107 protein-coding genes, 1 tRNA gene and 1 other RNA gene (2 of these 109 only partly in view) are annotated in these 112,221 nt (G+C 67.0%); 52 read left to right on the top strand and 57 right to left on the bottom strand.

Annotation, left to right across the window (positions count from 1 at the left end; all coding sequences use genetic code 11):
* From VSR71_RS17150 to VSR71_RS17130, 5 genes are all read left to right on the top strand, one after another.
* Positions 1-193, top strand: partial view of an acyl-CoA dehydrogenase C-terminal domain-containing protein gene (locus VSR71_RS17150; protein ID WP_342915038.1) — the 3' portion only. 1,595 nt of this gene lie to the left of the window's left edge; only the last 193 of its 1,788 coding nucleotides appear in the window; its start codon lies beyond the left edge, outside the window; its stop codon occupies positions 191-193.
* 213 nt (positions 194-406) lie between these two features.
* Positions 407-2,830 (top strand): 3-hydroxyacyl-CoA dehydrogenase/enoyl-CoA hydratase family protein, encoded by a 2,424-nt coding sequence (locus VSR71_RS17145; protein ID WP_342915037.1) that lies wholly within the window; start codon positions 407-409, stop codon positions 2,828-2,830.
* Positions 2,831-2,851: 21 nt separating this feature from the next.
* Positions 2,852-4,051 (top strand): acetyl-CoA C-acyltransferase, encoded by a 1,200-nt coding sequence (locus VSR71_RS17140; RefSeq protein WP_116294265.1) that lies wholly within the window; start codon positions 2,852-2,854, stop codon positions 4,049-4,051.
* A gap of 118 nt (positions 4,052-4,169) precedes the next feature.
* Entirely contained in the window at positions 4,170-5,126 is a 957-nt protein-coding gene (locus VSR71_RS17135) for a DegV family protein (protein WP_342915036.1), read from the top strand.
* 20 nt (positions 5,127-5,146) lie between these two features.
* A complete protein-coding gene (locus VSR71_RS17130) occupies positions 5,147-5,923 on the top strand; it encodes an enoyl-CoA hydratase (protein ID WP_342915035.1) in 777 nt (258 codons plus the stop codon).
* A gap of 192 nt (positions 5,924-6,115) precedes the next feature.
* Here VSR71_RS17130 and VSR71_RS17125 read toward each other — a convergent pair whose 3' ends face one another.
* Positions 6,116-6,520 carry an acyl-CoA thioesterase gene (locus VSR71_RS17125; protein ID WP_342915034.1) on the bottom strand — a complete coding sequence of 135 codons (405 nt, stop codon included), beginning with the start codon at positions 6,518-6,520 and terminating at the stop codon, positions 6,116-6,118.
* Between the two features lie 112 nt (positions 6,521-6,632).
* Between VSR71_RS17125 and VSR71_RS17120 the strand changes: the two genes are divergently transcribed.
* From VSR71_RS17120 to VSR71_RS17090, 7 genes are all read left to right on the top strand, one after another.
* Positions 6,633-8,534: an ABC transporter ATP-binding protein/permease gene (locus tag VSR71_RS17120; protein ID WP_342915033.1), complete on the top strand. Its 1,902-nt coding sequence runs from the start codon at positions 6,633-6,635 to the stop codon at positions 8,532-8,534.
* A 131-nt stretch (positions 8,535-8,665) separates the two neighbouring features.
* Positions 8,666-9,613 (top strand): LysR family transcriptional regulator, encoded by a 948-nt coding sequence (locus VSR71_RS17115; protein WP_342915032.1) that lies wholly within the window; start codon positions 8,666-8,668, stop codon positions 9,611-9,613.
* 145 nt (positions 9,614-9,758) lie between these two features.
* A complete protein-coding gene (locus tag VSR71_RS17110; RefSeq protein WP_342915031.1) occupies positions 9,759-11,066 on the top strand; it encodes a Glu/Leu/Phe/Val dehydrogenase in 1,308 nt (435 codons plus the stop codon).
* Between the two features lie 278 nt (positions 11,067-11,344).
* Complete coding sequence (locus tag VSR71_RS17105) at positions 11,345-12,244, top strand: glutamate/aspartate ABC transporter substrate-binding protein (RefSeq protein ID WP_316152925.1); 900 nt, start codon at positions 11,345-11,347, stop codon at positions 12,242-12,244.
* A 63-nt stretch (positions 12,245-12,307) separates the two neighbouring features.
* Positions 12,308-13,036 (top strand): amino acid ABC transporter permease, encoded by a 729-nt coding sequence (locus VSR71_RS17100; protein ID WP_342915030.1) that lies wholly within the window; start codon positions 12,308-12,310, stop codon positions 13,034-13,036.
* A 9-nt stretch (positions 13,037-13,045) separates the two neighbouring features.
* Positions 13,046-13,729 (top strand): glutamate/aspartate ABC transporter permease GltK, encoded by a 684-nt coding sequence (gene gltK / locus VSR71_RS17095; protein WP_342915029.1) that lies wholly within the window; start codon positions 13,046-13,048, stop codon positions 13,727-13,729.
* Positions 13,726-14,460 (top strand): amino acid ABC transporter ATP-binding protein, encoded by a 735-nt coding sequence (locus VSR71_RS17090; protein WP_063236784.1) that lies wholly within the window; start codon positions 13,726-13,728, stop codon positions 14,458-14,460. The genes gltK and VSR71_RS17090 overlap by 4 nt, the downstream gene beginning before the upstream one ends.
* Positions 14,461-14,538: 78 nt before the next feature.
* Here the strand turns inward: VSR71_RS17090 and VSR71_RS17085 are convergent, their stop codons facing one another.
* Positions 14,539-15,369 (bottom strand): class II glutamine amidotransferase, encoded by an 831-nt coding sequence (locus VSR71_RS17085; RefSeq protein ID WP_209805681.1) that lies wholly within the window; start codon positions 15,367-15,369, stop codon positions 14,539-14,541.
* Positions 15,370-15,514: 145 nt separating this feature from the next.
* Here VSR71_RS17085 and VSR71_RS17080 point away from each other — a divergent pair, with 145 nt between their 5' ends.
* From VSR71_RS17080 to rnpB, 5 genes are all read left to right on the top strand, one after another.
* Positions 15,515-16,588, top strand: coding sequence for a tartrate dehydrogenase (locus VSR71_RS17080; RefSeq protein WP_342915028.1), 1,074 nt, complete (start codon positions 15,515-15,517; stop codon positions 16,586-16,588).
* Positions 16,585-17,892, top strand: coding sequence for a glycerate kinase (locus VSR71_RS17075; protein WP_342915027.1), 1,308 nt, complete (start codon positions 16,585-16,587; stop codon positions 17,890-17,892). Before VSR71_RS17080 ends, VSR71_RS17075 begins: the two co-directional genes overlap by 4 nt.
* A gap of 49 nt (positions 17,893-17,941) precedes the next feature.
* Positions 17,942-18,976 (top strand): dihydroorotase, encoded by a 1,035-nt coding sequence (pyrC, locus tag VSR71_RS17070; protein ID WP_342915026.1) that lies wholly within the window; start codon positions 17,942-17,944, stop codon positions 18,974-18,976.
* A gap of 11 nt (positions 18,977-18,987) precedes the next feature.
* Positions 18,988-19,836 (top strand): DUF3025 domain-containing protein, encoded by an 849-nt coding sequence (locus tag VSR71_RS17065; RefSeq protein ID WP_342915025.1) that lies wholly within the window; start codon positions 18,988-18,990, stop codon positions 19,834-19,836.
* Positions 19,837-19,859: 23 nt separating this feature from the next.
* Positions 19,860-20,200, top strand: an RNA gene (gene rnpB / locus VSR71_RS17060) — RNase P RNA component class A.
* 65 nt (positions 20,201-20,265) lie between these two features.
* On the opposite strand, the gene VSR71_RS17055 is transcribed toward rnpB, so the two are convergent.
* Positions 20,266-20,688: an OsmC family protein gene (locus tag VSR71_RS17055; protein WP_342915024.1), complete on the bottom strand. Its 423-nt coding sequence runs from the start codon at positions 20,686-20,688 to the stop codon at positions 20,266-20,268.
* Between the two features lie 731 nt (positions 20,689-21,419).
* On the opposite strand from VSR71_RS17055, the gene rplM reads away from it, so the two are divergent.
* From rplM to erpA, 4 genes are all read left to right on the top strand, one after another.
* Positions 21,420-21,848, top strand: a complete 429-nt coding sequence (gene rplM, locus VSR71_RS17050) for a 50S ribosomal protein L13 (RefSeq protein ID WP_010813907.1) — start codon at positions 21,420-21,422, stop codon at positions 21,846-21,848.
* Between the two features lie 12 nt (positions 21,849-21,860).
* Entirely contained in the window at positions 21,861-22,253 is a 393-nt protein-coding gene (rpsI, locus tag VSR71_RS17045) for a 30S ribosomal protein S9 (protein WP_018312775.1), read from the top strand.
* 255 nt (positions 22,254-22,508) lie between these two features.
* Entirely contained in the window at positions 22,509-23,006 is a 498-nt protein-coding gene (locus tag VSR71_RS17040; protein WP_342915023.1) for a polymer-forming cytoskeletal protein, read from the top strand.
* 100 nt (positions 23,007-23,106) lie between these two features.
* On the top strand, positions 23,107-23,475 hold the full coding sequence (erpA, locus tag VSR71_RS17035; RefSeq protein ID WP_010813904.1) for an iron-sulfur cluster insertion protein ErpA: 369 nt from the start codon (positions 23,107-23,109) through the stop codon (positions 23,473-23,475).
* A gap of 57 nt (positions 23,476-23,532) precedes the next feature.
* Here the strand turns inward: erpA and VSR71_RS17030 are convergent, their stop codons facing one another.
* A complete protein-coding gene (locus tag VSR71_RS17030; RefSeq protein ID WP_342915022.1) occupies positions 23,533-24,342 on the bottom strand; it encodes a phytanoyl-CoA dioxygenase family protein in 810 nt (269 codons plus the stop codon).
* 89 nt (positions 24,343-24,431) lie between these two features.
* Between VSR71_RS17030 and VSR71_RS17025 the strand changes: the two genes are divergently transcribed.
* Entirely contained in the window at positions 24,432-25,349 is a 918-nt protein-coding gene (locus VSR71_RS17025; RefSeq protein WP_342915021.1) for a LysR family transcriptional regulator, read from the top strand.
* Here the strand turns inward: VSR71_RS17025 and VSR71_RS17020 are convergent.
* Together VSR71_RS17020 and VSR71_RS17015 are read right to left on the bottom strand one after the other, a co-directional pair.
* Complete coding sequence (locus VSR71_RS17020; protein ID WP_342915071.1) at positions 25,337-26,422, bottom strand: anhydro-N-acetylmuramic acid kinase; 1,086 nt, start codon at positions 26,420-26,422, stop codon at positions 25,337-25,339. The two genes, VSR71_RS17025 and VSR71_RS17020, sit on opposite strands and share 13 nt — an antisense overlap.
* Positions 26,423-26,474: 52 nt before the next feature.
* On the bottom strand, positions 26,475-27,869 hold the full coding sequence (locus tag VSR71_RS17015) for a M23 family metallopeptidase (RefSeq protein WP_342915020.1): 1,395 nt from the start codon (positions 27,867-27,869) through the stop codon (positions 26,475-26,477).
* 270 nt (positions 27,870-28,139) lie between these two features.
* Between VSR71_RS17015 and tyrS the strand changes: the two genes are divergently transcribed.
* The 4 genes from tyrS (at position 28,140) to VSR71_RS16995 (ending at position 31,284) form a co-directional block, all read left to right on the top strand.
* Positions 28,140-29,381 carry a tyrosine--tRNA ligase gene (gene tyrS, locus VSR71_RS17010; RefSeq protein ID WP_342915019.1) on the top strand — a complete coding sequence of 414 codons (1,242 nt, stop codon included), beginning with the start codon at positions 28,140-28,142 and terminating at the stop codon, positions 29,379-29,381.
* 10 nt (positions 29,382-29,391) lie between these two features.
* Positions 29,392-29,853: a D-aminoacyl-tRNA deacylase gene (gene dtd, locus VSR71_RS17005; protein ID WP_342915018.1), complete on the top strand. Its 462-nt coding sequence runs from the start codon at positions 29,392-29,394 to the stop codon at positions 29,851-29,853.
* A 79-nt stretch (positions 29,854-29,932) separates the two neighbouring features.
* On the top strand, positions 29,933-30,580 hold the full coding sequence (locus VSR71_RS17000; protein ID WP_342915017.1) for a YbhB/YbcL family Raf kinase inhibitor-like protein: 648 nt from the start codon (positions 29,933-29,935) through the stop codon (positions 30,578-30,580).
* A 29-nt stretch (positions 30,581-30,609) separates the two neighbouring features.
* Positions 30,610-31,284 carry a histidine phosphatase family protein gene (locus tag VSR71_RS16995; protein WP_342915016.1) on the top strand — a complete coding sequence of 225 codons (675 nt, stop codon included), beginning with the start codon at positions 30,610-30,612 and terminating at the stop codon, positions 31,282-31,284.
* Between the two features lie 39 nt (positions 31,285-31,323).
* On the opposite strand, the gene VSR71_RS16990 is transcribed toward VSR71_RS16995, so the two are convergent.
* The 17 genes from VSR71_RS16990 to VSR71_RS16910 form a co-directional block, all read right to left on the bottom strand.
* Entirely contained in the window at positions 31,324-32,049 is a 726-nt protein-coding gene (locus VSR71_RS16990; RefSeq protein ID WP_342915015.1) for a queuosine precursor transporter, read from the bottom strand.
* Positions 32,050-32,235: 186 nt separating this feature from the next.
* On the bottom strand, positions 32,236-32,820 hold the full coding sequence (locus VSR71_RS16985; protein ID WP_342915014.1) for a BPSL1445 family SYLF domain-containing lipoprotein: 585 nt from the start codon (positions 32,818-32,820) through the stop codon (positions 32,236-32,238).
* Positions 32,821-32,864: 44 nt separating this feature from the next.
* On the bottom strand, positions 32,865-33,479 hold the full coding sequence (locus VSR71_RS16980; protein WP_428979421.1) for a hypothetical protein: 615 nt from the start codon (positions 33,477-33,479) through the stop codon (positions 32,865-32,867).
* A 225-nt stretch (positions 33,480-33,704) separates the two neighbouring features.
* Complete coding sequence (gene ruvB / locus VSR71_RS16975) at positions 33,705-34,763, bottom strand: Holliday junction branch migration DNA helicase RuvB (RefSeq protein ID WP_342915013.1); 1,059 nt, start codon at positions 34,761-34,763, stop codon at positions 33,705-33,707.
* 46 nt (positions 34,764-34,809) lie between these two features.
* Positions 34,810-35,391, bottom strand: coding sequence for a Holliday junction branch migration protein RuvA (ruvA, locus tag VSR71_RS16970; protein ID WP_342915012.1), 582 nt, complete (start codon positions 35,389-35,391; stop codon positions 34,810-34,812).
* A gap of 88 nt (positions 35,392-35,479) precedes the next feature.
* The gene (locus VSR71_RS16965; protein WP_342915011.1) at positions 35,480-36,703 is read right to left on the bottom strand and encodes a glycerophosphodiester phosphodiesterase; all 1,224 of its coding nucleotides are present in this window, start codon (positions 36,701-36,703) and stop codon (positions 35,480-35,482) included.
* 54 nt (positions 36,704-36,757) lie between these two features.
* The gene (gene ruvC, locus VSR71_RS16960; protein ID WP_342915010.1) at positions 36,758-37,303 is read right to left on the bottom strand and encodes a crossover junction endodeoxyribonuclease RuvC; all 546 of its coding nucleotides are present in this window, start codon (positions 37,301-37,303) and stop codon (positions 36,758-36,760) included.
* 1,029 nt (positions 37,304-38,332) lie between these two features.
* The gene (purH, locus tag VSR71_RS16955; RefSeq protein WP_342915009.1) at positions 38,333-39,907 is read right to left on the bottom strand and encodes a bifunctional phosphoribosylaminoimidazolecarboxamide formyltransferase/IMP cyclohydrolase; all 1,575 of its coding nucleotides are present in this window, start codon (positions 39,905-39,907) and stop codon (positions 38,333-38,335) included.
* A gap of 22 nt (positions 39,908-39,929) precedes the next feature.
* On the bottom strand, positions 39,930-40,163 hold the full coding sequence (locus tag VSR71_RS16950) for a Fis family transcriptional regulator (RefSeq protein WP_019447044.1): 234 nt from the start codon (positions 40,161-40,163) through the stop codon (positions 39,930-39,932).
* The gene (gene dusB / locus VSR71_RS16945) at positions 40,160-41,227 is read right to left on the bottom strand and encodes a tRNA dihydrouridine synthase DusB (RefSeq protein ID WP_342915008.1); all 1,068 of its coding nucleotides are present in this window, start codon (positions 41,225-41,227) and stop codon (positions 40,160-40,162) included. The genes VSR71_RS16950 and dusB overlap by 4 nt, the downstream gene beginning before the upstream one ends.
* Before the next feature lie 293 nt (positions 41,228-41,520).
* The gene (locus VSR71_RS16940; protein ID WP_342915007.1) at positions 41,521-42,750 is read right to left on the bottom strand and encodes a UbiH/UbiF/VisC/COQ6 family ubiquinone biosynthesis hydroxylase; all 1,230 of its coding nucleotides are present in this window, start codon (positions 42,748-42,750) and stop codon (positions 41,521-41,523) included.
* On the bottom strand, positions 42,731-43,216 hold the full coding sequence (locus tag VSR71_RS16935) for a hypothetical protein (RefSeq protein ID WP_342915006.1): 486 nt from the start codon (positions 43,214-43,216) through the stop codon (positions 42,731-42,733). The genes VSR71_RS16940 and VSR71_RS16935 overlap by 20 nt, the downstream gene beginning before the upstream one ends.
* Positions 43,213-44,604, bottom strand: a complete 1,392-nt coding sequence (locus VSR71_RS16930) for an aminopeptidase P N-terminal domain-containing protein (protein WP_342915005.1) — start codon at positions 44,602-44,604, stop codon at positions 43,213-43,215. The genes VSR71_RS16935 and VSR71_RS16930 overlap by 4 nt, the downstream gene beginning before the upstream one ends.
* A 120-nt stretch (positions 44,605-44,724) precedes the next feature.
* Positions 44,725-45,462 carry an N-acetylmuramate alpha-1-phosphate uridylyltransferase MurU gene (gene murU / locus VSR71_RS16925; RefSeq protein WP_342915004.1) on the bottom strand — a complete coding sequence of 246 codons (738 nt, stop codon included), beginning with the start codon at positions 45,460-45,462 and terminating at the stop codon, positions 44,725-44,727.
* A complete protein-coding gene (locus VSR71_RS16920; protein ID WP_133093742.1) occupies positions 45,462-45,785 on the bottom strand; it encodes an AzlD domain-containing protein in 324 nt (107 codons plus the stop codon). Before VSR71_RS16920 ends, murU begins: the two co-directional genes overlap by 1 nt.
* Positions 45,782-46,615 carry an AzlC family ABC transporter permease gene (locus VSR71_RS16915; protein WP_428979420.1) on the bottom strand — a complete coding sequence of 278 codons (834 nt, stop codon included), beginning with the start codon at positions 46,613-46,615 and terminating at the stop codon, positions 45,782-45,784. The genes VSR71_RS16920 and VSR71_RS16915 overlap by 4 nt, the downstream gene beginning before the upstream one ends.
* Positions 46,572-47,606, bottom strand: a complete 1,035-nt coding sequence (locus VSR71_RS16910; protein WP_342915003.1) for an aminoglycoside phosphotransferase family protein — start codon at positions 47,604-47,606, stop codon at positions 46,572-46,574. Before VSR71_RS16910 ends, VSR71_RS16915 begins: the two co-directional genes overlap by 44 nt.
* Positions 47,607-47,806: 200 nt before the next feature.
* On the opposite strand from VSR71_RS16910, the gene VSR71_RS16905 reads away from it, so the two are divergent.
* Genes VSR71_RS16905 through trpS form a run of 5 tightly spaced genes read left to right on the top strand, consistent with a single transcriptional unit; the run spans position 47,807 to position 54,843 of the window.
* Positions 47,807-50,260 (top strand): LPS-assembly protein LptD, encoded by a 2,454-nt coding sequence (locus VSR71_RS16905; RefSeq protein WP_342915002.1) that lies wholly within the window; start codon positions 47,807-47,809, stop codon positions 50,258-50,260.
* A gap of 9 nt (positions 50,261-50,269) precedes the next feature.
* Complete coding sequence (locus tag VSR71_RS16900) at positions 50,270-51,742, top strand: peptidylprolyl isomerase (protein WP_342915001.1); 1,473 nt, start codon at positions 50,270-50,272, stop codon at positions 51,740-51,742.
* A gap of 42 nt (positions 51,743-51,784) precedes the next feature.
* Entirely contained in the window at positions 51,785-52,888 is a 1,104-nt protein-coding gene (pdxA, locus tag VSR71_RS16895) for a 4-hydroxythreonine-4-phosphate dehydrogenase PdxA (RefSeq protein WP_342915000.1), read from the top strand.
* 29 nt (positions 52,889-52,917) lie between these two features.
* On the top strand, positions 52,918-53,751 hold the full coding sequence (gene rsmA, locus VSR71_RS16890) for a 16S rRNA (adenine(1518)-N(6)/adenine(1519)-N(6))-dimethyltransferase RsmA (RefSeq protein ID WP_342915068.1): 834 nt from the start codon (positions 52,918-52,920) through the stop codon (positions 53,749-53,751).
* A gap of 54 nt (positions 53,752-53,805) precedes the next feature.
* Positions 53,806-54,843 (top strand): tryptophan--tRNA ligase, encoded by a 1,038-nt coding sequence (trpS, locus tag VSR71_RS16885; protein ID WP_342914999.1) that lies wholly within the window; start codon positions 53,806-53,808, stop codon positions 54,841-54,843.
* 180 nt (positions 54,844-55,023) lie between these two features.
* Here the strand turns inward: trpS and VSR71_RS16880 are convergent, their stop codons facing one another.
* The 15 genes from VSR71_RS16880 to VSR71_RS16810 all read right to left on the bottom strand — a co-directional run bounded on the left by VSR71_RS16880 (position 55,024) and on the right by VSR71_RS16810 (position 71,047).
* Positions 55,024-55,890 carry a DMT family transporter gene (locus tag VSR71_RS16880; RefSeq protein ID WP_342915067.1) on the bottom strand — a complete coding sequence of 289 codons (867 nt, stop codon included), beginning with the start codon at positions 55,888-55,890 and terminating at the stop codon, positions 55,024-55,026.
* Between the two features lie 59 nt (positions 55,891-55,949).
* Entirely contained in the window at positions 55,950-56,357 is a 408-nt protein-coding gene (gene gloA / locus VSR71_RS16875; protein ID WP_342914998.1) for a lactoylglutathione lyase, read from the bottom strand.
* Between the two features lie 151 nt (positions 56,358-56,508).
* Positions 56,509-57,354: a SprT family zinc-dependent metalloprotease gene (locus VSR71_RS16870; RefSeq protein WP_342914997.1), complete on the bottom strand. Its 846-nt coding sequence runs from the start codon at positions 57,352-57,354 to the stop codon at positions 56,509-56,511.
* The gene (locus VSR71_RS16865; RefSeq protein ID WP_342914996.1) at positions 57,351-58,115 is read right to left on the bottom strand and encodes a lysophospholipid acyltransferase family protein; all 765 of its coding nucleotides are present in this window, start codon (positions 58,113-58,115) and stop codon (positions 57,351-57,353) included. Before VSR71_RS16865 ends, VSR71_RS16870 begins: the two co-directional genes overlap by 4 nt.
* 46 nt (positions 58,116-58,161) lie before the next feature.
* Positions 58,162-58,752 (bottom strand): D-glycero-beta-D-manno-heptose 1,7-bisphosphate 7-phosphatase, encoded by a 591-nt coding sequence (gene gmhB / locus VSR71_RS16860; protein ID WP_342914995.1) that lies wholly within the window; start codon positions 58,750-58,752, stop codon positions 58,162-58,164.
* Positions 58,753-58,783: 31 nt separating this feature from the next.
* On the bottom strand, positions 58,784-60,907 hold the full coding sequence (glyS, locus tag VSR71_RS16855) for a glycine--tRNA ligase subunit beta (RefSeq protein WP_342914994.1): 2,124 nt from the start codon (positions 60,905-60,907) through the stop codon (positions 58,784-58,786).
* A 35-nt stretch (positions 60,908-60,942) separates the two neighbouring features.
* The gene (locus VSR71_RS16850) at positions 60,943-61,572 is read right to left on the bottom strand and encodes a hypothetical protein (protein WP_342914993.1); all 630 of its coding nucleotides are present in this window, start codon (positions 61,570-61,572) and stop codon (positions 60,943-60,945) included.
* Positions 61,569-62,516, bottom strand: a complete 948-nt coding sequence (glyQ, locus tag VSR71_RS16845; RefSeq protein ID WP_342914992.1) for a glycine--tRNA ligase subunit alpha — start codon at positions 62,514-62,516, stop codon at positions 61,569-61,571. The genes VSR71_RS16850 and glyQ overlap by 4 nt, the downstream gene beginning before the upstream one ends.
* Positions 62,517-63,007: 491 nt before the next feature.
* A complete protein-coding gene (gene lnt / locus VSR71_RS16840; RefSeq protein ID WP_342914991.1) occupies positions 63,008-64,615 on the bottom strand; it encodes an apolipoprotein N-acyltransferase in 1,608 nt (535 codons plus the stop codon).
* Positions 64,612-65,499 carry an HlyC/CorC family transporter gene (locus tag VSR71_RS16835; RefSeq protein ID WP_342914990.1) on the bottom strand — a complete coding sequence of 296 codons (888 nt, stop codon included), beginning with the start codon at positions 65,497-65,499 and terminating at the stop codon, positions 64,612-64,614. Before VSR71_RS16835 ends, lnt begins: the two co-directional genes overlap by 4 nt.
* A gap of 134 nt (positions 65,500-65,633) precedes the next feature.
* Positions 65,634-66,395, bottom strand: coding sequence for an rRNA maturation RNase YbeY (gene ybeY / locus VSR71_RS16830; RefSeq protein WP_342914989.1), 762 nt, complete (start codon positions 66,393-66,395; stop codon positions 65,634-65,636).
* The gene (locus VSR71_RS16825; RefSeq protein ID WP_342914988.1) at positions 66,396-67,394 is read right to left on the bottom strand and encodes a PhoH family protein; all 999 of its coding nucleotides are present in this window, start codon (positions 67,392-67,394) and stop codon (positions 66,396-66,398) included.
* 10 nt (positions 67,395-67,404) lie between these two features.
* Positions 67,405-68,757, bottom strand: a complete 1,353-nt coding sequence (gene miaB / locus VSR71_RS16820; RefSeq protein ID WP_342914987.1) for a tRNA (N6-isopentenyl adenosine(37)-C2)-methylthiotransferase MiaB — start codon at positions 68,755-68,757, stop codon at positions 67,405-67,407.
* Positions 68,758-68,843: 86 nt separating this feature from the next.
* Positions 68,844-69,251 carry a hypothetical protein gene (locus tag VSR71_RS16815; RefSeq protein WP_342914986.1) on the bottom strand — a complete coding sequence of 136 codons (408 nt, stop codon included), beginning with the start codon at positions 69,249-69,251 and terminating at the stop codon, positions 68,844-68,846.
* A gap of 110 nt (positions 69,252-69,361) precedes the next feature.
* Positions 69,362-71,047: a ClcB-like voltage-gated chloride channel protein gene (locus tag VSR71_RS16810; RefSeq protein ID WP_342914985.1), complete on the bottom strand. Its 1,686-nt coding sequence runs from the start codon at positions 71,045-71,047 to the stop codon at positions 69,362-69,364.
* 329 nt (positions 71,048-71,376) lie between these two features.
* On the opposite strand from VSR71_RS16810, the gene VSR71_RS16805 reads away from it, so the two are divergent.
* Together VSR71_RS16805 and VSR71_RS16800 are read left to right on the top strand one after the other, a co-directional pair.
* Entirely contained in the window at positions 71,377-72,996 is a 1,620-nt protein-coding gene (locus VSR71_RS16805) for a DEAD/DEAH box helicase (RefSeq protein ID WP_342914984.1), read from the top strand.
* 4 nt (positions 72,997-73,000) lie between these two features.
* Positions 73,001-74,053: a serine/threonine protein kinase gene (locus VSR71_RS16800; protein ID WP_342914983.1), complete on the top strand. Its 1,053-nt coding sequence runs from the start codon at positions 73,001-73,003 to the stop codon at positions 74,051-74,053.
* A 45-nt stretch (positions 74,054-74,098) separates the two neighbouring features.
* On the opposite strand, the gene VSR71_RS16795 is transcribed toward VSR71_RS16800, so the two are convergent.
* Complete coding sequence (locus VSR71_RS16795; RefSeq protein WP_342914982.1) at positions 74,099-74,536, bottom strand: universal stress protein; 438 nt, start codon at positions 74,534-74,536, stop codon at positions 74,099-74,101.
* Between the two features lie 374 nt (positions 74,537-74,910).
* Between VSR71_RS16795 and VSR71_RS16790 the strand changes: the two genes are divergently transcribed.
* Both VSR71_RS16790 and VSR71_RS16785 read left to right on the top strand, forming a co-directional pair.
* A complete protein-coding gene (locus VSR71_RS16790) occupies positions 74,911-75,978 on the top strand; it encodes a CaiB/BaiF CoA-transferase family protein (RefSeq protein ID WP_342914981.1) in 1,068 nt (355 codons plus the stop codon).
* A gap of 184 nt (positions 75,979-76,162) precedes the next feature.
* Entirely contained in the window at positions 76,163-76,789 is a 627-nt protein-coding gene (locus VSR71_RS16785) for a response regulator transcription factor (protein ID WP_342914980.1), read from the top strand.
* Between the two features lie 8 nt (positions 76,790-76,797).
* Here VSR71_RS16785 and VSR71_RS16780 read toward each other — a convergent pair whose 3' ends face one another.
* The 3 genes from VSR71_RS16780 to VSR71_RS16770 form a co-directional block, all read right to left on the bottom strand.
* Positions 76,798-79,245 (bottom strand): fimbria/pilus outer membrane usher protein, encoded by a 2,448-nt coding sequence (locus VSR71_RS16780; protein WP_342914979.1) that lies wholly within the window; start codon positions 79,243-79,245, stop codon positions 76,798-76,800.
* A 204-nt stretch (positions 79,246-79,449) separates the two neighbouring features.
* Entirely contained in the window at positions 79,450-80,211 is a 762-nt protein-coding gene (locus VSR71_RS16775; protein WP_342914978.1) for a fimbria/pilus periplasmic chaperone, read from the bottom strand.
* Positions 80,212-80,393: 182 nt separating this feature from the next.
* The gene (locus tag VSR71_RS16770; RefSeq protein ID WP_342914977.1) at positions 80,394-80,936 is read right to left on the bottom strand and encodes a fimbrial protein; all 543 of its coding nucleotides are present in this window, start codon (positions 80,934-80,936) and stop codon (positions 80,394-80,396) included.
* Positions 80,937-81,445: 509 nt separating this feature from the next.
* Between VSR71_RS16770 and VSR71_RS16765 the strand changes: the two genes are divergently transcribed.
* From VSR71_RS16765 to VSR71_RS16730, 8 genes are all read left to right on the top strand, one after another.
* Positions 81,446-83,086 carry a L,D-transpeptidase family protein gene (locus VSR71_RS16765; protein ID WP_428979419.1) on the top strand — a complete coding sequence of 547 codons (1,641 nt, stop codon included), beginning with the start codon at positions 81,446-81,448 and terminating at the stop codon, positions 83,084-83,086.
* 30 nt (positions 83,087-83,116) lie between these two features.
* Positions 83,117-83,677 (top strand): YcbK family protein, encoded by a 561-nt coding sequence (locus VSR71_RS16760; RefSeq protein WP_342914975.1) that lies wholly within the window; start codon positions 83,117-83,119, stop codon positions 83,675-83,677.
* A 285-nt stretch (positions 83,678-83,962) separates the two neighbouring features.
* Positions 83,963-84,244: a UxaA family hydrolase gene (locus tag VSR71_RS16755; RefSeq protein ID WP_029048819.1), complete on the top strand. Its 282-nt coding sequence runs from the start codon at positions 83,963-83,965 to the stop codon at positions 84,242-84,244.
* Between the two features lie 54 nt (positions 84,245-84,298).
* The gene (locus tag VSR71_RS16750; protein WP_342914974.1) at positions 84,299-85,474 is read left to right on the top strand and encodes a UxaA family hydrolase; all 1,176 of its coding nucleotides are present in this window, start codon (positions 84,299-84,301) and stop codon (positions 85,472-85,474) included.
* A complete protein-coding gene (locus VSR71_RS16745; RefSeq protein ID WP_342915066.1) occupies positions 85,474-86,409 on the top strand; it encodes a hydroxyacid dehydrogenase in 936 nt (311 codons plus the stop codon). The genes VSR71_RS16750 and VSR71_RS16745 overlap by 1 nt, the downstream gene beginning before the upstream one ends.
* Positions 86,406-87,431: an Ldh family oxidoreductase gene (locus tag VSR71_RS16740; RefSeq protein ID WP_342914973.1), complete on the top strand. Its 1,026-nt coding sequence runs from the start codon at positions 86,406-86,408 to the stop codon at positions 87,429-87,431. The genes VSR71_RS16745 and VSR71_RS16740 overlap by 4 nt, the downstream gene beginning before the upstream one ends.
* 77 nt (positions 87,432-87,508) lie before the next feature.
* A complete protein-coding gene (locus tag VSR71_RS16735) occupies positions 87,509-88,540 on the top strand; it encodes a tripartite tricarboxylate transporter substrate binding protein (protein ID WP_342914972.1) in 1,032 nt (343 codons plus the stop codon).
* Positions 88,541-88,645: 105 nt separating this feature from the next.
* The gene (locus VSR71_RS16730; RefSeq protein ID WP_342914971.1) at positions 88,646-89,386 is read left to right on the top strand and encodes a GntR family transcriptional regulator; all 741 of its coding nucleotides are present in this window, start codon (positions 88,646-88,648) and stop codon (positions 89,384-89,386) included.
* Positions 89,387-89,502: 116 nt separating this feature from the next.
* Here the strand turns inward: VSR71_RS16730 and VSR71_RS16725 are convergent.
* The 5 genes from VSR71_RS16725 to VSR71_RS16705 form a co-directional block, all read right to left on the bottom strand.
* Positions 89,503-89,579 (bottom strand) — tRNA-Met (locus VSR71_RS16725).
* Between the two features lie 141 nt (positions 89,580-89,720).
* Positions 89,721-91,418, bottom strand: coding sequence for an MFS transporter (locus tag VSR71_RS16720; protein WP_342914970.1), 1,698 nt, complete (start codon positions 91,416-91,418; stop codon positions 89,721-89,723).
* A 250-nt stretch (positions 91,419-91,668) separates the two neighbouring features.
* On the bottom strand, positions 91,669-91,998 hold the full coding sequence (locus VSR71_RS16715) for a DUF4212 domain-containing protein (protein ID WP_342914969.1): 330 nt from the start codon (positions 91,996-91,998) through the stop codon (positions 91,669-91,671).
* The gene (locus VSR71_RS16710; RefSeq protein WP_342914968.1) at positions 91,995-93,542 is read right to left on the bottom strand and encodes a sensor histidine kinase; all 1,548 of its coding nucleotides are present in this window, start codon (positions 93,540-93,542) and stop codon (positions 91,995-91,997) included. Before VSR71_RS16710 ends, VSR71_RS16715 begins: the two co-directional genes overlap by 4 nt.
* 80 nt (positions 93,543-93,622) lie before the next feature.
* Entirely contained in the window at positions 93,623-94,312 is a 690-nt protein-coding gene (locus VSR71_RS16705; RefSeq protein WP_342914967.1) for a response regulator transcription factor, read from the bottom strand.
* A 240-nt stretch (positions 94,313-94,552) separates the two neighbouring features.
* On the opposite strand from VSR71_RS16705, the gene recA reads away from it, so the two are divergent.
* From recA to VSR71_RS16665, 8 genes are all read left to right on the top strand, one after another.
* Complete coding sequence (gene recA, locus VSR71_RS16700; protein ID WP_342914966.1) at positions 94,553-95,608, top strand: recombinase RecA; 1,056 nt, start codon at positions 94,553-94,555, stop codon at positions 95,606-95,608.
* A gap of 95 nt (positions 95,609-95,703) precedes the next feature.
* Positions 95,704-96,174, top strand: coding sequence for a recombination regulator RecX (gene recX / locus VSR71_RS16695; protein WP_342914965.1), 471 nt, complete (start codon positions 95,704-95,706; stop codon positions 96,172-96,174).
* 197 nt (positions 96,175-96,371) lie between these two features.
* On the top strand, positions 96,372-97,079 hold the full coding sequence (locus VSR71_RS16690; RefSeq protein WP_342914964.1) for a DUF2889 domain-containing protein: 708 nt from the start codon (positions 96,372-96,374) through the stop codon (positions 97,077-97,079).
* Positions 97,080-97,170: 91 nt separating this feature from the next.
* Positions 97,171-98,337 (top strand): ADP-forming succinate--CoA ligase subunit beta, encoded by a 1,167-nt coding sequence (gene sucC / locus VSR71_RS16685; RefSeq protein WP_342914963.1) that lies wholly within the window; start codon positions 97,171-97,173, stop codon positions 98,335-98,337.
* 98 nt (positions 98,338-98,435) lie between these two features.
* A complete protein-coding gene (sucD, locus tag VSR71_RS16680) occupies positions 98,436-99,317 on the top strand; it encodes a succinate--CoA ligase subunit alpha (RefSeq protein ID WP_342914962.1) in 882 nt (293 codons plus the stop codon).
* Between the two features lie 254 nt (positions 99,318-99,571).
* On the top strand, positions 99,572-100,267 hold the full coding sequence (locus VSR71_RS16675; RefSeq protein ID WP_342914961.1) for a TerC family protein: 696 nt from the start codon (positions 99,572-99,574) through the stop codon (positions 100,265-100,267).
* A gap of 320 nt (positions 100,268-100,587) precedes the next feature.
* A complete protein-coding gene (locus tag VSR71_RS16670) occupies positions 100,588-101,067 on the top strand; it encodes a pilin (RefSeq protein ID WP_342914960.1) in 480 nt (159 codons plus the stop codon).
* Positions 101,068-101,166: 99 nt separating this feature from the next.
* Positions 101,167-102,975: a PglL family O-oligosaccharyltransferase gene (locus tag VSR71_RS16665; RefSeq protein WP_342914959.1), complete on the top strand. Its 1,809-nt coding sequence runs from the start codon at positions 101,167-101,169 to the stop codon at positions 102,973-102,975.
* A 1-nt stretch (position 102,976) separates the two neighbouring features.
* Here VSR71_RS16665 and VSR71_RS16660 read toward each other — a convergent pair whose 3' ends face one another.
* The 4 genes from VSR71_RS16660 to moaC form a co-directional block, all read right to left on the bottom strand.
* Positions 102,977-103,483, bottom strand: coding sequence for a hypothetical protein (locus VSR71_RS16660; protein ID WP_342914958.1), 507 nt, complete (start codon positions 103,481-103,483; stop codon positions 102,977-102,979).
* Positions 103,484-103,499: 16 nt separating this feature from the next.
* The gene (locus tag VSR71_RS16655) at positions 103,500-103,940 is read right to left on the bottom strand and encodes a hypothetical protein (protein WP_342914957.1); all 441 of its coding nucleotides are present in this window, start codon (positions 103,938-103,940) and stop codon (positions 103,500-103,502) included.
* Positions 103,941-104,177: 237 nt separating this feature from the next.
* Positions 104,178-105,389, bottom strand: coding sequence for an NO-inducible flavohemoprotein (hmpA, locus tag VSR71_RS16650; RefSeq protein WP_342914956.1), 1,212 nt, complete (start codon positions 105,387-105,389; stop codon positions 104,178-104,180).
* Between the two features lie 157 nt (positions 105,390-105,546).
* Complete coding sequence (gene moaC / locus VSR71_RS16645) at positions 105,547-106,032, bottom strand: cyclic pyranopterin monophosphate synthase MoaC (protein ID WP_342914955.1); 486 nt, start codon at positions 106,030-106,032, stop codon at positions 105,547-105,549.
* Between the two features lie 83 nt (positions 106,033-106,115).
* Here moaC and VSR71_RS16640 point away from each other — a divergent pair, with 83 nt between their 5' ends.
* On the top strand, positions 106,116-107,945 hold the full coding sequence (locus VSR71_RS16640; protein WP_342914954.1) for a M48 family metalloprotease: 1,830 nt from the start codon (positions 106,116-106,118) through the stop codon (positions 107,943-107,945).
* A gap of 27 nt (positions 107,946-107,972) precedes the next feature.
* Here VSR71_RS16640 and VSR71_RS16635 read toward each other — a convergent pair whose 3' ends face one another.
* The 6 genes from VSR71_RS16635 to VSR71_RS16610 all read right to left on the bottom strand — a co-directional run.
* Positions 107,973-108,539 carry a DUF2946 family protein gene (locus VSR71_RS16635; protein ID WP_342914953.1) on the bottom strand — a complete coding sequence of 189 codons (567 nt, stop codon included), beginning with the start codon at positions 108,537-108,539 and terminating at the stop codon, positions 107,973-107,975.
* A gap of 51 nt (positions 108,540-108,590) precedes the next feature.
* Positions 108,591-109,679: a YheT family hydrolase gene (locus tag VSR71_RS16630; RefSeq protein WP_342914952.1), complete on the bottom strand. Its 1,089-nt coding sequence runs from the start codon at positions 109,677-109,679 to the stop codon at positions 108,591-108,593.
* Positions 109,680-109,765: 86 nt separating this feature from the next.
* Entirely contained in the window at positions 109,766-110,206 is a 441-nt protein-coding gene (locus tag VSR71_RS16625; protein ID WP_342914951.1) for a YybH family protein, read from the bottom strand.
* Between the two features lie 18 nt (positions 110,207-110,224).
* Complete coding sequence (waaF, locus tag VSR71_RS16620) at positions 110,225-111,247, bottom strand: lipopolysaccharide heptosyltransferase II (RefSeq protein WP_342914950.1); 1,023 nt, start codon at positions 111,245-111,247, stop codon at positions 110,225-110,227.
* A gap of 160 nt (positions 111,248-111,407) precedes the next feature.
* Complete coding sequence (locus tag VSR71_RS16615; protein WP_010812205.1) at positions 111,408-111,602, bottom strand: zinc-finger domain-containing protein; 195 nt, start codon at positions 111,600-111,602, stop codon at positions 111,408-111,410.
* Between the two features lie 95 nt (positions 111,603-111,697).
* Positions 111,698-112,221: the 3' portion of a branched-chain amino acid transaminase gene (locus tag VSR71_RS16610; RefSeq protein ID WP_209756768.1), read on the bottom strand. 397 nt of this gene lie beyond the right edge of the window; only the last 524 of its 921 coding nucleotides appear in the window; its start codon lies beyond the right edge, outside the window; it ends in the stop codon at positions 111,698-111,700.

The following is a 112,221-nucleotide window of genomic DNA, read 5'->3' as shown; positions in this document are numbered from 1 at the left end:
GTTCTCGTACTTCTGGGCGCGCATGGCCAAGATCGCGCTGGAGAAGGAAGCCAGCGGCGACAAGTTCTACACCGCCAAGCTGGCCACGGCGCGCTTCTACTTTGCCAAGCTGCTTCCGGAAACCGCGGCCGAAATCCGCAAGGCGCGCGCTGGTTCGGCTTCGCTGATGGCGCTGGACGCGGATTTGTTCTGAATAGCACTGCGGGGCTGACTACCGCAGAGGGGGTGCTCCCCTCTCCCATTTATGGGAGAGGGGCGGGGGTGAGGGCGGGTGCTTCAACGAAGTGATTCGGCATAGCAACCTCCAGCCCTCACCCCCTGCCCCTCTCCCGCAAGCGGGAGAGGGGAGCCCCCCGCGGTCGACAAGTCCCCCCTCACCTCAACGCTCACTAATCCAGGAGCGAGCATGTCCAATTTCATCGTCAAGAAAGTCGCCGTGCTGGGTGCCGGCGTCATGGGGGCGCAGATCGCCGCCCACCTGATCAATGCGCGCGTGCCCGTGGTGCTGTTCGACCTTCCCGCAAAAGAAGGCCCGAAGAACGGCATCGCGCTGCGCGCCATCGAGAACCTGAAGAAGCTGTCGCCCGCGCCGCTGGGCCTCAAGGACGAGGCCGGGCTGATCAAGGCCGCCAATTACGAAGACGATATCGCCCTGCTCAAGGAGTGCGACCTGGTGATCGAGGCGATCGCCGAGCGCATGGACTGGAAGCACGACCTGTACAAGAAGGTTGCGCCGCACCTGGCCTCGCACGCGATCTTCGCCACCAACACCTCGGGCCTGTCGATCACCGCGCTGTCCGACGGGTTTGACGATAACCTGAAGTCACGCTTCTGCGGCGTCCACTTCTTCAACCCGCCGCGCTACATGCACCTGGTCGAGCTGATCCCGACCGCAACCACGCAGCCGGAGATCCTCGACAAGCTGGAAGCCTTCCTGACCACCACGCTCGGCAAGGGCGTGGTGCGCGCCAAGGACACGCCCAACTTCATTGCCAACCGCGTCGGCATCTTCTCGATCCTGGCGGTGTTCGCCGAGGCCGAGAAGTTCGGCATCCCGTTCGACGTGGTCGACGACCTGACCGGTTCCAAGCTGGGCCGCGCCAAGTCCGCCACCTTCCGCACCGCGGATGTGGTCGGCCTGGACACCATGGCGCATGTGATCAAGACCATGCAGGACAACCTGCACGACGACCCGTTCGCGCCGGTGTACAAGACCCCGGCCGTGCTCAAGGGCCTGGTCGACGCGGGCGCACTGGGCCAGAAGACCGGCGCCGGCTTCTACAAGAAGGAAGGCAAGGCCATCAAGGTGCTGGATGCCAAGACCGGCCAGTACGTCGAGTCGGGCAAGAAGGCCGACGAGATCGTGGTGCGCATGCTGAAGAAGGAGCCGGCAGAGCGCATCAGGCTGCTGCGCGAGTCGACCAACCCGCAGGCACAGTTCCTGTGGGCGGTGTTCCGCGACGTGTTCCACTACATCGCCGTGTACCTGGAGCAGATCGCCGGTTCCGCCGCCGATATCGACCTGGCGATCCGCTGGGGCTTCGGCTGGAATTCGGGCCCGTTCGAGGACTGGCAGTCGGCCGGCTGGAAGCAGGTGGCGGAGTGGGTCAAGGAAGACGTGGTCGCGGGCAAGGCACTGTCGGCCGCACCGCTGCCGGCATGGGTCTTCGATGGCCCCGTCGCCGAGCGCCAGGGCGTGCATACCCCCGAAGGCTCGTGGTCGCCGGCGACGCAGTCGTTCGTCGCGCGCAGCACGCTGCCCGTGTACCAGCGCCAGGTGTTCCGTGCCGCGCTGAAGGGCAGCGAAGCGGCCGACCCGCGCAAGGCGGGCCGCACCGTCGAGGAAAACGATGCCGTGCGCATCTGGGTCAGCGAAGGCCAGGACGACGTGCTGGTGGTTTCGTTCAAGAGCAAGATGAACACCATCGGTCCGGACGTGATCGACGGCCTGACCCGCGCCATCGACCTCGCCGAAGCGCAGTACAAGGGCCTGGTGGTGTGGCAGCCGACTTCGCTGCAGCTGGGCGCGCCGGGCGGCCCGTTCTCCGCGGGCGCGAACCTGGAAGCGGCGATGCCGGCCTTCATGATGGGCGGTGCCAAGGGCATCGAGCCGTTCGTGAAGAAGTTCCAGGACGGCATGATACGCGTGAAGTTCGCCTCGGTGCCGGTGGTGTCGGCGGCGTCCGGCATCGCGCTGGGCGGCGGTTGTGAGCTGATGCTGCACTCGGCGGCACGCGTGGCTGCGCTGGAAACGTACGTGGGACTGGTCGAAGTCGGCGTAGGCCTGGTCCCGGCCGGCGGCGGGTTGAAGGAAGCCGCACTGGCCGCTGCACGCGCCGCGCAGGCGGCAGGCAGCACCAACTACCTGCAATTCCTGACCAGCCGCTTCCAGAGCGCGGCGATGGCCAAGGTATCCGCATCGGCACTGGAAGCGCGCCAGATGGGCTACCTGCAGCCGTCCGACAAGATCGTCTTCAACGTGCATGAGTTGCTGCACGTGGCGCAGAACGAAGTGCGCGCGCTGGCCGATGGCGGCTACCGTGCGCCGCTGCCGGCACTGATCCCGGTGGCTGGCCGCTCGGGCATCGCCACCATCAAGGCATCGCTGGTCAATATGCGCGACGGCGGCTTTATCTCGGCACACGACTTCCTGATCGCCACCCGCATTGCCGAAGTGGTATGCGGCGGCGACGTCGAGGCCGGCTCGCTGGTGAGCGAGGAATGGCTGCTGGCGCTGGAGCGCAAGGCCTTCGTCGACCTGCTGGGAACCGGCAAGACGCAGGAGCGCATCATGGGCATGCTGCAGACCGGCAAGCCGGTGCGTAACTAACAGGGCAAGCGAGGAACCGACATCATGAAACAACTGCAAGACGCATACATCGTTGCGGCCACCCGCTCGCCGATCGGCAAGGCCCCCAAGGGCGCGTTCAAGAACACGCGCCCGGACGACCTGCTGGCCACCATCCTGAAGTCCGCGGTGGCACAGGTGCCGGACCTGGACCCGAAGCTGATCGAGGACGCCATCGTCGGCTGCGCGATCCCTGAAGCGCAGCAGGGCCTGAACGTGGCGCGTATCGGCGCGCTGCTGTCGGGCCTGCCCAATACCGTGGGCGGCATCACCGTCAACCGTTTCTGTGCCTCGGGCGTGAGCGCGGTGGCCATGGCGGCCGACCGCATCCGCGTGGGCGAGTCCGATGTGATGATTGCCGCCGGAATCGAGTCGATGAGCATGGTGCCGATGATGGGCAACTCGCCGTCGATGTCGCCGTCGATTTTCGAGCGCGACGAGAACGTGGGCATCGCCTACGGCATGGGCCTGACCGCCGAGAAGGTGGCGCAGCAATGGAAGGTCAGCCGTGAGGACCAGGACGCGTTCTCGCTCGCTTCGCACCAGAAGGCCATCGCCGCGCAACAGGCCGGCGAGTTCAAGGACGAGATCACGCCGATCGAGATCGTCGAGCGCTTCCCCGACCTCGCCAGCGGCCAGGTCAGCGTGAAGACCCGCACCATCTCGCTGGACGAAGGCCCGCGGCCTGAGACCTCGCTGGAAGGACTCGGCAAGCTGCGCCCGGTGTTTGCCAACAAGGGCAGCGTCACCGCCGGCAACAGCTCGCAGACCTCGGACGGCGCCGGCGCGCTGATCCTGGTTTCGGAAAAGATCCTCAAGCAGTTCAACCTGGTGCCGCTGGCGCGCTTCGTGTCGTTCGCGGTGCGCGGCGTGCCGCCGGAGATCATGGGCATCGGCCCGAAGGAAGCGATCCCGGCCGCGCTGAAGGCCGCCGGCCTGACGCAGGACCAGATCGACTGGATCGAGCTGAACGAAGCGTTTGCCGCGCAATCGCTGGCCGTGATGCGCGACCTGGATCTCGATCCCGCCAGGGTCAACCGCATGGGCGGAGCGATCGCGCTGGGCCACCCGCTCGGCGCGACCGGCGCGATCCGTTCGGCCACGGTGGTGCATGCGCTGCGCCGCCACAACCTGAAGTACGGCATGGTGACCATGTGCGTCGGCACGGGCATGGGCGCCGCAGGGATCTTCGAGCGCGTCTGAACGCGCCTGCGGGACGGTTCTCCGGAGGAGGCCGTCCCGCCCTTCTGTCAGGTGAGGAAAGCAGTACCGGGGGCTGCCGCCCGCGAGCGCGGGTCACCAGCAGGGAGGAGACAACAATATGCAGGAGACAGCCATCCTGGCCGACGCCGCGTGCGACTTGCCGCGCGACATCATGGCCGCGCTGAAGGTCCACACCATTCCGTTCCGCATCCGCGCGGGCGAACGCTTTGTCGCCGACACGCGCGACGAAGACGCGCTGCCCACGCTTTACCAGCAATACCTGGTCGGCCGCCAGGACCACTACGCCGAATCCATTCCGCTGCTCGAACGCGAGTTGGAAGAACACCTGCTGCGCAACGTGGTCACGCAATGCGACCGCGCGATCCTGTTCACCATCGCCAGCGCGCGCAGCAAGCTGTACGCGCACGCGAGCGGCGCCGTGATCGGCACCGTGGCCCGCAGCGTGCGGCTGCGCAAGGAAGCCGGACGCTCGGGGTTGTTCGACCTGACCGTGGTCGACACCGGCGCCATCGGTCCGGGCCAGGCGCTGATCGTGCGCGAAGCGGCGCGCATGGCCATCGACGGCGCCAGCCCGCAGGCCGTGCGCGAGGCCGTTGAAACACGCCTGCGCGACGCTGCCCACATGTTCCTGGTGCCGGACGAACTGCTTTACATGTACACCCGCGCGCGCCAGAAGGGCGAGGGCAGCATCACCTGGGGCCGGTACGTGATGGGCAGCGCATTCAATATCCGGCCGGTGGTGCGCATGCATCGCGGCCATACCGAAGCGATCGCCAGGGCGCGCGGCTCGGAAGAGGGCGCACGCCGCGTGCTGCAGCATGCCGAGCAATGCATCCGCGCCGGCGACCTGCTGGTGCCGGCGATTTCGGTCTGCTACGCCGGTCCCCTCGACGACGTGCGCGCGATGCCGGCCTACCAGTCGCTGGCACATGTCGCGCGCAGCCAGGGCGTCGAGCTGATGCTGGCGCCGATGAGCCTGACGGTGGCGCTGAATGTCGGTGTGCGGGCATTCGGCCTGAGCTATCTTTCCGAATCGCCGCCACCTTTCGAATAAATCCCACAGACGAGGACACCATGAGCATCCGTACCAGCATCGAGCAGGGCATCCTGACGCTCGAGTTCGACCGCATCGACAAGAAGAACGCCATCACCGCGGCGATGTACCAGGCGCTGGCCGACGCGCTGCGCGCGGCCGAGACCGACCGCAACGTGCGCGTGATTCTGCTGCGCGGCAAGCCCGAGATCTTCACCGCCGGCAATGATCTGGAAGATTTCATGCAGCGCCCGCCGACTGCAGGCGAGGGCGCGGAACAGGCGCCGGTGTTCCAGTTCCTGTACCAGATCAGCCATGCCAGCAAGCCCGTCGTCGCGGCGGTCAGCGGCGCGGCGGTCGGCGTGGGCACCACCATGCTGCTGCATTGCGACATGGTCTATGCCTCGGACACGGCCAAGCTGTCGCTGCCGTTCGTGCAGCTGGGGCTGTGCCCCGAAGCGGCATCGAGCCTGCTGCTGCCGCGCCTGGTCGGCTACCAGCGCGCCGCCGAGAAGCTGATGCTGGGCGAGGCGTTCGGTGCGCAGGAAGCGCTGGAGATCGGCCTGGTGACGCGCGTGCTGCCGGTGGCGGAACTGCACGACTTCGCGCTGCAGCAGGCGCGCAAGCTGGCGGCGCTGCCGGCTTCGTCGCTGCGCGAGAGCAAGCGCCTGATGAAGGCGGGAGCGTTGGCCGAAGTGGAAAAGCAGATGGCCGACGAAGGCGCGGTGTTCCGGCGGATGCTGGTGGCGCCGGAGGCGAAGGAGGCGTTCAGCGCCTTCTTTGAAAAGCGGAAGCCGGATTTTTCGAAGTTTGAGTGAGGGGCGGGGAGACTTCGCTTTGCCACTTGTTTGCTCCCCTCTCCCGCTTGCGGGAGAGGGGTTGGGGGTGAGGGCAGGCGCTCGGCAAGCACGCTTACGCCTCACTACGTAGAGGCTCCCGCCCTCACCCCAACCCTCTCCCGCAAGCGGGAGAGGGAGCACACCGATCGATAAGCGATAGCCTCTGGGACCTCAAGCCGTCGGCAACACCCGCGGCTGCCGCGACTCATCCGTTGCCACGTACGTCAACGTTGCCTCGGTCACCTTGACGATCTCATTGCTATGCCGCATCCGCTGCGCATAGACCTCCACCTCGACCGTGATCGAGGTACGCCCCGTCTTGACGATAGCGGCGTAGAAGCTCACCAGGTCGCCAACAAACACCGGGTGCTTGAACAGGAAGGAATTGACCGCCACGGTCGCGACGCGCCCTTGCGCGCGCTCGACCGCAGGGATCGACCCCGCGATATCCACCTGCGCCATGATCCAGCCACCGAACACGTCGCCGTGCACGTTGGCGTCGGCGGGCATCGGCACCACGCGCAGCGCGGGATTCTTGCCGGCGGGCAGGGCGGGGACGGTATGGGGAGCGTTCATGACGGTATGCGGGTGGACTTCTGAAGAGGGGCACGGGCCGCGACGAAAAACCCTTCGCCTGCCGCGCAATGCGATTCCTGCGACAATCGCGCATTGGCCCGAATTCTAACGTATGCGCCGCTATTCCACGACCGCCGAGCAGGCCCCCGACCCAGCCTCGGTCAAGCTCTTTCCCGGCCAGCGCGCCCCCCGCAGCGACTGGCAGACTGTCCGCAACCTGCTGCCCTACGTCTGGCACTACAAGTGGCGCGTGATGCTGGCGCTCGCGTGCCTGGTCGCGGCCAAGGTGGCCAACCTGGGCGTGCCGGTGCTGATGAAGCGCCTGATCGACAGCATGAACCTCACCGCCGGCGACCCGCGCGCGCTGCTGGTGGTGCCGGTCGGGCTGATTGTCGCCTACGGCATGTTGCGGCTGTCGGCGACGCTGTTCACCGAGTTGCGGGAAATCCTCTTTTCCAAGGTCACGCAGAGCGCCGTGCGCGAGATCGCGCTGCAGGTGTTCCGCCACCTGCATGCACTGTCGCTGCGCTTCCACCTGGACCGGCAGACCGGCGGCATGAGCCGCGACATCGAGCGCGGCACGCGCGGCATCCAGTCGCTGATCTCGTACTCGCTGTACAGCATCCTGCCCACGCTGGTCGAGATGGGGCTGGTGATCGGCTTTTTCGTGCTGCACTACGACATCTGGTTTGCGGCGATCACCGGCTGCGCGCTGGTCAGCTATATCGTCTTCACCATCGTCGTGACGGAATGGCGCACGCATTTCCGCCGCAAGATGAACGAGCTGGATTCGCGTGCCAACCAGAAGGCGATCGACTCGCTGCTGAACTTCGAGACCGTCAAGTACTTCGGCAATGAGGAATACGAAGCCCGGCGCTACGACGAGAACCTGCTCAACTACCGCGCCGCGGCGATCCGCTCGCAGAATTCGCTGTCGTTCCTGAACTTCGGCCAGCAGGTCATCATCGCCGCGGGGCTGATCCTGATCCTGTGGCGCGCCACCGTGGGCGTGGTCGACGGCAAGCTGACGCTGGGCGACCTGGTGCTGGTCAACACGCTGATGATCCAGCTCTATATCCCGCTGAACTTCCTCGGCGTGATCTACCGCGAGATCAAGCAGGCCACCACCGACATGGACCGGATGTTCGTGCTGCTGGGCACGAACCAGGAGGTGGCCGACTCCCCGGGCGCGCAGCCGCTCAAGGTCAACGGCGCGCAGGTGCGGTTCCGCGACGTGCGCTTTGGCTACGAGCCGGACCGCACGATCCTGGACGGCGTGGATTTCAACATAGCGGCCGGCACCACCACAGCGGTGGTCGGCCACAGCGGCTCGGGCAAGTCGACGCTGGCGCGGCTGCTGTTCCGCTTCTATGACGTCAACAGCGGCGCGATCGAGATCGACGGGCAGGATATCCGCGCGATCACGCAGGACAGCCTGCGCCGCGCCATCGGCATCGTGCCGCAGGACACCGTGCTGTTCAACGACAGCATCTACTACAACATCGCCTACGGGCGCCCGGATGCGACGCGCGAGGAAGTCATCGCCGCGGCGCAGGCCGCGCAGATCGACGCCTTTATCCGCGAGCTGCCGCAGGGCTACGACACGCCGGTAGGCGAGCGCGGCCTGAAGCTGTCCGGCGGCGAGAAGCAGCGCGTGGCGATCGCGCGCACGCTGCTGAAGAACCCGCCGGTGCTGGTCTTTGACGAGGCCACCTCCGCGCTGGACTCGCGCACCGAGCAGGCGATCCAGGCCGAGCTGATGCGGCTGGCACAGAACCGCACCACGCTGCTGATCGCGCACCGCCTTTCCACCGTGGTGCATGCCGACCAGATCCTGGTGATGGATCATGGCCGCGTGGTCGAGCGCGGCACGCATGCGGAACTGATGCGCGCGCGCGGCCGCTATGCGGAGATGTGGGACATCCAGGCCCGCGCGGCGGCAGAGGGGGGCGAGGCAGAGCGCAGCGCGGACGCGCTTGCGGTGGACGTGGGCGACGCCACGCAGGACGCGTAACGCCGCAAGCGTAGCGCCGCAAGGCCGCCGTAGGCGCTGTGGGCGCTGTGGGCGCTACCCTTTGCTGCGCCAGCGGCAGGCCGGCGCAGCCACGTGACGGCGCCCATGCCGAGGGTGGATAATCCTGCGTCATGGAAATCAAATGGCTTGAAGACTTCGTCAGCCTGGCCGAGACGCACAGCTTCTCGCGCTCGGCCGAACTGCGCCACGTGACGCAGCCCGCTTTCTCCCGGCGCATCCAGTCGCTGGAGGCGTGGGTCGGGACCGAGCTGATCGACCGCTCCAGCTATCCCACCAGCCTGACGGCGGCCGGCAAGGTGTTCTACGAGCAGGCGCTGGCCATGCTGGCGCAGGTCAGCGAGACCCGCGCGCTGATGCGCGGGCAGCGCTCGGCCAACGCGCAGGTGCTGGAGTTCGCGGTGCCGCATACGCTGTCGCTGACGTTCTTCCCGGAATGGCTCAAGGTGCTGGAAGGCAAGATCGGCACGCTGCCGTGCCGGCTGCGCGCGCTCAACGTCCATGATGCGGTGCTGATGCTGGTCGAGGGCGGCTGCGACCTGGTGATGGTCTACCACCACGCGCGCCAGGCTATCCAGCTCGATCCGGCGCGGTACGACATGCTGGTGCTTGGTACCGAGCGGCTGTCGCCGTACAGCGTGCCGGACGCCGCCGGCAAGCCGCAGTTCCGGCTGCCCGGCACCGACAAGAAGCCGGTGCCGTTCCTGAGCTACACCCCCAATGCCTTCCTCGGCCGCATGGTCGACCTGCTGCTGTCGGATACCGCCGAAGCGCTCAAGCTCGACAAATGCTACGAGACCGACATGGCCGAGGCGCTCAAGGTCATGGCGCTGTCCGGCCACGGCATGGCGTTCCTGCCGGAGAGCGCGGTGCGCGAGGAGGTGGCGCAGGGCAAGCTGGTGCGGGCGGAGTCGGCGCGCGGGCTGCCGTTGTCGATCGACATGGAGATCCGCCTGTATCGCGAGAAGCCCGGGGAGAACGGCGGCGAGCGGCGTGGCGCGGGGGCACGGCGCAAGCGGCAGCTGGTGGACCAGGTGTGGTCGACCCTGCTGGAAGCCTGACGCGTGCTGAACAGCAAATCAGATCGTTGACAGGTCACCGTCAAACGTTATGCGCATCTTGCATAACCGGATGAGCAAACGGCATTGGATTCCGGCAGGCCGCCAAGCCTAAGCTTGCGGCCATCCTCCACCCCGGAACCAACCGATGTCCTCCGCAGCACCGACCAACATTGCTGGCCAAAAGCACGCACTTCCGTCCTACCTCAACGCCGACAACCTCGGCCCCTGGGGCATCTACCTGCAGCAAGTCGATCGTGTCACGCCCTACCTGGGTTCGCTGGCACGCTGGGTCGAGACCCTGAAGCGCCCCAAGCGCGCGCTGGTCGTCGACGTTCCCATCGAGCTGGACAACGGCACCATCGCCCACTTCGAGGGCTATCGCGTGCAGCACAACCTGTCGCGCGGCCCGGGCAAGGGCGGCGTGCGTTTCCACCAGGACGTGACGCTGTCGGAAGTGATGGCGCTGTCGGCATGGATGTCGGTGAAGAACGCCGCGGTGAACGTGCCCTACGGCGGTGCCAAGGGCGGCATCCGCGTCGACCCGCGCACGCTGTCGCACGCCGAGCTGGAGCGCCTGACGCGCCGCTACACCAGTGAAATCAACATCATCATCGGGCCGAGCAAGGACATCCCGGCGCCTGACGTCAACACCAACGCCCAGGTGATGGCATGGATGATGGACACCTACTCGATGAACTCGGGCAGCACCTCCACCGGCGTGGTGACCGGCAAGCCGATCTCGCTGGGCGGCTCGCTGGGCCGCCACGAGGCGACCGGCCGCGGCGTGTTCGTGGTGGGTTCGGAGGCTGCGCGCAATATCGGCCTGGAAATCAAGGGCGCGAGCGTCGCCGTGCAGGGCTTCGGCAACGTGGGCGCCGTGGCGGCCAAGCTGTTCCATGAGGCCGGCGCCAAGGTCGTGGCCGTGCAGGACCACCGCACCACGCTGTTCGACCCGGCTGGCCTGGACGTGCCGGCGATGATGGAATACGCCGCGCACAGCGGCACCATCGAGGGCTTCCGCGGCGAAGTCCTGCGCACCGAGCAGTTCTGGGAAGTCGACTGCGACATCCTGATCCCGGCAGCGCTGGAAGGCCAGATCACGGCCAGGAACGCGCCGGTGATCAAGGCCCGCCTGGTGATCGAGGGCGCCAACGGCCCGACCACCCCGGAAGCCGACGATATCCTGCGCGAGCGGAATATCCTGGTGGCGCCGGACGTGATCGCCAACGCCGGCGGCGTAACCGTTTCCTACTTCGAATGGGTGCAGGATTTCTCGTCGTTCTTCTGGACCGAGGAAGAAATCAACCAGCGTCTGGTACGAATCATGCAGGAGGCGTTCCGCGCAATCTGGCAGGTGGCGCAGGACAACAAGGTAACGCTGCGGACCGCCGCATTTATCGTGGCCTGCTCGCGGATTCTGCAGGCGCGCGAAATGCGCGGCCTGTATCCCTGATCGCAGGGAACGGATGAACCGGAACGAGGCGCGTGGCACTGGTATGGTGCAATGCAATATCCGAACCGGTACTCCAGATTCATGACCGCCAGACGCGGTCTCCGGCTAGCGCCGGAGACCGCGTTGTCGTTTCCGGACGACGTGCGCATCGATTGCCCTGAATAAGGGTTCTAGGAGAAAACCCAGTTGTATTGCGACGGATGCTGCGCAATACTGTTTCACCAGAGGGGGTTTTGTCTCTAGAATCCCGCTTTCTCTTCTATGGTCAAGGAGATGTTATGAATTTTGCCAAGTTGGCTTCCCTGATGATTGCCGCCGGCGTGATGTGCGGAACGGCTCAGGCGGCTGAACAACTGACGGGCACGCTGAAGAAGATCAAGGACACCGGCGTGATTACGCTGGGCGTGCGCGAGTCGTCGATTCCGTTCAATTACAACCTGGGCGGCGTGCGCCAGGTCGGCTATTCCTACGATATCAACATGAAGATCGTGGAAGCCATCAAGGACCAGCTCAAGCTGCCGAATCTGCAGGTCAAGGAAATCCCGATCACCTCGCAGAACCGCATCCCCCTGCTGCAGAACGGCACCATCGACATGGAGTGCGGTTCGACCACCAATAACCTGGAACGCCAGAAGCAGGTCGCCTTCACCAACTCCATCTTCATCATCGGCACGCGCATCATGGTGAAGAAGGATGCCGGCATCAAGGACTGGGCCGACCTGAAGGGCAAGAACGTCGTCACCACCGCCGGCACCACGTCGGAGCGCCTGCTGCGCAAGATGAACGACGACCAGAAGCTGGGCCTGAACATCATCAGCACCAAGGATCATGGCCAGTCGTTCCTGACGCTGGAATCGGGCCGCGCGGTGGCGTTCATGATGGACGACGCGCTGCTGTACGGCGAGCGCGCCAAGGCCAAGAGCCCGGCCGACTGGATCGTGGTGGGCAAGGCCCAGTCGCGCGAGTCGTATGGCTGCATGATCCGCAAGGACGACCCGCAGTTCAAGAAGCTGTCCGACACCGTGATCTCCGGCATGATGAAGGACGGTTCGGTCAACACGCTGTACACCAAGTGGTTCATGCAACCGGTTCCGCCCAAGGGGCTGAACCTGGACTTCCCGCTGTCCGATGACATGAAGGCCCTGATCAAGGCGCCGAACGACAAGGCGCTGGACTGATCTGACCAGGACAGCAGTGCGAAACGGAAGGCATGTCCTTCCGTTTCTTTTTGAGGACGCAACATGAACTACAACTGGCATTGGGGAGTCTTCCTCGAACAGGCCGCCCAGAACGAGACCTACCTGGACTGGATGATCTCCGGCCTGAAGGTCACGCTCGCGCTGGGACTTTCGTCCTGGGTCATTGCCCTGGTCATCGGGTCGGTGCTCGGCGTGCTGCGCACGGTGCCCAACAAGTGGCTGTCGGGTTTCGCCGCCACCTACGTCGAGATCTTCCGCAACATCCCGCTGCTGGTGCAGCTCTTCATCTGGTATTTCGTCATGCCCGAGCTGCTGCCCGGCGGCGAGGCGATCAAGCAGATGAACCCGTTCGCGCAGCAGTTCCTGGCCGCCATGCTGTGCCTGGGCACCTTCACGGCCGCGCGGGTCTGCGAGCAGGTGCGCTCGGGCATCAACTCGCTGGCGCGCGGGCAGAAGAACGCGGGCCTGGCGATGGGCTTCACGCTGCCGCAGACGTATCGCCACGTGCTGCTGCCGATGGCGTTCCGCGTGATCGTGCCGCCGCTGACTTCCGAATTCCTGAACATCTTCAAGAATTCGGCGGTGGCGTCGACCATCGGCCTGCTGGAACTGGCCGCGCAGGGGCGCCAGCTGGTGGACTACACCGCGCGTCCGTACGAATCGTTCATCGCGGTCACGCTGATGTACGCGCTGATCAACGTCACGGTGATGCTGCTGATGCGCTGGGTCGAGGCCCGCACGCGCGTGCCCGGCTTCATCGGCGGCAAGTAAGGGGGCGCCATGGCATATTCCTTCGATTTCACCTCGATCAACCCCAGCACGCTGCACGTGCTGGGCGAGGGCATGATGGTCTCGCTCAAGATCACCGTCACCGCGGTGGTGGTCGGCATCATCTGGGGCACCATCCTGGCGATGATGCGGCTGTCGTCGTACAAGCTGCTGAACTGGTTCGCGCAGGGGTACGTGACTATCTTCCGCTCCATCCCGCTGGTGATGGTGCTGTTGTGGTTCTTCCTGATCATTCCGCAGGTGCTGCAGGGGATCTTCAACCTGTCGCCCGCGACCGACCTGCGCATGACCTCGGCGCTGGTGGCGTTCGCGCTGTTCGAGGCGGCGTACTACTCCGAGATCATCCGCGCGGGGATCCAGAGCGTGTCGCGCGGGCAGATGTTCGCGGCGCAGGCGCTGGGCATGACCTACGGGCAGTCGATGCGGCTGGTGATTTTGCCGCAGGCGTTCCGCAACATGGTGCCGCTGCTGCTGACCCAGGGCATCATCCTGTTCCAGGATACGTCGCTGGTGTACGTGAGCGCGCTGGCTGACTTCTTCGGCCAGGCCTACGGCATCGGCGAGCGCGACGGGCGTATCGTCGAGTTGCTGCTGTTCGCCGGCCTGGTGTACTTCATCATTTGTTTCTCCGCTTCGCTGCTGGTCAAGCGTTACCAGAAAAAGGTGGCTGTATGATCGAAATCAACAATGTTTCCAAGTGGTACGGCTCCTTCCAGGTGCTGACCGACTGCACCACCAAGGTTGCCAAGGGTGAAGTGGTGGTGGTGTGCGGACCGTCGGGTTCGGGCAAGTCCACGCTGATCAAGACCGTCAACGCGCTGGAGCCGTTCCAGAAGGGCGACATCCTGGTCGACGGCACCTCGGTGGGCAATCCCAAGACCAACCTGCCCAAGCTGCGTTCGCGCGTGGGCATGGTGTTCCAGAACTTCGAGCTGTTCCCGCACCTGTCGATCACCGAAAACCTGACCATCGCGCAGATGAAGGTGCTCGGCCGTTCGAAGGACGAGGCGATGGCCAAGGGCATGAAATACCTGGAGCGCGTGGGCCTGAAGAGCCAGGCGGAGAAGTACCCCGGCCAGCTGTCGGGCGGCCAGCAGCAGCGCGTGGCGATCGCGCGCGCGCTGTCGATGGACCCGATCTGCATGCTGTTCGACGAGCCGACCTCCGCGCTGGACCCGGAAATGGTCAACGAAGTGCTGGACGTGATGGTGCAACTGGCGCAGGAAGGCATGACCATGATGTGCGTGACCCACGAAATGGGCTTCGCGCGCAAGGTCGCCAACCGCGTGATCTTCATGGACCAGGGCAAGATCGTCGAGGATGCCGACAAGGAAGAGTTCTTCGGCGATATCGAGCACCGCTCGGAGCGCGCCAGGCAGTTCCTGTCGAAGATCCTGCATCACTGAACGGACTGCCAGCCATATGAAAAGGGACGCCTCGGCGTCCCTTTTTCCTTTATGCCGGATGGCTCAGGTGCAGGCCGCTCAGGTACACGCCGTATTGGCGGCGTTCTTGGCCTGGACTTCGGGCGGGATCGGCACGGTCAGCGTCATCACCGGACGCCCGTGCTCGAACATGATCAGCTCGCCCGGGGCGAACTGGGTCCAGGTTTCGTTGTCGGTCAGCGGGGCGGTGGCGATCACGGCAACGCGGTCGTCCGGCGTGGTCACCTGGGCAAAGTCGATCGACAAGTCCGCGTCGATCAGGTGCGCGGTCGAGAACGGCCACTCCCGCACGATGTAGTACAGGCGGGTGGAGCAGTGGGCAAACAGGGCCTGGCCGTTGCTCAGCAGGTAGTTGAACACGCCATGCAGCGTGATATCGCGTGTGATATCGGCCAGCGCATGGCCCAGTTCATTCAGCGGCGGTTGCGACCCCGGAAAGCGCTTGCGCAGGCCTTGCATCAGCGTGCAGAAGGCCAGTTCGCTGTCGGTATCGCCCACCGGCTGGTACACGCCCGACAGGAACGGCGAGAAATTCAGCAGGTCGCCGTTGTGGGCAAAGATCCAGTGCCGGCCCCACAGTTCGCGCATGAACGGGTGGCAGTTCTCCAGCAGCACCGTGCCCTGCGTCGCCTTGCGGATATGCGAGATGACGTTCTTGGACTTGATCGGGTAGCGCTTGATCAGGTCGGCCACGGGCGAGGTGCCGGCGGACTGGTTGTCGATGAACAGGCGGCAGGCCTTGTCTTCAAAGAAGGCGACGCCGAAGCCGTCGGCGTGGTGGTCGGTCACGCCGCCGCGGGCAGCGAAGCCGGTGAAGGAGAACGTCACGTCGGTCGGCGTGGCGCAGTTCATGCCTAGCAACTGGCACATATCGGGGCACCGGTCGGCAGCGGGCTGCCGCTTTGCAATAGAATGCAGACATTATCCCGCGCGCCCGGGCCGCTGCCAAGCAACCCGCGGGCGCTCCAGCGCGGTGCCAACGGCGCCACCATACCTGCTAGCAATCCCGAGAACGATGAGCCAATACAAGATTGCCGTGATTCCCGGAGACGGAATCGGCACGGAAGTCATGCCCGAGGGCATACGCGTGATGGACGCCGCGGCGCGCCGCTTCGGCATCGATTTCCAGTGGGATCACTTCGATTTTTCCAGCTGCGACTACTACGCCCGCCACGGCAAGATGCTGCCTGACGACTGGTTCGACACGCTGGTCAAGTACGACGCCATCTACTTTGGCGCGGTCGGCTGGCCCGATACGGTGCCCGACCACGTCTCCCTGTGGGGTTCGCTGCTGCAGTTCCGCCGTTCCTTCGACCAGTACGTCAACCTGCGCCCGGTGCGGCTGATGCCAGGCATCAGGAGCCCGCTGGCGGGCCGCCAGCCCGGCGACATCGATTTCTATGTGGTGCGCGAGAACACCGAGGGCGAGTACTCCAGCATTGGCGGCCGCATGTTCCCGGGCACCGACCGCGAGATCGTGGTGCAGGAAACGGTGATGAGCCGCACCGGCGTCGACCGGATCCTCAAGTTTGCCTTCGAGCTGGCTCAGAAGCGGCCCAAGAAGCACGTGACGTCGGCTACCAAGTCCAACGGCATCTCGATCACGATGCCGTACTGGGACGAGCGAGTCGAGGCAATGGCCGCGAATTACCCCGGCCTGAAGGTCGACAAATACCACATCGACATCCTGACCGCCCATTTCGTCCAGCATCCGGACTGGTTCGACGTGGTGGTCGCCAGCAACCTGTTCGGCGACATCCTGTCCGACCTGGGGCCGGCCTGCACCGGCACCATCGGCATTGCGCCGTCGGGCAATATCAACCCGGACCGGACCTTCCCAAGCCTGTTCGAGCCGGTGCACGGCTCGGCCCCGGACATCGCCGGGCGCGGCGTGGCCAACCCGATCGGCCAGATCTGGTGCGGTGCCATGATGCTGGAACACCTGGGCCATGACGAGGCCGGCGCCGCCGTGCTGGGCGCGATCGAGAAGGTGCTGGCCGCCGGGCCGGAGCATGCGCCGCTGACGCGCGATATCGGCGGCAAGGCCGGTACCGCCGACCTGGGCCGCGCCATCGCGGAGGCGCTGTGAGCGCCGCGTTCGCGGGGGACGCCCGCGCACTGCTGCTCGAGACCTTCCACGCCGCCGTGGCGGCGGCCGATCCGCTGCAGATCGTCGCGCAGCACCTGCCGCCGCCGCACGCCGGTGGCCGCACGCTGGTGGTGGGCGCCGGCAAGGCCGCCGCATCGATGGCCGCGGCAGTCGAGCGCGCCTACGCAGGCAAGGCTACGCTGGAAGGGCTGGTGGTCACGCGCTACGCGCACGGCATGCCGACCGACCATATCCGCGTGATCGAGGCCGGCCACCCGGTGCCGGACGAGTCGGGCGAGCAGGCCGCGGCGGAGATCCTGGCCGCGGTGCAATCGCTGACGCCGCAGGACCGGCTGCTGGTGCTGGTCTCGGGCGGGGGTTCGAGCCTGCTGTCGCTGCCGGCCGAGGGCATTCCGATGGCCGACCTGAAGGCGACCACCAGGGAATTGCTGCGCTGTGGCGCGCCGATCACCGACATGAACTTCGTGCGCAAGCACATCTCGCGCATCCAGGGCGGCCGGCTGGCGCAGGCGAGCCAGGCGCCGGTGACCACGCTGATCGTCTCCGACGTGGCCGGCGACGATCCCAGCGCGATCGCCTCGGGCCCGACCGTGGCCGACCCCAGCACCTTCGACGACGCGCTGCAGATCCTGCGCCGCTATGGCGCGCAAGTGCCGGCCAGCGTGCAGTCGCACCTGGAACGCGGCGCGCGCGGCGAGGTGGCCGAGACGCCCAAGCCTGGCGATCCCTTGTTCGACCGGGTCGACAACATCATGATCGCGACCGCCCACGGCAGCCTGGAAGCCGCCGCGGCGCTGTTCCGCGCACGCGGCATCACGCCGGTGGTACTGGGTGACACGGTAACGGGCGAGGCGCGCGAAGTGGCGCGGGTTTATGCCGCGCTGGTGCGCGAGATTCGCGCGTACAATGCGCCGTTCGCCACGCCCGTGGCGCTAATTTCCGGAGGTGAGTGCACGGTCACTTTGCCGGCCGGCGGCGGCGCGGGCAAGGCGCGCGGCGGGCGCTGCTCGGAGTTTCTGCTGTCGCTGGCGGTCGAACTGGCAGGCATGCCCGGCGTGCACGCGATCGCGGCCGACACCGACGGCATCGATGGCTCGGAAGACAACGCCGGCGCGCTGGCCGACCCGACCACGCTGGCGCGCGCCGAAGCCGCCGGCCTGCCGGGCCAGCGCCAGCTCGACGTGCACGACGCCTGGGGCCTGTTCGACGCCATCGGCGACCTGGTTGTCACCGGACCCACGCGCACCAACGTGAACGATTACCGCGCCATCCTGATTCTCTGATCCTGAAAAAGCGCCCGCTGCCGTCCTCCGCGGCGGGCCCACGCAAGCCATGACCCAGAAGCTCACCATCACCCGCCCGGACGACTGGCACCTGCACCTGCGCGACGGCGCGGCGCTGGCCGCCGTACTGCCCGACACCGCCCGCCAGTTCGCGCGCGCGATCATCATGCCGAACCTGAAGCCCCCCGTGACCACGGTGGAGCAGGCGCAGGCTTACCGTGCCCGCATCCTGGCGGCGCTGCCGGCCGGCATGCAGTTCGAGCCGCTGATGACGCTGTACCTGACGGACAACACCAGCCCCGAGGAAATCGCCGCGGCCAAGGCCAGCGGCTTCGTGCACGGCGTCAAGCTGTACCCGGCGGGCGCCACCACCAACAGCGACGCCGGCGTGACCGATATCCGCCGCTGCTACGCCGCGCTGGAAGCGATGCAGCGCGAAGGCCTGCCGCTGCTGGTGCACGGCGAAGTCACCGATCCGGCCATCGATATCTTCGACCGCGAGGCCGTGTTCATCGACCAGGTGATGACGCCGCTGCGCCGCGACATGCCCGAACTGAAAGTGGTGTTCGAGCACATCACCACCAAGGACGCCGCCCAGTACGTGCTGGAAGCCAGCGGCCCCGTCGGCGCCACGATTACCGCCCACCACCTGCTGTACAACCGCAACGCGATCTTTACCGGCGGCATTCGCCCGCACTACTACTGCCTGCCGGTGCTCAAGCGCGAAACCCACCGCGAGGCGCTGGTCGCGGCAGCCACCTCCGGCAATCCGCGCTTCTTCCTGGGCACCGACAGCGCGCCGCACGCGCGTGGCCTGAAGGAACACGCCTGCGGCTGCGCCGGCTGCTATACCGCGCTGCACGCGATGGAGCTGTACGCCGAGGCCTTCGACGCCGCCGGTGCGCTGGACAAGCTGGAAGCCTTCGCCAGCTTCAACGGCCCGGCCTTCTACGGCCTGCCGCGCAACACCGGCACGCTGACGCTGGAGCGCGAAGACTGGCAATTGCCGGCCGAACTGCCGTACGGCGACACCACGCTGGTGCCGCTGCGCGGCGGCGAAACGCTGCGCTGGAAGGCGCGCTGACCGCTGCGGCGTTGCAAGCCGGAGCAACCGCGGCGGGCGAATCCTTCGCCGCCGCGCTGGCCGCGATCGACTGGTCCCGGCCATGGTTCCAGCCCTTTGCCGCGCGCGGCGCAGCGCTGGCCGCGGCAGTGCATCGCGGTGCCGACCTGCGCGCACTGCTGAATGCCGAGTCTGGCGCGCTGGACCTGCGCAATGCGCGCGGCCTGCCGCTGCGCTTTGTCCCGCAGCAGGCCTTGTCCGAAGGCAGCGCCTACGAAACGCGTATCGACGCCACGGGCGAAGTCCCGACGCGCGACAATCTCCACGATTTCTTCAACGCGCTGGTCTGGCTGCATTTCCCACAGGCCAAGCGCGTGCTCAATCACATCCAGGCCACGGTGATCGCGCGCGAAGGCGTGCGGACCGCGCGCGGCGGCGTACGCGACGCGGCCACGCTGTTCGACGAAAACGCGGTGCTGTTCCTGAGCGCGTCCGACGAACATGCCGAAGCGCTGCGAGGATTTGCCTGGCAGCGGCTTTTTGTCGCGCAGCGCCATGCGTGGGACGCCGCGTGCAGGGTCGTGCCGTTCGGCCATGCACTGCTGGAAAAGCTGGTGCGGCCGTACAAGGCCGTGACCGCGCATGCCTGGACGCTGCCGCTGGTGCCGGGTGGCGCGCTGGATACTCTGGATAAGGCAGTGATGCTGTCGCTGCAAGCGGCGGCTGCAGCCGGCACACTGCGCGGCGGCCGTTGCTTCGCGCCGCTGCCCGTCATGGGAATCCCGGGATGGTGTAACGACAACGCCTCGCCGGATTTCTATGCCGACACCACGGTGTTCCGGCCGGGGCGCGTGCGGGATTTACGCCGGCAACCCGATTGAATCGGTGTTAGACTGCGGCCCGCAAAGCAGGCCAGGCAACCGCTGCCTGCACCGCAAGGTGCAGGGGGAGGAAAGTCCGGACTCCACAGGGCAGGGTGTTGGCTAACAGCCATCCACGGCAACGTGCGGAATAGGGCCACAGAGACGAGTCTTGCCGCCGGGTTCGCCCGGCGGGAAGGGTGAAACGCGGTAACCTCCACCTGGAGCAATCCCAAATAGGCAGGCGATGAAGCGGCCCGCTGAGTCTGCGGGTAGGGAGCTGGAGCCGGCTGGTAACAGCCGGCCTAGAGGAATGGTTGTCACGCGCCGCTGGCCGCAAGGCGGGCGGTGTGCACAGAATCCGGCTTATCGGCCTGCTTTGCTTCAGTCTTCTGCATGACCCGGCGCCCGCGCGGGCGTACCGGGTCTGCAAACTTCCATCCGGCTTTTTCAGCCTTCGACGATTTCCATCGTGTGCGTGATCTCGGCCGTCTTGGCCAGCATGATCGACGCCGAGCAGTACTTCTCGTGCGACAGCTTGATCGCGCGCTCGACCGTGGCGGGGTTGAGATTCTTGCCGGTCACCACAAAATGGAAGTTGATGCGGGTGAAGACCTTGGGATCTTCGCTGGCGCGCTCGGCCTGCAGCTGCACGCTGCAGCCGCGCACGTCCTGGCGGCCGCGCTTGAGGATCAGCACCACGTCATAGGCGGTGCAGCCACCGGTGCCGACCAGCACCATTTCCATCGGCCGCGGCGCAAGGTTATGGCCGCCGCCTTCGGGGGCGCCGTCCATCGCAACGATATGGCCGCTGCCGGTCTGGGCCACGAAGCTCATGCCGTCGGCACCCATCCATGTCACTTTGCATTCCATTTTGTTCGTTCCTGTCGTTTGTCTTGTGGTATTGCGATCACAATCGCGTGATCTCGCATCTTGCAATTCTCAGTATATGGCATCGTCAAGTTCGGGTCCGGGATGCCGATATCCTTAGGAAATCCGAGGGTTTCCTCTAATGTGACGGCTCTGTGACGACATCGTTTTGCACCTAAGATGTTGTTTGAAAAGGGAATTTGTGCGCGGAAGGGAGGTGGCATGTCTTTCCGTAATACGAAATCGCATTTCGCAGTACAAATTTCCCTTGCATCCGGGAAAACCCCATGTATAATTCCAATCATTGAACGACGGCGCTGACAGCGCGCCAGAGTGCGAAAGCGAAGCCCCCCGGCAACGCCAGCCGCACCGCCCGCAGCTCCCCCGTCGATCTCCAAGTGTCTCCTCCACCCTCCTCCTTTGGTGGATTCAAACCCAAGCTAAACCAGCTTGGGTTTTTTTTCGTCCGTGCGCGGACGCGGATCCCACGCCACCGCAGCGGCGTGGCGCATGCTGCCCGCGCAGGCAATTCGTGGCGACGATCTTGACGAAAACCTCAGTCTTTGCTTGTGCCACCCCGACAGCCGCCATTATAATCGTGGGCTTTTCCGTCATGCCCGCGGGAAAGAGAAGCAGCATCCGGCCAGTCTCAGGACAGGCCACAAGACTTGCAGGGGCGAGCACAAGCCTTCGCGAGTCGGATTTCGGGCACGAACTAATAGTCAGGAAAAATCATGAAGACCTTTTCCGCCAAGCCTCATGAGGTAAAGCGCGACTGGTACGTGATTGACGCGACGGACAAAGTCCTCGGCCGTGTCGCCAGCGAAGTGGCACGCCGTCTGCGCGGCAAGCACAAGCCGGAATTCACTCCGCACGTCGACACGGGTGATTACATCATCATCGTCAATGCAGCCAAGCTGCGTGTCACGGGTACCAAGGAAACGGACAAGAAGTACTATCGCCATTCGGGTTACCCGGGCGGTATCTACGAAACGACGTTCGGCAAGATGCAGCAGCGTTTCCCGGGCCGTGCCCTGGAGAAGGCTGTGAAGGGCATGCTGCCGAAGGGTCCGCTGGGCTACGCGATGATCAAGAAGCTGAAGGTTTACGCCGAAGCCGAGCATCCGCACGAAGCGCAGCAGCCCAAGGCGCTGGAAATCTAAGGAGGCCAATCCATGATCGGTAACTGGAATTACGGTACTGGCCGCCGCAAGAGCGCTGTGGCTCGTGTCTTCATCAAGTCGGGCAAGGGCGACATCGTCGTCAACGGCAAGCCCATCAAAGAGTATTTCGCTCGCGAAACCTCGCTGATGATCGTGCGCCAGCCCCTGGAACTGACCGCCCACGGCGAAACGTTCGACATCAAGGTCAACGTGACCGGCGGTGGCGAAACGGGCCAGGCCGGCGCAGTGCGCCACGGCATCACCCGTGCCCTGATCGACTACGATGCGACCCTGAAGTCGGCCCTGTCGAAGGCTGGCTACGTCACGCGCGATGCACGTGAAGTCGAGCGTAAGAAGGTCGGCTTCCACAAGGCGCGTCGTCGCAAGCAGTTCTCGAAGCGCTGATGCGTTTTCGCGGTTCCGGTCCAGCCGGATGCCGCGAAATCCAAAAAAACCGCACGCCTGCCGTGCGGTTTTTTTTCGCCTGTTCCCTGCGGATTCATGTTCGGCTGCCGAAATAGCGGTTGGGACCACCAGACTTTTGTGGGGTATGTGCCGCGCGCGGATACAATCACGCCCTGTCGCCATCGGCAAGCCGTCTGCCATGGCGACGCGCCCCGGGCCCGGCGGCCCGGTACGAACGAGAGAGGAGTGAGAGCGATGTTGTTTTCGAAGAAGAAGGGCCTTTCGATCGATACGCTGATCGGCGCAGACACCGCCATCGACGGCGACCTGATGTTTTCCGGCGGCCTGCGCCTGGACGGGCGCGTGCGCGGCAATGTCACCGCGGCGCCCGGCAAGCCGAGCATGCTGGTGGTCAGCGAGAAGGGCATGGTCGAAGGCGAGATCAGCGTCGGTCACCTCGTGCTCAACGGCACAGTCAAGGGTCCGGTGCAAGCGAGCGACCTGCTGGAACTGCAACCGGAGGCCCGCGTGCTGGGCGACGTGCGCTACGCAGCGCTGGAGATGCACCAGGGCGCGCTGGTCGAAGGGCGGCTGGTCCCGCTGGCACAAGGCGCGGCCGGTGAAATCAAGGCGTTGCCCAACGTGGTCGATGCGGGACCGGTGACCGAAGTTACGGAAACGCCGCCCGGCGACGATGCGGCGGCCAAGGAAACTCCGGCGGACACCGCCAGTCCCACGGAAAAGGCCGCCTGAGCGGCCTGCCACACGCCCGAAACCCTTGAAAACAAAGGGGTTCGGCACGATCTTCCAGTAGCGCTTAGAATACAGGCGTATCTAAACAGGAGAACACCCCATGAACGCAGTCGCAGAGGCACCCGTTACCGAGGACGTGCCGGCACCGTTCGTCTTTACCGACAGCGCCGCCGACAAGGTCAAGCAGTTGATCGAGGAAGAGGGCAATGCCGAGCTGAAACTGCGCGTGTTCGTGCAGGGCGGCGGCTGCTCGGGCTTCCAGTACGGCTTCACCTTCGACGAGGAAGTCAACGAAGACGACACCACCATGGTCAAGAACGGCGTCACCTTGCTGATCGATTCGATGAGCTACCAGTATCTGGTCGGCGCCGAGATCGACTACAAGGAAGACATCAACGGCGCCCAGTTCGTGATCAAGAACCCGAATGCCTCGACCACCTGCGGTTGCGGCTCGTCGTTCTCAGTCTGAGCGGTTCCGGCCTCAAAAAACGCACCTTCGGGTGCGTTTTTTGTTTTGGGATGGTGGCTACTGGCCGGCGCGCCAGACCACCGGAAACCAGTCCTCGCGCAAACGCTCGCCGGTCTGCTGGCCGATGCCGGGAAACGGGGGCGAGGTACGTCCCGGCCGCTGCAGGAAGCGCACGTCGTCCCCAAGAAAGCGTGCCGAGAATGCGCGCCTGCGGCCGTTGCCGGTATTGCCCGCGGCGCCGTGCACGGTGCGGAAGTCGAACACCACCGCATCGCCCGGCTCCAGTTCGGGCGCGAGCAGCGTGTGGCTGCCGTCCTCGACATCCGGCATGTCCATGAACGCACTGCCATCGTCGCCGCGGCCGGCATAGAAGCTTTCGTTGCTGGCCCAGCGCTTGGGTCGCACCAGCCGAGGCCAAAGATGCGAGCCGGCTACCACGCGCAGCGTATTGGCCTGCGTGACGGGATCCAGCGGGATCCAGTAGCTCGCGGTCTGGGTGCCGTCGACGCAGTAGTAAGGCAGGTCCTGGTGCCACGGCGTGGGCTTGGTCGTGCCAGGCTCCTTCACCAGGATATGTTCGTGGAACACCTGCACGGCCTGCGACTGCATGATGCGGCCGGCGATGGACGCTGCCGGGGACTGGCGGATAAATGCATCGAACGGCGCGATGCGCTGCCAGTTGCAGTAATCCTCGAAAAAACGCCCGCCTTCGCCGGGCCGTACGTTCTCGATGGCGAAAGGGCCGGGCTCGGCAAGGTTCTGCGCGAAACCTTCGCGCAGGGTCTCGACCCACTCCGCGAACGCGCCGCGCAGCACCAGCACGCCGTCGCGCTGGTAGGTATCGATCTGTTCCTGGGTAATTTCCATGGCGGGGCTCCGTTTAGCGATGCTCGCAGTATCGGCATCCGCCATGGATAGGAAAAGCATATATTTCCTATGGTGTGATATAGGAAAACATGATCCCTTTCTCTTTCCGCCAGCTCGAGTACTTTGTCGCCGCCGCCGAGCACGGCAGCATCAGCGCGGCGGCGCGCGCCCGCCATGTATCGCAGCCGTCTGTGTCGACCGCGATCGCACAGTTGGAGGACACGCTGGGAGAGCCGCTGTTCCGGCGTCAGGTCAGCCGTGGCCTGGCGCTGACGCCGGCCGGCCAGCGCCTGCTTGGCCGTGCGCGCGACATATTGGCGCTGGCCGCGGGCCTGACCGCCGACGAAGCGGGCGAGCGCGGCCTGAGCGGCCAGTTGTCACTGACGTGTTTCCAGGACCTGGGGCCGTATTTCGTGCCGCGCCTGCTGTCCGGCTTCCGCGAGCGGCACCCCCGGGTCTCGGTGACCCTGTTCGAGGCCGATCTCGCCACCGTGCACCGCGCGTTGCAGGCCGGCAAGGCGGAACTGGCGCTGACCTACGACCTGGGGCTGGATGCCCGCACCGAGCGCTGCACGCTTGCCCGGCTGTCACCTTACGCCTTGCTGCCCATGGGGCACGCGCTGGCGCGCAGCGCTGACGTGAGCCTGGCCGACCTTGCCGGCGAGCGTCTGATCCTCGAGGACATCCCGCAGACACGCGAATACTTCCTGTCGCTGTTCTGGGCACATGGCTTGCATCCGGCCCTGCACCAGTACACCCAGACCTTCGAGATGCAGCGCGGACTGGTCGCGCATGGCTACGGCGTGGCGCTGTCCTGCACACGGCCGGCCGGGGACCACAGCTACGACGGCATGCCGATCGCCTGCCTGCCGCTGCGCGAGCCGGTGACGCCGCAGCGCGTGGTGCTGGCGTGCTCGCCGGCCATGCGGGCGTCGCCGCTGGCGCAGGCATTCATGACGTATGTGGAGGAGGGCGCCGCCGAAGCGGAAGCCGTTCAGCGCGGATAGATCGCGCCCAGCACGCGCTGCCCGGCAGCGCCGGTCACGGCCGGCACATTGCCTGGCAGGCGCAGCGCGCACTGGCGTGCCAGCCAGGCAAAGGCGATGGCTTCCACCTGCGAGACCGGCACGCCGTAGTGTTCCGAAGTTTCGATGGCCACGCCAGGCAGCGCCAGCGCCAGCCGCGCCATCACGAAGGCGTTGCGGGCGCCGCCGCCGCAGACCACGAGGCGCCTTGCATCACGCGCGTGGGTACGCACGTCGCTCGCGATGGCCTCGGCGGTCAGCGCCGCCAGCGTCGCCTGCACGTCGTCAGGCGCGAGGTGGCCGAAAGCCTGCAGTTGGATTTCCAGCCAGCCGGGATGGAACAGGTCGCGGCCGGTGCTCTTGGGCGGCGGCGCGCTGAAGTAGGGATCCGCCAGGCACCGCGCCAGCAGCGCATCGTCGACGCGCCCGCTGGCCGCCCAGTCGCCATTGCTGTCAAACGGCAGCCCGCGGTGGCGATGGATCCAGTAGTCGAGCAGCGCATTGCCCGGGCCGCAGTCGAAGCCGCTGACTGCGCCGGTGGCTGGCAGGATGCTGATATTGGAAATGCCGCCGATATTGCAGGCGACACGGGTCTCGGCGTCGCTGCCGAACAGCGCATGATGCAGCGCCGGCACCAGCGGTGCGCCCTGGCCGCCGGCGGCGACGTCCCGGCTGCGGAAGTCCGCGACCACGTCGATGCCGGCGAGTTCGGCCAGCCGGGCCGGATGCTGGCTCTGGCGCGTGTAGCCGATGCCGTCGTACAGGCCGGGCCGGTGACGGATGGTCTGGCCGTGCGCGCCGATGGCGGCGACCGAGGCGGCTGCTACGCCCGACTCGCGCAGCAGCGTGGCCACGCATGCGGCATAGACCTCGGCCAGCGCATTGGCCGCCAGTGCCTCGCGGTGGATCTCGTCCTCGCCCGGGTGCTGCAGCGCGCCATATGCGGCGCGCAGCGCCTCGGGGAACGGTTCGCTGGCGGCGGCGAGTACCTCCGGGCGCGTGCCGCTGAAATCGACCAGCACCGCATCGGCACCATCCATGCTGGTGCCGGACATGATGCCGATATAGCGTTCGCTGCCTGGCACGGGCTGGGTCACGGTCGGCGCGTCAGTTGGAAGCGGTCAGCACGTTGTAGGCACGCAGCGCATTGATGCGGCTGAGCAGCCCGCTGGTGTAGGTCTGGAATTCCTGGCGCGACTTGCCGCTCAGCGGCGGCGATTCCATCAGCGTGATGGTCAGCGGGTTCTGCGGCACGTCGTTGAAGCGGAACTCATAGTGCAGGTGCGGCCCGGTGGCCCAGCCGGTCGAGCCGACATAGCCGATCAGCTGGCCTTGCCGCACCGGCTGGCCCTGGCGCATGCCGGCGAAACCGGACAGGTGCGCGTAGTAGGTTGAGTAGCCGTTCGAATGGCTCAGGATGACGATGTTGCCGTAGCCGTTCTGCTGGCCGACGAATTCGACCACGCCGTCGCCGGTAGCCAGCACCTTGGTGCCGGTCGGGGCGGCGAAGTCCACGCCCTTGTGCTGCGCCCAGTCATGGTGCAGCGGATGCTCGCGGCCGCCGAAGCCCGACGACACGCGCGAGAACTCGACCGGCGAACGCAGGAACGGCCGCTTCATGCTGCGCCCGTCGAAGGTGTAATAGGCGCCGGCGCCATCCTTGCTGTCTTCCGGCGAGAACCACAGCGCCTGGTGCAGCTGGTTGCGGTTGATCAGCTCGATCGCGATCACGCGGCCATTGCGCACGAAGGTGCCGTCGCGGAAGCCCGCTTCATAGATGATGCGGAAGCGGTCGCCGCTGGCGATGTCATGATGGAAGTCGATCACGCCGGAAAAGATCGACAGCATCTGCTGCACGACCTCGTCGGGCACGTTGGCCGCGTCCATGGCCTTGAAGAAGCCGGAGCCCGAGATGGCGCCCGACGCCATCTCGTAGTGCACGTCGTTGTCGACGCGCTGGACCTTGGCCTTGTAGGTGGCGGTGCCGCTGTCGGCGGCCGCGCGTACGCGCTCGATCACCAGTTCGCGCGAGGCCGCGGCGTCGCCGCCAAGGTTGGCCTGGAGCGACACCAGCATATTGCTTTCGTCGATCTCGGCCTGCACGGCCTGGCCCGGGCTCAGGCTGAACAGGCCGCGCGCGGTGGGGTTCTTGACGATAAAGGCCTGCGCATCGGGATCGTCCACGCCGAGACGGCGCAGCAGGCTGCCGATGGTGTCCCCGCGCTGCATGCGCTCTTCGCGCACGTACACGGCCTGGCTGTCGGTCAGCAGGTCGAGCTGCTCGCGCACGTCGGGCATGCGCAGGGGCTGCTCGGTGCGCGGGGCGAGCGGATCATCGAAGGCGCTGCGCGGTGCAACGCCCATCGCCGCGGCCATGCCGAGCGTGAAGATCGCGCCCACCGAGGCAGTGAGTTGCTTGCGCCGGCGCGCATGCTGGGGGTTGGTTGGGTCAACAAGAACCACCAGCTCGCGCGCGAAAACTTCGCGGAGTCTTGACCACATCACGTAAAATTCAACCTTGGTCTGAGCACCGCTGCCGGAACGATGTGTCTCGTTTGCCTTCCTCCCCCGAGGTGCGGCGTGTGCTGTTCACTTTATCGGGCCATCTGCATCGGATCGCGGCCTCGATTCGGATCGAGGCCCGCGGCAGGTGACTGATGGTGCACAGGAAAGGGTCCCGTTGGCGCCGGGAAAGGCGGATTATACCAAAATCCGCTGTTCGCGGCTGTCGGAATCTTTCCTAAAATTTCATGTATTTCAAAGACTTACGTCATGACTGAAGTTTCCACGGGCCCCGCGGCCAAATTCCCCCTGACGCCGTCGGTATTGCACGCCCTGGAGGTCTCCAAGCGTGGCTGCGACGAACTGCTGATCGAATCCGAATGGGCGCAGAAGCTGGCGCGCAGCGAGGCCACCGGCGTGCCCCTGCGTATCAAGCTGGGCCTGGATCCGACCGCGCCCGACATCCATATCGGCCACACCGTGGTGCTGAACAAGCTGCGCCAGCTGCAGGACCTCGGCCACCAGGTGATCTTCCTGATCGGCGATTTCACCTCGACCATCGGCGATCCGTCGGGCCGCAACAGCACGCGCCCGCCGCTGACGCGCGAGCAGATCGAGGCCAACGCGCAGACCTACTACCGCCAGGCCAGCCTGGTGCTCGACCCGGCCCGCACCGAGATCCGCTACAACAGCGAGTGGTGCGACCCGCTGGGCGCGCGCGGCATGATCCAGCTGGCCGCCAAGTACACCGTGGCACGGATGATGGAGCGCGACGACTTCACCAAGCGGTTCCGCTCTGGGATTCCGATTTCGGTGCATGAGTTCCTCTACCCGCTGATGCAGGGCTATGACTCGGTCGCGCTCAAGTCCGACCTGGAGCTCGGCGGCACCGACCAGAAGTTCAACCTGCTGGTTGGCCGCGAACTGCAGAAGGAGTACGGCCAGGAGCCGCAGTGCATCCTGACCATGCCGCTGCTGGTGGGCCTGGACGGCGTGGAAAAGATGTCCAAGTCCAAGGGCAACTACGTCGGCGTGACCGAGGCGCCCAACGACATGTTCGGCAAGCTGATGAGCATCTCGGACGACCTGATGTGGCAGTACTACACGTTGCTGTCGTTCCGCCCGATTGCCGAGATCGACCAGATGAAGCAGGAAATCGCCGCGGGCCGCAACCCGCGCGACTGCAAGGTGCTGCTGGCGCAGGAGATCGTGGCGCGCTTCCACAGCCAGTCCGATGCCGAGAAGGCGCTGGAAGACTTCAACCACCGCGCGCGCGGCGGCGTGCCGGACGATATCCCGGCGGTCAGCCTGGAAGGTGCGCCGCTGGGCATCGCGCAACTGCTCAAGCAGGCCAACCTGGTGCCGTCGACTTCGGAAGCCAACCGCAATATCGAGCAGGGCGGTGTCAAGATCGATGGGGCCACGGTCAGCGACAAGGCGACCAGGGTCGCCGCCGGCACCTACGTCGTGCAGGTCGGCAAGCGTCGCTTCGCGCGCGTGACGCTGTCCTGAGGCGGCGGGCATGATCGCACTGATCCAGCGTGTCGCGCAGGCCCGCGTGACGGTCGAGGGCCGCACCACCGGCGAGATCGGCGCCGGCCTGCTGGCACTGGTCTGCGCCGAGCGCGGCGACACCGAGGCGCAGGCCGAGCGGCTGCTGGCCAAGATGCTGTCGTACCGGGTGTTCCCGGATGCCGCCGGCAAGATGAACCTGCCGGTGCAGAATATGGACGGCAACGGCAATGCCGGCGGCCTGCTGGTGGTGTCGCAGTTCACGCTCGCGGCCGATACCAACAGCGGCACGCGGCCCAGCTTCACGCCGGCGGCGTCGCCGGAGGACGGCAAGCGGTTGTACGAACATTTCGTGGCGAAGGCGCGCGCGGAGCATCCGCAGGTGCAGACCGGCGAGTTCGGCGCGATGATGCAGGTCAGCCTGGTCAACGACGGGCCGGTCACGTTCTGGCTGCGGGTGCCGCCGGCCTGATGCAGATCGCCAGACTGCAGATCGCTAGACAAATCCCAAGCTGCCGAGCCCCGGCGCGGCATCAAGACAGGAGATACAAATGAAACTCTGGAGCAAGTCCTTCAACGACAACGCGCCGATCCCTGGCGAGTTTGCTTTCTGCGTGCCCGACGCCGCCAGCCACGTGGCCTTGTCGACCAACCGCAATCCCGACCTGCACTGGGAAGACGCGCCGGCCGAGACGCGCTCGTTCGTGCTGATCTGCCACGACCGCGATGTTCCCAGCAAGGGCGACGACGTCAACCAGGAAGCCCGCGAAGTGCCGGCCTCGCTGCCGCGCGTGGACTTTTTCCACTGGGTGCTGGTCGACATTCCGCCGGGCCTGAGCTCGATCGCCGCCGCCTCGCACAGCGACGGCGTGATCGCGCGCGGCAAGCCGGGCCCCGAGGCCACCGGCGGCACCGCCACCGCGGGTGGCCTGCGCCACGGCATCAACGACTACACCGGCTGGTTCGCCGGCGATGCCGACATGAAGGGCGACTACTTCGGCTATGACGGCCCGTGCCCGCCGTGGAACGACACGCTGCTGCACCACTACGTGTTCACGCTGTATGCGCTGGACATCGACCGCCTGCCGCTGGATGGCACCTTCACCGGCGCGCAGGTGCGCGACGCGATCCAGGGCCACGTGCTGGCGCAGGCCAGCCTGACCGGCACCTACACGCTCAATCCCAAGCTGGCGCAGTAAGCGGCTACAAGGAAACCGAAGGAATCGGCATGTCGTTAAGCCCCGGGCTGCAATCGCTGGCCTTTACCCACCTGATCGTAATCCGCCATGGCGAAACGGCCTGGAACCGGGAGCGCCGGCTGCAAGGCCAGCTCGATATTCCGCTGAACGAGACCGGCCGCGCCCAGGCGCGCGCGCTGGCGGCCGCGCTGGCGGGCGAGCCGATCGACGCGGTGTATTCCAGCGACCTGTCGCGGGCCATGGAAACCGCGGCACCGCTGGCCGAGGCGCTGGGGCTGCAGATTCGCCCCGACGCGCGCCTGCGCGAGCGCAGCTACGGCACGCTGCAGGGCAAGACTTACGCCGAAGTGGCCGAGGATCTGCCCGAAGACTTCGCCCGCTGGCAGGCGCGCGTGCCGGACTACGCGCCGCCGGAAGGCGAATCGCTGCTCGGTTTCCATGAGCGTACCGTCGACGCCGTGCTGGCGCTGTCGCGCCGCCACCCCGGCGAGCGTATCGCGCTGGTCGCACATGGCGGCGTGCTCGACTGCCTGTACCGCGAGGCTACCGGCATGACGCTGGAAGCGCCGCGCCAGCACGAGCTGCTCAATGCCAGCGTCAACCGGCTGCGCAGCGACAGCTCGCACCTGACGCTGGCGGCATGGGGGGATGTCAGCCACCTGGAAAACCTGGCGCTGGACGAGGTCGACCGGCGGGTCCCCTGAATCTTTGAGTATCTCTCTCCCGTCCGGCGGGAGAGGGCTTCAGACCCTCACGCGGAACGGCGTGAAGTTGGTATGCCGGTCGAAGTAGTCCTCGTTCTCCGCCCGCTTCAGGAACCCCACCACCTTGTACGTCACCGGCGTCATCACGACTTCCCAGCCGGTCTTCAGCACGTACTGCGCCACGGCAACCTGGACTACCTTTTCCAGCGGCCAGATGCCATAGAAGGCGATCACGTAGAACAGCGACGAATCCACCAGTTCGCCCGCCAGGGTCGAGCCGATCGTGCGCGTCCACAGCCACCGCCCTCCCGTCCACAGCTTCATCTTCGCCAGCACGTAGCTGTTGGTGAAACTGCCGCAGCAGAACGCGATCAGCGACCCTAGCGCGATGCGCCAGGTGTTGCCGAACACGTCTTGCAAGCTCTTCTGGTAGTCCGCCATGAACGGCGCGACCGGCATGTTCAGCACCACCAGGCTCATGAAGGTGGCGAACGCCAGCGCGGCAAAGCCGGCCCAGACCACGCGCCGGTCACGGCCGTAGCCGTAGACCTCGGTCAGCACGTCGCCGAAGATGTACGAAATCGGGAAGAACAGCACGCCGGCGCCGAAGGTCACCGTGCCGATCACGGGCAGCGTCACCTGCGCCGCCTTGGCCGCGCCGATCAGGTTCGAACACAGCAGCACGGTAACGAATGCCACCATGACGAAGTCATAGTAGCGGTAGACGCGGCCCGGTTGGGTCGTGCTGGCGGGGACGGCGGACATGGGGGCTCCCGGTCGGACGCGCTGGCGCGCGGTGTTTTGCGCGCGATTATGCCAGCGGGCCCCGCAAACTGCCGCGCCTGCGGCGGCGAGCCCAGGTGTTGCCGCGGCCGCCCGAAATGAAAATTCCCGGCCGAAGCCGGGAATTGCGCAAAGTGCGGGACCGAGTGGCGCAGCCGGGCGGCCGCGTCAGATATCCAGCTTGCTGATCTTGGAGCCGTTCACCGAGACGTCGAACATCAGGCCGGCATTGGTCTGCACGAAGGCAATCACCGGCTGCTGGCTGGTCAGGGTGTCGAGCCTGCCGTCCGCGCCGATCTTGGCCACCGCCACGTTGGCATCGGCGCCGGCGGTCCAGCCCTTGCTGGAGACAAACTTGTTGTAGGCCTCCGGGGTCATGAACATGATGATGACGGCCTTGGATTGCCCGCCGGCGGTCAGCCCCACCGAGGCCTGCGTCGTGCTGTAGTAGCCGACTGTCGCGCCCTTCGATCGCAGCGCACCTTCGCCGTATTCGCCGCCCACCACCAGGCCGGCCGAGATGACACGCGGGAACACCAGGACCCCTTGCGCGCGCTGCGCCAGGTCGCGTGCGCCGGCGTTGGCGGAGAACAGCCGGTTCAGCGCGCCGTCCACCCCGGCATCGATTTCCTGCTTCTTGGCGACCGGGTCCTTCGAGGCGCTGGTGCCGGTGGTGGTGCAGCCTGCCGCCAGTGCGGTGGCAACGAGCAGGCCCGAGCCGGCAACCCGGGTAACAAAGTGGCGACGATTCATAGGTAACCTCCTGGTGGGGAAAAGTACCGCGCCCGGCACGGTGTTTAGTTGGCTGCTGCCGCCGTCGGTGCCTTGACCGTGATGGCCACGACTTCGCGGTAGACGAGCTTGGCCATCTGCCCGCGCTTGATCTGGTTCAGGTCGATGGCGGGATCCTCGACCTTGACGGTACGCAGCGTCTCGCGCGGTCCACGGAATGTGACCAGGCGCTTGGCCGGATCGACCTTGGTGATCTCGGCGGTAACCGTGGTGGTGATCTCGCGCGCGATGCCGGGCTTGCCGCCTTCGGCGGCGCGCGTGGTGCGGTCAACCTGTTCAGCCATGGCCGTGGTCTTGCTGTCGAGCGGTTCCAGCGATGCCACCAGGGCCGCGCCTCGGGTCACGGTGACGATGTCGCCCTTGCGGACCTGGCCGAAATTCTTCGCTTCGTCGCCCGCGACCAGTTCGACCACATTGCCGCGCGGGCCTTGCACCAGCACGGCCTTGGAGGTGGGATCGATATCAATGATCTTGCCGCTGATCACGGCTTCTTCGGCGACGCCGACGGGACCCTGCGCACGCTGGGCGTTGGCGTTCCCGGCAGCCAGTAACGCGAATGCGGCACTGGCCAGGGTGGCGGCGAGAAGGGACGAGGTGGAGCGGCACAGGCGACGGCTCATGGCATTCCTTGCAGGGTCGGAAACCGGTTCACAATGATCACAATGGCGCCGCAACCGCGGGGCAACCCTTGGGCTGCCTCCTGGGCGGTCATGGGCGGGCACCAGGCAGGTGCCGATGAAGCCATTGTGGACAATGGGCCATGGGCCAGCAATCCACTTCGAAAAAATTTGGGGGGCGAGATTAAAACGTTTAATTGGCTGATGCCGATGCGCCGGCGCCGCGCCTTACTGCCCGTCGAACAACTCGCCGCCGCCGCCAGCCTGCGGCGACGCCAGCCCGAAATGCCGGTAGGCCGCCGCTGTGGCCACGCGGCCGCGCGGCGTGCGCTGCAGGTAGCCCTGCTGGATCAGGTAGGGTTCGAGCACGTCCTCGATGGTGTCGCGCTCCTCGCCGATGGCCGCGGCCAGGTTGTCCACGCCCACCGGGCCGCCGCCGAACTTGTGCAGCACCGCTTCCAGCAGCTTGCGGTCCATCAGGTCAAGGCCGACGCGGTCGACATCGAGCATGGCCAGCGCGGCATCGGCCATCTCGCGCGTGATGGTGCCGTCTCCCTTGACCTCGGCATAGTCGCGCACGCGGCGCAGCAGCCGGTTGGCGATACGCGGGGTGCCGCGCGCTCGCCGCGCGATCTCCAGCGCGCCCTGCGGATCGATGCTGGCGTGCAGCAACTGCGCCGAGCGCGTGACGATGCGCGCCAGTTCCTCGGCGTTGTAGAACTCCAGCCGCGCCACGATCCCGAAGCGGTCGCGCAGCGGATTGGTCAGCATTCCGGCGCGCGTGGTGGCGCCCACCAGCGTGAACGGCTGCAGGTCCAGCTTGACCGAGCGGGCCGCCGGGCCTTCCCCGATCATGATGTCGATCTGGTAATCCTCCAGCGCCGGGTACAGGATCTCCTCGACGACCGGCGACAGCCGGTGGATCTCGTCGATGAAGAGCACGTCGTTGGCTTCCAGGTTAGTCAGCAGCGCCGCCAGGTCGCCCGGGCGCTCCAGCACCGGCCCGGAAGTCTGGCGCAGGCCCACGCCCATTTCGCGCGCGATGATATGGGCCAGGGTGGTCTTGCCCAGGCCCGGTGGGCCGAACAGCAGCACGTGATCGAGCGCTTCGCGCCGCTTGCGCGCGGCGTGCATGAAGATATCGAGCTGCCCGCGCACCTTTTCCTGGCCGACGTATTCGTCCAGCAGCTTGGGCCGCAGCGCGCGCTCGAACGCCTCCTCCTGCGACGAGGCGGGGGTGGCGGAAATCACGCGGGCAGGGGCGGAAAGCTTGTCGGTCTCGATCATGGCGCTAATGGGGGATACCCCGGAAAACACCCCGCCATTCTACGCCTCAGCCCTTGGACAAGGCCTTGAGCGCCAGCTTGATGCCCTCGGACACACCGGTGCCGGCCGGCACCTGCTTGATCGCCGAGGCGGCTTCCTTCTCCGAGTAGCCCAGCGCGAGCAGCGCGTTAAGCACATCGACGGCGCTGTCGGGCACCGCCGCGGCGCCGGGCGCGTGCCCCAGTTCCGCGCCCAGCTTGCCCTTGAGCTCGAGCAGCAGCCGCTCGGCGGTCTTCTTGCCGATGCCCGGCACGCGCGTCAGCCGGCCCGCTTCCTGCAGCGTGATCGCCTGTGCCAGCTCGGATACCGACATGCCCGACAGCACCGCCAGCGCCATGCGCGCGCCGATGCCGCTGATCTTGATCAGCTCGCGGAAGGTATTGCGCTCGGCCGCCGTGCCGAAGCCGTACAGCAGGTGCGCGTCCTCGCGCACGATCAGCTGGGTCAGCAGCGTGACCGGCTGGCCCGCCCCCGGCAGGTTATAGAAGGTACTCATCGGTACGTCGACTTCATAGCCGACGCCATGGCAGTCGACCAGCAGGTGCGGGGGATTCTTCTCGATGAGGGTGCCGGCGATGCGTCCGATCATGTCTGGGCTTGTTGGGTGGGGGATAAGGCGGCCGCAAGTGTACCCCGCGGCGGCATTGCGGCCATATTGCAGCCGGCCATATGCGGCGTCAGCGATCTGCATCGACCGCGCGGCGTCCCAGCGCGGGGTCGTCGGTGAAGAAGCCATCGACGCCGGCCGCGATAAACGCTTCCAGCTCGCGCACCATGCCCGACGGGCTGCGCGTGCCCTCGTCGCCGCCGGTCTGCAGCGCCTTGGGCAGGAAGCTGTTCTCCGGGCGGAAGGTGTAGGGATGGACGAACAGGCTGGCGGAATGGGCCTCGCGGACCAACGCGGTCGGCGCGGCGAGCGCCCCCTGGGCGTCGCGCGGCACTACGCTGCTTTTCTCCGGGCCGATGCCGTCGGCGTAGGTCGCGACTTCGCGCAGGCCGGTCGTATTCAGCATGTCGCCGAAGGTGCGGGTGTCGCCAGCGAGCTTCCAGTCGGCGGGGCTCTTGCGCGGGTTGCCGACCAGTTGCACCAGTTTGACGTTGGGCTGCGCGTGGCCGAACGTGCGCCGCAGCGCGCGCAAGCTGCCGCCTTCAAAGCATTGAATGAACATCGGTGCCTGGCCGAGGTAAGGCTTGGCGCGCACCGCGGCGGCGAGCTTGTCTTCCATGGGCAGGCCGATGCCGCGGAAATAGCTCGGATGCTTGAGCTCGGCGTAGATGCCGATGGGTTTGCCGGTGCGAAGCGATGCCTGCTCGGCAAGGCGAACAATCTCATCGAAGGTGGGAATCTCGAACTGGTCGTTCAGTCGTGCATTGGCCGGGCGCAGTCGCGGGATGCGCTCGCGCGCGCGCAGCGTCTTGAGCTCGGCCAGCGTGAAGTCTTCGGTGAACCAGCCGGTCAGGCGCTCGCCATCGATGACCTTGGTGCGCTTGCGGTCGGCGAATTGCGCCATGTCGGCGACGTTGGTGGTGCCGGTGATGTCGTTCTCGTGGCGGGCTACCAGTACGCCGTCGCGGGTCATGACGAGATCGGGCTCGATCGCATCGGCGCCGTCCTCGATCGCCTTGGCATAGGCGGCCAGCGTGTGTTCGGGGCGCAGCGCGCTGGCGCCGCGGTGGGCGATGACCAGTGCCTTGGGTTTCTCCGCGGCGGGGGGCTGCGGCGTGCCTGGTGCGGGGGCCGGCGCCGGCACTGGCGCCGGCGGTCCATGGCGCTTCGGCCGGGGCGCGGTGGCACAGCCGGCGACCAGCATGGCGCCGACGGCGGCCGCGGTGACCGGGATCCGCCAGCGCCGCAAGGCTAGCATTACAGGGCGGGCAAGGAGATCAATCTGGCTTGGCATTCAGTATTCCTGCGGGAAGACGAAGCCCGATTGTAAGAGACTCCGGAGTCCGGCTCAGCCGACCAGCCGGCCGCGTCGCACGCGCATGCCCTTGCGCACCAGTTCAGGGGCCATGCCGGCCAGTGTGCCCAGCGTATCGCCGCCGTTGGCATGGCAAATGGCCACGCCCAGCGCATCGGCCGCGTCGCTGCCGGGCTGGCCTGGCAGCATCAGCAGGCGGGTCACCATTTCCTGGACCTGGGCCTTGTTGGCGCGGCCGTAGCCGACCACCGCGACCTTCAGCTGCAGCGCGGTGTATTCGAATACCGGCAGGCCATAGCCGACCAGCCCGCAGATCGCTGCGCCGCGGGCCTGGCCGAGCAACAGCGTGGATTGCGGGTTGACGTTGACGAAGACCTTTTCAATCGCGGCGCAGTCGGGGGCATAGGTGCGGGAGATCTCGCTGATGCCGTCATAAAGCGTCTTCAGCCGTTCCGGCAGGCTCTCGTTGCCGTTGCTCTTGATCGTGCCCGAGGCGATGTAGGCAAGCTTGTTGCCTTGCTTCTCGATCACGCCAAAGCCGGTGGTGCGCAGGCCGGGGTCGATGCCTAGGATTCGCATATGGGGTTGGTTTTTGGGGTGTGGCTTTGGGAGTTTAGTGGGGTTTTATGGGGAGTTGGGTATTCGGTATCTGGTCGCTGTTGATGACATGCTGTCGGCTGTTGAACCGCCTGGTTCCGCCCTCCTGGGCGGGTAACTTTTTGTCCGAGCGACAAAAAGTCACCAAAAAGCGCGTTTACGGCCCTGCGGGCGGCCACTCTTATCGTAGTGGGCGACGGCTTTCGTACGGGGCTGCGCTTCCTCACATAGCAGGACTGCCTGACGCCCTGGTGCGCCACGGTGGCTGGGATTGACGTGGTGATTGAACGAGCCCAGAGCTGTGGGTGGACCCTGCTGCTGGCGTCAACTTAGGGACGCCTTTGGCTGCGCTGCGCGCCGGCCCTAACGTGGCGGAGCTGGCTTTCATGTCCTGGCTTGCGCTTCGGCCTCGGTGTCGCACACTTGACGACGTGGCTGGCGCAATACGAAGGTCTTGGCGTAGCGCCGGCAATTTGGCTGGCTTTACTTCGTAGAAGCTCCGGCCCTCACCCCCGGCCCCTCTCCCGCAAGCGGGAGAGGGGAGCAAACAAGCGGGAAGAGAAGGGCCGTCTGGTTCGCCAGCGATAGCGCCAAGCGAGCACAGCGACGCGTTCTGTGCCCGGGCCCATGAGCTGAGATGCTGCCCGCGCGCAGCGCAGCCGCAGGCGTTCCCACGTTGCCGCCAGCAGCAGGGGCCACTCACAGCTCTGGGCTTGTTCAATCACCGCGTCAATCCCGAGCCACTGTGGCGCACCAAGGCGTCAGGCAGGCTTGTCCTGCAACGAATCCCAGCCCCGTACGAAAGCCTTTTGCCCACTACGATAAAAGTGGCCGCCCGCAGGGCCGTAAACGCGCTTTTTGGTGACTTTTTGTCGCTCGGACAAAAAGTTACCCGCCCAGGAGGGCGGAACCAGGCGGTTCAACGGCCGACAGCATGTCACCAACGCGAAAACAGCGGTTCAAAGGCCGACAGCATGTCACCAGCCGCGACAAGCGCGGCCAAAATAACCCTTAATGCCTGAAATGCCGCGTCCCAGTCAGCACCATGGCAATCCCCCGCTCATCAGCCGCGGCAATCACCTCATCATCCCGCACCGATCCACCCGGCTGAATCACGCAGGTAGCGCCCGCATCCACAACCACATCCAGCCCATCACGGAACGGGAAGAACGCGTCCGACGCCACGGCGGAACCAGCCAGCGTCAGCCCGGCATTCTGCGCCTTGATGCTGGCAATCCGTGCCGAATCCACACGGCTCATCTGCCCGGCACCGACACCCAGCGTTATGCCACCGCCACAGAACACGATGGCATTGGACTTGACGAACTTCGCCACCCGCCAGGCAAACATCAGGTCATCCATTTCCTTCGGAGTCGGATGACGACGCGTCACCACGCGCAGTTCGGACGGCTGCACATTCTTGGCATCCGGGCTCTGCACCAGCAGGCCGCCACCGACACGCTTGAAGTCATAATGGTTGATCCCCTTGCCCAGCGGAATCTCCAGCAGGCGCACATTCTGCTTGGCCGCGAATACGGCGCGCGCGGCGGCGCTGAACGACGGCGCGATCAGCACTTCGACAAACTGCTTGGCCACGGCCTGCGCAGCGGCTTCGTCCAGTTCCACGTTGAAAGCGATGATGCCGCCGAAGGCCGAGGTGGAATCGGTTTTGAACGCCTTCTCATACGCTTCCAGCGCGTTGGCACCCAGCGCCACGCCGCAAGGATTGGCGTGCTTGATGATGACGCAGGCGGCGCCAGCGGCGGCGTCGAACGACTTCACGCATTCCCACGCCGCATCAGCGTCGGCGATGTTGTTGTACGACAGCTCCTTGCCCTGCAGCTGCACGTAGTTGGCCAGCGCGCCGTCCACCGCCTTCAGGTCGCGGTAGAACGCCGCCGACTGGTGCGGGTTCTCGCCGTAGCGCATTTCCTGGACCTTGTCGAAGGCCAGGTTCAGCGTCTGCGGGTAGGCGCTGCGGGCTTGGTGCGACTTGTCGGCACCGAGGCTGGTGAGGTAGTTGGTGATGGCACCGTCGTACTGCGCCGTATGCGCGAACACCTTGGTCGCCAGGCGGAAGTTTGTGTCGTAGCCGACGGCGTTGCCATTGGCGCGCATCTCGTCGAGCACCACGGCATAGTCGGCCGGATCGACGATGACGGTCACGTCGCGGTGGTTCTTGGCCGCCGAGCGCAGCATGGTCGGGCCGCCGATATCGATGTTCTCGATCGCGTCCGGCAGCGTGCAGTCATCCTTGGCCACGGTCTGCTGGAACGGGTACAGGTTCACCACCAGCAGGTCGATCGTGGGGATATCGTGCTCGGCCAGCGCGGCCATGTGCTCGGGCAGGTCGCGGCGTGCCAGGATGCCGCCGTGGACCTTCGGGTGCAGCGTCTTGACGCGGCCGTCGAGCATTTCCGGGAAGCCGGTGTAGTCGGCCACCTCCGTCACGGGCAGGCCGCTGTCGGCCAGCAGCTTGGCGGTGCCGCCGGTGGAAAGCAGCGTCACGCCGAGCGCGTTCAGTTCGCGCGCGAATTCGACGATGCCGGTCTTGTCGGAAACGGAAAGGAGGGCTTGCTTGATCATGGCTGTGGGAAACGCTTCAAATTCAAAGTAAACCGTGCTGCTGCAACTTCTTGCGCAGCGTGTTGCGATTGATGCCCAGGTAGGCGGCTGCCAGCGACTGGTTGCGCTCGGCGCGCACCATCACGGCTTCCAGCAGCGGCCGTTCGACGGCCTCGAGCACCATGTTGTACATATTGGAAGGTTCTTCACCGTCCAGGTCGCGAAAATACGTGTCCAGGCTATCCCGGATGCACTGGTCGATAGCGTTGCGGCTCATGCGGCAAGCAACTCCCCGTTTTTGTTGTTGTTCGCTTCGTCTTGATCTTGTTTGCCCTGCTCGTCGTCCACGTACACCAGCCGGTCCGAGAACGCCGCCTGCTCGTCGAAGAAGGCGTTGACCGCGGCCAGTTGCTCGGTGGTGGATTCCAGCGTGTTCATCCGGTGCCGGAACAGGTTCGCGCCGCGCAGGCCGCGCGTGTACCAGGCAATATGCTTGCGCGCGGTGCGCACGCCGGTGAACTCGCCGTAGAAGGCGTAGTGGTCTTCCAGGTGCGCGTTCATGATCGCGCGGATCTCGGCCACCTCGGGCGACGGCAGCATTGTGCCGGTCTTCAGGAAGTGCTCGATTTCACGGAACAGCCACGGCCGGCCCTGTGCCGCGCGGCCGATCATGATCGCGTCCGCGCCGGTCAGCGCCAGCACTTGCCTTGCCTTCTGCGGCGTCGTGATGTCGCCGTTGGCGACCACCGGGATCGAGATCGCTGCCTTGACCGCGGCAATGGTCTCGTACTCGGCGTCGCCGTGGTACAGGTCGGCACGGGTGCGCCCGTGGATGGTGAGCATGCTGATGCCCGCGTCCTCGACCATGCGCGCGATGCGCAGCGCATTGCGGTTCTCGCGGTTCCACCCGGTGCGGATCTTCAGCGTGACCGGCACGCGATCGCCGACTGCGGCGACCACCGCCTCGACGATGCGCACCACCAGCGGCTCGTTCTGCAGCAGCGCCGAGCCGGCGGCCACGTTGCACACCTTCTTGGCCGGGCAGCCCATGTTGATATCGATGATCTGCGCGCCGCGGTCGACGTTGTAGCGCGCCGCCTCGGCCATCATCGACGGCTCGGCGCCGGCAATCTGCACGGAAATGGGCTCGACCTCGCCGGCGTGGTTGGCGCGGCGCATGGTCTTTTCGCTTTTCCACAGCTGTGCATTGGACGCCACCATTTCCGACACCGCATAGCCGGCGCCGAGCTGCTTGCACAGTTGGCGGAACGGCCGGTCCGTCACGCCCGCCATGGGGGCGACAAACAGGTTGTTGCGGAGTTGGTGAGGTCCGATCTGCACGATAGGGCGGCGGTTCAGCTGGGGCCCTGCCGCCCTGGCGGCGCGCGCGCCGGGCAGGGATCGGGATGGCCTGCTCTGGTTCGGGAGACCTTGTGACGATCGGGCGAAACAGAGACGAAACGGAAAAACATGCCCCTGCCGAAACTGCAGCCGGCGATGGATCGGGACATGTGCGAGGGCGAGATTCTACCGCCAAACGGAAGCGACTGCTCAAGAATTGAGCATCGATGGCGCAATCCGCAGCGGGATCCGTGGTGCGTGGCGCACGCGCCACAGATCCCCGATGTCTGTCCTCAGCGGCGCATGCCGAACATCATGTGGCGCGCCAGCGCGTGCCGCAGCGGCGGCAGGCAGGCGAGCGCCGCCAGCGACGCCCCGCGGGCGTGCGCGGCAAGCGGATAGGGCACGCCGAACAGGCGCGGCAACAGGTCGGTGACGCCGATGGTGACCGCGCGGTCGAGCCGATGCCGGCTGGCAAACGCCTGCAGCGCTTGCGGCGTGCAGGCGGCGCGCAGCGAGTCGGCCAGCGCGAAGGCGTCGCGCAGGCCCAGGTTGAGGCCCTGGCCCGCCACCGGATGCAGCGTCTGCGCCGCATTGCCGACCGCCGCGACGCGGCCGCTGACCGTGACCGGCGCGGCGTTCAGCCCCAGCGGGAAGGCATGGCGCTTGCCCGCCAGCGTGAAATAGCCCATGCGATCGCCGAAGGCACGGCCAAGTTCCAGCGCGAACTCCGCGTCGGGCAGCGCCAGCCGTCGTGCGGCCTGTTCCGGCGGGCAGCACCACACCAGCGCGAAGCCCGGCACGCCATGCTCGTCGTATGGCAACAGCGCCAGCGGGCCTTCCTCGGTAAAGCGCTCCCAGGCCCAGCCCGGCTGAGGGCGCGAGCAGGCCACATGGGCAATCACGGCGGTCTGCCCGTAGTCGCGCGTGCGCGCGCCGCGGCCCTGGTGCCGGGATTGCTCGTGGAACAAGCCGCCCTCGGCCTGTATCGCCACCCGGGAAACAAAGACCGCTGCCTGCCCGTCATGCGCGGAGCCGGTCAGCTGCACTGAGCCGCCGTCGGCATCGTCGCCGGTGCCGGCCGGTGGCGGCTGCTCGATCTGGTCGATACGGGTCTCGAATACGCGCTGCAGCCGGTCGGCCGGGCAAGCCTGCGCGGCGCGCGCGAGGGCGCGTTCGAGCACGTCGCACAGCTCGCCATAGCGGACCACGTAGCCTAACGCCGGCACGCCGTAGTCGTCGTGGTGCAGCCGGACATGGCCAAAGCGGCCGCGCTGCGACACGTGGATATGTTCGATCGGGCTGCCGGGCACAGGCCAGGCGCCGATCTGCTCGAGCAACTGGCGGCTGCCGTGCGACAGCGCGATCGCGCGCGGATCGCGCGCGGCGCGCGCCGGCGTGGCCGCATCGATCAGCGCGATGCGCCAGTCGGTGGTGCGCAGCAGCTGGCAGGCCAACGCCAGTCCCACCGGGCCGCCGCCGACGATGGCGATGTCGCGGAGATCAGCTGGCGCGGCCGGCATCGTCACTGCCTCCTGTATTGCCGCCCGGGGCATCGCTGCCGCCGCCGCCAGTCTCGCCGGCACCGCGCTTCCAGCAGATCGCGTCGGTGCGCGACTTGCCGGCCGCGGCATCGCGCATCGCATTGTCGAGCTTCTGCTGGTTGAAGCCGGGCAACGCGCTCAGTTGCTCGAGCAGCGCGGCATAGTTGGCGGCATCGGCCGGGACCACGCAACCCTGGCCGCTGTCGGGCGCGCCGACCAGGATCAGCCAGGCAGCCCCCACCCAGGGCTCGCGGTTGGAGACGCGCACCACGACGCGTTCCAGCGTGTCCCACGCGACTTCCTCGCGCTGCCCATCAGGACGGTGCACCACGACGCGGTCGTCGAACAGGTTGATGATGAACGGTTCCGACGGGTCGCGCGCTTGAGCGGCCGCTGCCGGCGTGCTGCCCTGGCCGGGAAAGAGTCTGCGCAGCCAGCCGATCATCGCCGGCCTCCGGCATCGCGCATCAGCGCTTCGATGTCGTCGGCAAGCACCGGTACGCCGCGGGTGATCAGCTCGCAGTCGCCATCGGTCACCACGGCGTCATCCTCGATGCGGATGCCGATATGCCAGTAGCGCTCCGGCACATCCTCTGCCGGACGCACGTAGATGCCGGGCTCGATGGTCAGCACCATGCCTGGCTGCAGCGGCCGCCACGGGCGCTCGCCCTCGCCGCCATGGCTGGCGACGCGGTATTCGCCCACGTCGTGCACGTCCATGCCAAGCCAGTGGCCGGTGCGGTGCATGTAGAAGCGGCGGTAGCTGCCGCTGGCCAGCACGTCGTCGAGCGTGCCTTCCTTGTTGCGGTCGAGCAGGCCGGTATCGAGCATGCCTTGCGCCAGCACGCGCACGGCGGCATCGTGCGGCACGTTGTAGGGCACGCCGGCGCGGGTCTCGGCGATCGCGGCTTCCTGCGCCGCCACCACCAGGTCATACAACTCGCGCTGCGCGGGCGAAAAGCGCCCCGACACCGGGAAGGTACGGGTGATGTCCGAAGCGTAGCCGTCGAGCTCGCAGCCGGCGTCGATCAGGCACAGGTCGCCATCCTTCAGCTCGGCCGGGCCGGCGCGGTAATGCAGCACGCACGCGTTGGCACCGGCGGCGACGATGGAGTTGTAGGCCACGCTCTGCGCGCCGTGGCGACGGAATTCATAGAGCAGCTCGGCTTCGAGGTGGTATTCGCGCAGGCCCGGGCGCGTGGCCTGCATCGCGCGTACATGGGCCCCGGCGGAGATTTCGCCCGCGCGGCGCATGATGGCCAGTTCGCCCGCGTCCTTGAATAGCCGCATTTCGTCAAGCAGCGTGCGGATATCGATCGCCACCGACGGCGCGGACACGCCGGCGCGGCCCTGCATGCGCACGGCGTCGAGCCAGCGGCGCATCTGCATGTCGGTGCGGGTCGACTCGGCCAGCGGGTAAGCGACCTGCGCGCGATTGGCCAGCAGCGGCGGCAGCGTCGCATCGATCTCTTCGAACGAATGCGCCTCGTCGAAGCCGAACGTGGCGCGTGCCCCTTCGGGGCCGTAGCGGAAGCCGTCCCAGATCTCGCGCTCCTCGTGCTTGGGGCGGCAGAACAGGATGCTGCGGTCGGCATCGGCGGGGTCACCCGGCGCGCCGGCCACCAGCACCAGCACGGCCTCGGGCTCGGTGAAGCCGGTCAAGTAATAGAAATAGCTGTCGTGCCGGTACGGATAGTCGCTGTCGCGGTTGCGCATGGCTTCCGGCGCCGTGGGCAGGATCGCCACGCCACCACCGCCGGCGCGCAGGTGCTGCAGCACACGGGCGCGGCGTTCGCGGCAGGCGGCGAGGAGGGCGTTGTCGGGTGCGGACATGGTGTGGCCTGGGGGAAGAGGAGGATCAGGCCGATTCTAACGCCGCCAGGCGGGTTGCAGCGGCGGTGAAGCGAAAGGCGCGTCGCGCCCCTGCCATGGCACTGCCCGATACCCCTCGATTCAGCGGCCGACGGAGGCGGCCGGCACAGGCGCGATACTGGCGTTCAGTTCATCCAGCTGCGCCGGCGTCCCCACGTTTTCCCAGCGCCCGTCGAAGCGTTCTCCGGTGGCGGTGCCTGCGGCGATCGCGGCGCGGTACAGTGGCGTCATGGCCATACGGCTGCCGGGTGCGATGCCCGTAAACAGGCGCGTGTCGTACAGGCCGATATTGCCGAAGGTAAGGCGCTCGCCGTGGATCGGGTGCTCCTCCAGCGATAGCCGTCCTTGCGCATCCATCCCGAAGTCGCCACGCGGGTGGAATGCCGGGTTGGGCACCATGACCAGGTGCATGCGCGGCTCGTCGGCGCCAGCCAGCGCGGCTGCGCGTGGCAGCAGCGTGCGGAAATCGTAGTCGCAGAAGATGTCGCCCGACACGGCCAGGAAAATCTCGCCGCGGGCCGGGTCGTGCGACAGCAGCGGCATGGCCCTGGCGATGCCGCCGGCGGTTTCCAGCGCCTCGGTTTCGGGCGAGTACGCGATGCGCACGCCGAAACGGCTGCCGTCGCCGAGCGCGGCTTCGATCTGGTCGCCGAGCCATGCGTGGTTGATGACGATGTCGCGCAGGCCGGCGCGCGCCAGCGCTTCGATCTTCCAGACGATCAGCGGCTTGCCGCCCACGGCCAGCAGCGGCTTGGGGCAGGTATCGGTCAGCGGGCGCATGCGGTCGCCGCGGCCGGCGGCGAAGATCATGACCTTCATCAGAAGAGGGCCTCCAGGGCAAGCAGCGCGGCCATGCCGCCGGCGATGGTCCAGCCGACGCTGCGGGTACGCGCGGCGATCAGGATGGCGACCACGCCGGCCACCAGCCGCGCATTGGTTGGGGTGAGCGCGAGTTCGCCGCCCTGCATCAGCAGGTCGGGGGCGATCAGCGCCGACAGCATGGCGGCCGGGACGAACTGCAGCGCGGTTCGGAACCACGCCGGCAGCCGCACGCGGCCTTCCACGGCGATGAATGACAGGCGGATCAGGAAGGTCGCCAGGCCGGCGGCCAGAAAGACCCATAGCAAGGTCAGCGCATTCATGCGGTCTCCTTGCCGACCGAGCCGGACCGATCGGCCGCGCCGCCCCGGCGCGCGCCGGGGCGGTTGCCACGGCCCAGCACCAGCATGCCGGCGGCGATGCCGCCCAGCGCCGCCACCATCAGCCCGAGCTTGTGCGGCAGGCCGTAGCAGGCCACTGCCAGTACGCTGGCGGCCAGCGCCGCGGCTACGTGCGAGCGGTGCTTGAGGCCGGGCACAATGATGCCGATGAAGGTCAGCGGCAGGAAGAAATCGAGCGGCCAGTCGCGCGGCACCTGGGCGCCGACCAGCACGCCGGCCAGCGTCGACACCTGCCAGCTTGCCCACAGCGCGAAGCCGCCGCCGAAGTAATACCAGTGGCGATACTGCGCGCGCGGGCCGGTATCGCCCAGCCGGTGCGTCATCGCGGCGAAGGCCTCGTCGGTCAGCAGGTAAGCGATCAGCGCCTTCCAGCGGCGCGGCAGATGGGCCAACGTGGGCGCGATCGTCGCGGAATACAGCGCATGGCGCAGGTTGACCATGGCCACCGTCAGCGTGATCACCACCGCGGGCGTGCCGGCGGTCCACAACTGGGTCAGGATCATCTGCGAGGCGCCGCCGAACACGATCGCGCTCATGGCACAGGCCAGCCATGCGGGCATGCCGGCGCCAACGGCCAGCACGCCGTAGATCAGGCCGAACGGCACCACGCCAAGCAGCATCGGCGCGAGCGCGCGCGCGCCGGCCAGCCATTCGCCCAAGGCGGTGATGGAGGCGGGCCCGGCCTGGTCGTTGACGTCAGGCACGTTGTCAGAAGGTATAGCCGGCCGGGCTGGCAACGCCTTCCAGCTCATCCAGCAGGCGGATCAGCTTGCGCAGCTCGGTATAGCGGCCGGCAACGCTGCGGGTGTACTTCAGCACCAGCGGCAGGTTGGCGAGGTAGCCGTCCTTGCCGTCGCGGTGGTACAGGCGGGCGAAGATCCCAAGCACCTTCAGGTGGCGCTGCAGGCCCATCCATTCGAAATCGCGGTAGAACTCGCCGAAATCCGCATTGACCGGCAGGCCGGCCTTGCGCGCGCGCTCCCAATAGCGGATCAGCCAGTCGAGCTGCTGCTCTTCTTCCCATTCGATATAGGCATCGCGCCACAGCGAGACCGCGTCATAGGTGATCGGGCCGATCACCGCGTCCTGGAAATCCAGCACGCCAGGATTGGCGCCGCCATCCAGCACCATCAGGTTGCGCGAGTGGTAGTCGCGGTGCACGTAGACCTGCGGCTGCGCCAGGTTGTTGGCAAGCAGCGCATCCATCACTTCACGCAGGTCGGCCTGCTGGGTGTCGCTCAGGGTGGCGCCAAGGTGCCTGGCCACGTACCACTGCGGGAAGAGGTCGAGTTCGCGCTGCAGCAGCGCGCGGTCGTACGCGGGCAGTTCGCCGGGGCGGGTGGCGGCCTGGATGCGGACCAGCGCCGCGGCGGCGTCGGCATACATGCCATGGGCCGTGGAGTCGTCCAGCCGCGACAGGTAAGTCTGGCTGCCCAGGTCCGCGAGCAGCAGGAAACCCTGCGCCAGGTCCTGTGCCAGCACGGTCGGCACGGTCACGCCGGCCTCGCCGAACAGCTGGCAGACGTGGATGAAGGGGCGGCAGTCCTCGTGTGCCGGCGGCGCGTCCATGACGATGGCGGTCGGGTGCGCCGGGTTGCCGGTGCGCACGCGGAAATAACGCCGGAAGCTGGCATCGGCCGATGCGGGCACGCAGGAGTCGGGATCGGCGGACCATGCCGGGCCAAGGCCGGACACCCAGGCCTTGAGCTGGTCCAGGCGTGGGTCGTGGGGAAGAGCTGCCATACAGGAAGGGCGCGGAAAAATATCGTGGAGCGGGGCAAGCCGGCCGCAAGGGCAGGTTTGGTTGCCCCGTATAATACCCGACCAGACCCGGGCGCCGGGCGGCCCCCGGGAGGGGCCTTCGTTGCCCCGCAGCCTGCTCTGGCAGGGGTTGGCGGCTTGCAGGCGGCCGCAGCCCACGCCGAGACTGACAACCCGTGCGAATGACCGAACAACGACGAACACCGAATAACAAGGCCTTGCTTTCGCCTGCCCCCACTGGTGCCGCCGCCCGCGCCAGGCTCGCTGGTCGCCTGAAGGGCCGCCTGAACGCGGGCCGGCTGCGGCCGCTGGTGCTGGCCATGGCCGGCCTGTCGGCCGGCGCCCAGGCGCAGATGTCGGGCTCGGCGATTCCGGACCTGGACCAGGTCGAGCCGGTGTTCGAAGCCGCACCGCAGGCGCCCGAGCTGCCCGCGGTATCCGGCGAACTGGTGCCGCGGCTGGCCGAGCCCCCCAAGACCAGCGAGCCTGATTCCGGCGCGCCGACGTTCATCGAGGGCGACCGCATGACCGGCTACAGCGAGCGCGGCGTCCAGCTCGAGGGCCATGCCGAGCTGCGCCGCGACGGCGGTGTCGTCAAGGGCGACAAGCTGAGCTATGACCAGGATACGGACGAGGCCCATGCCCAGGGCAACGTGCGGCTGTCGCGCAGCGGCACGCTGGCGGTGGGGCCCGAGGCCAAGCTGAAGGTCGAGGCCAACGAAGGCTACATGCTGTCGCCTGACTACTACTACCAGCAGACCGGCGGCGCCGGCAAGGCCGAGCGCATCGACTTCCTGGACAAGGACCGCAGCACAATCAAGCGGGCGTCGTACACCACCTGCTCGCCGGACAACGCGGACTGGTATTTCAGCGCGAACCAGATCGACCTGGACAGCGACCGCCAGGTGGGCGTTGCCTATGGCGGCGTGCTGAATTTCTTCGGGGTGCCGATCGCGGCAGCGCCGGCATTCAGCTTTCCGCTCAACGATGACCGTCGCAGCGGCTTCCTGGCGCCGTTGATGGGTTACGGCTCGCGCTCGGGTTTCGACCTGACGACGCCGTACTACTTCAACATCGCGCCGAACCGCGACCTGACCATCTACCCGCGGCTGATGACGGAGCGGGGCCTGCAGCTGGGCGGCGAATACCGCTACCTGGGGCAGGGCTACTCCGGCCGCATCCGCGCCGAGTTCCTGCCTGACGACCAGAAGACCAACTCGAACCGCTGGGCCTACTCGATCCAGCACAACCAGAACCTGGCCAAGGGGCTGAACGCCTACCTGAACGTCAACCGGGTCTCGGACGACCAGTACCCGGACGACTTCAACCGCAGCGTGGCGCAGTCGGCGCAGCGCCAGTACGTGCAGGAAGGCGGCGTCACCTACAACTGGCAGGATTTCTTCCTGATGGCGCGGGTGCAGAAGTTCCAGACGCTGCGCCCCAGCGAGCCCTCGTACGAGCGCGTGCCGCAGCTCAACGGCAAGTACCTCCGCTATGACCTGGGCGGCTTCGACGTGCAGGTCGAGGCGGACTACACCCGCTTCCGCATCCCGCTGACGTCCACCGGCTTCCAGCAGCCGCAGGGCGAGCGCATGTTCATCCAGCCGAGCATCAGCTACCCGATCGTGCGCGCCGGCTGGTACGTGACCCCGAAGGTCACGTTCAACGCCACCCAGTACCAGATGGAGTCGCAGGACAATACGCCTAACGCGCAGACCAATTTCTCGCGCGTGCTGCCGACCGTCAGCCTGGATTCGGGCATGACGTTCGAGCGCGAGGCGCCGACCATGAGCCGGCTGTTCGGCGTGAACTACCTGCAGACGCTGGAGCCGCGCCTGTTCTACGTCTACACGCCGTTCCGCGACCAGAGCCTGTTCCCGCTGTTCGACACGGTCCAGTCCGACTTCGGCTATGGCCAGATCTTCAGCGAGAACCCGTTCACCGGCTACGACCGCATCGCCGACAACAACAAGATCACTGGTGGCCTGACCACGCGCCTGATCGAGTCTGACTCCGGTATCGAGCGTTTCCGCGGCACCATCGCGCAGCGCTACGATTTCACCGGGCAGCGCGTGCAGATCAATGGCACGCTGGCGGACCCCAAGCCTGGCGCCTCCGATCTGCTCGCGGCGACCACCATCCAGATGTTCCGGGGCTATTACCTGGACATGGGGGTGCAGTACAACCTGGATACCGACCGGATCAACTACGGCAACGTAGCGTTTGCATATCGCCCCGAGCCGCGCAAGGTCTTCAACGCCGGCTATCGCTACCGCCGTCCGACCGCCGTGACCGACAACACCGCGATCGACCAGTTCGAGCTGTCGGGCCAGTGGCCGATCACGCGGCGCGCCTACGCCATCGCGCGCTTTGCCTTCGACCTGAGCGCGAGCCAGATGGTCGATACGCTGGCCGGCGTCGAATACGCCGCGGACTGCTGGGTCGGCCGCGTGGTCTACCAGCGTTTCCGCAACACCACGCAGGGCTACACCGGGCGGGTCTTCCTGCAGGTGGAGTTCCGTGGCCTTTCCAAGATCGGGTCCAATCCGCTGAACATCCTGCGCCTGAACGTGCCGGGCTACGAGCCCGTGTCCGCCAAGCCGGTACCGACGACCCAGTACGATCACTATGAATGACGGATTAAGATGAAACGTCAAGAATTCGCCGTGTTTTCCTTCCTCATGACGTCGTGGCACCGCCTGCTGCTGCCGGCCGTGCTGGCCGCCATCGCCGTTCCGGCCGCCGCGCAGCTGAAGGCGCCGGGCGCCGGGCGAGCCACCGGCATCTTCGTGCCGCAGTCTTCCGACGTCACCGCGCCGGCGAGCCAGCCCAAGCTCGGCGTGCCGCAGCCCGGCGACCAGAAGCGCTCGCAGCTGGTCGACGAGGTGGTTGCTGTGGTCAACAACAGCGTGATCACGCGCCGCGAGCTGCTTGACCGCGCCGACGAGATCGAAGGCCAGCTGCGCGCCACCGGGCGTCCCGTCCCGCCGCGCGCCGACCTGCTCGGCGAGGTGCTGGAGCGCCTGGTGATGGAACGCGTGCAGACCCAGGCCGCGCAGGAAGCCGGTATCCGCGTGACCGACCAGGAAATCGACCGCGCCATCGAATCGGTGGCGCAGCAGAACCGCATGAACGCCACCGAGCTGCGCCGCCGCGTGGAAGCCAGCGGCATGACCTGGACCAAGTACCGCGACGAGCTGCGCAAGCAGGTGCAGGTGATCCGCCTGCGCGAGCGCGAGGTCGATTCCAAGGTGCAGGTCTACGACGGCGAGATCGACAACTTCCTGGCTGCCCGCGGCGGCCAGGCCGGCGCTACCGGCCCGACCGAATACAACGTGGCGCAGATCCTCGTGCGCGTGCCCGAGAATGCCTCCGACGCGCAGAAGCAGGCGCAGCGCGCCAAGGCCGAGGGGCTGCTGAAGCAGGCCCAGGGCGGCGCGGACTTTGCGCAGCTGGCGCAAGCCAATTCGGAAGGCCCGGAAGCCGCGCAGGGCGGCGCCATGGGCTTTCGCGAGATCGGCCGGCTGCCGGCGCTGTTCGCCAACTCGGTAGTCGACCTCCAGCCTGGCGCCGTGGCGCCCCAGGTGGTGGAAAGCGCCGCGGGCTTCCACGTGGTCAAGCTGCTGGCCAAGCGCGCCGCGCCGGCATCCGGCACGGCCGCGGCAGGCAAGATCACGCAGACGCAGGTGCGCCATATCCTGATCCGCACCGGCCCCAACATGCCCGAAGCCGAGGCGCGCCGCCAGCTCAGCACGCTGCGCGACCGCATTACCCACGGCGGCGATTTTGCCGACGCGGCCAAGCGCTTCTCGCAGGACGGCTCGGCACAGAACGGCGGCGACCTCGGCTGGGTCTCGCCGGGCGAGCTGGTGCCCGAGTTCGAGCAGGCCATGAGCCGCCTGCGCCCGAACGAGATCTCGGAACCGGTGGTCACGCAGTTCGGCGTGCACCTGATCCAGGTGCTGAACCGCCGCGAGACCGAGCTGTCGCCCGAGAAACAGCGCGACTTTGCCCGCGCCGAGGTTCGCGAACAGAAGCTGCGGGCCGCGTATGATGACTGGGTGCGCCAGCTGCGCTCGCAGGCGTACGTCGAGTACCGCATCAACCGGCAGCGCTGACGCGCGCAAGCGCCGCTCACCCGCCCTCCCGCCCACGCCGACATGCCTGACCCGCTATCCCTGGCCATTTCCACCGGCGAGCCCGCCGGCATCGGCCCCGACATCACCATCGGGGCGTTGCTGCAGCTCGCCGGCGCCAACCATGGCAACAACGGCGGCAGCGGGCACTACCGCTTCCATGTGCTGGGCGATGCCCGCCTGCTGGCCGATCGTGCCGCGGCGCTGGGCGTGACGCACGCCTGGGAGCGGCGCATCGCCGACGGCGACGTGGTGATCGAGGATATCAAGCTGGCGGTCGCGTGCGAGCCGGGCCGCCTGGACGCGCGCAATGGCCGGTACGTGCTGGCCCTGCTCGATGCCGCCATCGCCGGCTGCCGCCCGCATGGCCGCGCCGCGCCGCGCTATGCGGCCATGGTCACGGCGCCGGTGCAGAAGAGCACCATCAACGACGCCGGCGTGTCCTTCACCGGCCACACCGAATACCTGGCCGACAGCGCCGGCGTGCCGCGCGTGGTGATGATGCTGGCCGGCCCGCAGCCCGCGCACGACAACGCCATGCTGCGCGTGGCGCTGGCGACCACCCACCTGCCGCTGCGCGCGGTGCCCGACGCGCTTTCCGTACCGCTGCTGTTGCAGACCCTGACCATCATCGATGCCGACCTGCGCCACTACTTCGGCATCGCGCGCCCGCGCATCCTGGTCACGGGCCTGAACCCCCATGCCGGCGAAAGCGGGCACATGGGCCGCGAAGAGATCGACGTGATCGTGCCCGCGCTGGCGCAGGCCAAGGATGCCGGCATCGATGCGCGCGGTCCCTTCCCGGCCGACACGCTGTTCCAGCCGCGCCACCTGCGCGATGCCGACTGCGTGCTGGCGATGTACCATGACCAGGGGCTGGCGCCGCTGAAATACGGCACCTTCGGCCACGGCGTGAACATCACGCTGGGGCTGCCTTTCATCCGCACTTCGGTGGACCACGGCACCGCGCTGGACCTGGCTGGCACCGGCCAGGCAGAGCATGGCAGCATGATCGAGGCCATCCGCAGTGCGGTCACCATGGCCGGCCATGCCAACGGCCGCCATCCCGATGGCGCCGGCGCCAGCCATCCGGGCCATCCCAATCCTGGCTTGCAGCCGCCTTGCTGAAGCCGGACCTCATGCTGCAACATCGAACCATGCGTTCCAACGTGCACCAGGGCCATGTGGCCCGCAAGCGATTCGGGCAGAACTTCCTGGTCGACGACACCATCATCCACGGCATCGTCAATGCCATCAGCCCGCAAGCCGAAGACGTGCTGGTCGAGATCGGGCCGGGGCTCGGCGCGCTGACCAGCCCCCTGCTCGAACGGATCCCGCAGATGCAGGTGGTCGAACTCGACCGCGACCTGGTCGAGCGCCTGCGCCGCCGCTACGGCGAGCGCCTGCAGGTACACGCCGGCGACGCGCTGGATTTCGACTTCGGCAAGCTGGAAGTGCCGGGCAGGCCGCTGCGCATCGTCGGCAACCTGCCGTACAACATTTCCAGCCCGCTGCTGTTCCACCTGATGCAGTTCGCCGACCTAGTGCGTGACCAGCACTTCATGCTGCAGAAGGAAGTGGTCGAGCGCATGGTGGCGGAGCCCGGCAGCAAGGCCTTCGGCCGGCTGTCGATCATGCTGCAGGTGCGCTACTACATGGAACATGTGCTGGACGTGCCGCCGGGCAGTTTCAACCCACCGCCCAAGGTGGATTCGGCCGTGGTGCGGATGATCCCGTGGCCGCGCCATCACGACGGCCGCCTGCGCTCGCCGCATGCCGATTGCGACATCACCGTGCTCGGCGACCTGGTCACCGCGGCGTTCTCGCAGCGGCGCAAGGTGCTGCGCAATACGCTGTCGTTCCTGCGCGACCAGGTCGACTTCGACGCGATGGGCTTCGACCTTGGCCGCCGCGCCGAGGAAGTGCCCGTCGGCGAGTATGTCGAATTGGCCCGCCGCCTGGGTGGCGGCGCCGCGGGGCAGGCCGCCTGAAGCCCAGATCAACGAACCCGAATTTCCGCGACTTATTTCGTGCAAGACCGTCCCATGACAGCCCAAACCAGCCAAACCAACCGGCGTCCCGTGATCCTGACCGGCGACCGTCCCACCGGCCCGCTGCACCTCGGCCACTTCGTCGGCTCGCTGCAGAGCCGCGTGGCGCTGCAGGATTCGCATGAGCAATACCTGCTGCTGGCCGACACCCAGGCCATGACCGACAACGCGCACGATCCCGACAAGGTGCGCCGCAACGTGCTGGAAGTGGCACTGGACTACATGGCGGTTGGCATCGACCCGGCCAAAACCACCATCACCGTGCAGTCGCACTTGCCGGCGCTGGCCGAGCTGACGCTGATGTACCTGAACTTCGTCACGGTATCGCGGCTGGAGCGCAACCCGACCATCAAGGAAGAGATCCAGGCGCGCGGTTTCGGTCGCGATATCCCGGCCGGCTTCCTGTGCTACCCGGCCGCGCAGGCCGCGGACATCACTGCCTTCAAGGCCCAGGTGGTGCCGGTGGGCGAAGACCAGGCCCCGCTGATCGAGCAGACCAACGAGATCGTGCGGCGCATCAACAACCAGGTCGGCCGCGACGTGCTGCCGGAGTGCAAGGCGCTGATCCCCAAGTTCGGCCGCCTGCCCGGCGTCGACGGCAAGGCCAAGATGAGCAAGTCGATGGGCAACGCGATCGCGCTGGGCGCGTCGCCGGAGCAGATCAAGGCCGCGGTGCACAGCATGTACACCGACCCGAACCACCTGAAGGTGTCGGATCCCGGCCAGGTCGAGGGCAACGTCGTGTTCACCTACCTGGACGCGTTCGACCCGAACACCGAGGAAGTCGAGGCGCTGAAGGAACACTATCGCAAGGGCGGCCTGGGCGACATGGTGCTCAAGCGCCGCATCGAAGGCATCCTGCAGGACATGCTGGCCCCGATCCGCGCCCGCCGCGAAGAGCTGGCCAAGAACCCGGACTATGTGTTCGATGTGCTGCGTCAGGGCACGCAGAAGGCTCGCGAGCTGACCCAGCAGACGCTGGAGGAGGTGCGCGACGCGCTCGGGATGTTCTCGTTCGAGGCGCGCCGCTGAGCTTGAAGGCGGCGGGCAAAAGGGCCCACCGGCTTTGGGTGCTCCCAGGCCGCCCGAGCTTGCCTAAGCAAGGTGTTCTCCCTCTCCCCTCATGGGGAGAGGGCCCGGGGTGAGGGGTGGGCTAGCAAGGCGCCACATGAAGCGAGGCCAACGGTTTTAACCCGAACCCTGACGCGCCCCTCACGCCCGCCGATTCACCAGCACAATCCCCGCCAGCACCAGCACGGCCGCCACCGCAAAGCGCGGCCCCACCGCGTCGTGCATCAGCACCACGCCGAAAGCCACCCCGAACAGCGGCGTCAGGAAGGAAAACACCGACAGCCGCGACGCCAGGTAGCGCCGCAGCAGCCAGAACCACGTCAGGTAGCTGGCAAACGCGATCAGCACCGACTGGTAGAACAGGCTCGCCAGCACCACGCCGTCGATCTGCATGGTCGCGGTCTGGCCCGCGGCCACCGCCATCGCCAGCAGCATCACCGCCGATACCGCCAGCTGGTACAGCAGCGTCTTGCTGGCCGGCGCGCTGGCCAGCGGGCTGGCGCGCACCACCACGGTGGTGGCGGCCCACAGCGCCCCGGCCAGGATGCCCAGCGCATCGCCCAGCAGCGTGCTGCCATGGGCCGACGGCGCCGAGATGCCATCGGCGAACGCCAGTGCCATGCCCACGAATGCCAGCGCCACGCCGAGCCATTGCCCGGAGTGCAGCCGCTCGCCCGGCACCACGAAATGCAGTCCCAGCGCGGTGAAGATCGGCGCGGTGTACAGGAACACCGCCATGCGCGAGGCCGTGGTGTGGCCCAGCCCGACGAAGATGCAGAAGAACTCGGCGCCGAACAGCAGCCCCGCCAGCAGCCCTGCGTTGAGCGTGCCGTCACGGCGCCAGATCGGCGTGCCGCGCCAGGCGGCAAAGCCGAACACCAGCAGCGCCGCCACCGCCGAGCGCACGCCGGCCTGCAGCACCGCGCCCATCAGCGGCGCGGTCACCTTGATCACCACCTGTTGCAGGCCCCAGGCGGCGCACAGCACCACCATCAGGCCCACCGCCATGCCGTCCAGCGGCCGGCGGGTCAGGATTTGCGCGTCCACGGTCGCGGTCGATGGACGCGTTACGGGCGGCTGGCGTCGCGGGTGGAATGGCGCTCGATCAGCTCGATCTTGTAGCCGTCCGGGTCTTCGACGAAGGCGATCACGGTGGTGCCGCCCTTGACCGGGCCGGCTTCGCGGGTAACCTTGCCGCCGGCCGCGCGGATCCGCTCGCACGCCGCGGCGGCGTTGTCGGTCTCCAGCGCGATATGGCCATAGGCGGTGCCCAGGTCATACTGCCCGACGCCGTAGTTGTAAGTCAGCTCCAGCACCGCAGTCTCGCTTTCGGGGCCGTAGCCGACGAAAGCCAGGCGGTATTTGTACTCGGGGTTGTCGCTCTCGCGCAGCAGTTGCATGCCGAGAATGCGGGTGTAGAAATCGATGGAGCGCTGCATGTCGCCGACGCGCAGCATGGTGTGGAGGAGTCGCATTTGAGGGCCTTCAACTGTTTTAGGTATTGGAAGGCGCCATTTTAGTGCGTTTAGCCGAAACGCACCGGCTGCTTAATAGTTGTCCATCGGGCGCGCTCGTCCCCGAAGGATGAAACGGCGGGGACCAAGAGGCACTTCCGGAGAGCGTTTCCTAGTAGGTCGGCAGCAGCTCGGGCGGATGCGCGCGCAGCTGCGCGCGGGCGTCGCGGAATTCCGGGAAGATCGATTCCACGGTCTGCCAGAAGCGCGGCCCGTGGTTCATTTCCTTCAGGTGGGCGAGTTCGTGCGCCACGACGTAGTCGATCATCGACAGCGAGAAATGCATCAGGCGCCAGTTCAGCCGGATCTTGCCGTCGGCGGTGCAGCTGCCCCAGCGCGTGGCCGCCGAAGTCAGCGCAAAGCCGGTATGGCGCACGCCCAGCTTGCCGGCATAGACGTCGAGCCGCTCGGCCAGCAGCCGGCGCGCCTGTTGCTGCAGCCAGCCCTGCACGCGGTCCTTGATCTGCTGCTCGTCGGCGTGCGCGGGCAGCGCCAGGTGCAGCACGCGGCGGTCGGCATCGAACAGCAGCGCGCCGATCGGCGACTCCAGCGACAGCGCCAGCGGCTGGCCCAGGAAGGGCAGGCTGGCGCCGTCGCGCCACTGCACCATGGGCAGCACGCGGCGTGCCTCGCGGTGCCGCCACTCGCCGAGCTTGTTGAAGATCCAGCGTTGCTTCTCCAGGATGGCCGATTCGATGTCGGCCAGCGTGACCCAGCGCGGCGCGGTGATCGACAGGCCGCGGTCGTCGATGGTGAAGCCGATGGTGCGGCGCGACGAACGCTTGAGCGTATAGTGCAGCGCGCGCTCGCCCACGTGCAGCAGCCGGGCATTGGGCTGCGGTATCGGCCATGCCGGCTGCTCCGGCACCAGCGGCGCCGCCGGCGCGTGGATGCTGGCAGAGGCCTCTGCCAGCGGCAGTTCCAGCTGCGCGCCGTCGGCGTCGGAGGCGGGCCTCATGCGGCCGGCTCTACCCGTGCTTCGCTGCGGTAGCTGTCCGCGTCGATGCGGCGCATGTCGCTCTCGATCCAGTCGGCCACTTCCTGGTTGAGCTGGTCGGCGGTCTTGTTGGCCGACGCGATCGGCGGGCCGACCGAGATGGTCACCATGCCCGGGTACTTGAGGAATTTGTTGCGCGGCCACACCCGGCCGGAGTTGACCGCCATCGGCAGTACCCAGGCACCGGTCTCGACCGCCAGGCGCGCGCCGCCGCTCTTGTAGCGCGGCTTTTCCAGCCCCGACGGCGTGCGCGTGCCTTCCGGGAACATGATGATCCAGGCGCCTTCGGACAGCCGCTCGCGGCCCTGGCGCACGGCCGAGGCGAAGGCGCGGGTGCCTTCCTTGCGGTTGATATGCACCATCTTCAGCATGCCCAGCGCCCAGCCGAAGAAAGGCACCAGCAGCAGCTCGCGCTTGAACACGAAGCACAGCGGCCGGGGCATCAGCGCCACGTAGGCCACCGTCTCCCACGCCGACTGGTGCTTGGACAGCAGCACCACCGGCTTGTCGAGCATGCTGTCCATGTGCTCATGGCCTTCGATGCGGTACTGGATGCCGCAGATGCCGCGCGCGGCCCAGATCACCAGCCGCGGCCAGCCGCGCACAAAGCGGAAGCGCTGGTCGGCACTCATGAAGGGAAACACCAAGAAGCAGGCGCAGGCGTAGGGAGGCGTCAGCACCAGCAGGTACAGCGCAAACAGCAGGGAACGGAGAAACGTCATGCGTGGGGGCGCAAAAAATAGGGTCGGAGCCAGCGTCGGCAATGGCTTATTGTGCGGAATCGCGGGAGGTGCCGTCTTTGCCGCGATCGTTGCCGGTCAGCCAGCTGGCAAAGGCGCGCAGGTCGTCATGCACCAGCGTGCCGGGCGGCAGGCCGCCTTTGTCGAGGGTCTTCAGGCCCTTGCCGCTGCGCACCAGGTGCGGCGCGCAACCGACCGCGACTCCGGCCTCCAGGTCGCGCAGCGAATCGCCGACGATCGGCACGCCCCTGAGCTCGATGCCGAAGCGCTCGCTGATCTGCTCGAGCATGCCGGACTTGGGCTTGCGGCAGTCGCAGCCGTCCGCGGCGGTATGCGGGCAGAAGAACACGGCCTCGACGCGTCCGCCCAGGCGCGCCAGCGCCGTGTACATCTTCTCGTGCATGGCGTTGAGCGCGCTCATCTCGAACAGGCCGCGGCCGATGCCGGACTGGTTGCTGGCGATCACCACGCGATAGCCGGCCTGGTTCAGCGCGGCAATGGCTTCCAGGCTGCCGTCGATGGGAATCCATTCGTCCGGCGACTTGATGAACTGGTCGCTGTCGAGGTTGACCACCCCGTCGCGGTCCAGGATGACGAACTTGGGCGGCATCTGCGGCATGTGCGGCTCCGGTATCGCGTGCTGGCGGCGCTCAGGCGGCCAGCTTGGAGATGTCGGCCACGCGGTTGGCCAGCGCATGCAGCGAGGCCAGCAGCGCCAGGCGGTTGGCGCGCAGCTGCGCGTCCTCGGCCATCACCATCACGTCGTTGAAGAAGTGGTCGACGGCATCGCGCACCTGGGCCAGGTCGCGCAGCGCGGCGGTGAAATCGCCGCTGGCGAAGGCGGCTTCCACGGCCGGGCGCACCTTCTCGATGGCCGCGTGCAGCGCGCCTTCGGCCTCTTCCTGAAACAGCGCAGGGTTCACCGCGCCGACCGGCTCGGTGTTCTTGCGCAGGATGTTGGTGATGCGCTTGTTGGCGGCGGCCAGGGCCTCGGCCTCGGGCAGCGCGGCGAAGGTACGCACCGCTTCCATGCGGCCCAGCACGTCGTGCAACTGGTCCGGGCGCAGGCTGACCACGGCCTCGACCTCGTTGGTGGTGTAGCCCTTTTCCTTCAGGTAGCCGCGCACGCGGTCGTACAGGAAGTCGGCGATGGCGTCCGGCGCCGGCTTGACCGCGGCAATGCCGTCGAACGTCTGCTGCGTCAGCGCCAGCAGCCCGGTCACCGACAGCGCCAGCGGTTTCTCGATCAGCATGCGCAGGATGCCCAGCGCATGGCGGCGCAGAGCGAACGGGTCCTTCTCGCCGGTCGGCTGCAGGCCGATGCCCCAGATGCCGACCAGCGTTTCCAGCTTGTCGGCCAGCGCGACGGCGGTGCTGACCGAGCCTTCGGGCAGCGCATCGCCTGCGAAGCGCGGGCGGTAGTGTTCGGAGCAGGCCAGCGCCACGTCCCCGGCTTCGTCGTCGTGGCGCGCGTAGTACGTGCCCATGGTGCCCTGCAACTCGGGGAACTCGCCGACCATGTCGGTCAGCAGGTCGGCCTTGGCCAGCTCCGCGCCGCGCATCGCGGCCGCCTTGTCGGTGGCCACGCCGGCGGCGTTGAGCGCATCGGCGACATGGCCGGCGATCTGCTGCAGGCGCTGCACGCGGTCCAGCTGCGTGCCGATCTTGTTGTGGTAGACCACGCCGGCCAGCTGCGGCACGCGCGAGGCCAGCGTTTTCTTGCGGTCCTGGTCGAAGAAGAACTTGGCGTCGGCCAGGCGCGGGCGCACCACGCGCTCGTTGCCGGTGATGATCGACTGCGGCGTCTCGGTGGCCAGGTTCGACACGATCAGGAAGCGGTTGCGCAAATGGCCCTGGGCATCGGTCAGCGCAAAGTACTTCTGGTTGGTCTGCATGGTCAGGATCAGGCATTCCTGCGGCACCGCCAGGAAGGCTTCCTCGAAGTGGCAGGCGTAGACCACCGGCCATTCCACCAGCGAGTTGACTTCATCGAGCAGCGACTCGGGCATGATCACCTGGTCGGCGCCGGCCTCGGCCAGCAATGCGGCACGCATGCGCTCGCGGCGTTCGGCATAGCTGGCCAGCACGCGGCCTGCCGATTCGAGCTGCTTCGCGTAGTCGTTGGCATGCGTGATCTCGATCATGCCGTGCGACAGGAAGCGGTGGCCCTGCGTCACATTGCTGGCCTGCAGGCCCAGCACCGACACCGGCAGGATCTCGCTGCCGAACAGCGCGATCAGGCTGTGCGCCGGGCGCACGAAATGCACGGTGCTGCCGTCCGGGCGCTGGTAGCTCATCACCTTGGGGATGGGCAGCTTGGCAATGGTGTCTTCCAGCGCCGCCTGCAGGCCGGCGGCGAGCTCGGCACCGCGCGCGGTGTAGCGGTAGAAGAAGGCCTCGGCCTTGCCGTCCGAGGCACGCTCCAGTGACTGCCAGTCGATCTCGGCGACGCCGACCGACTTGGCCAGCGCGGCCAGCTTCTTCGCCAGCGGCGGGGTGGGCTCGCCGTTGGCGCCAAGCGCCACCGACAGCGGCAGGACCTTCTCGCGCTGCTCGCGGTCGGGCGCGCTGCGGCGCACGCCCGACACCAGCGCGGCCAGCCGGCGCGGCGTGGCGAACGGCGTCACGGTGGCGCCCGGCTCAAGCAGGTCGCGCTCGCCCAGGCCGGCGAACAGGCCCTGCGCGAAGGCGTCGCCCAGACGCGCCAGCGCCTTGGGTGGCAGCTCTTCGGTGAACAGTTCGATCAGCAGCGAGTCGGTCATGGGTTGCGACATGAATCGTATCCAACAGGTTGTGGCGCGCGCTGCTGTCAGCAGCGCGGCGAATGATTAGGTTCCACTCCGGACAGCAGCCACAGGCCGTTCTGTTGCCGGAATTGCAGCGTGGTGAAGGCGCACTGCGCGGCCGCCGCGGCGCTGGCGGCGCCGTTGCTGCCGCCGCGGCTGCCCGCGGCGGGGAAGCGCGCGTCGATGCGGCGCAGGCGCTTGTCGTAGCGGATCTCGTCGATGCGCCCGCCCACCCAGAAATCGATCTTCGGCGGCAGCTGGGCCGCCGAGTAATAGGTCTTGGTCTTGCGCCGGGTGCGGCCGTTGGTGGTTTCCACCTCCACCCAGGTCAGCGGGTAGCGGATCGCGCTTTCATAGGCGCGCAGCGGCACGCGGTGCCAGCCCAGGTCGCGCTGGCCCGACAGGTCGCAGGCGAACGAGCGCACCAGCTGTGTCCACTGGTCGAGCGAGTTCAGCGACGGGCGCCAGTGGCGCGACATGGCCAGCTGCAGCGCCTGCGGGTCGGCCTCGCAGACATTGCTCAGTTCGGCCGGCAGCAGCAGCGCCTGCGGCGCCGGGGCCGCCACCGCGCGCGCGGCGGCGGCATTGCCGGTGGCTGACAGCGTGGCGATGGCCAAGGCGCAGCACAGCGCGCTGCGCGCCAGTTGCGTCATGCCCGGGCTCCGCCGTTGCCGCACATCGGGAAGCCGAGGGCCTCGCGCGAATCGTAGTAGGCCTGTGCCACCTGGCGCGACAGGTTGCGGATGCGGCCGATATAGGCGGCGCGCTCGGTCACCGAGATGGCGCCGCGGGCGTCCAGCAGGTTGAACGTGTGCGCGGCCTTCAGCACCTGCTCATAGGCGGGCAGTGCCAGGCGCATGCCGGTGGCTTGGCCATCCTCGGCGCCTTCGGCATTGCCCATCAGGCGCTTGGCCTCGCCCTCGTGCTCGGCGAAATGGCGGAACAGGATTTCGGTGTTGCTGTGCTCGAAGTTGTAGGTCGACTGCTCGACTTCGTTCTGGTGGTACACGTCGCCGTAGGTCAGGCGGCGCGTCTCGCCGTTCTCGACCCATTCGGTCCAGATCAGGTCGAAGACGTTCTCGACCTTCTGCAGGTACATCGCCAGGCGCTCGATGCCGTAGGTGATCTCGCCGGTGATCGGCTTGCAGTCGATGCCGCCGACCTGCTGGAAGTAGGTGAACTGGGTCACTTCCATGCCGTTGAGCCAGACTTCCCAGCCCAGGCCCCACGCGCCCAGCGTCGGGTTCTCCCAGTCGTCCTCGACGAAGCGGATGTCGTTTTGCTTCAGGTCCAGGCCCAGCGCCTCCAGCGAGCCCAGGTACAGCTCGAGGATGTTCTCCGGCGCGGGCTTGAGCACGACCTGATACTGGTAATAGTGCTGCAGGCGGTTGGGGTTCTCGCCATAGCGGCCGTCCTTCGGCCGCCGCGACGGCTGCACGTAGGCGGCGCGCCACGGCTCGGGGCCGATCGCGCGCAGGAAGGTATGCACGTGGGAAGTGCCGGCGCCGACCTCCAGATCGATGGGTTGCAACAGCGCGCAACCCTGCCGGTCCCAGTAGGCCTGCAGGGTCAGAATCATTTGTTGGAAGGTCAGCATATGAAGACTTGGTAGTGGCTGATCGGTCGGCTGGGGCGAATTTGCGCCGCCTGGCGTACTGGCGGCGCAGCGCGTGCCGGGGCCGCCGCTTACGGATTTTGCCAAACCCTGAATTCTATCGGCTTTTTGGACGCTCGCCCCGATTGGCGGGGTGTCGGCTGGCGCCCGGAGGTGCCTGCGGATGTCGGTCTTTCGCAACGCATGGGGAAAATACCGACCTCGATTTCAAGTTGCGGAAACGCTAGCCGATAACGTTTTTGTATACAGTATTAGTAAGCAACCCGTTCAGAGTGTTGCGGTTGGCAGGCGTGGTCGTCCTGCCGGTAGACGATTAATGATGGGGACTTGGAATCATGACACTGCTTTCTCGCAAACCTTACCTGGTCGCAATCGCGGTCATGATCGCCGCGGCCGTCGTGTCGGTGGCGACCGGCGTGTTGAACTGACGCAGCCAGCGCGCGCCTGGCGCGCCAGCAGCGCCAGGCCGGACTTCAGCCTTCGCGTCGCGAGCACCACGCGGCCGCGCCCAGCACCAGCGCAAACAGCGCCAGCACCGGCGCGTTCCCCCAGCGGATATATGGGGTCAGCCCCTGCATGCCCTGCACCTCGGCCACCAGCGTGCCGACCGTGAAGGTGGGCAGGCGCGCCTGCACGGTGCCGTCCGGGCGCACCACCGCGGTCATGCCGGTATTGGTCGAGCGCAGCATCGGGCGGCGCGTTTCCAGCGCGCGCATGCGCGAGATCTGCAGATGCTGGTCCAGGGCGATGGTGTCGCCGAACCAGGCCAGGTTGGTCAGGTTGGCCAGCACGTTGGCGGGCGCGGGCTGCTGGCGCAGCGTCTGCGCGATCTCCTCGCCGAACAGATCCTCGTAGCAGATATTGGGCGCCACGCGCACGCTGCGCACCGGCAGCGAAGGCTGGTCGAGCCCGCCGCGGCGGAAATCGCCCAGCGGCATCTTCATCATGTCGACGAACCAGCGGAAGCCCAGCGGAATGAACTCGCCGAACGGCACCAGGTGGTGCTTGTTGTAGCGGTACAGCCGCTCGGTCAGCGGCCCCAGCCCGAACACGCTGTTGGTGAAATCGACCGGCGAATCGGCTCCGGCCGCGCCGAACAGCACCGTGGTACCGCTCTGCAGCGCGTAGTCGCGCACCGCCACGGCGACGTCGACCGGCAGGTCCTGCAGGATCACCGGGAACGCGGTTTCGGGCGTTACCACCAGATCGGCAGGCGCCGAGGTGATCATGTCGCGGTAGAGCGCGATCGAGCGCTGGATGCCGACGACTTCGAACTTGATGTCCTGCGGCACGTTGCCCTGCAGCAGCCGCACCGTCAGCGGCTTGCCGGCCGGCGTGGTCCAGGCCAGCGGCGACAGCGCCGCGCCAAGCGCCGGCAGCAGCAGCGCCAGCGCCAGCGCCACGACGGCACGCATGCGCGCACCGTGCCCCAGCCCGCGCACGGCCCCGGCGAGCAAGGCCGCGATGGCGGCCGCCAGCGCCCCGATGCCGTAGACGCCGACCAGCGGCGCAAAGCCGGCAAGCGGCCCGTCGGTATGGGCATAGCCGCCCGACAGCCACGGGAAACCGGTGAAAACGACACCGCGCAGCCACTCCGACAGCCCCCACGCGGCACCGAACGCCAGCGGCGCCAGCAGCGCCGCGGCCCATGTGCCGGCACGCAGCCGTGCCGTGAGCCGGTGCCACAGCGCGCCCGCCAGCGCCGGCCACAGCGCCAGGTAGCCCGAGAACAGCACCACCGCCAGCGCCGCCATCCACGCCGGCATCTCGCCGTAGACGTGCATGCTGATATAGAGCCACCAGATGCCGGACAGGAACCAGCCCAGGCCGAAGGCATATCCGGTGGCCGCGGCAATGCGCGCGCGCGGCGCGTCGGCGATCAGTGCGGCCAGGCCGGCCAGCGACAGGATCTGCAGCCACCACCAGTCATGCGGGGCGAAGGCCTGCGTATGGGCAACGCCGAGCACGCCGGCCAGCAACAGCCGCGCCATGGCGGCGGCGCGCGAACGCGCGCCGGACACGCTGCCAGCGCCGGCGTCGGCAGCGGCGGCGCCGTTGGGGATCGGGGCGGGACGCTTCATGCGCCGGCAGCGCTCGCGCTGTCAGCCAGGGATTCGCGGTGCACCTGCAGCAGGTGCACCTGCCGCGCATCGGCGCGCAGCACTTCGAAGCGGATCGGCGGCAGGATGATGACCTCGCCGCGGTGGGGCACGTGGCCCACGTGGTTGGACAGCAGTCCGCCCACGGTGTCGACGTCGTGGTCGGAAAAGCCGGTGCCGAAGGCCTCGTTGAACTGGGCGATCTCGGTCAGGCCGTGCACGCGCCAGCTGCCGTCGGGCATCGGCAGGATATTGTCCTGGTCTTCATCCAGGTCGAACTCGTCCTCGATATCGCCGACGATCTGCTCGAGCACGTCCTCGATCGTCACCAGCCCGGCCACGCCGCCATATTCGTCGACGACGATGGCGATATGGTTGCGGTTGATGCGGAATTCGCGCAGCAGGATATTCAGGCGCTTGGATTCGGGGATGAACACCGCCGGCCGCAGCGTTTCGCGCAGGTCGAAGGCGGGGTCGGTGTAGTAGCGCAGCAGGTCCTTGGCCAGCAGGATGCCGATGATGTTGTCACGGCTGCCTTCGTAGACCGGGAAGCGCGAGTGCGCGGTCTGCTGCATGAACGGGATGAAGGTCTCCGGCGCGTCGGCGATATTGACCATATCCATCTGCGCGCGCGGCACCATGATGTCGCCGGCGGTCAGTTCGGAGACCTGGAACACGCCCTCGATCATCGACAGCGAATCCGCATCGATCAGGTTGCGCTCGTGCGCGTCCTGGAGCACTTCGAGCAGTTCTGCGCGAGTGTCCGGCTCGGGGGAGATCAGGTCTGACAGGCGTTCGAGAAGCGATCTGGGGCGATCGACCTGCTTCAGGTAGGCGGGCTTCGAACTGGGATAGGGGTCGTTCATTTCGCGGCGAGCGCGTGGTGGAGATCGACTGAAGGATACACCAAAAGGCTGTCGATCCCGTGACAGCCGCCGGGCGGCTGCCGCCGGATGTGATGCCGGCGGCATTTGTGCCGCGCCGCCGGTGCGCCGTCAAATCACGCGGTGCCGGTGCGCTCGGCGCGGTAAGGATCCGCGTAGCCCAGCGCCTGCAGGGTCTCGGTCTCGATCGCCTCCATTTCCTCGGCTTCGGCGTCTTCCTCGTGCTCGTACCCCTGGGCGTGCAGCACGCCGTGCACGATCAGGTGTGCGTAGTGCGCTTCCAGCGGCTTGCGCTGCTCGCGCGCCTCGGCTTCGACCACCGGGCAGCACAGCACGATATCTCCGGTCACGGGGTCGTCCTCGTTCTCCGCATAGGCAAAGGTCAGCACGTTGGTGGCGTAGTCCTTGCCGCGGTAGGTGCGGTTCAGCAGGCGGCCTTCTTCCTCGCCGACGAAGCGGATCGTCAGCGCCGCATCGGCATACAGCGCCGACTTGACCCAGGTTTCGATCTTCCTGCGCGGCGGCAGCCCGTCCTGCCTGCCGATGCCGTCGCCCTGCTGGATTTCCAGCTCCAGCGCCGGCGGCGTGGCCGGGGTGCCGGTGGTGGTGACGACCGGCGTGGCGGTCACGGCCACGGACAGCGAGTCATGGTTGTCCGGGCGCACCAGCAGGCCGGCCTGCTGGTTGGTGTCGGTGTGCTCGGCCAGCAGCGCGACCACGCCGTCGGCGGCCTGCGACAGGTCCAGCGTCAGGCTGCGGCCGTCGGGCAGCTGCACGCGCAGCGCGTGCGCGGCGCTCTTGCGCGCGCGGCCATCGCCATCGAACAGGGTCAGGCTGACGCCCGGGGCCTTGGATTTCTGGTTTTTCGGGGATTTCAATTACGCGTCCTTGTGCTGGGCGTGGTATTCGTCATAGGCATCGACGATGCGGGCCACCAGCGGATGGCGCACAACGTCGATGCTGGAGAAGCGGGTGCAGGCGATGCCGCGCACGTCGCGCAGCACATGCTGCGCCTCCACCAGGCCGCTCTTCTGGCCCTTGGGCAGGTCGATCTGCGTGATGTCGCCGGTGATCACCGCCTTGGACCCGAAGCCGATCCGGGTCAGGAACATCTTCATCTGCTCGGGCGTGGTGTTCTGGGCCTCGTCCAGGATGATGAAGGCGTGGTTCAGCGTGCGCCCGCGCATATAGGCCAGCGGCGCGATCTCGATCATCTGGCGCTCGAACATCTTCTGCGTGCGGTCGAAACCGAGCAGGTCGTACAGCGCGTCATACAGCGGGCGCAGGTAAGGATCGACCTTCTGCGCCAGGTCGCCGGGCAGGAAGCCCAGGCGCTCGCCGGCCTCCACCGCCGGGCGCGTCAGCACGATGCGCTTGACCGCGTCGCGCTCCAGCGCGTCGACCGCGCATGCCACCGCCAGGTAGGTCTTGCCGGTGCCGGCCGGGCCGATGCCCATGGTCAGGTCGTGCGACAGGATATTGCGCAGGTACTCGCGCTGCGCCACGGTGCGACCCTGCAGGCCGGTGCGGCGGGTGTGCAGCACCGGCGATTCGTCCTCGTACTCGAGCACGTCCTCGGCGTTGTCGTTGCCGGGCAGGTAGGCACCATGCGCGGAGAGCTGGCGCGTTTCCACCAGCCCGAGCTGCACGTCGTCGATCGACAGCGGCGTGCGCGCGTGGTTGTAGAAGCGCTCCAGCGCGGCCGTGGCATCCTGCGCATTCGCGCCGCGCACTGTCATGCGGTGGCCGCGGCGCTGGATGGTCACGTCCAGCGCCTGCTCGATCTGGCGCAGGTTTTCGTCGAGCGGCCCGCACAGGTTCTGCAGCCGGGTGTTGTCGTCCTTGGGGGCGACGAATTCTGCGGAAGGGATCTTCATCGTTCTCGGGTTACTGGCGCACCACGATCTCGCCGCGCAGCGAATGCGGGAACGCCTGCGTGATGCTGACGTCGACCATCTGGCCGACCAGCCGGTCGCGTCCCGCCTGGGGCACGCCCGGCAGCGCGAAATTGACCACGCGGTTGTTCTCGGTGCGGCCATGCAGCTCGGTCGGGTCCTTGCGCGCCGGGCCTTCGACCAGGATGCGCTGCACCGTGCCGACCATGTCCTGGCTGATGCGCTGCACATTTTCCTCGATGGTGGCCTGCAGGCGCTGCAGCCGGCGCAGCTTGACCTCGTGCGGGGTGTCGTCGTGCAGGTTGGCCGCGGGCGTGCCCGGGCGCGGGCTGAAGATGAACGAGAACGAGGTGTCGTAGCCGATCTCCTCGATCATCGCCATCAGCTTCTCGAAGTCGGCATCGGTCTCGCCGGGGAAGCCGACGATAAAGTCCGACGACATCGACATCTGCGGGCGCAGCGCGCGCAGCTTGCGGATGATGCTCTTGTATTCCAGCACGCTGTAGCCGCGCTTCATCGCCATCAGGATGCGGTCCGAAGCATGCTGCACGGGCAGGTGCAAATGGTTCACCAGCTTGTCGCAGCGGCCGTACAGCTCGACCAGGCGCGAGGTGAATTCCTTCGGGTGGCTGGTGGTGTAGCGGATGCGCTCGATGCCCGGGATCTCGGCCACGTATTCGATCAGCAGCGCGAAGTCGGCGATCTCGCTGGTATCGCCCATCTTGCCGCGGTAGGCGTTGACATTCTGGCCCAGCAGCGTGACTTCGCGCACGCCTTGCTCGGCCAGGCCGGCCACTTCGGCCAGCACGTCTTCGAACGGACGCGACACTTCCTCGCCGCGGGTATAGGGCACCACGCAGTAGCTGCAGTACTTTGAGCAGCCCTCCATGATCGAGACGAAGGCGCTCGGGCCTTCCACACGTGCCGGCGGCAAGTGGTCGAACTTCTCGATTTCGGGGAAGGAGATGTCCACCTGCGACTGGCCGGTGCGCTGGCGGCGCGCGATCAGGTCGGGCAGGCGATGCAGCGTCTGCGGGCCAAACACCACGTCGACGTACGGCGCGCGCGAGACGATGCTGGCGCCTTCCTGGCTGGCCACGCAGCCGCCCACGCCGATCACCAGGTCGGGCTTGACCGCCTTGAGCGCCTTCATCCGGCCCAGTTCGGAAAACACCTTCTCCTGCGCCTTCTCGCGCACCGAGCAGGTGTTGAACAGGATCACGTCGGCGTCTTCGACGCGGTCGGTGGGTTCCAGCCCCTGGCTGGCGTTGAGAACGTCGACCATCTTGTCCGAGTCATACTCGTTCATCTGGCAGCCGTACGTCTTGACGAAAACTTTCTTCATATGCCGATCTCAGTGGTTGACCTGGGGGCATCAGGGTGTTGCAACAACGCGCGGTCGCGTGGGGCACGCCGCGCTCTTTCGGGGGACTACGATTTCTGTTTCAGCGCCTTCTGCTCGGGCTCGCTCAGCACCCAGGCGGTCAGCAACTGGCCATAGAGGTCGAGCTTGTAGCGCACCGGCAGCTTCTGGCCTGCCACCGCGGCGGAGGCCAGCAACTGGTTGTCGGTGCCGAACAGGCGCAGGCCTGGGGCCACGCCCACGGTCTTGCCGTCCAGCGTGGCGGTCGGCGGTGTGCTGGCCGTCGGCGCGGCGATCACCAGCTTCGCCGCCTGGGCGTCCTCCGGGATCACCCGCACCGGCTGGGCCGAGGCGGCGGCCGTGCCGAACAGCAGGGCCGTTACCGTTAACGTTACGCCCGCCAGCCGCGGCAGCCGCCCGCGCAAGTACCTTGTATCTTCCGGCGCCTCGCGGCGCGTTTCACGACCTGCTGGCATGGGGAAACTCCGTCAAGTGAGGCGAAGCGTGGTTGGGATGGCCCGGAGCGGGCGCAACCGGCCATTTTACTCGCTTGGCGCTGCCCCGGGGCGGCCCGGCAAGGCGGCAGTCAGAACAGGCAGGATGCCTCTTGCAGCACACGCTGCTTCGACACGGTGCCGATCAGCTCACGGTCGACCGTGTCCCGCACCAGCGGGATCCGGTTGATGCCGTGTTCGGCGAACACCTCAAGCGCATCGCGCAGGCGCGAATCGGGCGTGAGCGCCGGGAAGTCGCGTTCGGCCAGCTCCAGCACGCCCTGCTGCGAGCCGTCGCGCTGGGCGCGTTGCACGGCGTGGATCGACAGCGCGCCCAGCAGGCGCCCGTCGAACTGCACCAGGTATAGATAGCGGGTGCCGGTCTCGGCGAATTTGTCGGCCGCCTCGGCCAGGCTCGCGTTGGGGTCGAGCACGGTGGCGGTCGGGTCGCACAGCCCGGCCAGCGTCATGGTGCGCGCGTGCTCGGCCGCGGCCGACGCCTGTGCGCGCTCGGCGATCACGCTGTACAGCGACAGCGTCTGGCAGCGCGACGCCGTGTAGTACGCCGCCACCGCGCCGATCATCGACGGCAGCAGCAGCGCTGGCGCCAGCGTCATCTCGAACACCATCAGCACCGACATCAGCGGCGCCTGGCTGGTCGCGGCCAGGAACGCGCTCATGCCGACCAGCGGCAGCAGCGGCGTGGCGCCGTCGGCGACGCCATGCATGGCCAGCGCCAGCAGTTGTCCCAGTGCCGCGCCAACGAACAGCGACGGGGTGAAGACCCCGCCGACCGCGCCGGAGCCCATGCTGATCACCGTGGCCACCAGCTTGGCCAGCAGCACCCCGGCCACGGGCACGCTCAGCGGCTGTTCCTGCAGGATGGTCTGGATGGTGTGGTAGCCGTTGCCCACGACCTCGGGCACTGCCATCGCCAGCACGCCGACCAGTGCGCCGCCCAGCGCCAGCCGCGCCACCGGCCCGCCCGGCACCGCGGCGAAGCGGCTGCGGGCAAAGCCGGACGCGCGCATGAACAGCGCGCCGACGATGCCGGCCGCCACGCCGAGTCCGGCCGCCGCCAGCAGGATATGCGGGCGCAGGTCGGGCGCGATCTCCAGCCCCGGGTACAGCGGCTGCAGTCCGCCGTGCCACTGGCTGACCATGGCGCCGGCTACCGAGGCCAGGAAGAGGGGCATCAGCCGCTGCACCGCCAGTGCGCCAAAAACCACTTCGGCGACAAAGACGGCGGCGGAGAAAGGGGTGTGATAGACGGTTGCCAGGCCCGCCGCGGCGGCGCAGGCGGTCAGCATCCGGCGCATGTTCGAGCCGCCGCCGCGCTCCAGGCGGGTGGTCGGAAACAGCGAGCCGCACAGCGCCGCCAGCTGGATCATCGCGCCTTCCTTGCCGACGGAGCTGCCGCTGACGATGGAGAAGAACGAGGACATGGCCCGCAGCAGCGTGATCCGCACCGGCAGCCGGCCGCTGCCATTTGCCACCGCTTCCATATAGTCGGTCGCGCCGCCATGGCTGCTGGCCAGCCGGTTGGACAGGACCAGCAGCGCGCCGGCCAGCGCACCGCCCACTGCGGGTACCACCACGCGCCAGCCCAGGGCCAGTGCCGCAAAGACGACCACCACGTCGGCATGGCTGGAAAACAGCACCACGCCGGCACCTTCCAGCGCCTCCTTGAACAGAGTGGTCGCAATGGCCGCCACGATGCCGACCGGAATGGCCGCAAACAGGGTGACTTCCTGGTCTTCAAGAAAACGCAAGCGCATGGCGGGCTCCGGGGCGCGGCAGGGTGCCAGGGCAGGCAGGGTGGGCCGGCGTGACTGCGACGGCTCGGGGGCGGGCCGCCTGCGGCGCCAGTCATGATAGCGCAGCGTCACCTGGCCGCACCGATGTGCGCAGCCGCGCATGCGGCGCCGCCGCATGTGCAGAACCGGCTCGCGATGGACTGGTACACTAGCGACCTTTCCCGCGGGCGGGCCACTGGCCTGCCGGGCCGGCCCTCCGGCCGCTCCTGTTACCGATACCGAACATCGATTACACGAGCCATCCCGCGATCGGCGCACCGCGTGCGCAGGGATGGCCGAAGCAGCAATTCATGTCTTTTTCCGAACTCGGCTTGTCCGAAAAGATTGTGCGTGCGGTGGCCGAGCAGGGCTACACCTCACCGACCCCCATCCAGGCGCAGGCAATCCCGGCCGTCCTCAAGGGCGGCGACCTGCTCGCCGGCGCCCAGACCGGCACCGGCAAGACCGCCGGCTTCACCCTGCCGATGCTGCACCTGCTGTCCGAGTCCGCCGCGGCCCGTGCCGCCGGCAACGCAGCGCGCTCCGGCAAGCCGCCGGTGCGAGCGCTGGTGCTGACGCCGACGCGCGAACTGGCCGCGCAGGTCGAGGAAAGCGTGCGCAACTACGGCAAGTACCTGCGCCTGCGCTCGATGGTGATGTTTGGCGGCGTCGGCATCAACCCGCAGATCGAGCAGCTGAAGCGCGGCGTCGATATCGTGGTGGCCACGCCCGGCCGACTGCTCGACCACGTGGCGCAGCGCACCGTCGACCTGTCGCAGGTAGAGCTGCTGGTGCTCGATGAAGCCGACCGCATGCTCGACATGGGCTTCATCCACGATATCCGCAAGATCCTCAACGTGCTGCCGGCCAAGCGCCAGAACCTGCTGTTCTCGGCGACGTTCTCGGACGATATCCGCGCGCTGGCCGACCGCCTGCTGAACAACCCCGCCTCGATCGAGGTGGCGCGGCGCAACACCACCGCCGAGACCGTCGACCAGCGCGTCTACCCGGTCGACCGCGAACGCAAGCGCGAACTGCTGGCGCACCTGGTGCGCCAGCACGACTGGCACCAGGTCCTGGTGTTCACCCGCACCAAGCACGGCGCCAACCGCCTGGCCGAGCAGTTGACCAAGGACGGATTGTCGGCACTGGCGATCCACGGCAACAAGAGCCAGTCGGCACGCACGCGCGCGCTGTCCGAGTTCAAGGCCGGCACGCTGCGGCTGCTGGTGGCGACCGATATCGCCGCGCGCGGCATCGACATCGACCAGCTCCCGCACGTGGTCAACTTCGACCTGCCCAATGTGCCCGAAGACTACGTGCACCGTATCGGCCGCACCGGCCGCGCCGGCGCCGAGGGCGAGGCGATCTCGCTGGTCTGCGTGGACGAGCATGCGCTGCTGCGCGATATCGAACGCCTGATCAAGCGCAAGATCGAGCAGACCGTGCTGCCGGGGTTTGAAGTCGACCCGACCATCGCTCCCGAGCCGATCCAGAAGGGCCGCCAGCAACGCGGCGGCGGGCAGGGGCAAGGGCAAAGCCAAAGCCGCGGCCGCAGCCAGGCACGTCCGGCCAACGCCGACGGCGAGCCGGCACAACGCGCACGCGCGCCGCGCCAGGCCCAGGACGCACCGCGCCAGGGCCAGGGCGGCCAGCCGCGTCAACGGCAGGCCGAAGGCGGCCAGCGCCGCGGCGGTGGGAACGGCAATGGCAACGGCAACGGCAACGGCAACGGCGGCAACCATGGTGGCAGCAATGGCGGCGCACGCAGCGGCGCACCGCGCCAGGGCAGCCAGGAGCCGGCACGCGGCCAGCAACGCGCCGCCGCCCAGCCGGCACGCCAGCCGCACGATGCCGCCCCGGCCCCCGCGCGCAACCGCCGCCCGGCGCCGCAGGCGGCCCTGCTCGGCGGCAACCGCAACCGCGATTGATCCCATGACAGCGTCCACCGCCCCGGCCGATTCCGGTATTCCCTATGCCGGCCTGACGCCTGAGCGGATGCTGGACGCGCTCGAAAGTGCCGGCCTGCGTCCCGACGGGCGCCTGCTGGCGCTCAACAGCTATGAAAACCGGGTGTGGCAGGCCGGCATCGAGGACGCCGCGCCGGTCATCGCCAAGTTCTACCGCCCCGGCCGCTGGACCGACGCGGCCATCCTGGAAGAACACGCCTTCGTGCAGCAGCTGGCCGATGCCGAGGTCCCGGCCGTGCCGGCGCTGTACTTGCCTGCCGGTGCGCCGGATGCCGGCACGCTGCGCCACCACGCCGGCTTCCGCTTTGCGGTGTTCCCGCGCTGCGGCGGCCGTGAGCCCGCGCTCGACCGCAAGGACACGCTGACCTGGCTCGGCCGCTTTATCGGCCGTATCCACGCCGTCGGCGCGACGCAGCCTTACCAGGCCCGGCCCGCACTGGACCTCGACACCTTCGGCGTTGCCCCGCGCGACTGGCTGCTGGCCAGCGGCTGCATCCCCGCCGACCTGCTGCCGGCGTGGCAGTCGGTCGCCGAGCTGGCGCTGGACGGCGTGCGCCGCTGTTACGAACGCGCCGGCGACGTGCCGCTGCTGCGCGCGCATGGCGACTGCCACCGCGGCAATGTGCTGTGGATCGACGAAGACGACGCGCGCGGCGGCAGCCACGGCGCGCCGGGGCCGCACTTCGTGGACTTTGACGACAGCCGCATGGCGCCGGCGATCCAGGACATATGGATGCTGCTGGAGGGCGGCCGCGCTGCGATGCAGGACCAGCTGGCAGACATCGTGGCCGGCTATGAGGATTTCGCCGAATTCCGCACGCGCGAACTGTGGCTGGTAGAGGCGCTGCGCACCCTGCGCTTGCTGCACTACAGCGCCTGGCTGGCCAGCCGCTGGACCGATCCTGCCTTCCCGGCCGCGTTCCCGTGGTTCGGCACCGCGCGCTATTGGCAGGACCGCATTCTCGAACTGCGCGAACAGGTAGCCCTGATGGACGAAGCGCCCCTGTGGGGCGCCTGACAAGCGATGCGCGGCGCCGGGCGCGCCGCGTGTCCTGAGATTGCCTTACTTCTTCTCCGGCGCCTTGACCAGCAGCACCGGGCAATCCGCCTGCGCCAGCACGCGTCCGGCCACCGAACCGATCACCGCATCAAAGAAGGAACCGCGGCCATGCGTGCCCATCACGATGGCTTCGGCATTCACCGAGCGCGCATAGGCCACGATGCGTTCCGGCGCGAAACCGTGCAGCGCATGCCGCTCGAACGGCACGCCGCCCGCCGACAGGATCTCGCTGACACCCGCCATCGCCTTGTCGCTGGCCTCCTTGTGCCAGTCGTCGATGGTTTCCTTGCTGACGAAGGCGCGCACCTGGCCGCTCACTTCCGGAGCCACATGCACGACATGCACGGTAAAGCCGTTCTGCAGCAGCTTGCCTTCGGCAATAAAGCGCGCCGCGGCATCGCTGAAGGCCGAGCCATCGGTGGCGAGCACGATATTGGTCATGACGGGAATCTCCTGGATTGGGGGCTGTCGGAACGAGCCAGGTTGAAGAACACCTCCTGACGCTGCCGCCGCGGGGCGTCGGCGCCATCTGAAACCATCATCGCAGCAAGTTTCCCGCTGTGACCCGACTTAGATCAAGTTGATTCGGAAAACTACGATGCCGCCACGGCCTCGCGTGCGATAACCGGCCGCCTGGCAAATCCGTCAACCCGGCTGGCAGTTTCGGCCATTGCCGCCCCGGCGCCGTAGCGCGTAGCATGGCTCGCGAGCGCCGTGACAGGTCGGCAGGAAGCTGTTCTGACGCAGCGCACCACATACCCCATACAGGCTGGCACGGGATCCGGATCCCAGCGCACGGCAACGGAGACAAGCAAATGAGTGAGCATGGCAAGCTGCTGCCCCTGCGCGGCATCAAGGTGGTGGAATTCGAAGGCATCGGCCCCGGCCCGCTGTGCGGCGCCATGCTGGCTGGCCTCGGCGCCGAGGTAACGCTGGTGACCCGCCCGGTCGCCCCTGACGCGCGCCGCATCCTGCGCGGCCAAGCCGTGCCGCCGGAGATGGAACTCGAGCACGGCAAGCAGGTAGTGCAGCTGAACCTGAAATCGCCCGAAGGCGTCGCCGCGGCGCTCGACCTCGTGGCAGGCGCCGATGCGCTGATCGAAGGGCTGCGCCCCGGCGCGATGGAGCGGCTGGGCCTGGGCCCCAAGGCCTGCCATGCCCGCAATGCGCGCCTTGTGTACGGCCGCATGACCGGTTGGGGGCAGAGCGGCCCTCTGGCGCAGAGCGCCGGCCATGACCTGAACTACATCGCGCTGACCGGCCTGCTGTCGATGGCCGCGCGCGACGATGCGCTGCCGATGGTGCCGCCGACCGTGATGGGCGATGCCACCGGCGCGCTCGGCCTGGCCTTCGGCCTGACCAGCGCCATCCTGAGCGCGCGTGCCAGCGGCGTGGGCTGCGTGGTCGATGCGGCGATCACCGACATCGTTGCCATGCTCGGCTCGCTGGTGCAGGTATCGCGGGCCGCCGGCACCCTCGGCGGACCTCAGCCCAGCCCGTTCCACGATTCGCCGTTCTATGACGTCTACCGCTGCGCCGACGGCCGCGCCATCACGCTTGGCGCACTCGAGCCGCAGTTCTACCGCGAACTGCTCGAACGGCTGGAACTGGCCGACGTCGATCCCGCTGCGCAATACGACCGCGCCCAGTGGCCCGCCCTGAAGGCGCGCATCGCCGGCTGCATCGCGGCGCAGCCGAGCACGCACTGGGAGGCGCTGCTGGGCGGCACCGATGTCTGCTTCGCGCGCGTGCTGACCTTGGACGAGGCCGCCCGCCATCCGCACAACCAGGCGCGCGGCACCTACCGGATGTTCCGGCAGGGCGAGCGCGAAGTGCCGCGCTCGGCCCCGGCACCGCGGTTCCTGCCCGCCGGCACGGAGTGAGCGGCGAGTTCGGCTAGCCTCTGTCACCAGCAAACACTGGCTGGCTACGCTCGGCTGTCCACTCCTGCGGAATTGCCCGCCCGCCGCGCAGATTCTGCTGCTCCCGAGCAGCGAGTATTCCGCGCTTCAGCATGCAGCATGGCCCTTAACCTTGGCAGTTCCCCAAGCTGTCAAGGAGTTCCAATTGCACCACGCGTTGATCGTCGACGAGCCTTCCCGGTTCCGCTCTACGCTGTCCGGCCAACTGACCGCGGCATTGGATGCCGCCGAAGTGCTGGAAGCCGACGGCGTGCGCGATGCCTTCCGGCTGGTGCGCGATCACCGCCCCAGGCTGGTGCTGGTCGATGTCGAGTATTTCGGCAATCCCGGCGTCGATTTCGTCAGGCGCGTGTCGGCGACCTTTCCCACGGTACACGTGCTGGTGCTGTCCGGCACCGACGCCACCGCCGCCCCGGTGCGGGCGCTGCGCGCCGGCGCGCACGGCTTCGTGGTCAAGCACCGCGGCGTCCCCGAGGTGCTGCAGGCCGCGCGCGGCGTGCTGAGTGGTTACCTGGTGTTCCCCATGTACACGCTGGAAGCCGCGCGCCAGCTCGGCGAAGCGCTCGACTCCGGCATCCCGCGGCTCAGCAATCGCGAAATCACCATCCTGCGATACCTGGCGCGCGGCCATTCCAACAAGGCGATCGCCGCGGAGCTGCTGATCAGCAGCAAGACGGTCAGCACCCACAAGGCCAATATCATGGCCAAGCTCAACGTCTGCTCGCTGGTGGAGATGGTCGACTATGCGCGGCGCCACCAGCTAGTGTGGTAACGGCCGCGTCAGCGCGTGCACGGTACGTCCCTGACCACCACCGCCGCCGCCTCATGGCCAGGCTTGCCCAGGTCGTAGTGCAGCGTGCAGGCATCGCCGCTGGCCTGGCTCCACCGTGCCGTCAGCGTGCCGGCGTCCGCTGCCAGCCCGCGCACCAGCACGCGGCCTGCTTGCGCCACGGTCCCGACCGGCTTGCCGTCGGCACTGAACACTTCGGCGCCGAACGGCACCGGCGCGCCATCCGGCAGGCGCGTGCGCAGGATCGCCGCGCGGCCGGGATTCTCGGTTTCGAAGCGCACCCGCACCACCGCGCCTGCGGTGGGCGCGATCCGCTGCTGCGTCGACTTGAGTGTGACTTCCAGCGGCAGGCCCTGCGGATCGATCTCGATTTCGTTCCGCGCGAACGGCACCAGGTTTGAGACCACGGCATGGCCCCACGGGTCGACGCGCAGCCCCGCGCCGTTGGCCAGGCGCGCGCCCGCGGCGTCCTTGGCCTCGACCACCGCAACCGTATCGCCGAGGGAAGGCGAAAACGCCACGCCATCCGCATAGGCCACGATGCCGCCGGAAATACCTGCACCGGCCTGCGTATATGCGGTACTCCTGGACGCGCTGGCGGTCATCGTCGCAAACGGGGAGATATAGGCGACGCTGCCGCCGATACTGTTGGTGCTGCCGGACCTACCGCCGGTATGGCCCGCATTGAGCGCATAGCTGAAGGCATTGTCGCTCCCGAGCGTGCCGGTCACGGTCTCCTGCGCCATGAAGGAACCGTCGGAGCCGCGCTCGACGCTGGTCAGCGAGTAGGGCGCCCGTGGCGACTTGCCCAGCGGCAGGCCGACGGTCAGCATCACGCGCGTATCCCACTTGCCGGTGGTGACATTGAGTTGCCGCGACGCCGACACGCCATAGGCGATGGCGCGGTAAGCATTGTTGTAGCCTGCCTGGAACTGGCTGACGGTGCTGCTGCCCTGCCAGTAGCTCTGCACCGACCCGGTCAGGTAAAAATTGCCATAGCCGGCCGGCAAGGCCTGGTTGATGCTCAGCTGCAGCTTGCCGCGCGCGGTCGGCAGGCTTGGCAGCCGCCCCGCCTGGTCCAGCGCAAGCCAGGACATGGCATCGGCAAGGCCAAGGTAGCCCCGGCTGGAGTAGCGGTATGCCGCGACCGAGAAATTGGTGTTGGTTGGTGCGACCAGCTTGCTGTAGCTCAGCCGCACGCTCTGGCCGCTGCGGTCCGGTTGACCCTGCAGCCGCGTGCTGGCATGCGTGATGTCCGCGCCAAAGGCACCCAGGTCGGTATTCAGCGCGGCACCCGCGGCGATTGCACCATAGCCTTGCGCGGCGACGAAGCCACCGTAGCCGGTGACCGTGTTGGTGAAGCCGTGCAGGTAAGTGCCCTGCAGCAGCAGGGTCGAGCCTTGCAGCACCGTGTTGCGGTACTGGCCCGCGGTGACGCTGTAGCGGCTCTGGCCGGCGCGCAAGGCGTTCACCGCGGCAGCGTAAGGCATCGTCGATACGTGCACGCTGCCGTCCGCTTCGGTAACCACGACTTCAATGTCGCCGCCATAGCCCGTGGGGTACAGGTCATCGATCTCGAACGGCCCGGGTGCCACCGTGGTTTCGTAGAGGATGTTGCCTTGCTGGCGGACCTGCACGCGGGCATTGCTGCGCGCGATGCCGCGCACGATGGGAGCATAGCCGCGCAGCGATTCAGGATACATCCGCTCGTCGCTGGCCAGGCGCACGCCGCGAAAGCCGATGCTGTCGAACAGGTTGCCGTCGGTAAAGGCGTCGCCGATCACCAACTGGCTTTTCCAGGGCGCAATGGCGCGCTGCAGATTGGTCAGCACGCTCTGGTAGCGCGTGCCCTGCCGCTCGTCGCGGCTCAGGCTGCCCTGGTGGCTAAAGCGCCATGGTCCGACGTTGATGCCTGCGTTCAGGCCCACATAGGCTTGCGTGTTGGACAGGCTGGATGCGTCGGAATGATAGACGTTGGCGTTGTATTGCAGACGCGCTGCCGGAACACCGTTGTCCCAGTTCTCCGGGCTGACGTAACCACGCGCGCGGCGGACCATCGCAGCCTGCGGCACGCTGACGTCGAGCCGCTGCTCGCCGTTGTCGAAGCTTGCGGTGGCGTCGGCGATCAGCGCTGCCAGCGGCTGGCAGCCGTCGCCGTCCAGCGATGCGGCGGCAGGCAGCTTGGCCAGGTCGACGCCGATGCGTTCCAGCAGGCTGCGATCGAAGCAAGGCACCGCCGGGGCAGCGGGGTCGGCGGCCTGGCGCAACTCAACGTCGGCGCGGCCTAGCCAGATTTCATTGACATACAACTCGGCACGATAGTGACCCGGCAGCGCCGGATTGCCCTTGCTAAAGCGGCTCAGGTCCGCAACGCCGCCCGCCGTGCCCTGCAGGAAGGTATCGTTGAACTCGACATCCTGCGAGGACCGGACAGGCATCGGGCTGGCGCCGGGTTGGCCGGCTGCGCCTGCGCCGCTGGCAAACAGGGCCAGCAGCAAGGCATGGAGCGGGCGCGGACGAAACGGGACGTGACGCAAAGGGAGTGGCAGCATGGCACCGACGTGTCGACGATGGCCGCACGCAGCCGCCGGCTGGCGCGGCGGCCGCCGAGAGTGCGTAACGGACCGGTGGTTTAGTGAGGGCTAGCGGGAGCCGGAGGCGCTCAGCGGCGCGCTGAATTTGTCCCTGCCGCCGAAGTCGTTGATGCAGTACACGCGCACGGTGGCGCCGGCAGGGTTGCGGATCTCGCTGACCAAGTGGAAAGCTGCTGTGGCACCAGGCGCAATCATGTCCGGGTCTGTCGCCTTGACCAGTTGCTCGCCGGCGATGACCTCGACGCTAACCGGCGACACGTGGTACGGCGTCGGGTTATGCGCCACCAGCACGGGTTTGCCGTCGCGGCTGCCCAGCTCCCAGCGCAACGCAGCCGGCGCCTCGGTAGCGCTGCCCGGCAGTCCTGCGGGGCGGAAAAACAGCTTGAAGCGCGAACGGAACGCCATTTGCAGCGAGTTGACGCCAGCTTCATCGGCGGACGGCTTGGGCGGGATTTCAAGCACGTTGAGCCAGAACAGCGACTCCTTGTCTTGCGGCAGCGGCTCACCGGTATAGAGAATGCGCAGCGTCTGGCCCTTGCCCGGGTCGATGCGCGCAATCGGCGGCGTGATCGTGAACGGCACGTCGATCGAGGTAGGCGTCGGGGTCGCCGTGCCGGCATCGACCCACGCCTGCGTGAGCGCGGGCGATTGCCCTTCGTTGGTCAGTTTTAGCGTGACTTCCTTGTCCGCGGCGCGATAGACCACGCGCGTGCCGCCGACGATGACGGACGCGCTGACGGGCAATGCGCACGAGAGTGCCAGCGCGGCCACGGGGACGGCCAGCAAGTTTCGCAGGGATGTGGACAGCATGGTGAGGCGGGGAAACAGGGCTTGAAGAATCAGTCGTCGGCAGGACCGGCAAGCACAGCGGAGGAGAATGGGGCGGCACGCGCCGCCAACATGGCGCGTGCCGACGCACCGGACTGCACCACATGTGTGCCACGCCCGGAATCGGATTTGCCCTTCAGGGAAATCTCAGGGACGCGCTGGCGTCACGGATACGCGATGGTGTACATCACGCTGGAATTGGCCGCACCCGAGGTGGCCTGGCCGGTGGCGACGTATTCGGCAAAGTAGGACAGGGTGGCCGCGCCACTAACGAGGGGCACCGACAGCGAGTTCTGAGCGCTGTCTGCAAAGCCTGCCTTGATCGGGGTGAAGTTGGAATTGAGCAGCCCGATCTGCACGTTGGTCGCCGTGCCGGCGCCGCTGTTGACCACCAGGTTGCCGGTGCTGGCGTCGGTGGTCGGTCCCGGTTCGAAGTAGGTATGGACTGCGCCGGTATCCGCATCGCAGCTCAGCGCAATGGTGAACGGGGTGCGCCCGGCGCGCGCACCCGCCGTGTCCAGCGTCTTTGCCGACACCGTCGGCAGCGTGACGGTGAACGACTTCGAGCCGGTGCCGTTGCCGTTGATCTCGCACGAGGTGGGGGTGATGTTGCCGTTGAAGGTGATGGTGCCGTCGACGGCATGCGCGGATTGCGATGCGAAGACGATGCCGGCGGCAAGTACCACCGGTGCAAATGCGAATTTCATGTTGGGTCTCTTGGTTGTGGAAGGCGTGCCGCCGCACGATTGCCGTGGCACGCGGGTGTTCCAAGGCAGTGGCTGCATCCGGACATCGGAATTGCCTTGTGAACCGGGGCCAGTGTAGGAATATGGCGATACGCCCACCGTGTGAAACTTCCGAGCAAGCTGAGTGAATCGGCCGAATTTGCCTGCTCGACATGCTGGACCGGTGACTTGCGTCGTTCGATGTGGTCTGAAGCCGTTTGCCTGGGGCATCCGCTTTCCGGGGACTCGCCACATTCCGATTCGACACAGTCGCCAGGCGGCCACCGTGCGCTCCTGACGCCGCTTCCCCAACACGGGTAGACTGTTGGCGTGTGCCACGAAACGAGCCCATCCCCACGATGCCTTCGTTCCCGACAGCCGCCATGCGCCCGACCGGCGCCAGTCTTGCTGCAGCCAAGTCTGCTCTCCCTTCGCCTTGCCTGGCGGCGCGTCACCTCAGCGGCGACCGTCCGAGCCGCCGTCCCGGCACCATGAAGCGTGCGTTCGCCGCACTGCTGCTGGCAGGCGCCTTCGGAGCCCCGGTCCTGGCCCAGCCGCCCCAGACGAGCCAGGCCCCACCGGCGCCGCAAGCGCCACAAGCCTCGGTGCCACAAGCTACTCCGGCCCCGCAGGTACCACTCTGGTTCGCCCAGGGCAGGCCCATACCGGAAGCCAGGCAGGCGGTCGACGCGCTTTCCAACGCGGCCGCTGAGGGGCTTGATCCGGCCGACTACGATGCCGAGGCGCTGCGGCAGGCAGTGCAGCAGGCGGCCACCGGGCCGGTGCTCGCATCGGATGCCGCCGCCCGTCTTGATGCCGCGCTGACCGCCGCGATGGAGCGCATGCTCGCCGACCTGCACGGCGGCCGTATCAATCCCCGCGCGGTCCGTGCCAATTTCGCGCCACAGGAAGAACGCCCGTATGACGCCGCGACGGTGCTGCGCGAAGCGGTCGCGCAACATCGCCTGCCGGACGCCGTGCGCCGGGCCGCGCCCACATTTCCGCTGTATGGCACGCTGCGCGAGGCACTGGCACGCTACCGCGAGATCGCGGCGCAGCCGGTCTGGGCGCAGCCGCTGCCGGCGCTGCCAGCGGGCAAGCTGACGCCGGGGCAGCCGTGGGCGGGCACTGCCGCGCTGACGGCGCGCCTGGTGGCACTGGGCGACCTGCCAGCCGGCACGAAGCAGCCGGCGCGCTATGAAGGCGCGCTCGTCAATGGCGTCAAGGCGTTCCAGTCGCGGCACGGGCTCCAGGCCGACGGCGTGATCGGCTCCGGAACGCTGGCGCAACTCAATCTGCCCATGGCCAGCCGGGTGCGGCAGATCGAACTGACCATGGAGCGGATGCGCTGGACCCCGCTGGATGGCCCGCGCATGATCGTGGTCAACGTGCCGGAGTTCATGCTGCGCGCCTACGAGATCCGCGACGGCAAGCTCGACATCAAGCTGGAGATGAAGGTGATCGTCGGCAAGGCGCTGGACACGCGCACGCCGTTGTTCGAGGAAGGCATGCGCTACATCGAGTTCAGCCCGTACTGGAACGTGCCGCCGTCGATCGCCAAGCGCGAGACGGTGCCCCGGCTGCGGCGCGATCCTGCATATTTCAACCAGCAGGGCTTTGAGTTCGTGACCGGCGAGGGCAAGGCCGTGACCACGCTGTCCGAGGACAACCTGGAGGCCGTGCTCAATGGCCGCATGCGCATCCGGCAGCGCCCCGGCCCCATGAATGCGCTGGGCGACATCAAGTTCGTGTTCCCCAACAACGAAAACATCTACCTGCACCACACCCCGACGCCGCAGCTGTTCAAGCGCGACCGGCGCGACTTCAGCCACGGCTGCATCCGCGTGGAATCCCCAGTGGCACTGGCGCAATTCGTGCTGCAGGATATGCCAGACTGGAACGAGGCGCGCATCCGCGAGGCGATGACACGCGGGAAGTCGAACACGGTGAGGCTGCAGCAACCGCTGCCGGTAGTGCTGGCCTATGGCACGGTCATCGCCCGGGCCGATGGTCGTGTATCCTTCCTGCCTGACATCTACGGTCACGACAAACTGCTGGACAAGGCGCTGCGGCAACGCAACGGGCGCCCCTCGCCGCCAGCCATCGCGCGCGCCGCTGCTGCCAGGCAGTAAGGCGCGCCCAGCACATGCAGAGGAAGTACCATGAATGATGCGACGCGCAAGGCACGCCGCCGCTTTCTACATACCACCGGAGGCCTGGCACTGGCCGCCGGCCTGATGCCACTGGCGCCGCGCCAGGCGCTTGCCAGCCTGCCCGATGCGCGCTCGCTGGCCTTTGACCACACCCATACCGGCGAGCGTATCAAGCTCGTCTATGCCGTCGGCGACAGCTTTGTTCCGGAGGCACTCACATCGCTCAACGGTTTCCTGCGCGACCACTATTCCGGCCAAGTAGGGGTGATCGACCCGCAACTGTTCGACCTGCTCTTCCAGTTGCGCCGGGAACTGGGCACCAACGAGCCGTTCCAGGTCATCTCGGGTTATCGCAGCCCGGCCACCAATTCGCGCCTGCGAACCTCGCGTGGCGGCGGTGTCGCCAGGCACAGCCTGCACATGGATGGCAAGGCCATCGACATTCGCGTGGCCGGCGTGCCGCTGGGCGACCTGCGCGATGCCGCGAAGACGTTGAAAGGCGGCGGTGTCGGTTTTTACCAGGGCGAGCAATTCGTACACCTGGATACGGGCCGGGTACGCTACTGGTAACTGCCCCGGCAGGTCGTCGCAGCCGGCGACCGCCAACTGGCCGGGCATGTCGATGCCCATCGCGGCGGCCTGATCAGGCCGCTCAAGCACCAGCACCTTTTCCCCTTTGATACTGTCGCGAGACCGCCGCAGGTCGCCGATGACCTGCGGCGGTCTCGCGCGTCCGCCGCGCCGACTTTTGCTCAACCAAGTGATATATATGAGTTAGTTGACATGGATCTATTGCTTGCCTAAGATGGTTTTCACAGACCACCCGCAAAGACGATCCACACAGAGGAGACAACGATGATTCACGTAGTGCTGCACGACGCCAAGGACACCGTGGCAGTGGCCGTGGTGGAAGGGATCCAGGCCGGCACCAAGCTGAACGCCTGGATCATGGATGAGGACAAGATCGTGACCGTGACCGCGCTGCAGCCGATCCCCATCGGCCACAAGGTGGCGCTGTGCGACATGGATCCCAACGACACCGTCTACAAGTACGGCATCGATATCGGCAAGGTGGTGGCGCCGATCAAGGCGGGCGAACACGCCCACGTCCACAACATCAAGACCAAGCGCTGGTAAGCCGCGCCCCGTCCCCGCCATTCATCTGCCCACCCCATACCCGAGACCCAAGCCATGTCCGTGATCGATCAAAACACCACCTTCTGGGGCTACCGCCGCGACAACGGCCGCGTCGGCGTGCGCAACCACGTCATCATCCTGCCGCTGGACGACCTGTCCAATGCCGCCGCCGAGGCGGTCGCCGCCGCCATCAAGGGCACCATGGCGATTCCCCACCCGTATGGCCGGCTGCAGTTCGGTCCCGATCTGGACCTGCACTTCCGCACGCTGATCGGCGCGGGCAGCAATCCCAATGTTGCCGCCGTGGTGGTGATCGGCATCGAGGACGGCTGGACCAAGAAGGTGGTCGATGGCATCGCCAGGACCGGCAAGCCGGTGGTCGGCTTCGGCATTGAAGGGCATGGCGACCATGACACCATCATGCGGGCGTCGAAGGCGGCGAAAGAGTACGTGCAATACGCCACCGCGCTGCACCGGGTGGAATGCCCGATCGGCGAGCTGTGGGTGTCGACCAAGTGCGGCGAGTCGGATACCACGTCCGGCTGCGGCGCCAACCCGACCGTCGGCAATGCCTTCGACAAGCTGCATCCGCTCGGCACCACGCTGGTCTTCGGCGAGACTTCCGAGCTGACCGGCGGCGAACATATCGTGGCGGCGCGCTGCGCCAACGACGAAGTGCGCCACCAGTTCATGGCCATGTTCGAGCGCTACCAGGGCATGATCGACCGCTGGAAGACCTCGGACCTGTCGGAGTCGCAGCCGACCAAGGGCAATATCGCCGGCGGCCTCACCACGATCGAGGAGAAGGCGCTGGGCAATATCCAGAAGATCGGCAAGAAGTGCACGGTCGACGGCGTGCTCGACAAAGCCGAGGAGCCGACCCACCCGGGCCTGTGGTTCATGGATTCGTCGTCGGCCGCGGCGGAGATGGTCACGCTGTGCGCCGCCGCCGGCTACGTGGTGCATTTCTTCCCCACCGGGCAGGGCAACGTGATCGGCAACCCGATCGTGCCGGTGATCAAGCTGTGCGCCAATCCGCGCACGGTGCGGCTGATGAGCGAGCATATGGACGTCGATTGCTCGGGCCTGCTGCAGCGCGAGCTGACGCTGGACCAGACCGGCGACAAGCTGCTCGAGTGCATGTTGGCCACGGTCAACGGGCGCTGGACCGCGGCGGAAGCGCTCGGTCACCGCGAGTTCGTGCTGACCCGCATCCACGAGTCGGCATGATGAAGCGCATCTGCATCAGCGAGTTCATGGACGATGCCGCGGTGCAGGCGCTGCGGGCGGGCTTCGACCTGCGCTACGAGCCGGGCTGGGTGGACCGCCGCGCCGAACTGCTCGATGCGCTGCCCGGCGCGCAGGCGCTGATCGTGCGCAACCGCACCCAGGTCGACGCGGCGCTGCTGGCCGGTGCGCCGTCGCTGCGCGTGGTCGGGCGGCTCGGGGTCGGGCTCGACAATATCGATGTCGATGCCTGCCGCGAGCGCGGCATCCGCGTGATCCCCGCAGCCGGGGCCAATGCGCGCTCGGTGGCCGAGTACGTGATCACCACCGCGGCGCTGCTGCTGCGCGGCGCCTATGGCAGCAGCGCGCAAGTGGCCACGGGGCAGTGGCCGCGCGCACGCCTGTCGGAAGGCCGGGAGGCACTCGGCAAGACGCTGGGGCTGGTGGGCTTCGGCGACATCGGCAGGCAGGCCGCCGCGCTGGCACAGGCGTTCGGCATGCAGGTGGCGGCATACGACCCGATGCTGGCCGCGGACGATCCGGTATGGGCCCGGACCGGCGTGCGCAGCGTCCCGCTCGACACGCTGCTGGCGCAGTCCGACGCGGTCAGCCTGCATGTGCCGCTGGTCGCCGCCACGCGGCATCTGCTCGACGCGCGGCGGATCGCCGGCATGAAGCGTGGCGCGGTGCTGATCAACACCGCCCGCGGTGGCGTGGTCGACGAGGCCGCGCTGGCGCAGGCGCTGCGCGACGGGCATCTCGGCGGCGCCGCGCTCGACGTCTTCGAGCATGAACCCTTGCCCGCGGGCAGCGTGCTCGCCGACGTGCCCAACCTGATCCTGACGCCGCATATCGGCGGCGTGACGCAGGAGGCCAATGCGCGGGTCTCGATGATGATCGCGCAACAGGTGCGCCAGACGCTGGAGGACATGACATGAGCCGGGTGCCGATGACGCAACTGGAGCGGATCGCCAACGCCGCGCTGCGGCGTGCGGGCGCGAGCCAGCTGCAGGCCGATGCCACGGCCGCGGCGCTGGTGCGTGCCGATGCGGCGGGGCTGGCGTCGCATGGCGTATCGCGCGTACCGATGTATGTGGCGCACCTGCACGCCGATCGTGTCGACGGCCGCGCCACGCCCGCGGTGCGCCGCACACGCGCCAGTGCCGCGCTGGTCGATGCGGGCTGCGGCTTCGCCTTTCCGGCATGCGACCTGGCAATCGCCGAGGCGATGGGCCGGGCCTATGAAACCGGTGTCGGTGTCGCGGCGGTCACCAACAGCCACCACTTCGGCGCTGCCGCGCTGCCGCTCGATGCGGTGGCGCGCGTGGGCATGGTGGGCATTGCCATGGGCAACTCGCCTGCAGCGATGCCTGCCTGGGGAGGACGGCGCCCGCTGTTCGGCACCAACCCGATTGCCGCGGTGTTTCCGCGCCGTGGCCACGCGCCCATCGTGATCGACCTGTCGTTGTCCGAGGTCGCACGCGGCAAGATCATGGTGGCTGCAAGGCAGGGCAAGCCGATCCCGCTGGGCTGGGCCCTGGACGAAGCCGGCCAGCCGACGACCGATGCGCAGGCCGCGCTGCGCGGCTCGATGCTTCCGGCGGGCGGTGTCAAGGGCGCGATGTTGGCGCTGATGGTCGAGCTGCTGGTGACCTCGCTGGCCGGCGCCAGCTTCGGTGCCGAAGCGGATTCCTTTTTCACCGACGCCGGCAACCGGCCGCGTATCGGCCAGCTCTTCATGGTGCTGGACCCGGGCGCGTTCGCGGGCTCCGACGCTTATGCCGGACGTGTCGAAGCCCTGTTGCAGGCGATGCTGGACGACGAGGGCACGCGCCTGCCCGGCGCGCGGCGCGATGCCGCGCAGGCCAACGCGCAGGCCCATGGCATAGACATCCCCGACGCCCTGCGCGAAGAACTGCGCGAACTGGCGGGCGAAGCGGTGCAGGAGGGCAAGGCCTAGCGATTTTCGATTCGATTCCCACCACGAAAGCGGACCCGACACAGAACGGGCCAGCGACCACAAAACGGAGACACACCATGTATCGAGGTTTGATTCGCACCGCGCTCAGGTACGGAGCCGGCGCGCTTGTCGCGTTGTCCGCAGTATCCACGCTCACCGGACTGGCCTCGGCGCCGGCCGCCGCACAGGGCTCGGCGCAGGCGTCGGTGCCCGCCCATGACTATCCCGGCAAGCCAATCCGCTACGTCGTGCCGTTCGCGGCCGGTGGCCTGACCGACATCATGGCGCGGCTGGTCGGGCACCAGCTCGCGGAAGAGTGGAAGCGGCCCGTGGTGGTCGACAACAAGCCCGGCGGCAACGCGAACATCGGCGCCGACCAGGTCGCCAAGGCACCCGCCGACGGCTATACCTGGCTCGCGGTCACGCTGACCCATGCTTCCAATGTCACGCTGTTCCCCAAGCTGCCATTCAGCATGCAGAAGGACCTGGTGCCGGTGGCGCGCATCGCCTCGTCGCCGATGCTGGTGGTGGTGCCGGCCAGTTCGCCGGTCAAGTCGATGAAAGACCTGGCTGCTGCGGCGCAGAAGGGCAAGCTCAATGCCGGCTCCAGCGGCAACGGTACCCCGCCGCACCTGACGCTGGCGCTGTTCGAAAGCCTGACCGGCGCCAACCTGACCCATGTGCCGTACAAGGGCGGGGCGCCGTCGATGACCGACCTGATCGGCGGCCAGATCGATGTGGTGTTCTCCAATTTCCCGGAGTCGCTGGCCTATGTGAAGGGTGGCAAGCTGCGCGCGCTGGCGGTGACCACGCGTGAGCGGCATCCGCTGCTGCCCGACGTGCCGACGGTGGCCGAGGCGGGCTATCCCGACCTGATCGTCGAGAACTGGACCGGCCTGATGATGCCGGCGGGGACGCCCAGGCCGATCGTCGACAAGGTCGCAGCCTCCGTGGCGCGCATGCTGCAGTCCGACGCGATGCGCGAGCGCATCGTGGCCGCCGGATTCAGCCCGGCGCCGCAGACCAGCGGCCCCTTCGCCGAATACTTCAACGGCGAGGTGACGCGGTGGGCGCGGCTGATCGAAGAAAAGCACATCCGCGCCGAATAGCGCCAGGCGGGGCTTGACGAGGTCTCCGGTATGATCTGGCTTATATAGATGATCGGCCCGCGCACTCCCGCAAGGCGGCGTGGGCCAGCAAACAGGGAATTCAACGTGGGTGCCAGATTTGATGCCGCCAGCGCAATCGGCGGCGTCCTGTACAAGGACGTCAAGCAGGCCATTCTCTCCGCACTGGCGGAGGGCGAATGGAAGCCGGGTGAAGCGATTCCGTCCGAGCGCAAGCTGATCGAGCGCTTTGGCGTGTCGATCGGCACGCTGCGCAAGGCGATCGATGAACTGGTCGCCGAAGGCATCATGATCCGGCACCAGGGCCGCGGCACCTTCGTCGCCACGCACCGGCAGGAGGATCACTTCTTCCGCTTCTTCCGTATCGTGCGCCAGGATGGCCATCGCGAATATCCGACCGTACGCCTGGCCAGGTTCCGGCGCGCGAAGGCCGACAAGGACGAGGCGGCCGCCCTGGGGCTGGCCGTTGGCGAGCCCGTGTTTCGCTTCGCCAATGTCCTGTCGCTGGAAGGCACGCCGATGATGATCGATGCCATCACCGTGCCGGAGGAGCGCTTCAAGGGCCTGACGGAGAAGCAGCTGCGCGAGCGGCCCAATACGCTCTACAACTTCTACCAGGATACCTTCGGCATCAATATCATCCGCACCGAAGAGCGGCTGCGCTCGGCGCTGGCGGACGAGGATGACCACGAGCTGCTGGGCGTTGCCGTGGGCAGCCCGTTGCTGAAGATCCTGCGCGTGGCCTCGTCCTACCACGACGAGCGGATCGAGTACCGAGTGTCACGGCTCGATACCAGCCGGCATGAATTTCTGTTGTCGCAGCCGTAGGGCGTGACGCTTCCGGCATCGAGCGGTGCCGGAGCTTTCCCGGCAGTAGTTCAACTGCCTGGCGATCCAAAGCAAAAAGCCGCGTTCCCTTGCGAGAACGCGGCTTTTCAAATAGATGGTGGCGAATCAGGGACTCGAACCCCGGACCTGCGGATTATGATTCCGTCGCTCTAACCGACTGAGCTAATTCGCCAACGAAGACTGAGATTATACAGGGGCTTTCGGTACTGTCAACACCCTCGCGCGAAGATTTTTACGGGGCGCCGCCGGTCATGAAAAAAAACGGCAGGCCGGGCGGCCTGCCTTGCGATCACGGTTTCGTCCCGCCGACAGTTCAGTCGTGGGCGTAGATATCCACGTCCTTGGTTTCCCGCACGAACAGCGCACCGATCACGAAGGTGAACGCCGCGATGATGATCGGGTACCACAGGCCGTAGTAGATGTTGCCGTTCTGGGCCACCAGCGCAAACGAGATGGTAGGCAGCAAGCCGCCGAACCAGCCGTTGCCGATATGGTAGGGCAGCGACATCGAGGTATAGCGGATGCGGGTCGGGAACAGCTCCACCAGCATGGCGGCGATCGGGCCGTACACCATGGTCACGTAGATCACCAGGATGACCAGGATCACCAGCACCATGATCGTGTTCATCTGCGCCGGGTCGGCCTTGGCGGGGTAGCCGGCCGAGGACATGGCGCCGCTTACCTCCTTCTTGAACGCCGCGATCTGGGCCTTGCTGGCATCGTCAAAGGCATGGCTGTTGGCGAGCTTGGCGTCGAACGCCTTGATCTCCTTGTCGCCGATCTTGACTGTTGCCACGGTCCCAGCCGGGGCTTCCACCACCTCATAGCTGGCCGACGACTGGGCCAGGGTACGCTTGGCGATATCGCACGAACTGCGGAAGTCGATCTCGCGGGCGATCGGGCTGCCCTGGAACGAGCACTGCTTCGGATCCGCGGTCACCACGATCTGCGCGGTGTGCTGGGCGCGCTCCAGCGCCGGGTTGGCGTAGTGGGTCAGCGCCTTGAACAGCGGGAAGTAGGTCAGCACGGCCAGCGCGCAGCCCGCCATGATGATCCACTTGCGCCCGATCTTGTCCGACAGCGAGCCGAAGAAGATAAAGAACGGCGTGCCGATCACCAGTGCGCCGGCAATCAGCAGGTTGGCCGTCTTGGCATCGACCTTGAGCACCTGCGTCAGGAAGAACAGCGCGTAGAACTGGCCGGTGTACCAGACCACGGCCTGGCCGGCGGTCAGGCCGAGCAGGGCCAGGATCACGATCTTCAGGTTGCGCCACTGCGCGAACGACTCGGTCAGCGGAGCCTTGGAGGTCTTGCCTTCCGCCTTCATGCGCTGGAACGCCGGCGATTCATTCATCGACAGCCGGATATAGACCGACATCCCCAGCAGCAGGATCGACAGCAGGAACGGGATGCGCCAGCCCCAGACTTCAAAGTTCGGGCCGGTCATCTCGCGGCACAGCAGGATCACGATCAGCGACAGGAACAGGCCCAGCGTGGCCGTGGTCTGGATCCACGAGGTGTACGCCCCGCGCTTGCCGTGCGGCGCGTGCTCGGCCACGTAGGTGGCTGCACCGCCGTACTCGCCGCCGAGCGCCAGGCCCTGCAGCATGCGCAAGGCGATCAGGATCACCGGGGCAGCCCAGCCGATGGTGGCAAAGCCAGGCAGCAGGCCGACGATGAAGGTCGACAGGCCCATGATCAGGATGGTCACCAGGAAGGTGTACTTGCGCCCGATCATGTCGCCCAGGCGGCCGAACACCAGCGCGCCGAACGGTCGCACGATAAAGCCGGCGGCGAAGGCGAGCAGCGCGAAGATGAAGGCAGAGGTCGGATCCAGGCCGGCGAAGAACTGCTTGGCGATGATCGCCGCCAGCGAGCCATAGAGATAAAAGTCGTACCACTCGAACACCGTGCCCAGCGACGAGGCAAGGATCACCTTGCGCTCCTCGCGTGTCATCGGCGCGTTTTGCGCACCCCCTCCGGGTACCGCAACGTTTTGCACGTTTGCCATCTTGTCTCCTCCGTCTGGAATGGATCTCGGGCAAGGCGCGGCAACATCGCGGAAAAGGCCCGTGCCGCTGGCCGGGAGCCTGAGTTGCAGAGGATTGTGGTTTGCGAAACTTACTGAGTTCTGACAGATTTCGGCGCTGAAGTGCCAAAATTATCGGGGTATACGCTAGCCGATTTCAGGGCGACGCATGCTGCAGTGCAGCCAGTCTTAGCTTCACATGGCATTGCCGCGCGGGCCCGCCGGCATATCGCTATGCAGCATCGGAGCCCGGCCCGCGCAAGGCACCCTGCGAAGGCAGGGGGGCGGGTGCGGCAGCGTCGTCGGCGGCTTCGTCGGCGCGGTTCATGCGCCAGGCGTACAGGGCCGCCATCAGCACGTAGACCACCAGCGCCCCCTGAGCACCCACCCAGAACGAGAATGGCCAGCCGAAGAAGTCGAAGCGCAGTTCGCGCGCAAACCACGCCACCACGAAAGTAACCGCGAACCAGACCGCCAGCAGCCCGGCGATCCAGCGCAGGTTGAGGTGCCAGGCCTGGCGCTGGCGTGCTTCGGCGAGGTCAGGAGCGGACACGTCGTTCAAAAGGTCAGAGTTTCGGTGGGGCGGCGCAGTGTCACGCGGAAATGCGCGCCGGCCAGGCGCGGCGATTGCTGGTAGACGTGGTCGGAAATCTGCACGTCGCCGCCGTGCTGCTGCACGATCTCGCGCACGATGGCCAGGCCCAGCCCGCTGCCTTCGGTATTGGTGCCGAGCACGCGGTAGAAGCGCTCCATCACGCGTTCGCGCTCGGCCGGCGCAATGCCCGGGCCAGTGTCTTCCACGTCGAGGTAGGCAAAGGGCTCGAAGGCATCGGCGCTGACCCGTACCGTCGCGTGCCCGCCGCGCGGCGTGTAGCGGATGGCATTGTCGAGCAGGTTGTTGAGCATCTCCGTCAGCATCAGCCGGTTGCCGAGCACCGTCACCGGATGGTCGTCGGCTTCCAGCCCCAGGTCGATGTCGCGCGCCCAGGCTTGCGGCAGCCAGTCCTTGACCACCTCGCGCGCCAGCGCGCCCAGGTCGAGCTCGCCCATGCCGCCGGCGCCGGCCAGGTTTTCCATGCGCGCCAGCGACAGCAGCTGGGTGACCAGGTGCGCGGTGCGCTCGGAACTGCCGGCGATCTGCGCCAGCGAGCGCCGTAGCTCTTCCGGCGACTGTTCGCGCTGCGCCAGTTCGGCCTGCATGCGCAGCCCCGCCAGCGGTGTCTTCATCTGGTGCGCGGCATCGGCGATAAAGCGCTTCTGCGTCTGCACCGACTGGTCCAGCCGCGCCAGCAGGTCGTTGAACGAGCCCACCAGCGGCGTGATCTCCTGCGGTGCCGCGCGCTCGTCGATGGGGCTGGTGTCGCCCGGGTTGCGCGCGCGGATGCGCTGCTGGATCGCGGTCAGCGGCGCCAGCCCGCGCGAGAGCCCGAACCACACCAGCACCACCGCCAGCGGCAGGATCACGAACTGGGGCAGGATCACGCCCTTGATGATCTCGTTGGCCAGGCGCGCGCGCTTGTCGAGTGTTTCGGCCACCTGCACCAGTACCGGCTGGTTACCGCTGACGTTGCGCAGGTCGATGTAGGTATAGGCCACCCGCACGTCGTTGCCGGCGACGCGGTCGTCGCGCAGCGACACCAGGCCGGCGTGGCCCTGGTCTTCTTCCGACGGCAGCGGCAGGTCGTGGTCGCCGGCGATGTATTCGCCGCGCTTGCCGACCACCTGGTAATAGATATTGTCGGTCTCGTCCGCGCGCAGGATCTCGCGCGCCGACAGGGGCAGCTGCAGCGTGACGCGGCCGTTGACCTCGCGCAACTGCTGCGACAGCACGATGGCACTGGCTTCCAGCGCCCGGTCGAACGGCCCGTTGGCAATCGACTTGGCCACCAGGTAAGTCACCGCGATGCTCATCGGCCAGAGCAGCAGCAGCGGCGCCAGCATCCAGTCAAGGATCTCGCCGAACAGCGAGCGCGGCGCGGGCGTGGCGGTGCTTTCCTCCAGGTGCGGCAGTGCGTCGGCCAGTTCCTGGTCGGTGCCGGGCTTGGCGGGGGAAGGTGGCGGCACGGCGCGGTGTGCGCGCCGCCAGGGCAATTGCAGCAGGCTCATGTCGACGTTTGTCGCTCGGGTGCGGTCGTGCTCGCCTGCAAGGGTGGGGCTAAGGTATGGGCCGCGTCAATGGGCTCGCGTCAATGCTGCGCGGCCACGGCCGGCTGGAATTTTTCCAGGCAATAACCCAGGCCGCGTACCGTGGCAATGCGGATGCCGCCCACCTCGATCTTCTTGCGCAGGCGGTGCACGTAGACTTCGATGGCGTTGTTGCTGACTTCCTCGCCCCACTCGCACAGGTGGTCGACCAGCTGTTCCTTGGACACCAGCCGGCCGCTGCGCGTCAGCAGGATCTCCAGCAGGCCGATCTCGCGTGCCGACAGGTCGAGCATCTGTTCGTTCAGGTAGGCGATGCGGCCGACCTGGTCGAAGGCCAGCGGCCCGTGCCGCATCAGCGTGGCGCCGCCGCCGGCGCCGCGGCGCACCAGCGCGCGCACGCGCGCTTCCAGCTCGGACAGCGCGAAAGGCTTGGCCATGTAGTCGTCGGCGCCCAGGTCCAGGCCCTTGACGCGCTCGTCGACGCTGTCGGCCGCGGTCAGGATCAGCACCGGCAGCATCGCGCCGCGGGCGCGCAGGCGCTTGAGCACCTCCAGGCCGGACATGCGCGGCAGTCCCAGGTCCAGAATCAGCAGGTCGAAGGTCTGGGTCGACAGGGCCGAGTCGGCGCCGAGCCCGTCGGCAACGTGGTCGACGGCATAGCCCGAGTGGCGTAACGAGCGCGTCAGGCCATCGGCCAGCGTGTCGTCATCTTCGGCGATCAGAATACGCATGGTTGTCTCCACCAGGCCGGCATAGCCGGGCGCCCGCGGAATGGGCGCGATGGGGCTTGCCAAGCATACTGTTTTTTTATACAGTACCCGCACATTCCGCTGGGGCCGCCCGGGGATGCTTCCTGAGTGATGCTTCCTGAATGGCGGCCGCGCAGACAGCCGGGCCGGCGCTGGAGCCGGCAAAAGCCGGTGCCGCGCCACATGCGGCCTATTTATACACCATTTGATTCAAGGACGACCATGGACGACAAGAAGGCAGGTGCCGGCGTGAGCGCCGAGAAGCAGAAGGCGCTTGCCGCCGCGCTCTCCCAGATCGAGAAGCAGTTCGGCAAGGGCTCGATCATGCGCCTGGGCGACGGCGAGGTCGAGAAGGACATCCAGGTGGTGTCCACCGGTTCGCTCGGCCTGGACATCGCGCTTGGCGTCGGCGGCCTGCCGCGCGGCCGCGTGGTCGAGATCTATGGTCCGGAATCGTCGGGCAAGACCACGCTGACGCTGCAGGTCGTGGCCGAGATGCAGAAGCTGGGCGGCACCTGCGCCTTTATCGACGCCGAGCACGCGCTGGATGTCAGCTACGCCGGCAAGCTGGGCGTGAACGTCGGCGACCTGCTGATCTCGCAGCCGGACACCGGCGAGCAGGCGCTGGAAATCACCGACGCGCTGGTGCGCTCGGGCTCGATCGACCTGATCGTGATCGACTCGGTGGCCGCCCTGGTGCCCAAGGCTGAAATCGAAGGCGAAATGGGCGACTCGCTGCCCGGCCTGCAGGCCCGCCTGATGAGCCAGGCGCTGCGCAAGCTGACCGGCACCATCAAGCGCACCAACTGCCTGGTGATCTTCATCAACCAGATCCGCATGAAGATCGGCGTGATGTTCGGCTCGCCGGAAACCACCACCGGCGGCAATGCGCTGAAGTTCTACGCCTCGGTGCGCCTGGATATCCGCCGCATCGGCTCGATCAAGAAGGGCGACGACGTCATCGGCAACGAGACCAAGGTCAAGGTGGTCAAGAACAAGGTCTCGCCGCCGTTCCGCGAAGCCTTTTTCGACATCCTGTACGGCCAGGGCATCTCCCGCCAGGGCGAGATCATCGACCTGGGCGTGGACGCCAAGATCGTCGAGAAGTCGGGCGCGTGGTACAGCTACAACGGCGACAAGATCGGCCAGGGCAAGGACAACGCGCGCGAATACCTGCGCGAGAACCCGGACATCGCCGAAGAGATCGAGAACAAGGTACGTGCCGCGCTGGGCGTGGCGCCGACCAACGTCGTACCGGCCGAAGTGCTGGAAGGCTGAGCGCCAGCCAGCCGCTGGAGCAACCGGAAGGGCCGGGGCATCGCCGATGCGCCGGCCTTTTTGTTTAGGCCCACGGTGGAAACTTCACGACCTCAATGGCCACCCGTCCCCCCCTGTCCCTGAAGGCCCGCGCCGTCGGCTACCTGTCGCGCCGCGAGCACAGCCGGGCCGAGCTGGCGCGCAAGCTGGCGCCCCATGCCGAATCGCCGGAGCAGCTCGAGCAGCTGCTCGATGCGCTCGAGCGCGAGAACTGGCTGTCCAACCAGCGCTTTGCCGACAGCCTGGTCCATCGCCGCGGCGCCCGCTACGGCGCGGCCAGGGTGATGCAGGAAGCCAAGACCCACAAGCTGGACAGCGAACAGCTGGGCGAGTTGCAGGAAAGGCTGCGCGCCACCGAGACCGAGCGTGCCCGCGAGGTCTGGCGCAAACGTTTCGGCGTGCCGCCGGATACGCCGGAGGCGCGGGCCAGGCAGATCCGCTTTATGGTGGCGCGAGGATTCTCCCGCGCGGTGGTCAGCAAGATCATCCAGGGCGCCGACGAAGCGTACGGCGACGACGATGCGTAGGCGTGCGGTATCGTCCGCTTGCCGTGCATTACCTGCACCGGCATCAGGTGTATTGACGCGCTGGTCGCCCGACAATGCGGCGCGACAGTCGCCGCACAAGGATGTTCCCGGTCAAGCCAGCGCGGCATGTTAAACTCCCCGGGTTATTCGGTGCTCCGGCGCCGCCGTTCCCAAGCCCCCAGTATTCCAGCCTGGCCATGCCTCTGTCCCAGCCCGTCAACCGCTCCTTGCGCCACCGCCGTGCCATCACGGCCGAGGCGTACCAGAGAGAGGACGGCCTGTGGGATGTCGAGGTGCGCCTGACCGACACCAAGCCCCGCGATATCGAACTTGCCGGCGACCGTATCCGCCCGGTGGGCCAGCCCCTGCACGACCTGTGGCTGCGCGTCACGATCAACGAGGAGATGACGGTGCTGGATGCCGAGGCGTGCTCCGACTGGGTGCCGTATCCGTCGCAGTGCGACACCATCGGCCCGGCCTACCGCAAGCTGATCGGCCTGAACCTGCGCAAGGGCTTCCGCAAGGCGGTACGCGAGCGCCTGGCCGGCATCAACGGCTGCTCCCACCTGACCGAAGCCGCCGGCGTGCTGCCCAGCACCGCGATCCAGGCATTTGCCGGCGAAGTCATCAGTATCCGCGACAACGGCGAGGACGATCCGAATCCGGAGCCGCCCTATCAGTTGCACGGCTGCCATGCGCTGCGTTTCGACGGCGAGGTGGTCCGTGAGTTTTACCCGCGCTGGTATGGTCACCAGCCGACGCCCAAGGCAAGGGCCGAGGCCGCGCCTGCCGTCGCAACCGCGCCTCGGGCGCCCGCCGTGGCCAATGGCGACCGCGGTGGTCAAGCCAACGACGACGGCAACGACGCTGTCCCGGCCGACAGGCCAACCGGTACTTCCGGCTGATTCTCAGGATCAGCCAGCCAGACGAGAGAGTTCGTCCCCTTTTTCAGATTCTTCCCTCCTACCTTTTACGCCTACCCGAAAGGAAACACGCATGAATATCCATGAGTATCAAGGCAAGGAAATCCTGCGCAAATACAATGTGCCGGTTCCGCGCGGCATCCCCGCGTTCTCGGTTGACGAGGCCCTGAAGGCCGCAGAAGAGCTCGGCGGCCCGGTGTGGGTTGTCAAGGCGCAGATTCATGCGGGCGGCCGCGGCAAGGGCGGCGGCGTCAAGGTTGCCAAGAGCATCGAAGACGTCAAGACCTATGCCTCGAACATCCTGGGCATGCAGCTGGTCACGCACCAGACCGGCCCGGAAGGCAAGAAGGTCAACCGCCTGCTGATCGAAGAAGGCGCCGACATCAAGAAGGAACTGTACGTTTCGCTGGTGGTGGACCGCGTTTCGCAGAAGATCGCGCTGATGGCGTCGAGCGAAGGCGGCATGGACATCGAGGAAGTCGCTGCCCACACCCCGGAAAAGATCCACACCCTGATCATCGAGCCGTCGACCGGCCTGACCGACGCTGACGCCGACGACATCGCCCGCAAGATCGGCGTGCCCGACGCGAGCGTGGCCCAAGCCCGCCAGGCCCTGCAAGGCCTGTACAAGGCGTTCTACGACACCGACGCTTCGCTGGCCGAAATCAACCCGCTGATCCTGACCGGCGAAGGCAAGGTCATCGCGCTGGACGCCAAGTTCAACTTCGACTCGAACGCGCTGTTCCGTCACCCGGAAATCGTCGCCTACCGCGACCTGGATGAAGAAGACGCCAACGAAATCGAAGCCTCGAAGTTCGACCTGGCCTACATCTCGCTGGACGGCAACATCGGCTGCCTGGTGAACGGCGCCGGCCTGGCCATGGCCACCATGGACACCATCAAGCTGTTCGGCGGCGAGCCGGCCAACTTCCTCGACGTGGGCGGCGGCGCCACCACCGAGAAGGTGACCGAAGCCTTCAAGCTGATGCTGAGCAACAAGAACGTGCAGGCCATCCTGGTCAACATCTTCGGCGGCATCATGCGTTGCGACGTGATCGCCGAAGGCGTGATCTCGGCCTCGAAGGCCGTGTCGCTGAACGTGCCGCTGGTCGTGCGCATGAAGGGCACCAACGAAGATCTCGGCAAGAAGATGCTGGCCGAATCGGGCCTGCCCATCATCGCCGCCGACACGATGGAAGAAGCCGCCCAGAAGGTGGTGGCCGCTGCCGCTGGCAAGTAAGCCGTCGCACGAACGCAACCACACGCGAACGCGAGCCGTGCGCAGGCGCTCCCTTGAGCCCTGTGCGCGCGGCTCGTAGCCAAGCAAAGGATTACAGCATGTCGATTCTGATCAACAAAGACACCAAGGTCATCACCCAGGGCATCACCGGCAAGACCGGCCAGTTCCACACCCGTGGCTGCCGCGACTACGCCAATGGCAAGAACGCCTTCGTCGCAGGCGTGAACCCGAAGAAGGCCGGCGAAGACTTCGAAGGCATTCCCATCTACGCCAGCGTCAAGGACGCCAAGGCCCAGACCGGCGCCACCGTGTCGGTCATCTACGTGCCGCCCGTGGGCGCCGCTGCCGCGATCTGGGAAGCCGTTGACGCCGACCTCGACCTGGTGGTCTGCATCACCGAAGGCATCCCCGTGCGCGACATGATGGAAGTCAAGGACCGCATGCGCCGCGAGAACAAGAAGACCCTGCTGCTGGGGCCGAACTGCCCGGGCCTGATCACGCCGGACGAAATCAAGATCGGCATCATGCCGGGCCACATCCACAAGAAGGGCCGCATCGGCGTGGTGTCGCGCTCGGGCACCCTGACGTACGAAGCCGTGGGCCAGCTGACCGCGCTGGGCCTGGGCCAGTCGTCGGCTGTCGGCATCGGTGGCGACCCCATCAACGGCCTGAAGCACATCGACGTGATGAAGATGTTCAACGACGATCCGGAAACGGACGCCGTGGTCATGATCGGTGAGATCGGCGGTCCGGACGAAGCCAACGCGGCCAACTGGATCAAGGACAACATGAAGAAGCCGGTGGTCGGCTTCATCGCTGGCGTGACCGCGCCTCCGGGCAAGCGCATGGGCCACGCCGGCGCGCTGATCTCGGGTGGTGCCGACACCGCCCAGGCCAAGCTGGAAATCATGGAAGCCTGCGGTATCAAGGTGACCAAGAACCCGTCGGAGATGGGCCGCCTGCTGAAGGCGATGCTGTAAGGTCCGCTCGCCGTTCCCGCTGTCGCGGGAATGACAGACTTGTGATGCCCCCGCCCTTCGGCGGGGGCATTGTTTTTTGCCGCGAATGATTTCGGCGCCACGAAAGCCCCGGAAGATTACAGGATTGAAATGTAATCGAAAGGTTCGTCGGTTAAACAGTCATGTCTGCGCTTTCAGACATCCGAACACCCGTCAGATGACGGGGCGCGCCATTACATAGAACCGCCACTACATAGAACTCGAGGAGCCTCCCCGTGGAACTGCTGTCTTCCACCACTTTCTGGATTGCGTTGGGATCGATCATCCTGACCAACATCGTCCTGTCCGGCGACAACGCGGTGGTGATCGCGCTCGCCTCGCGCAACCTGCCGCCCGCCCAGCAGAAGAAGGCCATCTTCTGGGGCAGCGCCGCCGCCATCATCATGCGCGTGGTGCTGACCGTGGCCGCGGTCAAGCTGCTGAGCCTGCCGTACCTGAAGATCGTCGGCGCCGTGCTGCTGGTCTATATCGGCGTGCAGCTGCTGACCGGCGATGACGACGACGAAGGCCACGACGGCAAGGACAATATCTGGGCCGCCATCCGCACCATCCTGATCGCCGACCTGGTGATGTCGCTGGACAACGTGGTCGCCGTGGCCGCCGCCGCGCAGAAGGGCCCCGAGGGCAGCCAGCTGATGCTGCTGATCATCGGCCTGGGCCTGTCGATCCCACTGATCGTGTTCGGCAGCACGCTGCTGCTCAAGGTAATGGAGCGCTTCCCGGTCATCATCGTGCTGGGCGCCGCGCTGCTCGGCTACCTGGCTGGCGAAATGCTGGTCAGCGACCCGGTCGATGCCGCCTGGTTCGAAATCCACGTGCCGCACGCCCACCTGGTATTCGGCGCCGCCGGCGCGATCCTGGTGGTGCTCATGGGCAAGCTGCTGAGCCGGCGGTCGGCGCAGACGGCCTGACGGGGTCCTGCTTCGCATGGAAGGGCGGCCGGTTGGCCGCCCTTTTTTGTTGCTCCTCGGCGGAAGTCCCTTTGTCAGTGGGAATTCCAACTAACTCATGTGAGTGATCGCACTTTTTGTCGCTCCGGCGGGTGGTAGTGCGCCCAGATGACAAAATTTGGCGCAATCAGCGGGCTTTCCGTTGTCAGGTGACGAAATTTGTCGCTTTTTGCCCCCTGCGGACGGGGGATATGGCTGGCACGCTTACTGCTGGTTAGGCCCCGCGTCACGAAACCGAAGACGTGCAACGCTTAACCAAAATCTCTTCGAGGGGTCAAATCATGCAACGGGTACAAAAACTGAAGAAGCTGGGCCGTCGTATCCAGAAGGGCTTTACGCTGATCGAACTGATGATCGTGGTGGCGATCATTGGTATCTTGGCAGCGATCGCCATTCCGCAGTATCAGGACTATGTGACGCGTAGCCGGTGGTCCGGTAATATTGCGGCGACCGCGTCCGTCAAGCAAGCAATTGCCCAATGTCTGCAGGAAAATGCAGCGGCAACGGCCTCCTGCGACACGTATGCAGAAGTTGGCGTTACTGCTGGCCTGAACGGTGCCGGAGATATGATTCTGACGAATGGTACGGCCGCCCTGGCAGCCGTTGGTGGCGTGCCCGTTTTGACGATCACAGGAAACGCAGCTGCGCGCCTCTGTGTGGTTACGATGACGCCTACCATTGCGGCAGGTTCGGCCACCATTACCTGGACCCTTGCTCGCGCCGCCGCACCGGCTTGCACGCAGGCGGAAACGGGCGTGTAATAGCCAGCCGTATCAAGTTGGTGGGAAAGCGCCTCCGGGCGCTTTTTCTTTGCCCAGCGCCCAAGCTATCATGCGCCTTTCCCCAAACCAGGCGCCTCAATGCCGCCGTTCCGGACAACTCTCCCGTCGGCTGCGCTCATCGCAGCAATCGTCTTCCCGCTGCTAGTCTCCCGGCATACGCTCCCACTCGCGACGTTCTACGGCGAATGGACCGCCGCATGCTGTGTGCTCGCTTTGTTCGCGTTCCTGGCGCTTCGCAAGTCCGCCACACCAGCGGCATACGCCACGATTTCGCTGCCGTGGGTAGCCTTGCTGTTCTGCTGGCTCGCCGCCGTCGGCCTGACACGCACCGCCCTCGGCCACGTTGATATCACCGGCAGCGCGACCCTCACTTTCCTGACCCTGTTACTCGGCGCAGCGGTGACATGCGCCGCATGGTTGTACCGCCGCAATCGAGCATCCGAATCGCTCAACGCCGGCGATACCCTGGCCATCGCCTTCCTGATCGCCGGCCTGCTTGGCACCGTCACGCAGTGGGTGCAGCTCTTCCATCTCGAGCGCAGCGCCTTCGGTCTCGTTTCCACCTATTTCTACGACGACAACCGCCGCCTGTGGGGCAACCTGAACCAGCCCAACCACCAGGCCACCGTTCACGGCCTCGCACTAGTCGCGTCAGTCTGGCTGGCATCGCGCAGCAGGCTGCGCTTCCCGATGTGGCTAGCCGCCGTAGGCCTGCTGGAGAGCGGCATCGTGCTATCCGGATCGCGCACTGGCGTGCTGCATGTCGGGCTGGCCGCGGGCTACGCGCTGGTCGCCGCTTGGTTGGCGCGAGGCACGCCGCACGAAGCGGATCCGATGCGGCGCACGACCGGACTGCTGGTCGCCGCGGTCGCCATGGTCGTGATGCTGCTGGTGCTGCAGCCAGCAATCCGCGCCGCCGGCCAGTTGCTCGACTGGCGCCTGTTCGACACCATCGCGCAACTGGAAGCCGAAGACCAGATGTCCGCACGGGGCGCGCTATGGTCGCATGCATTGGCGATGTTCCGCGCGCATCCCTGGCTCGGCGTCGGCTGGGGCGAGTTCGGCTGGTCGCAATTTATCCAATTGCCGCAGGTTGGCGTGAAGGTAGAGATGTCCCTGCACGCCCATAACGCAGTGCTCGATCTGCTGGCCAAAACCGGCATCGCCGGCACGCTCGGCGCCGCGCTGATTCTCGCGGCATGGCTGTGGCGCGTGGTGCGGGCGCGGCTCTGGCAGGCAGAAAACGGAGACCGCCGTGAAGCGGTGCTGATGCTGACGTGGCTGGCGATGCTGTGCGCGCATTCGATGCTCGAATACCCACTGCACTACCTGTACTTCTTTCTGCCGTTCTGTTTCCTGCTGGGCTGGCTGGAGCCCGCCAGCGTCGGCCCATGGCGCGTCCGGGCCAGCGTGGTGAAGGGTCTCAGCGTGGCATTCATCGCGCTTGCCGTCGCCATCCTGGCAACGATGTGGCAAGACTACCGCCGCGCCGAAGCACGCGAATACGCCACCAGCGAAACCCGCAACACCCTGCCGATGCCGCGCTTCTGGTTCCGCCAGCATGCACAGGCCGATGCCGCAGGACTGGCCGTCATCACGCCGAAGAACGCTGCGCAACTGCTGCCCGCGCATATCGCCGCGGTGCACCTGCTGCCGACTCCGATGATGATCGCGCGCACGGCGTGGCTGCTCGCGCTGACCGGCGATGCCGCGCAGGGCCGCCAGTGGATGGAACGGCTGCGCTGGTACTACCTGGGTGATGAAGCGACGCAATACGCCGAGATTGCCAAGGCATGCCGCGAGTTGTCGGAGGGCGAACGCCCGCAGGCGTTTTGCGCCTGGGTGACCGATCGCTCGCGCCGGTTCTCCGCGTGGGGACGCAACTGACTTAGTAGTAGGGCACGTAGTAGGCCGGCGGGGGCGGCGCATAGTAGTACCGCGGTGCCGGCGCCGGTGCCGCGGCGACCCGTCCCGGTACTGGCACGCGGTTGCCGCTGGCGTACATGCACTGCACGTAAGCGGCGTCATATTGCCGTTGCGTGCCATAACCCGCGTACTGCGCGTTGCCCGCGCCTACCGCGGCGCCTGTCAGCAGGCCAATGCCCGCGCCGACCGCCGCGCCCGATCCGCCATCGAACGCCGCACCGGCCGCTGCGCCCAGCGCGGTGCCTACGACCGCACTGCCGACTGCCGCGTTGTTGGCGGCCTGCGAGGAACTCACGCCGCCGACCTGCCCCAAGGCGAACTGGCGGCAGTTGTAGTCGTCAGCCTGGAACTGGTTGAAGCTCTTGCCGGTGCCCGGCAACGCCATCACGCTCGGGCCCGAAGGCATCACGACGCAGGCGCCGAGGGCCAGGGTGGCCACGGCGAGCGTGGCGCGGGTCAGGACTCGCATGCTGTGCTCCACGCTGTCAGGAATTGGCCGGCGGCTGGGCCGGCACGCGTTGCCAGCCTCCCGGGCACGATTGCACGTAGGGGTAGTAGCCATCCGGCTGGTTACAGTAATACCACCAGCCCTGGTCCTGCGGCACCGACCGCTCCGGTCCCGGGGCGGGCACCGGCCCGTTTGGCCCCTGCTCGATGTATTGAGGTGGCTCGGCCGGCACGGTGACGACCGGGGCCGGGTAGTAATAGGGCGCTGGGTAGGCAGGGTAGTAATACGGGTAGCCGCCGAACACGACGCTGGGGCCGAAATAGAAGCCCACGCCGACACGCGTCTTGATCATGCCGCCGCGTGTGTCCGCGTCATGCCAGCCGGCATTGTGGATATCGGCCCGCCCGGCAAGGGCGGCGCCGCTCGCGGCCGTGGCCGCCAGTGCCAGTACCAGCTGGCAGAGCTTGCGCCCGTTCATGGTATTCACCTTTTCCCCGCGTGGCCGGAAGGCTGGCCGCGGGCAGTGGCAGCCGGCCGCGAAATGCGCCGGCCCGCAATCGTATTGAATACCAAATTGTCGTGCGCAGGCTCCGTGGCGGCGCAATTGGAAATGCGGCGTTACTTTTATTACCGAGGAACGACGGAGCGGTAAAACGCCGTGGCCTGGCACGCCACGACGGGTCCGTCGTCCCTGCATCCGCCCATGCCTGCCGGCCTATTCGGCAAACAGGTCAGGACCAAACACCTCGTAGTGAATGCGCGATTCATGGACGCCAAGATCCTTCAGTGCATCATGCTGCATTCGCATGAAGGGGATCGGGCCGCAGATGTAGTAATCGGCGTCAGGTATCAGGATCGACTTTTCGATCAGCCTGGCGTCGACCAGTCCCGCGTGATCGTAGTCGCGCCCTTGCACGTCCTCAGGCAGGGGCTGGTCATAGAACACGATGAGTTCGAAATTCTCATAGGTCTTTGCCGCCTCGCGCAGCTTGTCTCGCATGGCATGCACCGCACTATTGCGGGCGCCATGCGCGAAGACGACTTTCCGCGGCGGCGCCTGCAGCGCGGTCTTGAGCATGCTGATCATGGGGGTCAGCCCCACGCCGCCGCTGATCAGCACAATGGGCGACGTCGCGTTGACGTCGATGTGGAAACTCCCATACGGCGTCGCCAGCTTGACCTCGTCGCCGACATTGACGTGATCGTGCAGCAAGTTTGAAACATGGCCAGGAGGCTGGGTGCCGCCGCCTTCCCGTTTGACCGAAATGCGATAGGTGCGCCCGTTCGGCATATCGGACAAGCTGTATTGACGGATTTGCTGCAGGCCCAGCGCGGGCACATTGACGGCAATGCTGGTGTATTGACCGGGTTTGAAGTTCGCCACCGGCTTGCCGTCGACCGGCTCGAGAATGAAAGACGTGATCACGCCGCTCTCAGGGCGCTTTTCGCGGACGACAAAGGAGCGCCACCCGGTCCAGCCGCCGGCCTGCCCAGCCGAGCTTTCATATAGCGCGCTCTCCATGCCCATCAGGACATCGGCGAGGTTGCCATAGGCTTGCGCCCACGCGGAGATGATTTCCTCGGTCGCCGCGCTGCCCAGGATTTCCTTGATGGCCGCCAGCAGGTGCTCGCCGACGATCGGATACTGCTCCGGTTTGACGCCCAGGCTCGCATGCTTGTTGGCAATGTTGTTCAGCACGGCCATCAGGCTGCTTGGGTCTTCGATGTTCTCCGCATACGCGTAGACCGCCCGCGCCAATGCCTGCTGCTGCTCGCCCCGTTCCTGATGCGCCATGTTGAACACATTCTTCAGTTCGGGATGCGCCTCGAACATGCGCTTGTAGAAGCACTTGATAATGTCGTAGCCGTGTTGCGCCAATACCGGCGCGGTGGCTTTCACAATGTCCTTCGTCTTCTGGGTCAGCATTGCCTATCTCCTTTGGCAAGGTGATGGGAGCCGGGCGAAGACGCTGTGCCCACGCGGGCGCGATGCGCGTTTCCCGGCTGCCCTGAGCAATGTCTAGTCTAGGTGCCGTGATTGCCGTTTGGCGCGTGCCGGCCCAAGGACGGTGCAGCCAGGCCGATCACTGTGCTGCTGCCGCGACCCAGTCGCCCGACTTGCCGCCATGCTTTTCCAGCAGCTTCACGTTGCCGATCACCATGCCGCGGTCCACTGCCTTGCACATGTCGTAGATCGTCAGCAGTGCCACCTGCACGCCGGTCAGCGCCTCCATCTCGACACCGGTCTGGCCGCGGGTCTCGGTGCGGACGGTGCAGGCGACGGTGGCGTTGGCCTCGTCGAGCGCAAAGTCGACCGCGACCTTGGTCAGCCCGATCGGATGGCACAGCGGGATCAGGTCGGCGGTGCGCTTGGTGGCCATGATCGCGGCCACGCGCGCGATGCCGAGCACGTCGCCCTTCTTGGCATTGCCGTCGCGCACCAGCGCGAAGGTGTCGGGCAGCATGGTGATGGTGCCGGTGGCCACGGCCACGCGGTGCGTGCTGGCCTTGTCGCCGACGTCGACCATGTGGGCCTGGCCGGCGGTATCGAAATGGGTGAGCTGGGTCATGGCTGGGCCTTGTGCAGGTGGCCTTTGGCGGGGGGAAGAACCGTCAGATGGGAACGGCCACCGGAGGCCGCTATCATAGCAACATGCCAAAACAACCATCGCTTCGCAGGCCTGCCGCGCCCGGCCATTGTGCCGCTGCCGGTGCCGCGCCTGCCGGTTCGGCGTCACATCGTGGTCGCCGCGGGTCGCCATGGCGGCGGTCGCTGGCGGCGCTGCTTGCGTTGAGCATCGCGTCGCCGGCGTGGCCGCAGGCGACAACGCGAACACCGGCCGTAGCCCCGGCCTCGGCCGCGGCAGTGCCGGCCAGGCCGGTCGCCTCCATGCGGGCGCCGGAGCCGGTGCCATCATTGGCCGGCGAGGCGAGCGACCAGGTCTACGACAACCTGAACCGCAGCATCAAGGCGGGCCAGAAGTCCGAGTTCGGCCTGCGCACCAACAATGCCGTGGTCGAGAGTGGCGGGGTGCAGCTGCCTGACCTGGGCGACCCGTCCACGGCATCGCTGTCGCCCGACATGGAAAAGCGCCTGGGCGACCGCATCATGCGCGATATCCGCCGCGATCCGCTGTACGTGCCGGATCAGCTGCTGTTGGATTACCTGAACGCGCTGGGCTACCGGCTGGTGCAGGCGGCGCGGCGGCAGAACATTTCGGGCTCGACCGGTGCCGGCACCTTTGCCACCGGCTTCGACCTGTTCGCGGTGCGCGACCGCAGCATCAACGCCTTCGCGCTGCCGGGCGGCTATATCGGCGTGCATACCGGGCTGCTGGTGCAGTCCGATACCGAGTCGGAACTGGCCTCGGTGCTGGGCCATGAAATCGGCCACGTGATGCAGCGCCATATCGCGCGCGGCATCACGTCGCAAGATCAGTCGATGTGGATCGCGCTGGCGTCGATGGTGCTGGCCGGCCTCGCCGCCACGCGCAGCCCGGATGCCGCGGCGGCGCTGGCGATGGGCGGGCAGGGCGCCGCCGTTGCCAACCAGCTGTCCTTCTCGCGCGGCGCGGAGCGCGAGGCCGACCGCGTCGGCTTCCAGATCATGACCGCGGCGGGCTTCGACCCGCAGGGCATGCCCGATTTCTTCGCACGGCTGCAGCGCGTGTCCGGCATCTCGGAAAGCTCGGTGCCGTCCTATGTGCGCACTCACCCGCTGACTTCCGAGCGGCTGGCCGACATGCAGGACCGCGTGAGCCATGTCAACACGCGCAAGGTGCCCAATACGCCCGAGTACGAGTTCGCCCGGATGCGCGCGCGCGTGATCCAGGAATCGTCGCCGAGCGACCTGCAGGCCTTGCGCAACGCGCTGCGCGCGCAGCTGCCGGGCGCCTCGACGCTGCGCGCGCCGGCGCTGCACTACGGCCTTGCCTTCACCGAGCAGCGGCTCGGCCGTCCCGCCGCGGCCGAGCAGGAACTGGCCGAGGCGCGGCGGCTGTACGGCACCATCCCCGGTGCCAGCTCGGGCAGCCCCATGCTTGACGTGATGGCGATCCAGCTGGCGCGCACGCAGGGCCGCGTGCCCGAGGCGCTGGCACAGGCCACCGCGTCGATGAAGGCCTTCCCGCTTTCCCATGCGGTATCGGTCTCCTATGCCGAGACCCTGATTGGCTCGGGCCGTTTCGACGAGGCGGTGCGCTTCCTGCGTGAGCGCACGCGCCAGGAAACCAGCCGCAGCGATTGGTGGGAGATGCTGGCGCGCGCATACGCCGGCCAGGGCAAGCGGGTGCAGCAGCACCAGGCGCTGGCCGAGAAGTACGCGATGGATGGCGCCTACCAGGCCGCGATCGAACAGTTGCAGATCGCGCGCAAGGCCGGCGACGGCGATTTCTATACGCTGTCCGAGGTCGACGCCCGCCTGCACCAGCTGGAACGCCAGTATCGCGAGGACAAGCAGGACAGCAAGGGCATTCCGAACTGAGGCAAGCCCGCGCAGGGCCGGACGGCGTCAGGCCGCCGGCTGGCGCACGAAGCCAAAGCGCTTCGGCACCTCGCTCTCCGCGATGGGCTCGATCGGCAGGTCGCGGCCGTCGTAGTGGAACAGGCCGAGTTCGGCGCCGCAGGCCTCGCCATGCCAGGTGCTGCTGCCGCTGAAGGTCTCCAGGTCATGGTCGTGCAGCAGGGCGGCCTGCGTGCCGTCCACGCCGTCGATCATCCCCGACAGCACCACGTTGCCATGCTCGTCCGCGTAGCAGGCCTGCAGCGCGAAGGGCTGGCGCGAGGTCGTGCCCAGCGCGCCCTGGTGCAGCCGCACGATCCACGGCGCGTATGCCAGCGCCACGAACACCTTCTGCGGCCCGTTCTGGAAATACCATGCGCCGCGCTCGTCGCACAGGTAGTTGCGTTCGATGAAGGCGACCAGCGCTTCATTGCGCACCGGCTCGCCGGACAGGCCGTGCTGCTGGGCGTATTCATTGCGCAGGCGCCACTGCCCGCGCCGGTCCAGCGCGAGCCAGCCGTAGGCGTTGGGCACGTTGGGCCAGCGCGCCATGGCTTGCCTGACGATGTCGTCCATCTCCGTCTCCTCTGCCGGCAAGGCGCCACGCACGCCGCCGCCGGCGCTACATCATATGTCGAAAAAACGCAGGATCCGGGCCGGCAGCCATTCGATATGGCCGCCGAACGCTACCCCTGACTGGCTGTCGGGCAACCACAGATGGCGCCGCCAGCCTTCATGCGGGGTCATGAAGCCGACATGGCCGCCGTGCTCCGGCTGTTCCAGCCAGACCTGCGGGCTGACGTCGGCCGGTCCGGGCAGGTGCCGCCCGGGCAGGAATGGATCGTTGCGCGCATTGAGGACCAGCGTGGGCACGGCGATCGCGCCGAGCACCGGCTTGCTGGCGGCGCGGCGCCAGTAGTCGTCGGTATCGGCATAGCCGTGCAGCGGCGCCGTGACCACGTTGTCGAAGCCATACAGGTCGCGGCTGGCCAGCATCGCCTCGCGGTCGAACAGGCCGGGGAACTGCCCGAGCTTGGCCAGCGACTTGCGCTTGAGCGTCTGCAGGAACATGCGCGTATAGAGCATGTTGAAGCCGGCCGACAGCGCCGCGCCGCCCGCGGCCAGGTCCAGCGGCGCCGAGATCGCGGCCGCGGCGTGCACATGGCTGGCACCGTTGCCGTCCTCGCCCAGCAGGCGCAGCAGCGCATTGCCGCCCAGCGAGATGCCGACCACCAGCAGCTTGCGGCCCTGGGCGCAATACTGGCGGTGCACGCGTTCCAGCACCCAGCGCAGCTCGGCCGAATCGCCCGAGTGGTAAAAACGCGGCGCCAGGTTGAGCTCGCCCGAGCAGCCGCGGAAATGCGGGACCACGCCCTGCCAGCCGCGCGTGCCCAGCGCGTGCATCAGTGCCTGCGCGTAGTGGCTGCCGGAATCGCCCTCCAGGCCGTGGAACATCACCACCAGCGGCGTGTCCGGCTGCACCGGGTGGGTGGTCCAGTCCAGGTCGATGAAGTCGCCGTCAGGCGTGTCCCAGCGTTCGCGCCGGAACGTCACGCGCGGCGGGCGGCGCGTGAAGCGGGCGGGGATGATGGTCTGGGCATGGCCGCCGCGCAGCCACCAGGGCATGGCGATGCCGTCGCCGTAGCCGTGGCCACGCTCATGCGGCGCGGCGGCGACAGGCAAACGGTGCGTCAGGAGATCGGGGCGCTGCGTCATGCCAGCTCGGTATTGCAGTGTTGCAGTATTGCAGTGTCGCAGTCCTGCTCGGTTGCAGCCGGGCTGCGGCCCGGCGGGCAAAAGGCTCAGTGCAGTGCCTGGCCGGGCGCCGCAGCCACCCCGGCCACCTGCACGGCGTTGGCCGGGCTGCAGTGGATATGCGCCAGGCGCCAGCCTTCGTGGTTCTGCATCAGCACATAGGTGGTGTGCACGTACAGGTCGGCCTCGACCCGGTCGCTGCCAAAGCGCAGCGCCTCGGTCACGTCGAAGATCGACACGGCCATCGATGCGTGGCTGCTGGTCTCGATCGCGTCGACCAGCACCGGCTGCTCTTCCAGCAGCTGCGAGAACGCGTGGCGCAGCTGTTCATGGCCGATCATGCGCTGGCCGTCGGGCAGCACGCAGGTGATCGAATCCTCGTCCAGCCACAGGCGCAGCGCGCCCTCGGCATCGCGCAGCTTGAGCGCCTCGCGGAAGGCTTCGACGATGTCTTCGGCAGAATCGAACAGGCGGGCAAAACGAGGCATGGTGGCAGTGTCAGGGTATCAGGGCCGGTGCAGCAGCTTGCGCAGCTCAACGAAGACCATTTCGGGTTCGATCTCTTTCAGGCAGCGCAGGTGGCCAAGCGGGCACTCGCGCTTGAAGCACGGGCTGCACTCCAGCTGCAGCCACATGATACTCGCAGCCTGTGACAGCGGCGGCGTGTGGCGCGGATCGCTCGAGCCATAGACCGCGACCTGCGGCCGGTTCAGCGCCGCGGTCACGTGCATCAGGCCGGAATCGTTGCAGACCGCGGCCTCGGACAGCGCCAGCAGGTCGACGGCGTCATCCAGCGAGGTCTGGCCGCACAGGTTGCGCACGAACGGTGCGTCCTTGACGATCTCGGCGGCGATCTCGGTGTCCTTGGCCGAGCCCAGCGTGATCATCTGCGCGTAGGGGTAGGAGCGCCGCAGCATCTGCGCCAGCCTGGCGAAGTGGCCGGCGGGCCAGCGCTTGGCGGGACCGTACTCGGCACCCGGGCAGAACGCGATCACGCGCGTGTGCGGGGCAATGCCGAAGCGCTCCGCGGTCGCCGCCATGCGCGCCGGGTCGACGCGCAGGCGCGGATCCGGGATGTGCTCCGGCAAGCGCGCGCCGGGCTTGAGCGCGAGGCGGGCATAGTGCTCGACCATCGGCGGACGGTGGTCGCGCGGCGGGTTGGCATGGCGCACGTTGAGCATGCCGAAGCGCGCTTCGCCACGGTAGCCGATGCGCAGCGGAATGCCGGCCAGCCACGGGATCAGTGCCGACTTGAGCGAATTCGGCAGCACGTAGGCGAGGTCGTAGCCTTCGTTCTTGAGCTGCTGCGCGAACATCAGCCGCGCCGACAGCTGCAGCTTGCCGTGCGCCAGGTCGGACGGGAACACGCGGCCGATCTCGGGCATGCGCGCGAGCACCGGCGCCACCCACTTGGGCGCGAGGGCATCGATGACCAGGCGCGGATGGCGCGCCTTGAGCAGCGCGAACAGCGGCTGCGCCATCAGGGCGTCGCCGATCCAGTTGGGGGCGATGACGAGGGCTTTCTTCATGGGCGGGGCACGGGGAGCCGGTTCGCCGGCGCAATCGTCGGCACAGTCGCAGTGACGAGCGCAGACCCGGGCGCAGACAAGATCGCCGGGAACAGCAACGCTCCGGGCCGCCTGCGGGCGGCCCGGAGCGTCAAGGTTGTGCGAAAACCGGCGGCTCGGATCAGTGGTGGCCCTTCAGCACGGTGCCCGGCTTGAGCTTGTAGACGGTTCCGCAGTACGGGCACTTGGCTTCGCCGGTGTCCGCCACGTCCAGGAACACGCGCGGGTGGTAGTTCCAGGCCGGGGTGTTGGCGGTGGGGCAGTGCAGCGGAATATCTTCGGCGCCGATTTCGATGATGGTGGCGGTTTGCGTCATGGTGTTGCGGGGATTGAGGCTTGTTGTTCGTCAAATCAAGGCATGCCCCGCGCGCACGGCGGCGGATGCGGGGCACGGGGGCTGGTGGCTGGTGCTCAGACCAGCGTCAGCCACTTCTTGTACTTTTCATTGGTGCCGCCCACGGCGGCAAAGAATGCGTCCTGGATCTGCTTGGTCACCGGACCGCGGCGGCCTTCGCCGATGATGCGGTCATCCAGCTCGCGGATCGGCGTGACTTCGGCGGCGGTGCCGGTGAAGAAAGCTTCGTCGGCGCAGTACATCTCGTCGCGGGTGATGCGCTTCTCCCGCACCTCGATGCCGAGGTCGCGGGCGATGGTCAGCGTGGCGTCGCGCGTGATGCCGTCCAGGCACGAGGCCAGGTCCGGGGTGTAGATCACGCCGTTGCGCACGATGAAGACGTTCTCGCCCGAGCCTTCGCTGACGTAGCCGTCGGTGTCGAGCAGCAGCGCTTCGTCGTAGCCCAGGCCGGTCGCTTCCTGGTTGGCGAGGATCGAGTTGATGTAGTAGCCGCTGGCCTTGGCGCGCACCAGCGACACGTTGACGTGATGGCGGGTGAACGACGAAGTCTTCACGCGGATGCCGCGCTCCATGCCTTCCT

It is taken from the genome of Cupriavidus oxalaticus, from assembly GCF_038900635.1.
In the GTDB taxonomy this organism is placed as follows: domain Bacteria; phylum Pseudomonadota; class Gammaproteobacteria; order Burkholderiales; family Burkholderiaceae; genus Cupriavidus; species Cupriavidus oxalaticus_B.
Note: the sequence above shows the minus strand (reverse complement) of the source record. Positions and strands in the feature narration are given on the sequence as shown.

What these genes read in the sequence shown, in the direction of transcription:
- sucD (WP_342914962.1), top strand. Translation starts at nt 98,436, where the DNA reads ATGTCGATTCTGATCAACAAAGACACCAAGGTCATCACCCAGGGCATC.
- VSR71_RS17110 (WP_342915031.1), top strand. Translation starts at nt 9,759, where the DNA reads ATGTCCTCCGCAGCACCGACCAACATTGCTGGCCAAAAGCACGCACTT.
- VSR71_RS16930 (WP_342915005.1), bottom strand. Translation starts at nt 44,604, where the DNA reads ATGTCCGCACCCGACAACGCCCTCCTCGCCGCCTGCCGCGAACGCCGC.
- ruvB (WP_342915013.1), bottom strand. Translation starts at nt 34,763, where the DNA reads ATGATCGAGACCGACAAGCTTTCCGCCCCTGCCCGCGTGATTTCCGCC.
- VSR71_RS16745 (WP_342915066.1), top strand. Translation starts at nt 85,474, where the DNA reads ATGAAGCGCATCTGCATCAGCGAGTTCATGGACGATGCCGCGGTGCAG.
- hmpA (WP_342914956.1), bottom strand. Translation starts at nt 105,389, where the DNA reads ATGCTGACCCAGAAGACGAAGGACATTGTGAAAGCCACCGCGCCGGTA.
- VSR71_RS16670 (WP_342914960.1), top strand. Translation starts at nt 100,588, where the DNA reads ATGCAACGGGTACAAAAACTGAAGAAGCTGGGCCGTCGTATCCAGAAG.
- VSR71_RS16850 (WP_342914993.1), bottom strand. Translation starts at nt 61,572, where the DNA reads ATGACGCAACTGGCGCGCAGCGCGCTGTGCTGCGCCTTGGCCATCGCC.
- sucC (WP_342914963.1), top strand. Translation starts at nt 97,171, where the DNA reads ATGAATATCCATGAGTATCAAGGCAAGGAAATCCTGCGCAAATACAAT.
- VSR71_RS16980 (WP_428979421.1), bottom strand. Translation starts at nt 33,479, where the DNA reads ATGAGCCGTCGCCTGTGCCGCTCCACCTCGTCCCTTCTCGCCGCCACC.
- purH (WP_342915009.1), bottom strand. Translation starts at nt 39,907, where the DNA reads ATGATCAAGCAAGCCCTCCTTTCCGTTTCCGACAAGACCGGCATCGTC.
- VSR71_RS16710 (WP_342914968.1), bottom strand. Translation starts at nt 93,542, where the DNA reads ATGAGCCTGCTGCAATTGCCCTGGCGGCGCGCACACCGCGCCGTGCCG.
- rpsI (WP_018312775.1), top strand. Translation starts at nt 21,861, where the DNA reads ATGATCGGTAACTGGAATTACGGTACTGGCCGCCGCAAGAGCGCTGTG.
- VSR71_RS16800 (WP_342914983.1), top strand. Translation starts at nt 73,001, where the DNA reads ATGACAGCGTCCACCGCCCCGGCCGATTCCGGTATTCCCTATGCCGGC.
- VSR71_RS16815 (WP_342914986.1), bottom strand. Translation starts at nt 69,251, where the DNA reads ATGCCAGCAGGTCGTGAAACGCGCCGCGAGGCGCCGGAAGATACAAGG.
- gmhB (WP_342914995.1), bottom strand. Translation starts at nt 58,752, where the DNA reads ATGCCGCAGATGCCGCCCAAGTTCGTCATCCTGGACCGCGACGGGGTG.
- recX (WP_342914965.1), top strand. Translation starts at nt 95,704, where the DNA reads ATGGCCACCCGTCCCCCCCTGTCCCTGAAGGCCCGCGCCGTCGGCTAC.
- VSR71_RS17145 (WP_342915037.1), top strand. Translation starts at nt 407, where the DNA reads ATGTCCAATTTCATCGTCAAGAAAGTCGCCGTGCTGGGTGCCGGCGTC.
- VSR71_RS16965 (WP_342915011.1), bottom strand. Translation starts at nt 36,703, where the DNA reads ATGCCAAGCCAGATTGATCTCCTTGCCCGCCCTGTAATGCTAGCCTTG.
- VSR71_RS16655 (WP_342914957.1), bottom strand. Translation starts at nt 103,940, where the DNA reads ATGAACGGGCGCAAGCTCTGCCAGCTGGTACTGGCACTGGCGGCCACG.
- VSR71_RS16920 (WP_133093742.1), bottom strand. Translation starts at nt 45,785, where the DNA reads ATGAATGCGCTGACCTTGCTATGGGTCTTTCTGGCCGCCGGCCTGGCG.
- VSR71_RS17090 (WP_063236784.1), top strand. Translation starts at nt 13,726, where the DNA reads ATGATCGAAATCAACAATGTTTCCAAGTGGTACGGCTCCTTCCAGGTG.
- rplM (WP_010813907.1), top strand. Translation starts at nt 21,420, where the DNA reads ATGAAGACCTTTTCCGCCAAGCCTCATGAGGTAAAGCGCGACTGGTAC.
- glyQ (WP_342914992.1), bottom strand. Translation starts at nt 62,516, where the DNA reads ATGCTGACCTTCCAACAAATGATTCTGACCCTGCAGGCCTACTGGGAC.
- pdxA (WP_342915000.1), top strand. Translation starts at nt 51,785, where the DNA reads ATGCCTGACCCGCTATCCCTGGCCATTTCCACCGGCGAGCCCGCCGGC.
- VSR71_RS17055 (WP_342915024.1), bottom strand. Translation starts at nt 20,688, where the DNA reads ATGGAATGCAAAGTGACATGGATGGGTGCCGACGGCATGAGCTTCGTG.
- VSR71_RS16915 (WP_428979420.1), bottom strand. Translation starts at nt 46,615, where the DNA reads ATGAGCTGGAAGGCGTTGCCAGCCCGGCCGGCTATACCTTCTGACAAC.
- VSR71_RS17025 (WP_342915021.1), top strand. Translation starts at nt 24,432, where the DNA reads ATGATCCCTTTCTCTTTCCGCCAGCTCGAGTACTTTGTCGCCGCCGCC.
- VSR71_RS16635 (WP_342914953.1), bottom strand. Translation starts at nt 108,539, where the DNA reads ATGGACGACATCGTCAGGCAAGCCATGGCGCGCTGGCCCAACGTGCCC.
- VSR71_RS17000 (WP_342915017.1), top strand. Translation starts at nt 29,933, where the DNA reads ATGAAACTCTGGAGCAAGTCCTTCAACGACAACGCGCCGATCCCTGGC.
- VSR71_RS16720 (WP_342914970.1), bottom strand. Translation starts at nt 91,418, where the DNA reads ATGGCAAACGTGCAAAACGTTGCGGTACCCGGAGGGGGTGCGCAAAAC.
- glyS (WP_342914994.1), bottom strand. Translation starts at nt 60,907, where the DNA reads ATGTCGCAACCCATGACCGACTCGCTGCTGATCGAACTGTTCACCGAA.
- ruvA (WP_342915012.1), bottom strand. Translation starts at nt 35,391, where the DNA reads ATGATCGGACGCATCGCCGGCACCCTCATCGAGAAGAATCCCCCGCAC.
- VSR71_RS16995 (WP_342915016.1), top strand. Translation starts at nt 30,610, where the DNA reads ATGTCGTTAAGCCCCGGGCTGCAATCGCTGGCCTTTACCCACCTGATC.
- VSR71_RS16760 (WP_342914975.1), top strand. Translation starts at nt 83,117, where the DNA reads ATGAATGATGCGACGCGCAAGGCACGCCGCCGCTTTCTACATACCACC.
- VSR71_RS17105 (WP_316152925.1), top strand. Translation starts at nt 11,345, where the DNA reads ATGAATTTTGCCAAGTTGGCTTCCCTGATGATTGCCGCCGGCGTGATG.
- VSR71_RS16765 (WP_428979419.1), top strand. Translation starts at nt 81,446, where the DNA reads ATGAAGCGTGCGTTCGCCGCACTGCTGCTGGCAGGCGCCTTCGGAGCC.
- recA (WP_342914966.1), top strand. Translation starts at nt 94,553, where the DNA reads ATGGACGACAAGAAGGCAGGTGCCGGCGTGAGCGCCGAGAAGCAGAAG.
- rsmA (WP_342915068.1), top strand. Translation starts at nt 52,918, where the DNA reads ATGCGTTCCAACGTGCACCAGGGCCATGTGGCCCGCAAGCGATTCGGG.
- lnt (WP_342914991.1), bottom strand. Translation starts at nt 64,615, where the DNA reads ATGAAGCGTCCCGCCCCGATCCCCAACGGCGCCGCCGCTGCCGACGCC.
- VSR71_RS16795 (WP_342914982.1), bottom strand. Translation starts at nt 74,536, where the DNA reads ATGACCAATATCGTGCTCGCCACCGATGGCTCGGCCTTCAGCGATGCC.
- VSR71_RS16780 (WP_342914979.1), bottom strand. Translation starts at nt 79,245, where the DNA reads ATGCCTGTCCGGTCCTCGCAGGATGTCGAGTTCAACGATACCTTCCTG.
- VSR71_RS16935 (WP_342915006.1), bottom strand. Translation starts at nt 43,216, where the DNA reads ATGATCGGCTGGCTGCGCAGACTCTTTCCCGGCCAGGGCAGCACGCCG.
- trpS (WP_342914999.1), top strand. Translation starts at nt 53,806, where the DNA reads ATGACAGCCCAAACCAGCCAAACCAACCGGCGTCCCGTGATCCTGACC.
- VSR71_RS16640 (WP_342914954.1), top strand. Translation starts at nt 106,116, where the DNA reads ATGCCAAAACAACCATCGCTTCGCAGGCCTGCCGCGCCCGGCCATTGT.
- ruvC (WP_342915010.1), bottom strand. Translation starts at nt 37,303, where the DNA reads ATGCGAATCCTAGGCATCGACCCCGGCCTGCGCACCACCGGCTTTGGC.
- moaC (WP_342914955.1), bottom strand. Translation starts at nt 106,032, where the DNA reads ATGACCCAGCTCACCCATTTCGATACCGCCGGCCAGGCCCACATGGTC.
- VSR71_RS16755 (WP_029048819.1), top strand. Translation starts at nt 83,963, where the DNA reads ATGATTCACGTAGTGCTGCACGACGCCAAGGACACCGTGGCAGTGGCC.
- VSR71_RS17130 (WP_342915035.1), top strand. Translation starts at nt 5,147, where the DNA reads ATGAGCATCCGTACCAGCATCGAGCAGGGCATCCTGACGCTCGAGTTC.
- waaF (WP_342914950.1), bottom strand. Translation starts at nt 111,247, where the DNA reads ATGAAGAAAGCCCTCGTCATCGCCCCCAACTGGATCGGCGACGCCCTG.
- pyrC (WP_342915026.1), top strand. Translation starts at nt 17,942, where the DNA reads ATGACCCAGAAGCTCACCATCACCCGCCCGGACGACTGGCACCTGCAC.
- VSR71_RS16690 (WP_342914964.1), top strand. Translation starts at nt 96,372, where the DNA reads ATGCCTCTGTCCCAGCCCGTCAACCGCTCCTTGCGCCACCGCCGTGCC.
- VSR71_RS16880 (WP_342915067.1), bottom strand. Translation starts at nt 55,890, where the DNA reads ATGGCGGTGGGCCTGATGGTGGTGCTGTGCGCCGCCTGGGGCCTGCAA.
- VSR71_RS17125 (WP_342915034.1), bottom strand. Translation starts at nt 6,520, where the DNA reads ATGAACGCTCCCCATACCGTCCCCGCCCTGCCCGCCGGCAAGAATCCC.
- VSR71_RS17120 (WP_342915033.1), top strand. Translation starts at nt 6,633, where the DNA reads ATGCGCCGCTATTCCACGACCGCCGAGCAGGCCCCCGACCCAGCCTCG.
- VSR71_RS16940 (WP_342915007.1), bottom strand. Translation starts at nt 42,750, where the DNA reads ATGCCGGCCGCGCCAGCTGATCTCCGCGACATCGCCATCGTCGGCGGC.
- VSR71_RS17040 (WP_342915023.1), top strand. Translation starts at nt 22,509, where the DNA reads ATGTTGTTTTCGAAGAAGAAGGGCCTTTCGATCGATACGCTGATCGGC.
- VSR71_RS17100 (WP_342915030.1), top strand. Translation starts at nt 12,308, where the DNA reads ATGAACTACAACTGGCATTGGGGAGTCTTCCTCGAACAGGCCGCCCAG.
- VSR71_RS16630 (WP_342914952.1), bottom strand. Translation starts at nt 109,679, where the DNA reads ATGACGCAGCGCCCCGATCTCCTGACGCACCGTTTGCCTGTCGCCGCC.
- gltK (WP_342915029.1), top strand. Translation starts at nt 13,046, where the DNA reads ATGGCATATTCCTTCGATTTCACCTCGATCAACCCCAGCACGCTGCAC.
- VSR71_RS16660 (WP_342914958.1), bottom strand. Translation starts at nt 103,483, where the DNA reads ATGCGAGTCCTGACCCGCGCCACGCTCGCCGTGGCCACCCTGGCCCTC.
- VSR71_RS16825 (WP_342914988.1), bottom strand. Translation starts at nt 67,394, where the DNA reads ATGAAGATCCCTTCCGCAGAATTCGTCGCCCCCAAGGACGACAACACC.
- VSR71_RS16805 (WP_342914984.1), top strand. Translation starts at nt 71,377, where the DNA reads ATGTCTTTTTCCGAACTCGGCTTGTCCGAAAAGATTGTGCGTGCGGTG.
- dtd (WP_342915018.1), top strand. Translation starts at nt 29,392, where the DNA reads ATGATCGCACTGATCCAGCGTGTCGCGCAGGCCCGCGTGACGGTCGAG.
- VSR71_RS16735 (WP_342914972.1), top strand. Translation starts at nt 87,509, where the DNA reads ATGTATCGAGGTTTGATTCGCACCGCGCTCAGGTACGGAGCCGGCGCG.
- gloA (WP_342914998.1), bottom strand. Translation starts at nt 56,357, where the DNA reads ATGCGACTCCTCCACACCATGCTGCGCGTCGGCGACATGCAGCGCTCC.
- VSR71_RS16770 (WP_342914977.1), bottom strand. Translation starts at nt 80,936, where the DNA reads ATGAAATTCGCATTTGCACCGGTGGTACTTGCCGCCGGCATCGTCTTC.
- VSR71_RS16950 (WP_019447044.1), bottom strand. Translation starts at nt 40,163, where the DNA reads ATGAGCCGCAACGCTATCGACCAGTGCATCCGGGATAGCCTGGACACG.
- VSR71_RS16615 (WP_010812205.1), bottom strand. Translation starts at nt 111,602, where the DNA reads ATGACGCAAACCGCCACCATCATCGAAATCGGCGCCGAAGATATTCCG.
- VSR71_RS16665 (WP_342914959.1), top strand. Translation starts at nt 101,167, where the DNA reads ATGCCGCCGTTCCGGACAACTCTCCCGTCGGCTGCGCTCATCGCAGCA.
- VSR71_RS16990 (WP_342915015.1), bottom strand. Translation starts at nt 32,049, where the DNA reads ATGTCCGCCGTCCCCGCCAGCACGACCCAACCGGGCCGCGTCTACCGC.
- VSR71_RS16900 (WP_342915001.1), top strand. Translation starts at nt 50,270, where the DNA reads ATGAAACGTCAAGAATTCGCCGTGTTTTCCTTCCTCATGACGTCGTGG.
- VSR71_RS16910 (WP_342915003.1), bottom strand. Translation starts at nt 47,606, where the DNA reads ATGGCAGCTCTTCCCCACGACCCACGCCTGGACCAGCTCAAGGCCTGG.
- VSR71_RS16750 (WP_342914974.1), top strand. Translation starts at nt 84,299, where the DNA reads ATGTCCGTGATCGATCAAAACACCACCTTCTGGGGCTACCGCCGCGAC.
- VSR71_RS16865 (WP_342914996.1), bottom strand. Translation starts at nt 58,115, where the DNA reads ATGACGTTTCTCCGTTCCCTGCTGTTTGCGCTGTACCTGCTGGTGCTG.
- tyrS (WP_342915019.1), top strand. Translation starts at nt 28,140, where the DNA reads ATGACTGAAGTTTCCACGGGCCCCGCGGCCAAATTCCCCCTGACGCCG.
- miaB (WP_342914987.1), bottom strand. Translation starts at nt 68,757, where the DNA reads ATGAAGAAAGTTTTCGTCAAGACGTACGGCTGCCAGATGAACGAGTAT.
- erpA (WP_010813904.1), top strand. Translation starts at nt 23,107, where the DNA reads ATGAACGCAGTCGCAGAGGCACCCGTTACCGAGGACGTGCCGGCACCG.
- VSR71_RS16985 (WP_342915014.1), bottom strand. Translation starts at nt 32,820, where the DNA reads ATGAATCGTCGCCACTTTGTTACCCGGGTTGCCGGCTCGGGCCTGCTC.
- VSR71_RS16790 (WP_342914981.1), top strand. Translation starts at nt 74,911, where the DNA reads ATGAGTGAGCATGGCAAGCTGCTGCCCCTGCGCGGCATCAAGGTGGTG.
- VSR71_RS17115 (WP_342915032.1), top strand. Translation starts at nt 8,666, where the DNA reads ATGGAAATCAAATGGCTTGAAGACTTCGTCAGCCTGGCCGAGACGCAC.
- VSR71_RS17015 (WP_342915020.1), bottom strand. Translation starts at nt 27,869, where the DNA reads ATGTGGTCAAGACTCCGCGAAGTTTTCGCGCGCGAGCTGGTGGTTCTT.
- VSR71_RS16810 (WP_342914985.1), bottom strand. Translation starts at nt 71,047, where the DNA reads ATGCGCTTGCGTTTTCTTGAAGACCAGGAAGTCACCCTGTTTGCGGCC.
- VSR71_RS16775 (WP_342914978.1), bottom strand. Translation starts at nt 80,211, where the DNA reads ATGCTGTCCACATCCCTGCGAAACTTGCTGGCCGTCCCCGTGGCCGCG.
- VSR71_RS16870 (WP_342914997.1), bottom strand. Translation starts at nt 57,354, where the DNA reads ATGAGGCCCGCCTCCGACGCCGACGGCGCGCAGCTGGAACTGCCGCTG.
- VSR71_RS17135 (WP_342915036.1), top strand. Translation starts at nt 4,170, where the DNA reads ATGCAGGAGACAGCCATCCTGGCCGACGCCGCGTGCGACTTGCCGCGC.
- murU (WP_342915004.1), bottom strand. Translation starts at nt 45,462, where the DNA reads ATGAAGGTCATGATCTTCGCCGCCGGCCGCGGCGACCGCATGCGCCCG.
- VSR71_RS16835 (WP_342914990.1), bottom strand. Translation starts at nt 65,499, where the DNA reads ATGAACGACCCCTATCCCAGTTCGAAGCCCGCCTACCTGAAGCAGGTC.
- VSR71_RS17085 (WP_209805681.1), bottom strand. Translation starts at nt 15,369, where the DNA reads ATGTGCCAGTTGCTAGGCATGAACTGCGCCACGCCGACCGACGTGACG.
- VSR71_RS16740 (WP_342914973.1), top strand. Translation starts at nt 86,406, where the DNA reads ATGAGCCGGGTGCCGATGACGCAACTGGAGCGGATCGCCAACGCCGCG.
- VSR71_RS16905 (WP_342915002.1), top strand. Translation starts at nt 47,807, where the DNA reads ATGACCGAACAACGACGAACACCGAATAACAAGGCCTTGCTTTCGCCT.
- VSR71_RS17080 (WP_342915028.1), top strand. Translation starts at nt 15,515, where the DNA reads ATGAGCCAATACAAGATTGCCGTGATTCCCGGAGACGGAATCGGCACG.
- VSR71_RS17030 (WP_342915022.1), bottom strand. Translation starts at nt 24,342, where the DNA reads ATGGAAATTACCCAGGAACAGATCGATACCTACCAGCGCGACGGCGTG.
- VSR71_RS16705 (WP_342914967.1), bottom strand. Translation starts at nt 94,312, where the DNA reads ATGCGTATTCTGATCGCCGAAGATGACGACACGCTGGCCGATGGCCTG.
- VSR71_RS16625 (WP_342914951.1), bottom strand. Translation starts at nt 110,206, where the DNA reads ATGCCTCGTTTTGCCCGCCTGTTCGATTCTGCCGAAGACATCGTCGAA.
- VSR71_RS17020 (WP_342915071.1), bottom strand. Translation starts at nt 26,422, where the DNA reads ATGTCCGGCACCAGCATGGATGGTGCCGATGCGGTGCTGGTCGATTTC.